The organism is Janthinobacterium sp. GW460-12-1-14-LB5 (assembly GCF_059423585.1).
In genome coordinates, this window is record NZ_JBWKYD010000006.1 from 169,001 (window position 1) to 272,137 (window position 103,137).

At 62.4% G+C, this 103,137-nt stretch carries 99 protein-coding genes (1 of these 99 running past the window's edge); 39 read left to right on the plus strand and 60 right to left on the minus strand.

What is annotated here, in order from left to right:
- Positions 1 to 626, minus strand: partial view of a hypothetical protein gene (locus AC07X6_RS08065; protein ID WP_494790611.1) — the 5' end (the start) only. 3,196 nt of this gene lie to the left of the window's left edge; only the first 626 of its 3,822 coding nucleotides appear in the window; its start codon is at positions 624 to 626; its stop codon lies off the left edge, out of view.
- A 170-nt stretch (positions 627 to 796) separates the two neighbouring features.
- On the opposite strand from AC07X6_RS08065, the gene AC07X6_RS08070 reads away from it, so the two are divergent.
- From AC07X6_RS08070 to AC07X6_RS08085, 4 genes are all read left to right on the plus strand, one after another.
- A complete protein-coding gene (locus AC07X6_RS08070; RefSeq protein WP_494790612.1) occupies positions 797 to 3,616 on the plus strand; it encodes a valine--tRNA ligase in 2,820 nt (939 codons plus the stop codon).
- Between the two features lie 113 nt (positions 3,617 to 3,729).
- Positions 3,730 to 4,197 carry a DUF2147 domain-containing protein gene (locus AC07X6_RS08075; RefSeq protein ID WP_230541570.1) on the plus strand — a complete coding sequence of 156 codons (468 nt, stop codon included), beginning with the start codon at positions 3,730 to 3,732 and terminating at the stop codon, positions 4,195 to 4,197.
- A 275-nt stretch (positions 4,198 to 4,472) separates the two neighbouring features.
- Complete coding sequence (locus AC07X6_RS08080) at positions 4,473 to 5,990, plus strand: ice-binding family protein (protein WP_494790613.1); 1,518 nt, start codon at positions 4,473 to 4,475, stop codon at positions 5,988 to 5,990.
- Between the two features lie 13 nt (positions 5,991 to 6,003).
- Complete coding sequence (locus AC07X6_RS08085; RefSeq protein WP_494790614.1) at positions 6,004 to 7,143, plus strand: OmpA family protein; 1,140 nt, start codon at positions 6,004 to 6,006, stop codon at positions 7,141 to 7,143.
- Positions 7,144 to 7,186: 43 nt separating this feature from the next.
- On the opposite strand, the gene AC07X6_RS08090 is transcribed toward AC07X6_RS08085, so the two are convergent.
- The 11 genes from AC07X6_RS08090 to tyrS form a co-directional block, all read right to left on the minus strand.
- Positions 7,187 to 7,657, minus strand: a complete 471-nt coding sequence (locus tag AC07X6_RS08090; RefSeq protein WP_077399560.1) for a YaiI/YqxD family protein — start codon at positions 7,655 to 7,657, stop codon at positions 7,187 to 7,189.
- A 32-nt stretch (positions 7,658 to 7,689) separates the two neighbouring features.
- Positions 7,690 to 8,745 (minus strand): Holliday junction branch migration DNA helicase RuvB, encoded by a 1,056-nt coding sequence (gene ruvB, locus AC07X6_RS08095; protein ID WP_034749202.1) that lies wholly within the window; start codon positions 8,743 to 8,745, stop codon positions 7,690 to 7,692.
- Between the two features lie 6 nt (positions 8,746 to 8,751).
- Positions 8,752 to 9,330, minus strand: a complete 579-nt coding sequence (gene ruvA, locus AC07X6_RS08100) for a Holliday junction branch migration protein RuvA (protein WP_070222695.1) — start codon at positions 9,328 to 9,330, stop codon at positions 8,752 to 8,754.
- A gap of 154 nt (positions 9,331 to 9,484) precedes the next feature.
- The gene (ruvC, locus tag AC07X6_RS08105; RefSeq protein WP_353658912.1) at positions 9,485 to 10,024 is read right to left on the minus strand and encodes a crossover junction endodeoxyribonuclease RuvC; all 540 of its coding nucleotides are present in this window, start codon (positions 10,022 to 10,024) and stop codon (positions 9,485 to 9,487) included.
- 136 nt (positions 10,025 to 10,160) lie between these two features.
- A complete protein-coding gene (gene purH, locus AC07X6_RS08110) occupies positions 10,161 to 11,747 on the minus strand; it encodes a bifunctional phosphoribosylaminoimidazolecarboxamide formyltransferase/IMP cyclohydrolase (protein ID WP_230541574.1) in 1,587 nt (528 codons plus the stop codon).
- Between the two features lie 107 nt (positions 11,748 to 11,854).
- Complete coding sequence (locus AC07X6_RS08115; protein ID WP_008445162.1) at positions 11,855 to 12,088, minus strand: helix-turn-helix domain-containing protein; 234 nt, start codon at positions 12,086 to 12,088, stop codon at positions 11,855 to 11,857.
- A 178-nt stretch (positions 12,089 to 12,266) separates the two neighbouring features.
- Complete coding sequence (gene dusB, locus AC07X6_RS08120; protein ID WP_494790615.1) at positions 12,267 to 13,307, minus strand: tRNA dihydrouridine synthase DusB; 1,041 nt, start codon at positions 13,305 to 13,307, stop codon at positions 12,267 to 12,269.
- A 107-nt stretch (positions 13,308 to 13,414) separates the two neighbouring features.
- Entirely contained in the window at positions 13,415 to 14,059 is a 645-nt protein-coding gene (locus tag AC07X6_RS08125; protein ID WP_494790616.1) for a histidine phosphatase family protein, read from the minus strand.
- A 3-nt stretch (positions 14,060 to 14,062) separates the two neighbouring features.
- Entirely contained in the window at positions 14,063 to 14,695 is a 633-nt protein-coding gene (locus AC07X6_RS08130; RefSeq protein WP_494790617.1) for a YbhB/YbcL family Raf kinase inhibitor-like protein, read from the minus strand.
- A gap of 26 nt (positions 14,696 to 14,721) precedes the next feature.
- Complete coding sequence (gene dtd, locus AC07X6_RS08135) at positions 14,722 to 15,171, minus strand: D-aminoacyl-tRNA deacylase (protein WP_034784767.1); 450 nt, start codon at positions 15,169 to 15,171, stop codon at positions 14,722 to 14,724.
- Positions 15,168 to 16,433, minus strand: a complete 1,266-nt coding sequence (gene tyrS, locus AC07X6_RS08140) for a tyrosine--tRNA ligase (protein WP_230541579.1) — start codon at positions 16,431 to 16,433, stop codon at positions 15,168 to 15,170. The genes dtd and tyrS overlap by 4 nt, the downstream gene beginning before the upstream one ends.
- A gap of 152 nt (positions 16,434 to 16,585) precedes the next feature.
- On the opposite strand from tyrS, the gene AC07X6_RS08145 reads away from it, so the two are divergent.
- Together AC07X6_RS08145 and AC07X6_RS08150 are read left to right on the plus strand one after the other, a co-directional pair.
- Entirely contained in the window at positions 16,586 to 17,953 is a 1,368-nt protein-coding gene (locus AC07X6_RS08145; protein ID WP_230541580.1) for a M23 family metallopeptidase, read from the plus strand.
- Positions 17,954 to 18,076: 123 nt separating this feature from the next.
- Positions 18,077 to 19,171: an anhydro-N-acetylmuramic acid kinase gene (locus tag AC07X6_RS08150; RefSeq protein WP_494790618.1), complete on the plus strand. Its 1,095-nt coding sequence runs from the start codon at positions 18,077 to 18,079 to the stop codon at positions 19,169 to 19,171.
- Between the two features lie 178 nt (positions 19,172 to 19,349).
- On the opposite strand, the gene erpA is transcribed toward AC07X6_RS08150, so the two are convergent.
- From erpA to rplM, 5 genes are all read right to left on the minus strand, one after another.
- Positions 19,350 to 19,712, minus strand: coding sequence for an iron-sulfur cluster insertion protein ErpA (gene erpA, locus AC07X6_RS08155; protein WP_029496047.1), 363 nt, complete (start codon positions 19,710 to 19,712; stop codon positions 19,350 to 19,352).
- A 96-nt stretch (positions 19,713 to 19,808) separates the two neighbouring features.
- A complete protein-coding gene (locus AC07X6_RS08160) occupies positions 19,809 to 20,198 on the minus strand; it encodes a bactofilin family protein (protein WP_230541582.1) in 390 nt (129 codons plus the stop codon).
- 89 nt (positions 20,199 to 20,287) lie between these two features.
- Positions 20,288 to 21,325: an N-acetyl-gamma-glutamyl-phosphate reductase gene (argC, locus tag AC07X6_RS08165; protein ID WP_494790619.1), complete on the minus strand. Its 1,038-nt coding sequence runs from the start codon at positions 21,323 to 21,325 to the stop codon at positions 20,288 to 20,290.
- A gap of 170 nt (positions 21,326 to 21,495) precedes the next feature.
- Positions 21,496 to 21,888, minus strand: a complete 393-nt coding sequence (rpsI, locus tag AC07X6_RS08170; RefSeq protein WP_010393285.1) for a 30S ribosomal protein S9 — start codon at positions 21,886 to 21,888, stop codon at positions 21,496 to 21,498.
- Positions 21,889 to 21,897: 9 nt separating this feature from the next.
- Positions 21,898 to 22,326, minus strand: a complete 429-nt coding sequence (gene rplM / locus AC07X6_RS08175) for a 50S ribosomal protein L13 (protein ID WP_010393282.1) — start codon at positions 22,324 to 22,326, stop codon at positions 21,898 to 21,900.
- Between the two features lie 225 nt (positions 22,327 to 22,551).
- Here rplM and AC07X6_RS08180 point away from each other — a divergent pair, with 225 nt between their 5' ends.
- Positions 22,552 to 22,974, plus strand: coding sequence for an OsmC family protein (locus AC07X6_RS08180; RefSeq protein ID WP_494790620.1), 423 nt, complete (start codon positions 22,552 to 22,554; stop codon positions 22,972 to 22,974).
- Between the two features lie 80 nt (positions 22,975 to 23,054).
- On the opposite strand, the gene coq7 is transcribed toward AC07X6_RS08180, so the two are convergent.
- Together coq7 and AC07X6_RS08190 are read right to left on the minus strand one after the other, a co-directional pair.
- The gene (gene coq7 / locus AC07X6_RS08185) at positions 23,055 to 23,699 is read right to left on the minus strand and encodes a 2-polyprenyl-3-methyl-6-methoxy-1,4-benzoquinone monooxygenase (protein ID WP_494790621.1); all 645 of its coding nucleotides are present in this window, start codon (positions 23,697 to 23,699) and stop codon (positions 23,055 to 23,057) included.
- 87 nt (positions 23,700 to 23,786) lie between these two features.
- On the minus strand, positions 23,787 to 24,218 hold the full coding sequence (locus AC07X6_RS08190) for a hypothetical protein (RefSeq protein WP_230541586.1): 432 nt from the start codon (positions 24,216 to 24,218) through the stop codon (positions 23,787 to 23,789).
- Positions 24,219 to 24,367: 149 nt separating this feature from the next.
- Between AC07X6_RS08190 and AC07X6_RS08195 the strand changes: the two genes are divergently transcribed.
- The 4 genes from AC07X6_RS08195 (at position 24,368) to AC07X6_RS08210 (ending at position 31,011) form a co-directional block, all read left to right on the plus strand.
- The gene (locus AC07X6_RS08195; protein ID WP_230541587.1) at positions 24,368 to 25,147 is read left to right on the plus strand and encodes an ABC transporter ATP-binding protein; all 780 of its coding nucleotides are present in this window, start codon (positions 24,368 to 24,370) and stop codon (positions 25,145 to 25,147) included.
- Between the two features lie 3 nt (positions 25,148 to 25,150).
- Positions 25,151 to 26,347 carry an ABC transporter permease gene (locus AC07X6_RS08200; protein ID WP_494790622.1) on the plus strand — a complete coding sequence of 399 codons (1,197 nt, stop codon included), beginning with the start codon at positions 25,151 to 25,153 and terminating at the stop codon, positions 26,345 to 26,347.
- A gap of 181 nt (positions 26,348 to 26,528) precedes the next feature.
- Positions 26,529 to 27,422, plus strand: a complete 894-nt coding sequence (locus AC07X6_RS08205) for an ABC transporter ATP-binding protein (RefSeq protein WP_035824559.1) — start codon at positions 26,529 to 26,531, stop codon at positions 27,420 to 27,422.
- A gap of 10 nt (positions 27,423 to 27,432) precedes the next feature.
- A complete protein-coding gene (locus AC07X6_RS08210; RefSeq protein ID WP_494790623.1) occupies positions 27,433 to 31,011 on the plus strand; it encodes an ABC transporter permease/M1 family aminopeptidase in 3,579 nt (1,192 codons plus the stop codon).
- A 51-nt stretch (positions 31,012 to 31,062) separates the two neighbouring features.
- Here the strand turns inward: AC07X6_RS08210 and AC07X6_RS08215 are convergent, their stop codons facing one another.
- The 4 genes from AC07X6_RS08215 to AC07X6_RS08230 all read right to left on the minus strand — a co-directional run bounded on the left by AC07X6_RS08215 (position 31,063) and on the right by AC07X6_RS08230 (position 34,725).
- Positions 31,063 to 31,449, minus strand: coding sequence for a hypothetical protein (locus AC07X6_RS08215; protein WP_494790624.1), 387 nt, complete (start codon positions 31,447 to 31,449; stop codon positions 31,063 to 31,065).
- Positions 31,450 to 31,627: 178 nt separating this feature from the next.
- Positions 31,628 to 33,091 carry a catalase gene (locus AC07X6_RS08220; protein ID WP_494790625.1) on the minus strand — a complete coding sequence of 488 codons (1,464 nt, stop codon included), beginning with the start codon at positions 33,089 to 33,091 and terminating at the stop codon, positions 31,628 to 31,630.
- A 93-nt stretch (positions 33,092 to 33,184) separates the two neighbouring features.
- Positions 33,185 to 33,841: a DsbA family protein gene (locus AC07X6_RS08225; protein WP_494790626.1), complete on the minus strand. Its 657-nt coding sequence runs from the start codon at positions 33,839 to 33,841 to the stop codon at positions 33,185 to 33,187.
- A gap of 14 nt (positions 33,842 to 33,855) precedes the next feature.
- On the minus strand, positions 33,856 to 34,725 hold the full coding sequence (locus AC07X6_RS08230; protein ID WP_494790627.1) for an MBL fold metallo-hydrolase: 870 nt from the start codon (positions 34,723 to 34,725) through the stop codon (positions 33,856 to 33,858).
- A 223-nt stretch (positions 34,726 to 34,948) separates the two neighbouring features.
- Between AC07X6_RS08230 and AC07X6_RS08235 the strand changes: the two genes are divergently transcribed.
- From AC07X6_RS08235 to pcaC, 4 genes are all read left to right on the plus strand, one after another.
- Positions 34,949 to 36,400 (plus strand): alkaline phosphatase, encoded by a 1,452-nt coding sequence (locus AC07X6_RS08235; protein ID WP_494790628.1) that lies wholly within the window; start codon positions 34,949 to 34,951, stop codon positions 36,398 to 36,400.
- Between the two features lie 28 nt (positions 36,401 to 36,428).
- Positions 36,429 to 37,838, plus strand: a complete 1,410-nt coding sequence (locus AC07X6_RS08240) for an alkaline phosphatase (protein ID WP_230541594.1) — start codon at positions 36,429 to 36,431, stop codon at positions 37,836 to 37,838.
- 76 nt (positions 37,839 to 37,914) lie between these two features.
- Positions 37,915 to 38,625, plus strand: coding sequence for a hypothetical protein (locus tag AC07X6_RS08245; protein WP_474294655.1), 711 nt, complete (start codon positions 37,915 to 37,917; stop codon positions 38,623 to 38,625).
- Between the two features lie 61 nt (positions 38,626 to 38,686).
- Complete coding sequence (gene pcaC / locus AC07X6_RS08250; RefSeq protein WP_474294653.1) at positions 38,687 to 39,085, plus strand: 4-carboxymuconolactone decarboxylase; 399 nt, start codon at positions 38,687 to 38,689, stop codon at positions 39,083 to 39,085.
- Between the two features lie 70 nt (positions 39,086 to 39,155).
- On the opposite strand, the gene AC07X6_RS08255 is transcribed toward pcaC, so the two are convergent.
- The 4 genes from AC07X6_RS08255 to AC07X6_RS08270 form a co-directional block, all read right to left on the minus strand.
- Positions 39,156 to 41,819: a DNA topoisomerase III gene (locus AC07X6_RS08255; RefSeq protein WP_494790629.1), complete on the minus strand. Its 2,664-nt coding sequence runs from the start codon at positions 41,817 to 41,819 to the stop codon at positions 39,156 to 39,158.
- A gap of 273 nt (positions 41,820 to 42,092) precedes the next feature.
- Entirely contained in the window at positions 42,093 to 42,557 is a 465-nt protein-coding gene (locus AC07X6_RS08260) for a Smg family protein (protein ID WP_494790630.1), read from the minus strand.
- A gap of 94 nt (positions 42,558 to 42,651) precedes the next feature.
- Positions 42,652 to 43,755, minus strand: a complete 1,104-nt coding sequence (gene dprA, locus AC07X6_RS08265; RefSeq protein WP_494790631.1) for a DNA-processing protein DprA — start codon at positions 43,753 to 43,755, stop codon at positions 42,652 to 42,654.
- 32 nt (positions 43,756 to 43,787) lie between these two features.
- Positions 43,788 to 44,069, minus strand: coding sequence for a hypothetical protein (locus tag AC07X6_RS08270; protein ID WP_230541598.1), 282 nt, complete (start codon positions 44,067 to 44,069; stop codon positions 43,788 to 43,790).
- Here AC07X6_RS08270 and def point away from each other — a divergent pair.
- On the plus strand, positions 44,062 to 44,604 hold the full coding sequence (gene def, locus AC07X6_RS08275; RefSeq protein ID WP_076568288.1) for a peptide deformylase: 543 nt from the start codon (positions 44,062 to 44,064) through the stop codon (positions 44,602 to 44,604). The genes AC07X6_RS08270 and def overlap by 8 nt on opposite strands.
- Before the next feature lie 96 nt (positions 44,605 to 44,700).
- Positions 44,701 to 45,657: a methionyl-tRNA formyltransferase gene (gene fmt / locus AC07X6_RS08280; RefSeq protein ID WP_494790632.1), complete on the plus strand. Its 957-nt coding sequence runs from the start codon at positions 44,701 to 44,703 to the stop codon at positions 45,655 to 45,657.
- Between the two features lie 63 nt (positions 45,658 to 45,720).
- Here fmt and AC07X6_RS08285 read toward each other — a convergent pair whose 3' ends face one another.
- The gene (locus tag AC07X6_RS08285) at positions 45,721 to 48,186 is read right to left on the minus strand and encodes an IPT/TIG domain-containing protein (protein WP_494790633.1); all 2,466 of its coding nucleotides are present in this window, start codon (positions 48,184 to 48,186) and stop codon (positions 45,721 to 45,723) included.
- Between the two features lie 653 nt (positions 48,187 to 48,839).
- Between AC07X6_RS08285 and metH the strand changes: the two genes are divergently transcribed.
- Positions 48,840 to 52,634, plus strand: coding sequence for a methionine synthase (gene metH, locus AC07X6_RS08290; protein ID WP_494790634.1), 3,795 nt, complete (start codon positions 48,840 to 48,842; stop codon positions 52,632 to 52,634).
- Between the two features lie 112 nt (positions 52,635 to 52,746).
- On the plus strand, positions 52,747 to 53,118 hold the full coding sequence (locus AC07X6_RS08295) for an SPW repeat protein (protein ID WP_494790635.1): 372 nt from the start codon (positions 52,747 to 52,749) through the stop codon (positions 53,116 to 53,118).
- A gap of 202 nt (positions 53,119 to 53,320) precedes the next feature.
- Here AC07X6_RS08295 and AC07X6_RS08300 read toward each other — a convergent pair whose 3' ends face one another.
- From AC07X6_RS08300 to rsmB, 8 genes are all read right to left on the minus strand, one after another.
- Positions 53,321 to 54,601, minus strand: coding sequence for an EAL and HDOD domain-containing protein (locus tag AC07X6_RS08300; protein ID WP_230541603.1), 1,281 nt, complete (start codon positions 54,599 to 54,601; stop codon positions 53,321 to 53,323).
- Between the two features lie 137 nt (positions 54,602 to 54,738).
- Positions 54,739 to 55,518, minus strand: a complete 780-nt coding sequence (locus AC07X6_RS08305) for a class II glutamine amidotransferase (RefSeq protein ID WP_494790636.1) — start codon at positions 55,516 to 55,518, stop codon at positions 54,739 to 54,741.
- Positions 55,519 to 55,604: 86 nt separating this feature from the next.
- On the minus strand, positions 55,605 to 55,862 hold the full coding sequence (locus tag AC07X6_RS08310) for a BTH_I0359 family protein (RefSeq protein WP_100875523.1): 258 nt from the start codon (positions 55,860 to 55,862) through the stop codon (positions 55,605 to 55,607).
- Positions 55,863 to 56,015: 153 nt separating this feature from the next.
- Positions 56,016 to 56,417, minus strand: a complete 402-nt coding sequence (locus AC07X6_RS08315) for a GTPase (RefSeq protein WP_494790637.1) — start codon at positions 56,415 to 56,417, stop codon at positions 56,016 to 56,018.
- Positions 56,414 to 57,133, minus strand: coding sequence for a response regulator (locus tag AC07X6_RS08320; protein ID WP_230541606.1), 720 nt, complete (start codon positions 57,131 to 57,133; stop codon positions 56,414 to 56,416). Before AC07X6_RS08320 ends, AC07X6_RS08315 begins: the two co-directional genes overlap by 4 nt.
- Before the next feature lie 97 nt (positions 57,134 to 57,230).
- Positions 57,231 to 59,528 (minus strand): sensor histidine kinase, encoded by a 2,298-nt coding sequence (locus tag AC07X6_RS08325; RefSeq protein ID WP_230541607.1) that lies wholly within the window; start codon positions 59,526 to 59,528, stop codon positions 57,231 to 57,233.
- The gene (locus AC07X6_RS08330; protein WP_226939765.1) at positions 59,528 to 60,034 is read right to left on the minus strand and encodes a DUF4390 domain-containing protein; all 507 of its coding nucleotides are present in this window, start codon (positions 60,032 to 60,034) and stop codon (positions 59,528 to 59,530) included. Before AC07X6_RS08330 ends, AC07X6_RS08325 begins: the two co-directional genes overlap by 1 nt.
- Before the next feature lie 97 nt (positions 60,035 to 60,131).
- Positions 60,132 to 61,559, minus strand: a complete 1,428-nt coding sequence (gene rsmB / locus AC07X6_RS08335) for a 16S rRNA (cytosine(967)-C(5))-methyltransferase RsmB (protein ID WP_230541608.1) — start codon at positions 61,557 to 61,559, stop codon at positions 60,132 to 60,134.
- Between the two features lie 376 nt (positions 61,560 to 61,935).
- Here rsmB and argS point away from each other — a divergent pair, with 376 nt between their 5' ends.
- The 7 genes from argS to AC07X6_RS08370 are packed head-to-tail and all read left to right on the plus strand — an operon-like array spanning position 61,936 to position 68,128.
- On the plus strand, positions 61,936 to 63,645 hold the full coding sequence (argS, locus tag AC07X6_RS08340) for an arginine--tRNA ligase (RefSeq protein ID WP_494790638.1): 1,710 nt from the start codon (positions 61,936 to 61,938) through the stop codon (positions 63,643 to 63,645).
- Between the two features lie 20 nt (positions 63,646 to 63,665).
- On the plus strand, positions 63,666 to 64,379 hold the full coding sequence (locus AC07X6_RS08345; protein WP_494790639.1) for an SPOR domain-containing protein: 714 nt from the start codon (positions 63,666 to 63,668) through the stop codon (positions 64,377 to 64,379).
- A gap of 9 nt (positions 64,380 to 64,388) precedes the next feature.
- Complete coding sequence (locus AC07X6_RS08350; protein WP_494790640.1) at positions 64,389 to 65,060, plus strand: thiol:disulfide interchange protein DsbA/DsbL; 672 nt, start codon at positions 64,389 to 64,391, stop codon at positions 65,058 to 65,060.
- A gap of 37 nt (positions 65,061 to 65,097) precedes the next feature.
- A complete protein-coding gene (locus AC07X6_RS08355) occupies positions 65,098 to 65,859 on the plus strand; it encodes an SDR family oxidoreductase (RefSeq protein WP_494790641.1) in 762 nt (253 codons plus the stop codon).
- Between the two features lie 10 nt (positions 65,860 to 65,869).
- Complete coding sequence (locus tag AC07X6_RS08360) at positions 65,870 to 66,673, plus strand: biotin--[acetyl-CoA-carboxylase] ligase (protein WP_494790642.1); 804 nt, start codon at positions 65,870 to 65,872, stop codon at positions 66,671 to 66,673.
- Positions 66,674 to 66,677: 4 nt separating this feature from the next.
- On the plus strand, positions 66,678 to 67,436 hold the full coding sequence (locus AC07X6_RS08365) for a type III pantothenate kinase (RefSeq protein WP_494790643.1): 759 nt from the start codon (positions 66,678 to 66,680) through the stop codon (positions 67,434 to 67,436).
- Positions 67,430 to 68,128 (plus strand): SPOR domain-containing protein, encoded by a 699-nt coding sequence (locus AC07X6_RS08370; RefSeq protein WP_494790644.1) that lies wholly within the window; start codon positions 67,430 to 67,432, stop codon positions 68,126 to 68,128. Before AC07X6_RS08365 ends, AC07X6_RS08370 begins: the two co-directional genes overlap by 7 nt.
- Here AC07X6_RS08370 and AC07X6_RS08375 read toward each other — a convergent pair whose 3' ends face one another.
- From AC07X6_RS08375 to AC07X6_RS08400, 6 genes are all read right to left on the minus strand, one after another.
- A complete protein-coding gene (locus tag AC07X6_RS08375) occupies positions 68,129 to 69,172 on the minus strand; it encodes a septal ring lytic transglycosylase RlpA family protein (RefSeq protein ID WP_494790645.1) in 1,044 nt (347 codons plus the stop codon).
- The gene (gene rodA / locus AC07X6_RS08380) at positions 69,172 to 70,287 is read right to left on the minus strand and encodes a rod shape-determining protein RodA (protein ID WP_230541617.1); all 1,116 of its coding nucleotides are present in this window, start codon (positions 70,285 to 70,287) and stop codon (positions 69,172 to 69,174) included. The genes AC07X6_RS08375 and rodA overlap by 1 nt, the downstream gene beginning before the upstream one ends.
- Before the next feature lie 8 nt (positions 70,288 to 70,295).
- Positions 70,296 to 72,266: a penicillin-binding protein 2 gene (gene mrdA, locus AC07X6_RS08385; protein WP_494790646.1), complete on the minus strand. Its 1,971-nt coding sequence runs from the start codon at positions 72,264 to 72,266 to the stop codon at positions 70,296 to 70,298.
- A 12-nt stretch (positions 72,267 to 72,278) separates the two neighbouring features.
- Positions 72,279 to 72,791 (minus strand): rod shape-determining protein MreD, encoded by a 513-nt coding sequence (gene mreD / locus AC07X6_RS08390; protein WP_035824494.1) that lies wholly within the window; start codon positions 72,789 to 72,791, stop codon positions 72,279 to 72,281.
- Complete coding sequence (mreC, locus tag AC07X6_RS08395; RefSeq protein WP_494790647.1) at positions 72,788 to 73,834, minus strand: rod shape-determining protein MreC; 1,047 nt, start codon at positions 73,832 to 73,834, stop codon at positions 72,788 to 72,790. Before mreC ends, mreD begins: the two co-directional genes overlap by 4 nt.
- A gap of 108 nt (positions 73,835 to 73,942) precedes the next feature.
- Entirely contained in the window at positions 73,943 to 74,986 is a 1,044-nt protein-coding gene (locus AC07X6_RS08400; RefSeq protein WP_010393186.1) for a rod shape-determining protein, read from the minus strand.
- A 351-nt stretch (positions 74,987 to 75,337) separates the two neighbouring features.
- On the opposite strand from AC07X6_RS08400, the gene gatC reads away from it, so the two are divergent.
- The 6 genes from gatC (at position 75,338) to AC07X6_RS08430 (ending at position 81,650) form a co-directional block, all read left to right on the plus strand.
- Positions 75,338 to 75,640 (plus strand): Asp-tRNA(Asn)/Glu-tRNA(Gln) amidotransferase subunit GatC, encoded by a 303-nt coding sequence (gene gatC, locus AC07X6_RS08405; RefSeq protein ID WP_076568266.1) that lies wholly within the window; start codon positions 75,338 to 75,340, stop codon positions 75,638 to 75,640.
- Positions 75,641 to 75,703: 63 nt separating this feature from the next.
- Entirely contained in the window at positions 75,704 to 77,200 is a 1,497-nt protein-coding gene (gene gatA, locus AC07X6_RS08410; RefSeq protein WP_494790648.1) for an Asp-tRNA(Asn)/Glu-tRNA(Gln) amidotransferase subunit GatA, read from the plus strand.
- Positions 77,169 to 78,710 (plus strand): Asp-tRNA(Asn)/Glu-tRNA(Gln) amidotransferase subunit GatB, encoded by a 1,542-nt coding sequence (gatB, locus tag AC07X6_RS08415; protein WP_494790649.1) that lies wholly within the window; start codon positions 77,169 to 77,171, stop codon positions 78,708 to 78,710. The genes gatA and gatB overlap by 32 nt, the downstream gene beginning before the upstream one ends.
- Positions 78,711 to 78,900: 190 nt before the next feature.
- Positions 78,901 to 79,284, plus strand: a complete 384-nt coding sequence (locus AC07X6_RS08420; RefSeq protein WP_230541622.1) for a BlaI/MecI/CopY family transcriptional regulator — start codon at positions 78,901 to 78,903, stop codon at positions 79,282 to 79,284.
- A complete protein-coding gene (locus AC07X6_RS08425; protein WP_494790650.1) occupies positions 79,281 to 80,528 on the plus strand; it encodes a TonB family protein in 1,248 nt (415 codons plus the stop codon). Before AC07X6_RS08420 ends, AC07X6_RS08425 begins: the two co-directional genes overlap by 4 nt.
- An 84-nt stretch (positions 80,529 to 80,612) precedes the next feature.
- Complete coding sequence (locus AC07X6_RS08430) at positions 80,613 to 81,650, plus strand: oxidoreductase (RefSeq protein ID WP_494790651.1); 1,038 nt, start codon at positions 80,613 to 80,615, stop codon at positions 81,648 to 81,650.
- Between the two features lie 19 nt (positions 81,651 to 81,669).
- Here AC07X6_RS08430 and AC07X6_RS08435 read toward each other — a convergent pair whose 3' ends face one another.
- From AC07X6_RS08435 to AC07X6_RS08450, 4 genes are all read right to left on the minus strand, one after another.
- Complete coding sequence (locus tag AC07X6_RS08435) at positions 81,670 to 82,134, minus strand: carboxypeptidase-like regulatory domain-containing protein (RefSeq protein ID WP_230541625.1); 465 nt, start codon at positions 82,132 to 82,134, stop codon at positions 81,670 to 81,672.
- A 59-nt stretch (positions 82,135 to 82,193) separates the two neighbouring features.
- Positions 82,194 to 82,385, minus strand: a complete 192-nt coding sequence (locus AC07X6_RS08440) for a YqaE/Pmp3 family membrane protein (protein ID WP_494790652.1) — start codon at positions 82,383 to 82,385, stop codon at positions 82,194 to 82,196.
- 95 nt (positions 82,386 to 82,480) lie between these two features.
- Positions 82,481 to 83,356: an alpha/beta fold hydrolase gene (locus AC07X6_RS08445; protein ID WP_494790653.1), complete on the minus strand. Its 876-nt coding sequence runs from the start codon at positions 83,354 to 83,356 to the stop codon at positions 82,481 to 82,483.
- 21 nt (positions 83,357 to 83,377) lie between these two features.
- Positions 83,378 to 84,271, minus strand: coding sequence for a LysR family transcriptional regulator (locus tag AC07X6_RS08450; RefSeq protein WP_034749390.1), 894 nt, complete (start codon positions 84,269 to 84,271; stop codon positions 83,378 to 83,380).
- Positions 84,272 to 84,397: 126 nt separating this feature from the next.
- Here AC07X6_RS08450 and AC07X6_RS08455 point away from each other — a divergent pair, with 126 nt between their 5' ends.
- Together AC07X6_RS08455 and AC07X6_RS08460 are read left to right on the plus strand one after the other, a co-directional pair.
- Positions 84,398 to 85,141 (plus strand): sulfite exporter TauE/SafE family protein, encoded by a 744-nt coding sequence (locus AC07X6_RS08455; protein WP_230541628.1) that lies wholly within the window; start codon positions 84,398 to 84,400, stop codon positions 85,139 to 85,141.
- Positions 85,129 to 85,383, plus strand: coding sequence for a GNAT family N-acetyltransferase (locus tag AC07X6_RS08460; RefSeq protein WP_230541629.1), 255 nt, complete (start codon positions 85,129 to 85,131; stop codon positions 85,381 to 85,383). Before AC07X6_RS08455 ends, AC07X6_RS08460 begins: the two co-directional genes overlap by 13 nt.
- Here the strand turns inward: AC07X6_RS08460 and pyrE are convergent.
- Positions 85,380 to 86,042 (minus strand): orotate phosphoribosyltransferase, encoded by a 663-nt coding sequence (gene pyrE, locus AC07X6_RS08465; protein ID WP_077399379.1) that lies wholly within the window; start codon positions 86,040 to 86,042, stop codon positions 85,380 to 85,382. The two genes, AC07X6_RS08460 and pyrE, sit on opposite strands and share 4 nt — an antisense overlap.
- A 120-nt stretch (positions 86,043 to 86,162) precedes the next feature.
- Here pyrE and AC07X6_RS08470 point away from each other — a divergent pair, with 120 nt between their 5' ends.
- Positions 86,163 to 86,939 carry an exodeoxyribonuclease III gene (locus AC07X6_RS08470; RefSeq protein ID WP_086144962.1) on the plus strand — a complete coding sequence of 259 codons (777 nt, stop codon included), beginning with the start codon at positions 86,163 to 86,165 and terminating at the stop codon, positions 86,937 to 86,939.
- 6 nt (positions 86,940 to 86,945) lie between these two features.
- On the opposite strand, the gene AC07X6_RS08475 is transcribed toward AC07X6_RS08470, so the two are convergent.
- From AC07X6_RS08475 to AC07X6_RS08535, 13 genes are all read right to left on the minus strand, one after another.
- Positions 86,946 to 87,845, minus strand: coding sequence for an RluA family pseudouridine synthase (locus AC07X6_RS08475; protein WP_494790654.1), 900 nt, complete (start codon positions 87,843 to 87,845; stop codon positions 86,946 to 86,948).
- 1 nt (position 87,846) lies between these two features.
- Entirely contained in the window at positions 87,847 to 88,749 is a 903-nt protein-coding gene (locus AC07X6_RS08480) for a M48 family metallopeptidase (RefSeq protein WP_494790655.1), read from the minus strand.
- On the minus strand, positions 88,730 to 89,989 hold the full coding sequence (locus tag AC07X6_RS08485; protein ID WP_230541632.1) for an AmpG family muropeptide MFS transporter: 1,260 nt from the start codon (positions 89,987 to 89,989) through the stop codon (positions 88,730 to 88,732). Before AC07X6_RS08485 ends, AC07X6_RS08480 begins: the two co-directional genes overlap by 20 nt.
- Positions 89,989 to 90,600, minus strand: a complete 612-nt coding sequence (gene metW / locus AC07X6_RS08490) for a methionine biosynthesis protein MetW (protein ID WP_219134930.1) — start codon at positions 90,598 to 90,600, stop codon at positions 89,989 to 89,991. Before metW ends, AC07X6_RS08485 begins: the two co-directional genes overlap by 1 nt.
- Positions 90,597 to 91,796 (minus strand): homoserine O-succinyltransferase MetX, encoded by a 1,200-nt coding sequence (gene metX / locus AC07X6_RS08495; protein WP_494790656.1) that lies wholly within the window; start codon positions 91,794 to 91,796, stop codon positions 90,597 to 90,599. Before metX ends, metW begins: the two co-directional genes overlap by 4 nt.
- Positions 91,797 to 91,929: 133 nt before the next feature.
- Positions 91,930 to 93,672: a phosphoenolpyruvate--protein phosphotransferase gene (gene ptsP / locus AC07X6_RS08500; RefSeq protein WP_230541635.1), complete on the minus strand. Its 1,743-nt coding sequence runs from the start codon at positions 93,670 to 93,672 to the stop codon at positions 91,930 to 91,932.
- Between the two features lie 44 nt (positions 93,673 to 93,716).
- Complete coding sequence (locus AC07X6_RS08505; protein ID WP_010393142.1) at positions 93,717 to 93,986, minus strand: HPr family phosphocarrier protein; 270 nt, start codon at positions 93,984 to 93,986, stop codon at positions 93,717 to 93,719.
- Between the two features lie 92 nt (positions 93,987 to 94,078).
- The gene (locus tag AC07X6_RS08510; RefSeq protein ID WP_029496035.1) at positions 94,079 to 94,483 is read right to left on the minus strand and encodes a PTS sugar transporter subunit IIA; all 405 of its coding nucleotides are present in this window, start codon (positions 94,481 to 94,483) and stop codon (positions 94,079 to 94,081) included.
- A 14-nt stretch (positions 94,484 to 94,497) separates the two neighbouring features.
- A complete protein-coding gene (gene gshB / locus AC07X6_RS08515) occupies positions 94,498 to 95,454 on the minus strand; it encodes a glutathione synthase (RefSeq protein ID WP_070289932.1) in 957 nt (318 codons plus the stop codon).
- A gap of 97 nt (positions 95,455 to 95,551) precedes the next feature.
- Positions 95,552 to 96,850 carry a glutamate--cysteine ligase gene (gene gshA, locus AC07X6_RS08520; RefSeq protein ID WP_230541636.1) on the minus strand — a complete coding sequence of 433 codons (1,299 nt, stop codon included), beginning with the start codon at positions 96,848 to 96,850 and terminating at the stop codon, positions 95,552 to 95,554.
- Positions 96,851 to 97,054: 204 nt separating this feature from the next.
- Positions 97,055 to 98,593: an ammonium transporter gene (locus AC07X6_RS08525; protein WP_494790657.1), complete on the minus strand. Its 1,539-nt coding sequence runs from the start codon at positions 98,591 to 98,593 to the stop codon at positions 97,055 to 97,057.
- An 11-nt stretch (positions 98,594 to 98,604) separates the two neighbouring features.
- A complete protein-coding gene (locus tag AC07X6_RS08530; protein ID WP_010393464.1) occupies positions 98,605 to 98,943 on the minus strand; it encodes a P-II family nitrogen regulator in 339 nt (112 codons plus the stop codon).
- Positions 98,944 to 98,954: 11 nt separating this feature from the next.
- Positions 98,955 to 99,722, minus strand: coding sequence for a TorF family putative porin (locus tag AC07X6_RS08535; protein ID WP_494790658.1), 768 nt, complete (start codon positions 99,720 to 99,722; stop codon positions 98,955 to 98,957).
- A 270-nt stretch (positions 99,723 to 99,992) separates the two neighbouring features.
- Between AC07X6_RS08535 and AC07X6_RS08540 the strand changes: the two genes are divergently transcribed.
- The 4 genes from AC07X6_RS08540 to AC07X6_RS08555 all read left to right on the plus strand — a co-directional run bounded on the left by AC07X6_RS08540 (position 99,993) and on the right by AC07X6_RS08555 (position 103,007).
- On the plus strand, positions 99,993 to 100,241 hold the full coding sequence (locus tag AC07X6_RS08540) for an accessory factor UbiK family protein (protein ID WP_035824443.1): 249 nt from the start codon (positions 99,993 to 99,995) through the stop codon (positions 100,239 to 100,241).
- 110 nt (positions 100,242 to 100,351) lie between these two features.
- Positions 100,352 to 101,872: a YifB family Mg chelatase-like AAA ATPase gene (locus AC07X6_RS08545; protein WP_494790659.1), complete on the plus strand. Its 1,521-nt coding sequence runs from the start codon at positions 100,352 to 100,354 to the stop codon at positions 101,870 to 101,872.
- Between the two features lie 64 nt (positions 101,873 to 101,936).
- On the plus strand, positions 101,937 to 102,482 hold the full coding sequence (locus AC07X6_RS08550; protein ID WP_474294598.1) for a hypothetical protein: 546 nt from the start codon (positions 101,937 to 101,939) through the stop codon (positions 102,480 to 102,482).
- A gap of 180 nt (positions 102,483 to 102,662) precedes the next feature.
- A complete protein-coding gene (locus tag AC07X6_RS08555) occupies positions 102,663 to 103,007 on the plus strand; it encodes a DUF1840 domain-containing protein (RefSeq protein ID WP_071325465.1) in 345 nt (114 codons plus the stop codon).
- The last annotated feature ends 130 nt before the right edge of the window (positions 103,008 to 103,137 follow it).

The window sequence follows — 103,137 nt, forward strand, 5'->3', positions numbered from 1 at the left end:
CGCCGCCCCGTCAGCGACGTCGCAGGCAGGGGCGCGCCGCGCTTCCAGCGCTTGGCCAGACGCTGCGCCTCGTCGACCTGGTCCGGCGACATCGCGCGGCGACGCGCCGGCAGATACGTCTCCAGCTCGGCCGCGCCGCGCCATTCCTTGTCTTGCAGCGCCAGCAGCCTGAGCGCATACGACACCACCCTGTCGGCCGGCACGCCTTCGCCCCGTTCATACATTTGCGCCAGTTGCGCCATCGGTTCGCCGGCGCCCTGCGACGCCAGGCGGCGCAGCCAGGGCAGCGCGCGCGCTGGATCCTTCATGCTGCCCGACCAGCTCGTATACAAGGAAACCAGTTTCTCCTGCGCAAGGCGATCGCCCCCATTGGCCGCCAGCAGATACCAGCGCCCGGCATCGGCATCGCTGCGCGCCACGTCCGAACATCGCTCCTCGCCCATGTAGATATCGCCGAGAACCTTTTGCGCCTTGATATTGCCGCCCAGTGCCGGTCCGTGCAATTGGGCCACGGCGTCAACGCAGCGCCCGCGCTGGAAAGCCGCCATCCCCTCCGGAACGCCGGCGCACGCGCCTCCGGCAGCCAATCCTGCGCCGAACACGGCCAATTGCCACAATTTTTTCATGATTGCCTGAATATTTAAATAATATTGCAAAGATGATAGCTTGAAAAAAATACAATGAGGCAATATTGCGCAATCGTGCGCGGCTTTTCGGGCCATCCAGGCCTGCTATTTGCTGCGCATGCTTTATGCACCCCTTATAATGGTTCCTTTTGCCAATCACACGCCAAATCATGGAATTAGCCAAGTCTTTCGAGCCCGCCGACATTGAACAATTCTGGCGCACCGAGTGGGAACAGCGCGGTTACTTCACCGCCACCCTCGATGCGGGAAAACCTTCCTTCAGCATCCAGTTGCCGCCGCCGAACGTCACCGGCACCCTGCACATGGGCCATGCGTTCAACCAGACCATCATGGATGGCCTGACCCGCTACCACCGCATGCTGGGCCACAACACGGCCTGGATACCGGGTACCGACCATGCGGGCATCGCCACGCAAATCGTCGTGCAGCGCCAGCTGGACGCGCAAAAGATTTCGCGCCATGACCTGGGCCGCGAGAAATTCGTGGAAAAAGTGTGGGAATGGAAAGAAAAATCCGGTTCCATCATCACCGGGCAAATGCGCCGCCTGGGCGCCTCGGCCGACTGGCAGCGCGAATACTTCACGATGGACGAGCCGCGCTCGAAAGTCGTCACCGACGTCTTCGTGCGCCTGTTCGAGCAAGGCCTGATCTACCGCGGCAAGCGCCTGGTCAACTGGGATCCCGTGCTGGGCACGGCCGTGTCCGACCTGGAAGTGGTGTCCGAGGAAGAAGACGGTTCCATGTGGTACATCAAGTACCCGCTGGCCGACGGCAGTGGTTTCCTGACGGTGGCGACGACCCGTCCTGAAACCATGCTGGGCGACGTGGCCGTGGCCGTCGATCCGACGGACGAGCGCTACACGGCGCTGGTGGGCAAGATGCTGAAATTGCCGTTGACGGACCGCGAAATCCCCATCATCGCCGACGAATACGTCGACAAGGAATTCGGCACGGGCTGCGTGAAGATCACCCCCGCGCACGACATGAACGATTACGCCGTCGGCCAGCGCCACAAACTGGCGCAGATCGTCATCCTGACCCTGGACGCGAAGATCACGGACGACGCACCCGAAGCGTATCGCGGCATGGACCGCTTTGCCGCGCGCAAGCAGATCGTCGCCGACCTCGACGCGCAAGGCTTGCTGGAACAGGTCAAGCCGCACAAGCTGATGGTGCCGCGCGGCGACCGCACGGGCGTCGTCATCGAGCCGATGCTGACGGACCAGTGGTTCGTCGCCATGAGCAAGCCGGCCCCCGAAGGCACTTTCTTCCCCGGTAAATCGATCGCGGAAACGGCACTGGACAAGGTCGCCAACGGCGAAATCAAGTTCGTGCCGGAAAACTGGAGCACCACCTACAACCAGTGGCTCAACAACATCCAGGACTGGTGCATCTCGCGCCAGCTGTGGTGGGGCCATCAAATCCCGGCGTGGTACGACGACAAGGGCAATATCTTTGTTGCGAAAACGCAAGTCGAAGCGGAAGCCAAGGCGCTGGCCGCCGGCAGCACGGGTCCCTTGAAGCGCGACGACGACGTGCTCGACACGTGGTTCTCGTCGGCCCTGGTGCCGTTCTCGACGATGGGTTGGCCTGAAGAAACGCCGGACATGAAGGCCTTCCTGCCCTCGTCCGTGCTGGTCACGGGTTTCGACATCATCTTCTTCTGGGTCGCGCGCATGGTCATGATGACGGCGCACTTCACGGGCAAGGTGCCGTTTGAAACCGTCTACGTGCACGGCCTGGTGCGCGACTCGACGGGGCAGAAGATGTCCAAGTCGAAGGGCAACACCCTGGACCCGATCGACCTGATCGACGGCATCGACCTGGAAGGCTTGATCGTCAAGCGCACCACGGGCCTGATGAATCCGCGCGACGCGGAAAAGATCACCAAGGCGACGCGCAAGGAATTCCCGGAAGGCATTTCGGCCTACGGCACGGACGCCGTGCGCTTCACCATGGCCAGCTATGCGTCCTTGGGCCGCAACATCAATTTCGACCTGGGCCGCTGCGAAGGCTACCGCAACTTCTGCAACAAGATGTGGAACGCCACCCGTTTCGTCATGATGAACACGGAAGGCAAGGATTGCACGGCCAACGATGTTGATCTGTCGCAAGCGGACAAGTGGATTATCTCGCTGCTGCAAAAGGCGGAACTGGACGTGGCCAAGGGCTTCGAGGACTTCCGTTTCGACAACATCGCCGCATCGATCTACAAATTCGTGTGGGACGAGTATTGCGACTGGTACCTGGAAGTAGCCAAGGTGCAAGTACAGCAAGGCACGGAAGGCCAGCAGCGCGCCACCCGCCACACCCTGCTGCGCGTGCTGGAAGTGGTGCTGCGCCTGGCCCATCCGATCATTCCGTTCGTCACGGAAGCCCTGTGGCAGAGCGTTGCGCCGCTGGCCGGCAAGCTGCCGACGCCAGAAGGCGAGCCCAAGGGCGTGTCGATCATGATGCAGCCGTATCCGATCGCCAACACCGACAAGATCGACGAGTCGGCCGAAGCGTGGATGCAGCAGCTGAAAGCGTTGACGGACGCGACGCGCAACCTGCGCGGCGAAATGCAGATTTCGCCATCCGTACGCGTGCCGCTGATCGTCGAAGCGGGCAATGCGGCGGAAAAGGCCGCGCTGGCCTCGTACGCACCGTACATCCAGTCGCTGGGCAAGCTGGCCGACGTGCAGATCGTCGATGCGCTGCCGGACTCGCCTGCGGCCGTCGCCATCGTCGGCACCACCAAGCTGATGCTGAAAGTGGAGATCGACGTGGCGGCCGAACGCGAGCGCCTGGGCAAGGAAATCGCCCGCATCGAAGCGGAAATTGCCAAGGTCAACAGCAAGTTGGGCAATGAAAGCTTTGTCGCGCGCGCTCCGGCTGCCATCGTTGCGCAAGAAAACGAGCGTTTGCTCAGTTTTTCGGCGACAATTGAAAAACTGCGCGAACAGTTTGCTAAACTAGCCAGCGCATAAGGCAAGTTTGGAAGGATTGCGCGGCGTCATCCGTGACGCCGCGCAGGACCGCTGGTCTTGCCTTGGTATATAACTGTTCGTGACCCGATCAAAAAAACCATTGGAGACTAGCAATGCATAAAATTTTCAAAGCAAGCGTCACAGCAAGCATCATGATGGCCGCCCTGGCCATCGCCGGCAGCGCCGCCGCGCGCGACGGCAACTACACCCCTGTCGGCACGTGGAAAACCATCGACGACGCCAGCGGCAAGCCGAAATCCCTCGTCGTCATCACGGAAAACAATGGCGTCTTGCAAGGCAAGATCGACAAGCTGTTCCGTGGCCCGAATGAAGAGCAAAATCCCAAGTGCGACAAGTGCACGGGCGCCAACAAGGACCAGCCCATCATCGGCCTGGTGATCCTGTCCGGCCTGAAATATGACGGCAAGGAATGGACGGGCGGCGAAATCACGGACCCGGCCAGCGGCAAGGTCTACAAGAGCAAGGCCGAACTGATTGAAGGCGGCACCAAGCTGCAAGTGCGCGGCTATGTCGGCGTGCCGATGTTTGGCCGCTCGCAAACGTGGGTGCGCGAAGAGTAATCAACGCACGCCCTGCCCTGATGAAGCCGGCCATGCGCCGGCTTTTTTGCGTCCGCAAGCCCGCCCTGCTGTTGTTTTTCAGGCCGAATCGCTCCCTTTTGAACCTATCTGCAAGCGCCAGCAGCCTATGCGCGCCACCGAACATACTTGAAGTTTCCTAAATGAAATAGTGCATGCCTGTGACGCCATCGCCCTGTAGCGAAGGGCGGCATGGCTCTGCCGGATGACCTCATCCGCGGATGCCCGGCAATGATTGCCATGCACAAAGGAACTATATGAATCTCTTCAAGCGATTTTTGAGCCCGCTGCTCATCCCGGCCGGTTTGCTGGCCATGGCGGCTCTTGCCGGTTGCGGCGGCGGCGACCAGGGACGCGATCCCATCCTCGGCTTGCCGGGCGCCACCTTGTCCAGCCTGGCCGTCACGCCAGCCACGGCCACGGTCGCCATCGGCGCCGGCCAGCAATTCACGGCCATCGCCACGTATAGCGATGGTTCTTCGCAAGACGTCAGCGCCAAGGCGGCCTGGACGTCGGCCACGCCGGCCAGCGCGACCGTCAATGCCTCCACGGGCTTGAGCACCGGCATCGTTGCCGGCAACAGCAACATCAGCGCCGCGTTTGGCGGCAAGAGCGCGGCGGCGCAACTGACCGTCTCGCCGGCGACCTTGCTGTCGATCGCCGTCACGCCGCAAAGCCCCGTCGTGCCAGTGGCCGCGACGCGCCAGCTGGCCGTCATTGCCACCTACTCGGACAACAGCACCGCTGACGTCACGGCCGGCAGCAGCTTCCTTGCCGCCACGCCCGCTTTCGCCACCGTCGCCAGCAATGGCCTCGTCACCGGCGTTGCCTTTGGTTCCAGCGTCATGAACGCCAGCTTCAACGGCAAGACGGCCAGCACCACCGTCACCGTGCCGGCCGCGACCATCGTCAGCATCGCCGTCACGCCGGCCACCGCCAGTGTCGCTGTCGGTGCCCAGCAGCAATTCGTTGCCACGGCAACGTATTCGGACAGCTCGAATGCCATCATCACCAACAGCGCCAGCTGGACTTCGGGCAGCGTCGCCAACGCCACGGTATTGAACACGGGCATCGCCACCGGTGTTGCCGCCGGCACCAGCAGCATCACGGCCACGGCCGGCGGCCAGTCGGGTAGCGCGCTGCTGACCGTCACGGCAGTGGCCATCCCGCCCGTCCTCAACCCGATCGTCCTGGGCCGCGCGGCGCCGTTCGGCGTGCTGGCCGGCACTTCGATCACCAACAACTCGGGCGGCACCACCTTGATCACGGGCGACGTCGGTGCGCCATCGCAAACGGTCGATCCGACCCAGGCGGCCGGTTTTACCAATTACAAGTCGGGCGCCATCCTGGCCGGCGCCATGACGGATTTGCAAGCAGCGATCACGGACGGCAATAGCCGGACTTGCGACGTCAGCTTTGCCGGCGGCATCGACCTGGGCGGCCAGACCTTCGGTCCCGGCGTGTATTGCTATGCGGGCGCCATCAGCATCACGGGTACCTTGACCCTGAACGGTCCCGGCGTGTACATCTTCCGCACGGCGTTGACGCTCGATTCGACCGTCAATTCGGTGGTGGCCCTGAACAATGGCGCCACGGCCGACAACGTCAGCTGGCTGCCCGTCGGCCCGACCACCCTGGCCGCGAACAGCGTCTTCAAGGGCAATATCCTGGGCCAGTCCGCCGCCATCACGGTGGGCGACAACACGACCCTGCTCAATGGCCGCGTGCTGACGGCTGCTGCCGTTACCCTGCGCAACAACCAGATCACCAAATAAACGGGACATGACCATGACTATCGCACACACACTGGGCGCGCTGAGCGTGATGGCCGGCGCCTTGCTGGCGGCACAATCGGCACAGGCGCAGGACAACACCTTCATCAACCCGGACTGGGCCAACAGCGCCTGGTACATCGGCGCGGGCGTGGGCCAGTCGCGCGCCACCATCGACGAGCCACGCCTGCGCGCCAGCCTGGCCGCCAACGGCGAGACGGTCACCGGTTTTACCAAGGACCAGCGCGACACCGGCTATAAATTGTTTGTTGGCCGGCAACTGAACCAGTATTTCGCTGTAGAAGCCGGTTACTTTGACCTGGGCAAGTTCGACTTCAAGTCGACCACCAGCGGCAACGGCGTACTCAACGGCGAAGCGGGCTTTCGCGGCGTGAACCTGGACTTGCTGGGCCAGCTGCCGCTGTCGCAGCGTTTGTCCCTGCTGGGCCGTGTCGGCATGCATTACACCAAGACGAACACGGAATTCAGCGGCAACCGCCTGCTGGGTTCGACGAACACGCATGCCAGCGAGCGCAAGCTCAATGCCAAGCTGGGCCTGGGCCTCGAATACAAGTTCAGCGAAGCGCTGGCCCTGCGCGGCGAAGTCGAGCGCTACCGCCTGAACGACGCCGTCGGCAACCGCGGCGATGCGGACCTGTATTCCGTCAGCCTCGTGTATAAACTGGGCCGCCCGGCCAGCGCCACGCCAGCCTACCAGCCGGTGCCGGTGGCATTGCCACCCATCAGCGAAACCATGCCGGCCCCTGCGGCCGAGGTGAAGCCGGCGCCCGTCTCGGAAAAAGTGTCGTTTGCTTCCGAAGCGCTGTTTGATTTCGATCAATCGACGCTCAAGCCGCAAGGCAAGGCGGCGCTGGACCAGTTGGTCGGCCAGCTGACCGGCATGGACCTGGAAGTCATCGTCACGGTCGGCCATACGGATGCCGTCGGCCCCGATGCCTACAACCAGAAACTGTCGCAGCGCCGCGCCGAAGCCGTCAAGGCTTACCTGGTGGCGCAAGGCGTGGAGACGAGCCGCGTCTACACGGAAGGCAAGGGAGAAACCCAGCCCGTAGCCGACAACACGAGTGCCGCCGGGCGCGCCAAGAACCGCCGCGTGACGGTGGAAGTCGTGGGGACACGCAAAGTCATGCGCTAGATCAAACTGGCGCGTAAAAAAACCGGCTTGTTAGCCGGTTTTTTTACGTCTGCGGCGCTGCCGGCTTGCGGTGATGCTTGCTCAGATGCCGGTCCAGGCTGTTGGCGAACTGTTGCCGGTCCGATTGGCTGAAGGCGGCCGGGCCGCCCGTGTCGACGCCGCCGCTGCGCAATTCTTCCATGAAGGCGCGCATCGTCAATTGCTGGGCGATATTGTCTTTCGTATAAAACTCGCCGCGCGGATTCAGCGCAAAACCGCCCTTGGTCAGCACGTCAGCGGCCAGCGGGATGTCGCCCGTGATGACGAGGTCGCCGGGATTCAACAGCCGCACGATTTCCTGGTCGGCCACGTCGGCACCCGATGGTACTTGCACGGTACGGATGAAACGCGACGGCGGCACGCGCAAGCCCTGGTTGGCGACCAGGGTAAGCGGCAATTCCAGGCGGTCGGCCACTCTGTACAAAATCTCCTTGATGACGACGGGACAGGCATCGGCGTCAATCCAGATCTGCATGCCGGGCATGGCCTGCTGGCTGCCTTCCGCCATCACAGTTCCCACGCTTCGCCGCCCGGGCCCATGCGCGGCGCGCTGACGCCGAAGTGCAGGTAGGCGGCCGGCGTGGCGACCCGGCCACGCGGCGTGCGCTGCAAGAAGCCTTGCTGGATCAGGTAAGGTTCCAGCACGTCTTCGATGGTATCGGCCGCTTCGCCGATGGCGGCGGCCAGGTTGCCGATGCCGACGGGGCCGCCGCCGAACTTGAACAGCACGGCTTCGAGCAATTTACGATCCATCACGTCGAAACCGGCGGAATCGACGTCGAGCATGGCCAGCGCGCGGTCGGCCACCACCTTGGTGATCTCGCCATTGCTTTTGACTTCCGCGAAATCGCGCACGCGGCGCAACAGGCGGTTGGCGATGCGGGGCGTGCCACGGGCGCGCTGGGCGATTTCATGCGCGCCTTCCGGGTCGATCGGTGCCTTCAGCAAGGCGGCGCTGCGCGTGACGATCTTCGTCAGTTCGCCCGTGTTGTAGAACTCCAGCCGGGCCACGATGCCGAAGCGGTCGCGCAGCGGATTGGTCAGCATGCCGGCGCGCGTGGTGGCGCCCACTAATGTAAACGGTTGCAGATCGAGTTTCACGGAACGGGCGGCCGGGCCTTCGCCGATCATGATATCGATTTGATAATCCTCAAGCGCCGGATACAGAATCTCTTCCACCACGGGCGACAGGCGGTGGATTTCATCGATGAACAGGACGTCGTTCGCTTCCAGGTTCGTCAGGATCGCCGCCAGGTCGCCCGGGCGCTCCAGCACGGGGCCGGAGGTCTGGCGCAGATTGACGCCCATTTCGCGCGCGATGATGTGCGCCAGGGTCGTCTTGCCCAGGCCCGGCGGGCCGAACAGCAAAGTATGGTCGAGCGCTTCCTTGCGCTGGCGCGCGGCCGTGATGAAGATTTCCAGCTGGTCGCGGATCTTTTCCTGCCCCACGTACTCGTCGAGCTGCTTGGGCCGCAAGGCCCGTTCGATCGCTTCTTCGTTGTGCGAGATGGGCGCCGCGTCGATGATGCGCTGTTCCGTGAAGCTGTCGGTCTGGATACTCATGCCCTATCAGCCTTTCGACAGCGCTTTCAGCGCCAGTTTGATGCCGTCCGACACGCCGCTGCCGGCCGGCACGTTTTTCACGGCGGCCAGCGCTTCCTTGTCCGAATAGCCGAGCGCGACCAGCGCGTTCAAGATGTCCGATTGCGCATCGGGCGCCGCGTGCGCGCCACCGGCGCCGATATCGGCTCCCAGCTTGCCCTTCAATTCCAGTAATAAACGTTCCGCCGTCTTCTTGCCGATGCCCGGTACTTTGACCAGACGGCCGGAATCCTGCAAGGTGATCGCCTGCGCCAGGTCGGCAATCGTCATGCCGGACAGGATCGACAAGGCCATGCGCGCGCCCACGCCCGTGATCTTGATCAACTGGCGGAACACGGCGCGCTCGGCCGCATTGCCGAAGCCAAACAGCAGATGCGCATCTTCGCGGATGGCCTGGTGCGTAAACAGCACGACTTTTTCACCCACGTGGGGCAAGTTGTAAAAGGTGCTCATCGGCACGTCGACTTCATAGCCGACGCCCTGGCAATCGACCAGCAATTGTGGCGGATTCTTTTCAAGCAAAATACCGGAGAGACGGCCTATCATCGCGTGTTCCTAATGAAATTAAATTGTAAACAAAAGCTTGCTGGAGTGTTGCGGCTGTCAGGCCACGTTCAGGGCAAGGCGTACTGCCGCAGACAGTACGAATAGTACGGCAAGGCAGTGCAACGACGCCATGGGCGTGGCATGGCAGTCGCAACTAGCCGACCAGGCGGCCGCGCTTCATACGCAAGCCCTGCAGCTGGGGCGCCAGCGCGCCGATCATGGCCAGTGCATCGATGCTGTTGGCATGGCAAATGGCCACGCCCAGGGCATCGGCCGCATCCGTGCCGGGCAAGCCGGGCAAGGACAGCAGCCGCGACACCATTTCCTGCACCTGCTCCTTGGCCGCCTTGCCGTGGCCCGTGACGGCCTGCTTTACCTGCAGCGCCGTGTATTCGGCCACCGACAGGTCGGCGTGGACGAGCGCGCAAATGGCCGCGCCGCGCGCCTGGCCCAGCAGCAAGGTCGATTGGGGATTGACGTTGACAAACACTTTTTCGATGGCCGCGCAATCGGGCTGGTAGGTGCCGACGATTTCGCTCACGCCCTGCAAGATGATCTTCAGGCGCGGCGGCAATTCCCCTTCGGAACCCGTCTTGACGGTCCCCGACGCGATATAGCGCAGCTTGTTGCCGTGTTTTTCAATGACCCCAAAGCCGGTCGTGCGCAGGCCAGGATCGATGCCAAGAATAATCATCGCCAGATTCTATAATGAATACGGCAGGCACCGGTGAATAACCGGTGCCTGCCGTATTGTGTCGCAGCAACCCAAAACAACATCTGGGGTCGGACCCTCAGGGTCCGACCCCGGTCATTGCCGTTGGGTTCAATTATCAATGACGGAAGTGACGCGTTCCGGTATACAACATGACAACACCGCGCTCGTCCGCCGCATCGATCACTTCCTGGTCGCGCATGGAGCCGCCCGGGTGGATGACGCAGGTCGCGCCCGCGTCGACGACGACGTCGAGGCCGTCGCGGAACGGGAAGAAGGCGTCCGACGCCACCACGGAGCCCGTCAGCGACAAGCCCGCGTTTTGCGCCTTGATCGAGGCGATGCGGGCCGAATCGATACGGCTCATCTGGCCTGCGCCCACGCCCAGGGTCATGTTATTGCCGCAGAAGACGATGGCGTTCGACTTGACGAATTTCGCCACTTTCCAGGCGAACATCAGGTCGGACAATTGCTGCGGCGTAGGCTGCAGCTTGCTGACCACGCGCAAGTCGCCGATACCGACGTTTTTCGCGTCCGGCGATTGCACCAGCAGACCGCCGCCGACGCGCTTGAAGTCCATGGCGTTGACGCCATTGCCCAGCGGAATTTCCAGCATGCGCACGTTTTGCTTGCTCGAGAGAATTTGTTTCGCTTCGGCGGAGAACGACGGGGCGATCAGCACTTCGACGAACAGCTTGGCGATTTCGCCGGCGGTGGCGCCGTCCAGTTCGGTATTAAACGCGATGATGCCGCCGAATGCCGAGGTCGGGTCCGTCTGCAGGGCGCGCGCGTACGCTTCGGCCGCATTCTTGCCCAGCGCGACGCCGCATGGGTTCGCGTGCTTGACGATGACGCAAGCGGCGCTCTGCTCGAAGCCGCCCAGGCTCTTCACACATTCCCAGGCCGCATCGGCATCGGCGATGTTGTTGTACGACAATTCCTTGCCTTGCAGCTGGCGGTAGTTGGCCAGCGCGCCATCGGTGGTGACGAGATCGCGGTAGAAGGCGGCGCTCTGGTGCGGGTTTTCGCCGTAACGCATGTCTTGCACTTTCTCAAATGCAACGTTCAGGATTTGCGGATAGGCGCCGCGCTCGGCGTGCACCTTCGTCGGGCCCAGGCTGGTCAGGTAGTTGGTGATGGCGCCATCGTATTGCGCCGTGTGCGCAAAGACTTTTTTCGCCAGCATGAACTTGGTGTCATAGCTGACGTCGCCGGCCTTGCCGTCGGCCGAGCGGATTTCCGCCAGCACCGCGTCGTAGTCGGTCGGGTCGCAGATGACGACCACGTCCTTGTGATTCTTGGCCGCCGAACGCAGCATGGTCGGGCCGCCGATATCGATGTTTTCGATCGCGTCTTCCAGGGTGCAATCGGCCTTGGCGACCGTGCCCTGGAACGGGTACAGGTTGACCACCACCATGTCGATGGTCGGCATGTCGTGCTCGACCAGTTTCGACATGTGCTCAGGGAAATCGCGGCGCGCCAGGATACCGCCATGCACTTTCGGGTGCAGGGTCTTCACACGGCCATCGAGCATCTCCGGGAAACCCGTGTAATCGGCAACTTCCGTGACGGGAACACCGTTGTCTGCCAGCAATTTGGCAGTGCCGCCGGTGGACAGGAGGTTGACGCCGAGGGCGGACAGGGCGCGGGCGAATTCGAGAACGCCGGTCTTGTCGGAAACGGAGAGGAGAGCTTGTTTGATCATGGCTGTGGCTAGGTGGTTAAGTGTTCTTGGCGAATGGCGCAGCGGTCAGCTATCAGGCTGGGCCCGCTGCGGCGGATTCAAATCTTGGCGTCACTTGCATGCCGGCATTACAGCAAACCGTGCTCCTGCAATTTCTTGCGCAGGGTATTGCGGTTGATGCCCAGCATCTGCGCGGCGTGCGACTGGTTGCCATCGGCGCGTGTCATCACGACTTCCAGGATGGGCTTTTCCACGGTCAGCACGACCATGTCATAGATATTCGATGCTTGCTGTTCGCCCAGGTCATTGAAGTAATCTTCTAGACTTTTCTGTACGACTTCCTGAATGCTTTCTTTGCTCATTTTTATGCTTCAACCGGCTGAACACCTGGCCATCCGGCGCCGCGCCGCTCATGCGGTCCGCGTGCTGCCCTCTTGCCTCGGTGTTGTAATTAATATTGCATGACGCTCTGTATAGGCGCTCGCCCTTGTACTTCTGATCACTATTGCTTATAACTTATACAACTGCCTTGCTATCTGTTCATGCTGCCGTGGCCGTTTCTATCAGGCCACTTTCACTGGATTCGGAGAGGCGGTATTGTAACCGCTCGCCAAATTTCCATTGCGACTCAAAAAATTGATCGACAGCCAGCAACTGCGCATCCGTCGACTCCAGCAAGTTCATTTCCTGGCGGAACGCTTCGCCGCCTTCCAGATCCTTCACATACCAGCCGATGTGCTTGCGCGCCGTGCGCACGCCGAGGAATTCCCCGTAAAACGCGTAATGGGCGCGCAAATGCTCGTCCATCAGGGTACGCACTTCATCCACATAGGGCGCCGGCAACAAGGTGCCGGTGCGCAAGAAATGGTCGATCTCACGGCAAATCCACGGCCGGCCCTGCGCCGCGCGGCCGATCATGACGGCATCGGCGCCTGTTTGATCCAGCACAAAGCGGGCCTTCTCAGGACTGGTAATGTCGCCATTGGCCACCACGGGGATGGCCACCGATGCTTTCACGGCGGCAATGGTTTCATATTCGGCATCGCCCTTGTAGCCATCGGCGCGCGTGCGGCCGTGCAAGGTCAGCATCTGGATGCCCGCTTGCTCGGCGATGCGGGCGATTTTCAGGGCATTCTTGTTGTCGCGGTTCCAGCCCGTGCGAAATTTCAGGGTGACGGGCACGTCGACGGCATTGACGACGGCGTGCAAAATCTTTTCGACCAGGCTTTCGTTTTGCAGCAGGGCCGAACCGCACCAGCTGTTGCACACCTTTTTGACGGGGCAGCCCATGTTGATGTCGATGATCTGCGCGCCCCGGTCCACGTTGAACCTGGCGCAGTCGGCCAGGTCTTGCGGATCGGCGCCGGCGATCTGCACGGCTTTGGGTTCCATTTCGCCTGCGTGGTCCGTGCGGCGCGAACTTTTTTCCGTCGCCCACAGGCGCGGATTCGACGCCGCCATCTCCGACACGGCGTAACCGGCACCCAGCTGCTTGCACAACTGGCGGAAAGGCCGATCCGTCACGCCCGCCATGGGAGCGACGAAAACGTTGTTGCGCAGAATGTGAGGGCCGATTTGCACTGAAGAACCTGGAATGGACGGAGGAACCTGCTATTTTAACCGATTCCCTGCCTAATTAATAAGCACTATTTTTTTGGATCAGTGCGTCAGAGTGACAATGGGGCCGCTTAGCCCAGCTCGTCCATCGCGGGCGCGCTCAGGTGTTCGATATTTCCCCAGTGCACTAAATGCAGTTTGCCGTCGGCGTAAGAAAAACGGTTGACGCTGGCATTTTTGACCTGGAAGTCACGCGGACTGTCGAGCGTCATGCCGACCGCCTCGCGGTAGGCGCACTCGAGCACGCCGCCGTGCGCCACGATGGCGATCGTCTGGCCATCATAGCGTTCGGCCCAGCGGGCGATGGCGCCATTCGCGCGCGCATAGAACTGGCGGAAGCTCTCGGCCTGGCGCTCGCCCGACGGCATCACGGCGTCGATCTGGCGCGATTGCCACTGCGCATATTCATGCGGATAGCGCGCGGCGATATCCGCATACAGCAAGCCTTCGAAGGCGCCATAGCAGCGCTCGCGCAGCAAGGGATCCGTTTGCACGGGCAAATCTTTCAATTGAGCAACGGCTTGCGCCGTCTGCTGCGCGCGTTGCAGATCGCTGGCGAGGATGGCGGCCAGCGGCTCGTCCGCCAGCGCCTGCCCCAGCACGGCCGCTTGCGCCAGGCCCGCCTCGTTGAGGGCGATGTCGATATGGCCCTGCAGGCGGCGGCCCGCATTCCAGGCCGTCTCGCCATGGCGTATCAGTAAAATCGTGGTGCTCATGCGTTATTTCTTCAGGGTAAGTGCCAGCTCGGGGTTGAGCGAGTAGGCGACGACGAGCTGGGCTTCGTCGAGGATGTGGCCGTAGAGCGCGGCATGCGCTTGCTGCCCCGTAAAACGCTCAGGCAGCTCCAGGCGCGGCACGTCGAGCGCATACAGGCGGAAAATGTAATGGTGGATGCGCTCGTCGTTCCACGGCGGGCATGGGCCATCATAGCCGTAATAATCGCCGGCCATGGCGGCATCGCCGGCAAACCAGCCCGTGTAGTCGTTGAGGCCCTGGCGCAGCCCAGTAGCTGCGGCCTTGCCGCGCGGCGTGATGCCGCTGGAAAATTCCCCGGCAGCAACGGAGCGCAGGGCGGGCGGCACGTCGAGCAAACTCCAGTGATAAAAGTCGCCGCGCGGCGCCGCCAGCGGCAAGACCTGGCCTTCAACATTGACCAGGCTGCCGTCCTGCGGCGCATCGGGGTCGATGCAGAACAGGGCCAGCGACTCGGTGCCGTTCGGTACCTCGTCCCAGGCCAGATGAGGATTGCGGTTGCCGGCGAGGCGCACGCGGCTGGCCGGATCGATCTCGGCAAAGGCATGGTCGGCCGGCATCAGGCCGCCATCACGAAACGTCTCGCTCCACAATTTCATCGCTTGCTCCTCTTTATATTTTTTAGTTATTGCTTTGCGTTTACTTGTAGCCAGAAGGTGACGGGCCCGTCATTCGTCAGCGACACCTGCATGTCGGCGCCGAACTGTCCCGTTTGCACGGTCGCGTGGCGGCTGCGCGCCTGATCCACGAAATGCGTGAACAGGCGCAAGCCGTCCTGCGGCGCGGCGGCCGGCGTAAACGACGGGCGCGTGCCGGACTTGGTGTCGGCCGCCAGCGTAAACTGCGGCACCAGCAGCAAGCCGCCGGCCACGTCCGTCACGCTGCGGTTCATCTTGCCTGCCTCGTCGGCAAACACGCGATAGCCAAGCAGCTTGGCCAGCAGAGCATCGGCTTCCTTCTCCGTATCGCCCCGCTCGGCGCACACGAGCACCATCAGGCCGGCGTCGATGGCGCCGATGGTGGCGCCGGCGACGTCGACTTTCGCCTGGGTAACGCGCTGCAGCAGCGCGATCATGCCGTCAAGGTGACGCGCGCAAATTTGCGCTTGCCAACTTGCAACACGAATTCGCCAGCCGCCACTTGCAGGCCCTTGTCGCTGATGACGGTGCCGTCGATGCGCACGCCGCCCTGCTCGATCATGCGCATGGCTTCCGACGTCGACGGGCACAGGCCAGCCTGTTTCAGCAATTGCGGGATGCCCAGCGGGGCGCCGGCCAGGGTCACTGCCGGGATATCGTCGGGAATGCCGCCCTTCGAGCGGTTGACGAAGTCGGCCAGCGCATCTTCGGCCGCCTGCTGCGAATGGAAGCGGGCGACGATTTCTTGCGCCAGCGCAACCTTGGCGTCGCGCGGATTGCGGCCTTCTTCGACTTCGCGCTTCAGCTGGGCCAGTTCGGCGATCGAGCGCCACGACAGCAGCTCGTAGTAGCGCCACATCATGACGTCGGAAATGCTCATCAGCTTGGCGAACATGGTGTTGCCCGGTTCCGTGATGCCGATGTAGTTATTCTTCGACTTGGACATTTTTTCCACGCCGTCCAAACCTTCCAGCAGCGGCATGGTCAAAATACACTGCTGCTCCTGTCCATACTGCTTTTGCAGTTCGCGGCCCACCAGCAGGTTGAACTTCTGGTCCGTGCCGCCCAGTTCCAGGTCCGATTTCAGGGCCACCGAGTCGTAACCCTGCATCAGCGGGTACAGGAATTCGTGGACGGAAATAGGAATGCCGCCCTGGAAGCGCTTGGTGAAGTCGTCGCGCTCGATCATGCGCGCCACCGTATAGTGGGAAGCGAGCTGGATGATGCCGCGCGCGCCCAGCGGATCGCACCATTCGGAGTTATAGCGGATTTCCGTCTTGCTGGCGTCCAGCACTAAAGATGCTTGCGCGAAATACGTCATCGCGTTAATCTCGATCTGTTCCTTCGTCAGCGGCGGACGCGTGACGTTGCGGCCCGAAGGGTCGCCGATCATGGAAGTAAAGTCGCCGATGAGGAAAATGACTTGATGGCCCAGGTTTTGCAGCTGGCGCATCTTGTTCAGCACGACAGTGTGGCCCAGATGCAAGTCGGGTGCAGTCGGGTCCAGGCCCAGTTTGATGCGCAGTGGAACACCGGTTTTCTCGGAACGCGCTAATTTTTGCGCAAATTCGCTTTCGATCAAGAGTTCGTCGACGCCACGCTTGGTAATCGCGAGGGCTTCTTGTACTCTGTCCGACAGCACAAGCGCGGTCTGAGCGGCGTTAGCCTTTGTAGGCGATGCGGTGGTGTTGATTTCCATAAAATTTGACTATAAATCTCAAAATGGTAGTAGGTTTGCGGAGTTTGTTATAATGCTTGATCCCATCAATCTTGCCGCATGAGCGAACCAAAATAACAATAACAAAGAGCACTAGTTCACGAATCGTTCAAGGGCAAATTTTAACTGATTGCATGAACCCTATACATAAAATCACAGGCTCACGCTTGTACACACAGCTGACGACGACACGCAAGGCACGCATTATCGGCGCGTCGGCAGTGCTGCTCGCCGTGGCCGCCTTCGGCGCGGTCGCTGTGTCGCCCATGGCGCCCGATGCGTCCGACCTCCCGGTCACGTCCATCGCCCAGAACCTGGAAATGCCTGATCTCGCCTCGCAAATTTCCGCGATGGAACAGGTAGACCAGAATTTCACCCACGAAGAAAAAGTCCGCGCTGGCGATACCCTCGCCACCTTGCTGACCCGTCTCGGCGTGGATGATACGGCGGCTGCCAATTTCATCAAAACCGACAAGATCGCACGCGGCGTGATGTTGCTGAAATCGGGCAAGCGCGTGCAAGCGCAAACGTCCGAAACTGGCGAACTCAACTGGATGCGCGCCACCCTCGTCGACAGCAACGACAAATCGGTCAAGAACATCCTGATCACCCGCAAGGGCGACAAGTTCGTAGCCACGGAAGTGGCAGCCCAGCTGGAACGCCGTGTTGAAATGCATGCGCGCAAGATTACTTCCACCCTGTTCGCCGCCACCGACTCCAGCCTGGACGGCACCCGCCTGCCAGACTCGATTTCCGCGCAAATCGTGGAAATGTTCTCCACCAATATCGACTTCCGTTCCGACCTGAAACGCGGCGACTCGTTTAATGTGGTCTACGAAACGTTCTGGCAAGATGGCGAATTTGTCCGAGCGGGCCGCATCCTGGCCGGTGAATTCACCAACCGCGGCACGACTTACCAGTCCGTTTGGTTCGAAGACCCAGCCAGCAAGCAAGGCGGCGGTTACTACAGTTTCGACGGCAAGTCCCTCAAAAAAGCCTTCCTGAAATCCCCCCTCGAATTCTCCCGCATCTCGTCCGGCTTCTCCATGCGCGTGCACCCGATTTCCGGCAACTGGAAAGCGCACAAGGGCATCGATTTTGCCGCGGCAACGGGCACGCCTATCCGCGCTTCCGGCGACGGCGTGGTCGATTCCGTCGGCAGCCAGAACGGCTATGGTAATGTTGTTGTTCTGAAACATTGGGCCAACTACACCACCGCCTACGCGCACATGAGCCGCTTCGCTTCGGGCCTGAAAAAAGGTCAAAAAGTAAGCCAGGGCGATGTGATCGGCTACGTCGGCACCACCGGCTGGTCCACGGGCGCCCATTTGCACTATGAATTCCGCGTCGGCGGCGTGGCGCAGGATCCAAGCAAGCTGAACGTCCAAGCCCAGGCGCCGCTGACGGCAGCCGAGCTGAGCCGCTTCCGCATGGTGTCGGCCGACATGATGCACCGCTTCACCCTGCTGCGTCCGAACGACACGGCACTGGCTTCGCGCTAAGCAACACTGCCTTCGGGCAACACATAAAGGCACCGCCCATGCAGATGGCCGGTGCCTTTGTTTTATGTGCACGAGAAAATACGGCACAATGCATCCATCACTTACGCACGCGAGGAAACACCCATGCTGTATATCGGTTTGATGTCGGGCACCAGCCTGGACGGCGTTGACGGCGCGCTGGTCGACTTTGCCGACGATGGCGGCACGCGCAGCCTGGGCGATGCCTACATTCCCTTTCCCGCCAGCCTGCGCGATGACCTGATGGCCTTGCAAAGTGCCGGCCAGAATGAAATCGAACGCGAAGCACTGGCGGCCAATCAACTCGTGCAGCATTACGCCGACTGCGTCGCCAGGCTATTGAGCGACGCGGGCATCGGCCCGGACGCCATCGCCGCCATCGGCGCGCACGGCCAGACCATCCGCCACCGCCCCGAGCTGGGCTTTACGCGCCAGTTGAACAATCCGGCCCTGCTGGCGGAACTGACGGGTATCGACGTCATCGCAGACTTGCGCAGCCGCGACGTGGCGGCCGGCGGCCAGGGCGCGCCGCTGGTGCCCGCTTTTCACCAGGCCATTTTCAATTTGCCCGGCCACACGCGCGTGCTGGCCAATATCGGCGGCATCAGCAACATCAGCGTGCTGCATGCGGACGGCGCGGTAACGGGCTACGACACGGGGCCCGGCAATGCGCTGATGGATGGCTGGGTCTTGCGGCACCTGGGCCAGCCCTACGACGCCAACGGCGCCTGGGCCGCCACGGGCCAGGTCTTGCCTGCCCTGCTGGCGGATTTGCTCATTGATCCGTATTTTGACTTGCCGGCGCCAAAAAGCACGGGGCGCGACCTGTTCCACGCCGACTGGCTGCAAGGCAAGCTGGCGCATCACCCTGGCGCCCGGCCAGCCGACGTGCAGGCGACCCTGACGCAGCTGACGGCCGCCAGCCTGGCGCACGCTATCTTGCGCGACGGGGCGCAGGCGGAAACGGTATATGTATGTGGCGGCGGCGCGCAGAACGCCACGCTGATGGCAGCCCTGGCCGCTGCATTGCCTGGCATGGCGGTGGCATCGACGGCAGCGCTGGGCGTGGCGCCCAGCCAGGTCGAAGCGCTGGCGTTTGCCTGGCTGGCATGGCGCTTTACGCAGCGCAAGCCGGGCAACTTGCCGGCCGTGACGGGAGCGCAGGGTTTACGGGTACTGGGCGCGCTGTACCCACGTTGATATGAAACAATTGCTCCAGAAACACAAATAGCGGATCGATGATCCGCTATTTTTATATTGCGCCTGTAATCCGGCGCGTCTGAAAAACGTTCAGGGCAAGGCGCATTGCCGAAGACAGTACGAATAGTACGGCGAGGCAATGCAACGCCGCCATGGACGTTTTCTCAGATGTGCCAGCTTAGACGGAGAAGGACGAACCGCAGCCGCAGGTGGAGGTTGCTGTCGGATTCTTGATCACGAACTGCGCGCCTTCCAGGTCATCCTTGTAGTCGATTTCCGCGCCGACCAGATACTGGTAGCTCATGGAATCGATCAACAGCTGGACGCCGTTCTTGACCATGGTGGTGTCATCTTCGTTGACGATTTCGTCGAACGTAAAGCCGTACTGGAAGCCGGAACAGCCGCCGCCCTGCACGAAGACGCGCAATTTCAGGTCGGGATTGCCTTCTTCTTCGATCAGCTGCGCGACTTTTTCAGCGGCGCTATCGGTAAAGATAATAGGGGAAGGGATCACATCTTGCATTTCAGCGACGGCATTCATATCAGGCACTCCTCAGAAAACATTCGGTCATTATAGACTGTTGGCGCAACTCTCGCTCTGCCAGCCCTCGCCTCCAGCCGCCACTGTTGTTCCGGATCACATTTCCGACACGGCCAGGTGCAGCACGGGGTCGGCGCTGTCGTGGCGACTGAGCTTGCCTTGCACCAAGGCGCCGCTGTGCATTTCCAGCACCTTGTAATAGACCTCTCCTACAATGCGGGCTTTTGGCTGGATTTCAAGCATTTCGGACACGTACACGGGGCCATTGATCTCGCCGCTGACGACCAGGCTGGAGCAGCGCACTTCGCCATCGATGCGCCCTGCCTCGCCCAGCACCACATAAGTGGGGTCGCCCGGCTCGCCCGTGACGTTGCCGCGCACATGGCCATCGATGCGCAAGCCGCCGCAAAACAGCAAATCGCCCTCGATCCGCGTGGAAGCGCCGATCAGGGTGTCGATGGGGTTTTTCGTGTTGCGCTCGAACATGAACGTCATCCTGTCGGTGTACGTGGCAGTCCAATTTAGCACAGGTCCGGCAAAAAGGTGCCGGACCCGCGCAAGCTTGGTGCCTATTTTTACGGCAGCAGGGCGATATGTTGCAAACCGGCCGTTTCTTTCAAGCCAAACATCAAGTTCATGCATTGCACGGCCTGGCCCGAAGCGCCCTTGACCAGGTTGTCCTGCACCACCAGCACGATGACGGTATTGCCGCCTTCGGGACGGTGCAAGGCCAGGCGCAGCATGTTCGAGCCGCGCGTGGAGCGGGTTTCCGGGTGCGAGCCGAACGGCATCACGTCGACGAAAGGCTCGTCCTTGTATTGCTCTTCGAACAAGGCTTGCAATTCTTCATTGCTGACGTCCTTGTTCAACTGCGCGTACAGGGTCGAATGCATGCCGCGAATCATCGGCACCAGGTGCGGCGTGAAGGTCAGCGCCACCTTGTCGTCCGTGAAACGCTGCAGCTGCGCCGTCGTTTCCGGCAAGTGGCGGTGACCGGCCACGCCATAGGCCTTGAAGCTGTCGCTGCTTTCCGAGAACAGGATGCCGATTTCCGCCTTGCGGCCGGCGCCGGACACGCCCGACTTGCAGTCGGCGATCAAGCCGCCCGCGTTGACCAGGCCCGCCTTCAGCAGCGGATAGAAGCCCAGCTGCATGGTGGTCGGGTAGCAGCCTGGATTGGCGATCAGCTTCGCCTGCTTGATGTCTTCACGGTTCAGTTCCGGCAAGCCGTACACGGCCTGCTCGATCAGCTCGGGTGCCGTGTGGGGAATCTTGTACCACTGCTCGAACTTGGCCTGGTCTTTCAGGCGGAAGTCGGCGGCCAGATCGATGACTTTCACGCCGGCGGCCAGCAGGGCTGGAGCTTGCGCCATCGCAACACCATGCGGGGTGGCAAAGAAGACCACATCGCATTGCGCCAGGTTCGCCTTGTCCGGCGAGGAAAACGCCAGTTTCACGTGGCCGCGCAGGGAAGGATACATGTCAGCAACGGGCAAGCCATCTTCCTTGCGCGAGGTAATCGCCGTCAACTCGACATCTGGATGGGTAGCCAGCAAGCGCAGCAACTCCACGCCCGTGTATCCAGTGCCGCCGACGATGCCAACTTTGATCATGTTCTTTCCTTGTGTATAGATTGCATAAAGATGAAGGGAAACGCTCCCCCTGCGGGTTTTCCGCGTATTTTACAGCGCAACGCAGAGTCACGCTGAAATGCAAAAAAGCCGCGGGACCGAAGTCCAGCGGCTTTTCGACCAGCACCCCGGAAGGCGCTGTAGCGTAGAAATTAACGCTTCGAGAATTGCTTTGCGCGACGTGCTTTGCGCAGACCAACTTTTTTACGCTCGACTTCACGTGCATCGCGGGTCACGAAGCCGGCTTTAGCCAGTTCCGGTTTCAGCGCTGCATCGTAGTCGATCAGAGCGCGGGTGATGCCGTGACGAACTGCACCAGCCTGGCCCGACTCACCGCCGCCATGGACGTTGACTTTGATGTCGAAACGCTCGACATTGCCGGTCAGTTCCAGAGGTTGACGGATGACCATCAGACCCGTTTCGCGCGAAAAGTATTCGTTTGCTGGTTTGCCGTTAACAACGATCAAGCCTGTGCCAACTTTGATAAAAACCCGAGCCACTGCACTTTTGCGACGGCCGGTTCCATAATTGTAATTACCGATCATGTCAGTTCCTTAGAGAACAAGTGCTTTAGGTTGCTGAGCAGCGTGCGGATGGGAACCTTCCGCGTACACTTTCAGCTTCTTGATCATTGCGTAGCCGAGTGGGCCTTTAGGCAGCATGCCCTTGACCGCTTTCTCAAGCGCGCGACCTGGAAAACGCTGTTGCATTTTCTGGAAGTTGGTTTCGTAGATGCCGCCTGGATAGCCAGAGTGACGGTAGTAAATTTTCTCAGTAGCTTTGGTACCGGTCACACGCAGTTTGCCTGCGTTGATGACGACGATGAAGTCGCCGGTATCGACGTGAGGAGTAAATTCTGGTTTGTGTTTGCCGCGCAGTCGGAGTGCCACTTCGCTGGCAACACGTCCGAGGACTTTGTCCGTCGCGTCAACCACGAACCAATCGCGCTGGACTTCATGTCCTTTAGCGGAAAATGTTTTCATGTTGACTTCCTAATAGATTACACGCTCAAATGGTGGTTCCGCCGATGTTGCTGTGCGGACTCTGCCTTATTTACTTTTCCTGAGCGAACGGAAAGCCGACAAGTATAAGCGGCTTTGCCCTGCCGCGTCAAGCCGCAATGCAGACCCGCTGCGGGCTGGCGGCCAGCACATGGACGGGCATTCCTCTATTACAATACAAAACGCTTACAATTTTCGGAGAGTACGATGGAATGCAAAGTCAGCTGGAATGGCCCGTCGGGCATGAGTTTTCGGGCAGAAACCGGTTCCGGCCACATGGTGAGCATGGATGGCGCGCCCGAAGGCGGCGGCCACAATCTGGCGCCACGCCCCATGGAAATGGTCTTGCTGGGCACGGGCGGCTGCACCGCCTATGACGTGGTGCTGATCCTGAAACGGGGCCGCGAAGCCGTCAATGGCTGCGAAGTAACCCTGAAGGCCGAACGCGCCGATACCGATCCGAAAGTGTTTACCAAGATCCACTTCCACTTCACCGTGCGGGGCAAGGCCCTGAAACCCACCGCAGTCGAACGGGCCGTGGCCTTGTCGCATGACAAATATTGCTCGGCGTCGATCATGCTGGCGAAAACTGCGGAAATTACACACTCGTTCGAGATTATTGAAGAGTAATTATTACCCCCAACAGCGAAATGCCGGGGTCGGACCCTGAGGGTCCGACCCCAGTTTTTGCGTCTGGGGTAAAGTAACGTTCACAAGTAATACGCGGTTTTCGTCATCACTTTCCCCATCAAGCCCATCAACGCCTTCACGGGCGCCGGGGTATCGATGGCGCCCAGTCGCTGGGCGGCGGCGCCGTGTTCCACCTCGTCGATGGCCATCTGCTTGACGATGGCGCGCGATTTGGCGTCCTGCGGGGGCAATTCCTGCAAATGGCTGGCCAGGTGCGCTTCCACCTGGCGTTCCGTTTCCACCACAAAACCCAGGCTGCGGCCGTCGCCCATGCGCGCGGCGATGGTGCCCAGCGCAAACGAACCCGCATACCACAGGGGATTGAGCAGGCTCAGACGCGAGCCCAGCTCCGTCAGGCGCTGCGCCGTCCAGGCCAGGTGGTCTTCTTCTTCGCGGCCCGCCTCGTCGAACTGGGCGCGGATGGCCGGGCTGTGCGCATAGCGCGCCTGCGAGTTGTACAAGGCTTGCGCGCAGACTTCGCCCACATGGTTGACGCGCATCAAGCCGGCGCTGTGGCGCTGTTCGGCCGGGCTCAGTTGCGCATCGGGCGCGTGCGCGGCCGGCGTGGGGCGCGAGGCCGAGGCCACGCCCGCGATCACGCGCAAGGCCTTGTCGGCGCCGACAATCAAACGATCCAGGGGGTCAAAATGGCGGTTCGCGGTCATCGTGGCTATGCTCATGAGTAGTAAAACATGAATTATAGGACGATCAGGGCCGGCCGTACCCACGCCGCGCGCAGGGCGAACGGGGCTTTATTGACTTGTGCGCGCTTTTTCCTGCTCGATCCAGTCCACCACGGGGCCGACGGCATCGAGGCCGGACAGGCTTTTCGCCACGCCCAGGTTCAATGAAATCAGGAAGGAAATGCTGTCGACGGGAATGTCCGGGCAGTACTCGGCAAACGCGGCGCGAAAACGCTCCGATTGCAAGACACGCAAGACTTTCTCGCCGCTCATGAATTGCAGCACGCTGGCGATGCTGTGCCCGCCGCCTATCGAGTGATAGATAAAACGGTTGTATTGCGCGTCGATCTGCTTGAAATCGAGGGTTTCTTCCGTCATCAGGCCGGCCAGGTAGTACAGGCCCAGGCTGACGCGGAAGAAACCGATGGCTTCGGCGCTGGTCATGCCGGCGCGGGCCACGGCCAATACCTTGTCCTGCATCGCCTGATCGATCGTTTGCATTGCGCTCTCCCGCGCCGTCCGCCGGCGCCCACCGGGCCAGCTTGCATGAAGATGCTGTTTTTTTCAATAGACCAAACGATATTTCCACCTTGCAAGTTACATTTTTTGCATGCTACTCTTGTTTCTTCACCGTTGAATGGATGAAGCACATGATAGAGGTCAAGCACCTGGCAAAACGTTTCCGCATGCCGCCCCACAAGGGCAAGGGCGTGCACGTCAGCGATCCGCGCGAACACGAGGGCTGGTTTCATGCCGTGCGCGACGTCAGTTTCAGCTGCGCGCCCGGCGAAGTGCTGGGTCTGCTGGGTCCGAATGGCGCCGGCAAGACGACCACCCTGCGCCTGCTGTCGACGGCTTTGCAGGCGGACGCGGGCAGCGCCCTCGTCAACGGCGTCGACGTGCTGCAGCAACCGCTGGTGGCGCGCCAAAGCATCGGTTTCCTGTCCGGCTCGACAGGCTTGTATGGCCGCCTGACGGCGCGCGAGAACGTGGAATACTTTGGCCGCCTGCACGGCATGCCGGCCGACAAGCTGAAACGCCGCTGCGACGAGCTGTTTTCCCTGCTGCAGATGGAGGAATACGGCGGCAAACGGGCCGATCAGTTGTCGACGGGCATGAAACAGAAGTGTGCGATCGCCCGCACCGTCGTGCACGAGCCGCAGGTGGTCATCCTCGACGAGCCGACGACGGGTCTGGACGTGATGTCGGCCAAGATCCTGCTCGACTTCATCGCCAGCTACAAGGCGCTGCGCGTGCCGCTGATCTTTTCCACGCACCACCTGCACGAGGTGGAAAAGCTGTGCGACCGCGTCTGCATCATCAACCGCGGCACCACCGCCTTCAACGGCACCGTCGACGAACTGCGCCACCTGGGCGGCAGCGCGGACTTGTACGACGCCTTCGTCAGCGTCATCAACCGGGGAACCTGAGCCATGTGGACCATTTATCTGAAAGAGTTGCTGGAGCTCACGCGCGACCGCAAGACGCTGATCTTCACCATTCTGATCCCCATCTTTGCCATGCCGCTGATCTTTGGCGGCTTTGCCTATGTCTCGAACAATATGTTCAAGAACGCCAAGACGGCGGAAATGCGCTACGCCCTGTTCGGCAAGGACCATTCGCCGGGCTTGAGCACGCGTTTTGCCCAGCAGCACAACCTGCGCGAAGTGCCGCTGGCCAGCGAGGGGGAGATCCGCCGCGCCATCGGCGACGACACCATCAAGTTTGCCGTCGTCATCCCGCCCCGCTTTGAAGAGGCGCTGCAGCAACGGCAACAGGCCAAGGTGGTACTGCACTACAACAGCGCCAGCACGGTCGACGTGACCCAGCAGCGGGTGCGCGACATCGTCGACACCTATAACGCCAGCCTGCGCGAAGGGGCGCTGTCGGCCCTGAACCTGAGTCCGGCCCAGCTGGCCTTTGCCCTCAATCCCATCGTGCTCGACAAGCAATCGACGGCCAACGAGCGCGAGCAGATGGGCGCCATCGTCGGCGGCATGCTGCCGTATCTGCTGCTGATGGTGTGCCTGACGGCGGCCATGTACCCGGCCATCGACCTGGGCGCCGGCGAAAAGGAACGGGGCACGCTGGAAACCCTGCTGCTGGCACCCGTGCCGCGCAGCGCCATCGTACTGGCCAAATTCCTCGTGCTGTTTACCGTCGGCATGACCTCGGCCGTGCTGATGGTGGGCAGCATGGGCGCCCTGCTGGCCATCTTCGGCAGTTCGCTGGAAGGCAACATGGCCGTCATGGTGCGCAGCATCGGCTTGCCCGACCTGGCCATGGTGACCCTGATGCTGGTGCCGACGGCCGCCATCTTCGCCTCGCTGCTGCTGTCGATCTCGATCTACGCGAAAAGCTACAAGGAAGCGGCCGGCATGATCACGCCATTGATGCTGTTCGTCATCCTGCCCACCGTGGCGGCCATGCTGCCCGGCGTCGAACTGAACTGGATGTGGGCCATGGTGCCGCTGACCAACGTGTCGCTGGCCATGAAGGAACTCGTGAAAGGCACCATGGATTACCGCATGTTCGGCGTCATCCTGGCCTCGACCACGGTCATCGCTGGCGCGCTGCTGATGCTGTGCCGCTGGTGGTTTAACCGGGAATCGGTATTGTTCCGCAACTGATACTCGCAGGACGCGCCGGAAACAGCACCTCCGGCGCGCCGTCCACTCCCGCCAATTGCACTCTGGCCACGCGAAAATGCCGTGTATCGCATGCAACTGCCCAGTACGTCTTAAATTCAATACAATGCCAGCATACAGAAGCCCTGCACCATCGGGCTGCAACGCATGAGTCAGGAGTTGTATGGAATTGCAGATTCGCAAATTGTCGAAAACCTACGCGAATGGCGTGGTAGCGCTGGATAACGTGTCGCTGACGATACCGCCCGGGATGTTCGGCTTGCTGGGCCCGAACGGCGCCGGCAAGTCGACCCTGATGCGCACCCTGGCCACCCTGCAGGAATGCGATTCCGGCTCCATCTTCTTCGGCGACTACGACGTGCTCGACGACAAAGACGAGATCCGCCGCATGCTGGGCTACCTGCCGCAAGACTTCGGCCTGTACCCGAAAGTGACGGCCTACGAGCTGCTCGACCACTTCGCCACCTTGAAAGGGCTGTCGCAGCGGGCGCGCCGGCGCGAAGTCGTCGATGGCCTGTTGCAGCAAACCAATTTGTTCGACGTGCGCCACCAGCGCCTGGGCAGCTTTTCCGGCGGCATGCGCCAGCGCTTCGGCATCGCGCAAGCCCTGCTGGGCGACCCGAAACTGATCATCGTCGACGAGCCGACGGCCGGCCTCGACCCGCAGGAGAGAGTCCGCTTCCATAATCTGCTGTCCGACATCGGCGAAGACAAGACGGTGATCCTGTCAACCCATATCGTCTCCGACGTGGCCGACCTGTGCGCCAACATGGCCATCATCAACAAGGGACATTTGCTGCTGTGTGGCAAGACCCAGGAACTGATCGACGAAGTCAGCTGCAAAATCTGGGCGCGTTTTGTCGAAAAGAAAGAACTGGCCAGCTTCCAGCAGCGCCACGCCGTCATTTCCACGCGCCTGCTGTCGGGCCGTACCCTGATCCACGTCTACAGCGACGACGACCCGGGCGACGGCTTCGAGGAAGCCATCGGCGACCTGGAAGACCTGTATTTCGCCACCATTGCCGGGCGCCACCGCGTCGCCCCGCAGTGCGACTGAGGGGGCGGCCATGTTTGCCATCGCCCGCTTTGAAGCGCGACAGCGGCTCAAACTGCTGTCCACCTGGGTGTATTTCGCCATGTTTTTGGCGCTGGCCATGCTGTGGATGGCGGCCGCCGGCGGCGTCTTCAAGGAAGCGAGCATCAGTTTCGGCGGCAAGTTCCTGATCAACGCGCCCCGCTCGCTGGCGTTCACGTGCAGCCTGCTGGGCTGCTTCGGCGCCGTGGTGGTGGCCGCCATGATGGGCCGCTCGGTGCAGCAGGATTTCGAGTACGGCATGCAGCATTTCTTCTTCAGCGCGCCGATCAAGAAATACCAGTACGTGTTCGGCCGCTTCCTCGGCGCCTGGCTGGTGCTGGCCGTGGTGTTTTCCAGCATCGTCATCGGCGCCTGGCTGGGCGCCTGGCTGCCCGGCATCGATCCCGAACGGCTGGGGCCGCAACGGGCGCTGGCCTACCTGATGCCCTACGTCTTTACCCTGCTGCCGAACCTGTTCATCTTCGGCGCCATCTTCTTCGTCATCGCGGCCCTGACGCGGCGCATGCTGCCCGTGTACATCAGCTCGGTAGTCATGCTGATCGGCTACCTGGTGGCGCCGTCGCTGGCGCGCGACCTCGACTACAAGACCCTGGCCGCCCTGATCGACCCGTTCGGCACGACGGCGCTGATACGCCTGACGGAATACTGGCCGAACGCGGAGCGCAACACGCGCCTGGTGACGCTGGAAGGCGTGTACCTGCTGAACCGCGCCATCTGGTCCGGCTTCGCCCTCGTGGCCTTGCTGCTCGGCTACTGGCGCTTCCAGTTCCATGCGACGACGGACGCGGGCGCCACCCGGCGCCGCAGCGACGGCGAGGCGCCGCAGCGCCTGTCGAACGCTTCGCTGTCCACGCAGGAAACACCGGACTTCGCGCAGCGCAACCTGGCTACCCTGCTCCTCAAGATGAGCTGGCTGAACCTGCGCGAAACCATCAAGAACATTTATTTTGTCGTCATCGTGCTGGCCGGCGTGCTGACCATGTATGCGGGCGCGCTGGACATGGGCTCCATCTACGGCACGAACACGTATCCCGTGACGGAAAAGGTGCTGGACATGGTCAGCGCCTCGTTCGCCCTGTTCATGCTGATCATTACCACCTTCTATGCGGGCGAACTGGTGTGGCGCGAACGCGAGGCGGGCACGTATCTGATGCTCGACGCCCTGCCCGTGCCGAACTGGCTGCCCCTGCTGTCGAAACTGTTCGCCCTGATCGGCCTGCAAGCCTTGCTGAGCCTGATCATCATGCTGTGCGGCATGTCGATCCAGGTCTTCAAGGGCTATTACCGCCTCGATCCGGGCCTGTACGTGGAATCGCTGTTCCTGTCGCACCTGCCCTACTATGCGCTGATCGCGGTGCTGGCCATTTTCTTGCAGGTATTGATCAATCACAAGTACCTGGCGTATTTCGCCATGATTTTGTACCACATCGCCAGCGTCAGCTTTGCCTCGCTGGGCCTGGGCGACCCGCTGCTGCTGTACGGCAGCACGCCTGACTTCGTGTATTCGGCCATGAACGGCGCCGGCCACTATGTGTTGCGCGAGCGCTGGTACTTGCTGTACTGGAGCGGCGCGGCCGTCATGCTGACGGTGCTGTCACTGCTGTTCTGGCCCCGCGGCGCGCAGGACAGCTGGCGCATCCGCCTGCGCCTGGCGCGCCACGGCCTGACGCAGGGCGTGCTGGCCAGCTTTGCCGGCGGTGCCGTGATGTTCCTCGGCGCTGGCGCCGTGCTGTTCTACGTCTTCCATGTGGCCAACGACTACAAGTCCGACTATGCGCGCGACGCGGACCGCGCCAGTATCGAGCGCCAGTACCGCAAGTTTGCCGCCACGCCGCAGCCGCGCATCACCGACGTGAAACTCGACGTGGCCATCTACCCGGCGCAGCGCACCCTGGCCGTTACGGGCCGCTACATGCTGCAAAACAAGACCAGCCTGCCGATCAGCCACATTTTTGTGCAGCAAGACCCGACGGCTACCATGCGCCTGCGTTTCGATGCGCGCGTGCATCCCGGCCTCGATGACGGCAAGCTGGGCTTCTATAGCTACCGCCTGGCCGCGCCGCTGGCGCCGGGCGCCACCCTGGGCCTCGATTTCGACATCCGCTATGCGCCGCGCGGCATCTTCGGCCTGGGCCAGGACACGCCCGTGGTGGCCAACGGCACCTTCTTCACGAATGCCGTGCTGCCGCACATCGGCTACCAGCCGCAGCTGGAGCTGACGGATCCGCGCGACCGCAAGAAACACGGCTTGCCCGCGCGCGAACGGGCCTTGCCGCGCGACGATGCGAAGGGACTGGCCGACAACTACGTCAGCAACGACGCCGACCGCATCCGTTTTGATGCCACCGTCAGCACCGTGGACGGCCAGACGGCCATCGCGCCGGGCATGCTGGACAACGACTGGATCGCCAAGGGCCGCCATTACTTCCATTACACGATGGACCAGCCGATCCTGAACTTCTACTCGTTCCAGTCGGCCCGCTACGCCGTCAGGCACGAGCGCTGGCAAGACGTGGCCATCGACGTGTATTACCACCCGGGCCATGAGTACAACCTCGATCGTTTCGTGCGCGGCAGCAAGGAAGCGCTCGAGTACTACACGAAGAACTTCGGCCCCTACCAGCACAAGGTCTTGCGCATCGTCGAGTTCCCCCGCTATGCCACGTTTGCGCAATCGTTCCCGAACACGATTCCATACTCGGAAGGCCTGGGCTTCATCGCCAGGGTGGACGACAAGAATCCGAAAGACCTCGATTATCCGTTCTACGTCACGGCGCATGAAGTGGCGCACCAGTGGTGGGCGCATCAATTGGTGGGCGGCAATACGCGGGGCGCCACCGTGCTCAGCGAAACCCTGGCCGAATACTCTGCCCTGATGGTAATGAAGAAAACCGCGGGGCCGGCCAAGATGCGCCGCTTCCTGCGCTATGACCTGAATCAATACCTGATGGGACGCAGCGAAGAGCGCAAGAAGGAACTGCCGCTGGCCGAGAATGAAAACCAGACTTACATCCATTACAACAAGGGCAGCCTGGCCATGTACTTGCTGCAGGACATGATCGGCGAAGACAAGGTCAACGGCGTGCTGCGCGAGCTGCTCAAGACCTACGGCCAGAAAGGCCCGCCGTATGCGAGCGTGACGGCGCTGATAACCGGCTTGCGCCAGGTCACGCCGCCCGAGCAGGCTTACCTGATCGACGACCTGTTCGAGAAAATCGTGCTGTTCGACAACCGCGCCCTGTCGGCCACGGCCGTCAAACGCAGCGACGGCAAGTACGCCGTCACCATCAAGGTACAGGCAAGCAAATTGACGGCCGGCGAACAGGGCGAGGAACACGATGCGCCTCTGCACGACTGGATCGAGATCGGCGTCGATGACGCGAATGGCCATCCGCTGCTGCGCGAACGCCAGCGCATGGCGGCGCGCGAAGCGAGCTACACCGTCATCGTCGGCAGCCGGCCCGGCAAGGCGGGCATCGATCCCGACAACAAGTTGATCGACCGCAAGCCGGACGACAATATGGTCAACGTCGAACTCGACGAACCATGACGAAAAATGGCCACCCTGAACAGGTGGCCATTTTTTTGTGTCACACGGGAATCAGGCTGCGGCGCAGCGCGTCACCAGGCTCAGGCTGATGCCCATTTCCGTCAGATGCTGCATGTCGGCCAGGGTGAGGTCGAGCGGCGCGTCGACCGTGTCGTCGCCGCTCAGTTCCAGTTGAAGCTCGGCAACTATGCGCGGCATGGTGAAGCTGACGCCGCGCGAGCGGCATTCAGCCAGGTAGCTGCGTATGCGCGAGGGCAACACTTGCGACTTGGGCGCTTGCGCGATCAGTACTTCGAAGCCGGAATCGAGATGCACGCGGCCCGCCGCGCCCTTCGCCTCGCCCTTGCGCCATTGCCGTTCCGGATCCGTGGGCAAGACTTCGAGAATGGATTTGAGCGTGGGGTCGTCCCCATGCACCGACAGCTTCGCCATATTCATATTGCAAGACTTTCTAGTCAGGACGCCGCCAGGAAGACGGCGCGATCATCAGACCGACAAGTCTACGCATGGAAGGCAAATATGTCCATACGGCAATATTTGGCATCCAGCTCTAATAAACGCTCATTTGTGCTGCATCAAACAGGCGGAACAAGCTTGTTCCGCCTGCCACACACCATTACAGTGCCGCGCCGCGCGCCTGCAAGGCGGCCCGCACGCCGGCGCCGTAGGCGGGGTCGGCCTGGTCGAAGTGACCGAGCTGACGCTGCAAGGTTTCCGCACGTACCTGGCTCAACGGTCCTGCCAGGTTGTCGAACAGGTTTTGCTGCGCCTGTACCGACATCAGGCGGAACAGATTGCCGGCCTGCGTGTAATCGTCTTCCACGCCGCGCCCATCGTAGCGCGCCGCGCCGCCGTCCAGCGCCAGCGCCGGCTCGCCATGGCCCAGCCCTTGCGGCGCGCTGCCTGCCGCCGCCACGTTCGCGTAGTTCTGCGCCGAACTGCCATTGTGGATGGCCATGCCGCCGTCGCGCTGCTGGTTGTGGAAGGGGCAGCGGGCCGCATTCACGGGCAGATGCTGGTGGTTCGTGCCGACGCGGTACAGCTGGGCGTCGTGGTAGGCGAACAGCCGGCCTTGCAGCATCTTGTCCGGCGAGTACCCCATGCCCGGCACGGCGTTGGCCGGCGAAAAGGCCGCTTGCTCGACTTCCGCGTGGTAATTGTCCGGGTTGCGGTTCAGCTCAAAAATACCGACCGGCAACAGCGGGAAGTCCCCATGCGGCCACACTTTCGTCAGGTCGAACGGATTCCAGCCCGTGCGCTGTTCCCATGCATCGAGTTGCTCCTGCGTCGCCACCTGCAGCTTGACTTCCCACTGGGGGAAATCGCCGCGCGCGATGGCGCCGAACAGGTCGCGCTGGGCGTAGTCGGGATCGGCCCCGGCCAGGCGGCCCGCTTCCGCCGCAGGTAAATTTTTGATGCCCTGGCGCGTCTTGAAGTGCCATTTCACGTACACGCGCTGGCCGTCGGCATTGATCAGGCTATACGTGTGGCTGCCGAAGCCATCCATGTGGCGGTAGCCGTCCGGCGTACCGCGGTCCGAGAACAGCATGGTGACCTGGTGCAAGCTTTCCGGCGCATGGCTCCAGAAGTCGAACATCATCTCGGCCGATTTCAGATTGCTTTGCGGATCGCGCTTTTGCGTATGGACAAAATCGGGGAACTTGATCGGGTCCTTGATGAAGAACATCGGCGTGTTGTTGCCGACCAGATCCCAGTTGCCCTCTTCCGTATAAAAACGCACGGCGAAGCCGCGCGGGTCGCGTTCCGTGTCGGCACTGCCGCGTTCGCCGCCGACGGTGGAGAAACGGGCGAAGGTGGCCGTCTGCTTGCCCACTTCGGCAAACAATTTGGCCTTGGTGTAGCGCGAAATGTCGTGCGTGACGGTAAAGGTGCCGTAGGCGCCCGAGCCTTTCGCGTGCACGACGCGCTCGGGGATGCGCTCGCGGTTGAAATGCTGGAGTTTTTCGATCAGGTGGAAGTCTTGCAGCAGCAGGGGGCCGCGGGGGCCGGCGCTGATGGAATTCTGGTTGTCGGCGACGGGGATGCCCGAGGCGGTACTGAATGGCGGCTGTTGACTCATGGCTGCTTTTCCTTCGTTGTTGACTAATGAAACCAGTGTAACGAGGTCAACAACAAAGGAAAAGCTAATTGATTTTATCGATCCGATAGTTATTTACAATACGCAACCGTGGGCGTCGCACACGCCACCGAGCTGTGCCTGCAACTTCGCCGGCTGGCCCAGGAAGCCGCCGATATCGATCACGGATAGCTTGCCGCTGCCATCGTCGAGCACGAACGTGGGAAAGCCCTGGCCGCCCACCTGTGCCAGCAAGGCGCGGCTGGCGTCGATGTGCCGCTGCGTGGCGGCGCCCGCCTGCCGCGCATATTCCCCCCCGAATGCGGCCCCGTCCATGCCCAGCTCTTGCGCCAAGGTCACCAGCACGGGCAGGTCGGCGATGCGCAAGCCGTCCACGTAATGGGCGCGCTGCACGCGCTGCAGCATGTCCAGGCCCTTGCCGGCCAGCGATTCAGCCGCCAGGATGGCCGTGATCGGCGGCTCGGAATCCATCATGGCCGTGGTGTCGTTCAGCAAGCCGTTGATATAGGCGTCGCCGAAGGGCTGGCCCGACAATTGCTCGATGCGCCGGTCATGCGGCAGCACATAGCCGCGCCAGGCGGGCGTGATCTGGCGGCGATTGCTGCCCGTCATCATGCCGCCGCCGTGGAAGGCCACCGCCAGGCCCGGCACGGCGCGCGCCGCCTCGACCAGCGGCGCGGCGCCGTAGCACCAGCCGCACAGGGGATCGAAAATGTAGTGCAGTGTGGGCATGCCGGCCTTGCCGCTTACCATTGCATTTCGCCTTTTGCCACTTTGGCGCTGGTCTCCAAAGCACCATCCAGGCCCAGCTGCGGATAGCGCGTTTTCATCGCTTCGATCAGGGCGGCGGAATTGGCAGCCTTGGCCGTTTCCGCTTCGAACGTCACCAGGTAGTCGCGCGTAAAGCCGATGCTGTCGGGCGTCAGGGGCGAACCCACCTTGAAGTGGCCGGGCACGACGGTGACAGGTTTCAGGGCGGCGATGCCATCGAGCGTCTTGAGCCAGTCCTGGCGCGATTGCACGCTTTGCGTATCGGCCGTCCACACGTGCAAGTTGCCAAACAGCACCACGCCGCCGACGACGGCCTTGATCGACGGAATCCACACATAGGTGCGCGCTGGCGTCGGGCCGGCGATGTCCAGCGACTGGCCTTCCAGGCTGATGCGCTTGCCCTTCAAGGCTTCGGGGATGACGATGGCGTGCGGCGCATTGTCCTTCAAAATCGGGCCCCAGTAGGCGACCTTGGCGTCAGCCTTGCGGCGGATTTCCGCGACGGTTTCCGGCGTGGCAACGATTTTCGCCTGCGGGAACGCTGCCTTGATCACGTCGAGGCCGAAGTAAAAATCGGGATCGCTGTGGCTGATATAGACCGTCGTCAGTTTCTTGCCGCTGGCGCGGATCTTTTCCACCAGTTTTTGCGCTTCGGCGCGCGAAAACTGCGCATCGATCAGCACGGCGTCATGCTTGCCCGCAACCAGCACGGAAGCGACGGGGAAGATGGCCGCTTCGCCTGGGTTGAATACTTCCAGGCTCAGGGGAGCGCTGGCGGCGGCCGAGGCGGCGCCGGCGGCAAACAGGGTGGAAACAAGAACGCTGCTGATGGATTTGGAGAACATGATCTGCCTTCACAAGATGATTGGGATGAGGGCATCTTACGTTGCTTTATTCGGTAGAAAAACCCGTTAAAACGCAATTGTTTGTTGCTTATTTCGATTTAATAAGACACTGGCAAGCACGCCGCCGTGCGCACCGGCGTGGCCAAATGTGTCACAGCGTCATGATGGTGTCACATTGCATTGTTATCTTGCCAGCTCTTTCAAACCTAGCCGGATGAACCACATGACACGCAGAAAAATTTCCGTCGCTGGCTGCAGCGTCGCCATCACCCTGATGCTGGCCGCCTGCGGCAGCGATGCCAAAAAAGAAGAGGTAGTGGCTGAAGCGCCGCCGAAAAACGTCATCTTCTTCCTCGGCGATGGCATGGGCCTGACCACCATGACGGCCGCGCGCATCTATTCGGTGGGCGAAGAAGGTGCGCTGACCATGGACACCTTGCCGGAAACGGCCTTCGTGAAAACGTTCTCGAACGACGCGCAAGTGACGGACAGCGCGCCATCGATGGCCGCCTACATGACCGGCGTCAAGATGAACAATGAAGTCATCTCGATGTCGGCCAACACGCTCGCCATCGACCCGGGCACGGATGCGAACGGCAACAAGCTGGTCAACAAATGCGGCACCGGCAACGGCACGCCCGCCACCACCCTGCTGGAACTGGCCAAGGCCAAGGGCTTTGCCGCCGGCGTCGTCAGCACGGCGCGCGTGACGCACGCCACGCCGGCCGCGACCTATTCGCACATCTGCCACCGCGACCTGGAAAATGATATCGCCGCCGCCCTGGTACCGGGCGGCACGGGCTACAACAGCGCGCTGGGCACCACCGGCCTGGAAGTGGTCCTCGGTGGCGGCGCGCAATTCTTCAAGCCGTTCAAGGATGGCGGCAAGCGTTCCGACGGCCGCGACCTGGTCGCCGAACTGAAAGCGAAGAGCTACACGGTGGCCAACACGGGCGCCGACTTCACGGCCGTCGATGCGGCCAAGACGGAGCGTTTGTTCGGCGTGTTCACGTCCAGCCACATGAGCTACGACCTGGACCGCGACGCAAGCAAGGAACCGAGCCTGGCGGAAATGACCACCAAGGCCATGGACGTGCTGGCCAAGAACAAGAAGGGTTACTTCCTGATGGTCGAAGGCGGCCGCATCGACCATGCGCTGCACGAAACGACGGCCAAGAAAGCGCTGCAAGATACGGTCGCTTTCGACAACGCCATCAAGGCCGCCATCGAGAAAGCCAAGCTGACCGACCCGACCCTGGCCAATACCCTGATCGTCGTCACGGCCGACCATGACCACACCCTGGTGCTGAACGGCTACGCCAAGCGCACGGGCAAGACGGCTGCCGGCAACCCTGGCGTGCTGGGCGTGGTGAAAAACTACGTCACCGGCGCGGTCGAGAAAGACCTCGATGGCGCACCGTACTCGATCATCGGCTTCGGCAATGGCGAAAACCGCACCCAATCGAGCCGCGCCGCCATGGCCAGCCTCGATGAAACCGTCACCAGCGCCAATATGTACCATCAGGAAGCGGTGATCCGCACTGCGATCGGCAATGAAACCCACGGCGGCACCGACGTCTTCCTGGGCGCCATCGGCAAGGGTTCGGAAACCTTCCTGGGCACCATCGACAACACCAAAGTATTCGGCCTGGTCAAGACCGCCGGCGGTCTGTAATCCCAAGAGACAAGAATTGGACAAGCACATGAAACTCGCATTGAAACCCGCCCTGAAACTCTCCCTGCTGACCACGCTCGTGGCCGCCAGCGTTGCCAGCGCCTACGCCGCCGACGCCAAGAACGTCATCTTCTTCCTCGGCGACGGCATGGGCCCGTCCGTCGTGACGGCGGCGCGCATCTACCAGTACAAGGAAGAAGGCAGCCTGACGATGGATACGCTGGAACGCACGGCGCGCATCAAGACGTACTCGCACGATGCGCAAACGACGGACAGCGCGCCATCGATGGCCGCCTACATGACCGGCGTCAAGATGAACAATGAAGTCATCTCGATGGCGCAGGACACGATCGCCAAAGAGCCCGGCCGCGACGCCAACGGCAACCTGGGCGTGGACAACTGCCCGGCCACCGACAAGAGCGTGCCGACCATCCTGGAACTGGCGAAAGCCAAGGGCAAGGCCGTGGGCGCCATCACCACCACGGAACTGACGCACGCCACGCCGGCGACGACTTTCTCGCACATCTGCAACCGCAATGCGCAATACGCGATCGCTGCACAAACGGTACCGGGCGGCACGGGCTACAACGCGGCCTTGGGCGATGGCGTCGACGTGCTGATGGGTGGCGGCCGCAACCACTTTACGCCTTGGTCGGCCAGCAACAAGTATGGCCGCGCCGATGGCCGCAACCTGTTGACGGAATTGGCCGCCAAGGGCTACACCGTGGCCGCCAACAAGGCGGAAATGGCGGCGGCGCAGAGCGGCAAGAAATTCATCGGCCTGTACAGCACCCGCAGCCACCTCGAATATGAACTGGACCGCACGGCCACGCCGCCGCTGGGCGAAGGCGCGACCCAGCCTAGCCTGTCGGAAATGACGCTGAAAGCCATCGACTTGCTGTCGAAAAACGCGAACGGCTACTTCCTGATGGTCGAAGGCGGCCGCATCGACCACGCCTTGCATGGTACCAATGCCAAGCGCGCGCTGACGGATACCATCGCCTTCGACGACGCCATCAAGGCCGCCATCGACAAGATCAAGGAAACCGATCCCAAGCTGGAAAATACCCTGATCGTCGTCACGGCCGACCATGACCACACCCTGGCGTTCAACGGCTACGGCAAGCGCGGCAACCATATCCTCGACATCAACCGCGGCTACAAGGATAACCAGCCAAGCAAGGATGCGGACGGCAATACCTACACCACCCTGGTGTTCGGCAATGGCCCGAACCGCCCTGCCCTGCGCAGCAACGTCGACAGCGCCACGGCCCTGAAAGACAATTACCTGCAAGAAACAGGCGTGCGCCTGTCCAGCGAAACCCACGGCGGCGGCGACGTCAAGCTGCTGGCCACGGGCGCCGGCGCCAAGGCTTTCAAGGGCACCCTGGACAACACCAAGGTGTTTGACTTGCTGAAGGCGGCCTTCGGCTTCTGATCCACATCAACACGGCAACCCCACCGGGGCGGATGGCAATCTTGCCTTCCGCCCCTCTGCACGTAAAGGCAACACCATGAAACCGACCCTGATCGCCATCCTCCTCGCCGCCGGCTTTGCGGGTACCGCGCAAGCGGCCGCCCCTGCCGACCTGGACCTGGGCATCACCTACTACAGCCGCGTGCTGACGCCGGAAGGCGTGACGCGCGAAAGCCGCTACGAAGAAAAGATGCTGCGCCGCCCCGGCCACGTGTGGGTCGAGCGCGTGCTGGCACCGGCGACGGACGCGCATGCCGGGCACAAGCATGGCGAAAACACCAAGGTGGCCCTGAAAGCCACGCAGCATGACCACAAGCACTTCAATCCCGTGCTGATACCGCGTCACGTGATGCTGGAAAAGAACACCGTGCGCGTGGAATACATCGATGCGCACGACAAGATCGTCGTCTCGATTCCGAAGGCCGAATACGAAAACGTCAATTTCGACGGTTCCTGGGAAAACAGTTTTTATCTGCTCGACCCGAAACTGGTGGCCGCCATGCCCCTGTCGAAGCAGGCATCGAACGTGACGGGCGCGCGCTGGCGCGAAGTGGAAAAGAATGGCGTGTTCCAGCGCATCCTGTGGGATGAGCAAAAACAGATTCCCCTGATCATCGAAAGCGGCGACCGCGCCAACACTTTTTATCGCCGGGTCGACGTCAAGCTGCAGCCGACCGTCAGCAAGGCGCAGCCGTGGGCGAATTTGCAGCATTACGCGCAGCGCGAATACTCGGACTACCTGGACTAAGCTTGACCACCCCATGCCCGCTCGCTAGTATCTGAACAGAGTATTCCACAGGGAGCGCGGCATGGATGAACAATTCGAGAATGGTTTGCGCATGCGCAAACAAGTGATGGGCGACGCCTTTGTCGAGCGCGCCTTTGCCCAGGTCGACGCCTTCACGGCGCCCTTGCAGGACTTCGTCACGCGCAACGCCTGGGGCACGACCTGGTGCCGCGATGGCCTGGATTTAAAGACGCGCAGCCTGGCGACGATCGCCATGCTGACGGCCCTGGGCCGCGCCCAGGAGCTGCGCGGCCACGTGCGCGGCGCCGTCAACAATGGCGCTTCCATGCAGGAAATCCAGGAAGTGCTGCTGCACGCGGCCGTGTATTGCGGCATGCCGCTGGCCATCGACGCCTTCCGCTCGGCGCATGACGTGCTGCGGGAAATGGGCCTGGTGGCGCCGGCCGCGCCGCCAGCCTGACCATTGCTCCATCAAATCGGGACGTAAAAAAGCCAGGGAAATCCCTGGCTTTTTTCTGGCTGGCGCCGGATTACTCGGCCGCTGCCGCCTTCTTCGCCGGCGCCTTCTTGGCGGCCGGCTTTTTCACGGCCGTGGCCTTCTTCGCCGGCGCCTTCTTCACGGCAGCCTTCTTGACGGCCGTCTTCTTCACTGGCGCCGCGCCTTCTTCGCCGTCGGCCTCGGCGGCTGCCGCCTTCGCTTTGGCGCCCGGCTTGGCCTTGCGCTCTTCAAACTCGAAGCTCACCTTGCCATCCTTGCCCCGTACGAGGAAAGCCTTGAATGGACGGCGCGTGCGCTGCGACACAAAGCCCGGCAACAAGTCCGTCTTGCCATCGTTGAGCAATTTTGCCATTTGTTCCGGCAAGATTTCCTGTTGCAAGATGATGCGGCCGCTGCGGAAATCGCACGTCTTCGGCTTGGCAACGCTGTGTTCACACACATAGGCCAGGCCCATTTCATACACGCCGGCATTGCACTTGGGGCAAGGTCCGACGGGCGTCTGGCCCGTGAAATCGACGCCTTCGCCATCTTCGCTCTCGTCGTTCTGGCCGAAATCGAATTCCAGCTTGAAATTTTTGATTTCTTCATCTCGCACGATGCGCAGGATGGCGGCGAACGGACGGCCCATCTTCGAGCGGAAGCCTTGCAGCGGGCCGATGGTACGGTCCTTCAGCAATTGCTCCACTTCGGCGATTTCGAACTGGCGCGAACCCGGTGTCTTGCTCATCGAGAATTCGCACTTGGTGCAGGCGAAACGGCGATAGTTTTCCTTCACCACGCCGCCGCAATTCGGGCATGGCGTTTCCAGGGTCGCGTAGTCGCCGGGAATCGTATCGTTATCGTATTCCTTGGCGCGCTTGACGATGATTTGCGTCATCTGCGCGATTTCACGCATGAATTCTTCGCGCGAAATCTTGCCTTTTTCCATCTGCGACAGCTTGTATTCCCACTCGCCCGTCAGCTCCGGCGCCGTCAATTCATTGACGCCCAGGCCTTTGAGCAAAGTCATCAGCTGCGACGCCTTGGCCGTCGGAATCAGTTCGCGGCCTTCGCGGATCAGGTAGCGTTCCGTCAGCAAGCCCTCGATGGTGGCCGCGCGCGTGGCCGGGGTGCCAAGACCCTTGCCGGCCATCGCATCGCGCAGCTCGTCGTCGTCGATCAGCTTGCCGGCGCCTTCCATGGCCGACAGCAAGGTCGCTTCCGTGAAGCGCGCGGGCGGTTTCGTCACCAGGCCGTTGGCGCTGACGCTTTCCGTCTGCACTTTCTCGCCCTTGGCGACGGGCACCAGGTTGCCGTTGCCATTGCTTTCCTTGTCCGCGTCCGTCGACGCTTCCTTGCCGTAGATGGCCAGCCAGCCCGGATTGGTCATGACCTTGCCTTCAGTCTTGAACTGATGGCCGGACACTTCCGTGTAGCGCGTGGTGACCTGGAATTCCGCAGGCGGGAAGAACACGGCCATGAAGCGGCGTGTGACCAGGTCGTACAGCTTCTGTTCCGGCTCGGACAGGTTTTTCGGCGCGATCGTCGTCGGGATGATGGCGAAGTGATCCGAGATCTTCGTGTTGTCGAAGATGCGCTTGTTCGGCTTGACCCAGCCCTTGTCGATGATCTGCTTGGCGAACTGGTGGTAGTTGCTGTTTTCCTTGACCGTTTCCAGCGCCTGCAGCACGGTCGGCATGTAGTCTTCCGGCAGGTGGCGCGAATCGGTACGCGGATACGTCAATACCTTGTGCTTTTCGTACAGTGCCTGGGCCAGGCCCAGCGTGTTCTTGGCCGAGAAGCCGAAACGCGAGTTCGCTTCGCGCTGCAGGCTGGTCAGGTCGAACAGGCCCGGCGCCATCGAGGTGGTCGGTTTCGATTCTTCCGTGACGATGCCTTGGCGGCCGCGGCAAGCGGTGGCGATCGAGTCGGCAGCCGTCTTGCTCCACAGGCGCTCGGCGCGCTTCTCGGGGTCGTTCTCGTCCTTCTTGAACTTCGTGTCGAGCCAGCGGCCTTCATAGATGCCGGCCGCGCAGACGAATTCGGCGCGCACTTCCCAGAAGTCGCGCGGCACGAATTTTTTAATTTTATCTTCGCGTTCGACGACGATGGACAAGGTCGGCGTCTGCACGCGGCCCACGGTGGTCAGATAGAAGCCGCCTTCTTTCGAATTAAACGCCGTCATGGCACGCGTGCCATTGATGCCGATCAACCAATCGGCTTCCGAACGGCAGCGGGCCGCGTCGGCCAGCGGCAGCATTTCTTCATCGCTGCGCAGGTGCGCGAAACCGTCGCGGATGGCGCCCGGCGTCATCGACTGCAGCCACAGGCGCTTGACCGGTTGCTTGGCCTTGGCGTTTTGCGCGATCAGGCGGAAAATCAGCTCGCCTTCTCGCCCCGCATCGCATGCGTTGATGAGGGTGGAAACGTCTTTGCGTTTGATCAGCTTGTTTAATACTTTGAGGCGCGCTTCCGTCTTCGGGATGGGATTAAGCGCGAAATACGGTGGAATCATCGGCAAGTGCGCGAAACTCCATTTGCCGCGCTTCACGTCGAATTCTTCCGGCACGGCGATCTCCAGCAAGTGGCCGACCGCCGACGACAGGACGTATTCATCCGATTCAAAGTACTCATCGTGCTTGGTAAAGCCGCCAAGCGTCTTCGCGATATCGTTCGCGACAGAAGGCTTCTCGGCGATGATGAGGGTTTTTGTCATATTTTTTAGTCTCGAAAAATGCTCTAGGATAGTTTCAGCATGCGCATCATACAGTGCATTGCCAGGCGCCGACGCTTTTGTCTGCGCAAGGCCTTGTGACTTGTGGTCTTGTCAAGCGGCCAATGATAAGCGCCTATTGAAGAATTCGGCAAGTTATCTGCAAGCAAGAATGCGCAGGCGCAAACACAATGGTCTGGCGTGCGCGGTGCCGCAGCATATAGTAAGGGAGATGGCGCGGCAGCGGCGCCAGGTGCGGCCAGGGGTGTTTGTATACTAGTGCAGCAGGCGCGGCGGGAGATCTTCGTCGTCGACAAACAAGTCGTCGAACATCAAGGCGTCCGGTTCCTTGCCCTGGCTCCACAGCAGCATCAGCACGATGACTTTCAGCTTGCCCAGGGATACGGGCGCCTCGTCGAGCGCCAGCGCCCGTTCGATGACGATTTCGCGCTGCAGCGGCGAAAGCACCTTGGCGCTTTCCAGAAACTGGATGAAGCCGATGGCGGCCGTGCCCAGCACGTCGCTTTCCTGCTGCACGTAGAAGCGCATGCCGGTGGAACTGGCCGTCAGGGTTTGCTCGGCGCCGGCCATGGCGTTCAAGTCCGTCAGCCACACGAGCGCTTCGGAAATCTCCACGTCGTCGAAACCGACGGCCGACAGTTTGCGCGCCAGGACTGCCGGCTCGGGGCAGGCATCGGGGCGATAGTAAGTCTCGTAGAGGTACACCAGGATATCGAACATGGCTCTACTCTAGCAGCTAAGTTCGCTAAGACACAAGGGCGCACACCGACAAAGCGCCACCGTGCGGCAAGGCCGCCACACAAGTGACAAGCTGTCATTTGCAGCGTTGAAACAGTCCTCCCGGCAAGCGTTCCACCAGGCCGGCCAGCTCCAGCGCCAGCAATTCGCCCATCAGCGCGCCCATGGCCAGGCCGCTGCGCGCGGCCAGGGTATCGGCGTCGAGGGGATCGTGGCCCAGCGCTGCCAAGAGCGGCGGTTCGTCTGCCACCGCTGGCCGCACTGGAGGAACGCCGCCCAGCCACTGCAGCTCTTGCAGCACGTCATCGGCCGACTCGACCAGCTTGGCGCCCTGCTTGATGAGCGCATGACAACCCTTGGCCAAAGTCGCATGGATGGAGCCGGGCAAGGCATACACGTCGCGCCCCTGCTCGCCGGCCAGGCGCGCCGTGATCAGGGAACCCGATTGCGCCGCCGCCTCGATCACCAGCACGCCGCGCGCCAGGCCGCTGATCAGCCGGTTTCGACGCGGAAAGTTCCCCGGCATGGCCGGCAAGCCCAGCGCGTACTCGCTGACGATGCAGCCTTGTTCGGCGATTCTTTGCGCCAGATCAAGGTTACGTCGCGGGTACACCAGATCGGCGCCCGTGCCGATCACGGCCACCGTGCCGCCCGCGCCGCGCAAGCCGCCCTCGTGCGCATGCGTGTCGATACCGAGCGCCAGCCCGGAAATGATGGTCAGGCCCGCGGCGCTCAGCGCTTGGGCGAACGCAGCCGCATTCTGCATGCCTTGCGCGCTGGCATTGCGGCTGCCGATGATGGCCACGCCAGGGCGCGCCAGCAGTTCCGCGCGCCCCCGTACATATAACAAGAGCGGCGGATCGGCGATTTCCAGCAGCAGGGGCGGATACGCGGCATCGGCCAGGGTCAGCACGGCATTGCCGGGCCGCTGCAGCCATTGCAGGGTGAGCGCCAGCTGGCTGTTGGCCACCGGCTTGGGCGCCTGCACGATGGCGCGCGCCACGCCGGCCGGCACCACCTCGCGCAAGGCCTCGAACGGCGCGGCAAAGATATCGGGCGGCAAGCCGAAGCGGGCCAGCAAGGCGCGTGCCGCCACCGGGCCCACGCCGGGCAGATGCTGCAGGCGCAGCCAGCCCGCCAGTTCCGTGGCCGTGTCCGCCGTCGTTGCAATTGCATGCATGACAACCTCGCTGTGTACTGTGCCATTCCATGCTAGCGCCATGGCAGGCGCGCGATGCCGACGCGCGCAAGGATGCGTGCAATGGCGGCGCAAAACGGCCCGTCATCCACAGGGCCATGGGCGTCTGTGATAAAATTTCCCTTTGCAGCAAACGAATAGCGCACTGGCAAACGCATCTGCCGCGCCGTTGCGCCATACGCGCCCGACCATAGCGTACTCAAAAATAAAATAGCCCTGCCATCGTCCGCATGGCCCAGGCATGAATAATCAGGCGCACCGGCGCCCACCTTAACCAGTCGAATCCGTATGTCCATATTAAATATCCTGCGTTACCCCGATCCTCGCCTGCACACGGTCGCCAAGCCCGTCACCGAATTTGACGCGCGCCTGCAAACCCTGATCGACGACATGGCCGAAACCATGTACGACGCCCCCGGCGTCGGCCTGGCCGCGTCGCAAGTGGACGAGCATATCCAGATGATGGTGATCGACATCACCGAAGAGAAAAACCAGCTGCAAGTGTTCATCAACCCGGAAATCACCTGGGCCAGCGAAGAAAAGCAGGTCTACGACGAAGGTTGTTTGTCCGTGCCTGGCGTCTACGATGGCGTCGAGCGCCCGGCCCGCATCAAGGTGCGCGCCCTGGACCGCCACGGCAAGCAGTTCGAGCTGGAAGCCGATGGCTTGCTGGCTGTCTGCATCCAGCATGAGATGGATCATTTGCTGGGCAAGGTATTCGTCGAATACCTGTCGCCGCTCAAGCGCAACCGCATCAAGACCAAGATGATCAAGGAAATCCGTGGTCTCGAGCGCGAAGCGAGCTTGCGTGCGCAGAACCGCCGTTTCTAAGCCGCTGCTGATAGACTAAGCAACAACAGTAGTCGTAACACCATGCCAGCCTGGCGCCTCCGGCGCGGGCCTGCGCACCTCACGTCAAGGAACCATATGAAAGTGATCTTCGCAGGCACGCCTGAATTCGCCGCCACGGCCCTGAAAGACTTGCACGAAGCGGGATTCGAGATTCCGCTGGTGCTGACCCAGCCAGACCGTCCAGCCGGACGCGGCATGCAGATGCACGCCTCGGCCGTCAAGCAATATGCATTGCAGCACGGCATCGAGGTACTGCAGCCCTTGTCGCTGCGCATGGACAGCAAGGACCCGCAGCGCGCCGCCGAGGCAAAGGCGGCCCACGAACGCCTGCTGGCCACGGATTACGACGTGATGGTGGTGGCGGCGTACGGCTTGATCTTGCCGCGCAGCACGCTCGACATCAAACCCTGCATCAATATCCACGGTTCATTGCTGCCGCGCTGGCGCGGTGCGGCACCGATTCACCGCGCCATCGAGGCGGGTGACGATGAAACGGGCGTGACCATCATGCAGATGGAAGAAGGCCTCGATACGGGCCCCATGCTGGCCATCGAACGCGTCCCCATCGAGGCGGGCGACTCCACCGCCACCCTGCACGACAAGCTGGCCAGACTGGGCGGCAAGATGATCGTCGAGACCCTGCGCAAGATGCAGCAGCAGCCGCTGGAAGCCGTGCCGCAGCCGGAAGCGGGCGTGACCTACGCGGCAAAAATCGCCAAGGACGAGGCGGCGCTCGATTTCAGCTTGCCGGCGCTGGAACTGGGCCTGAAAATCCGCGCCTTCAATCCGTTTCCCGGCGCCTGCGGCCAGGTCGATGGCGTGACCGTCAAGATCTGGGCCGCCGACGTGCTCGACGCGGACAGCAAGGAAGCGCCGGGCCAGGTGCTGGCGGCCGACGCCCAGCACGGCATCGTCGTCGCTTGCGGCAATGGCTCGCTGCGCCTGACGGAACTGCAAAAACCGGGCGGCAAGCGCCTGCCCGCAGCCGAGTTCATCAAGGGCTTCCCGCTCGAAGGCAAGCGTTTCGTTTAAGAACCTGGCGCCATAAAAAAAGGGCTTGCCGCGGCAAGCCCTTTTTACATCCAGCCCGCTGGCTTAGCGGCGCTGCACCTTCATCAGGCGTGCGCCGACGGACGACGACAGGCTGACCTCGAAACGGCCGCCGGCCGGCAAGGCGCTGACGTCGACGCTGGCTTTGCCACCCGTCAAGTCACTGGCGACCACCGTCTTGCGGCCATCGGCGGCCACGTGCAGCACGGCGGCGTATGGTTCCGCATCGGCATTCCAGGCCAGCGCCAGCTTGCCGCCGCTTTGTGTCGCATCGAACGTGGCATCGTTGGCGGCGGCCCTGCTGCGGCGCGCCGGGCGCTCCAGCTTGGCTAAAGCCTTACCTTTTGACAATACTTGCACGTCGCTGATGTCGCCCGGATTGGCAAAGCTGACGCGGAAATGGCTCATGGCGTTGCCGCCATGGTCAGCCACGGAGACGCCATCAAAAGGCAAGTCGATAGTCTGTCCCGACGCCGTCAGCACGCGCAGGGTATATGCCTGGCCGCTGCCGCTGGCCGCCGCACCGATGCGCGCGGACGAGGCAACGGCCGGGCGCAAGGCCACGCCGGCCGGCGTGATGCGGCCGGAAATGGTCAGGTAGCCATTCTCGGCCACGGACATGCTGGCGGCCAGCACATTGCTGCCCGTGATCTGCGTGCTGCGTTTGTCCAGGAATTGCTGCACCCGCGCATAGCTGTAGTCGGAGAACCAGGCGCCGCTGCAATAGCTCATCACATCCTTCATCGGCGTGCCGCCATACACTGCCTTGCTCAGCTGGCCAATGCTGCCCGCATAGTCGCTGTTATACAGAGGCTGCGGGCCCAGATTGCCATCCGCATACGGGTAGTCGACGGCGGCGCCGGCCGGGCCGCCGCAGGCAACGTGCTGCAGCGAGTGGTTGTGGCCCAGCTCATGCACGAGCGTGGTCAGCCATTCAGGCCATTGGTTACCGAAGGGATCGACCGATGCGATGCTGTTGAACCGCGCATCCAGGCCGATGGCCGACGTGAAGTCGTTGCCGCTGCTGCGCTGGTTGATATAGGCCAGGCCGGCGGCGCGGGTGGCGGACATTCTCGGCACGAAACCATAATAGTAGGCGCCGCTGTCTTCCAGCGCGCGCTTGCTTTCCAGTTTGCCCAGGGCATCGCTCCACCAGCTGTCGGCCGTGCTGCTGCCCGGCATGCTCAGAGCCGCGCGCGTCGTGATGCTGATGTTTTCCGTCGCATACGGATACACGCGCAGCAACGCAGCACGGATCACCTCGGCGTCAGGCAGTTGCGCCACGCCATCATCGGTGCTCAGGGGCACGAGTACCAAACGGATTCTGGCCAGGCTGGCCACCACGGGCGCCGCTTCCTGGCTCACTTGCACGCCGTCATTGCCGACGGCCGTCACGCGCACGCGCACGCCGGGCAAGATCCAGCCAGCAGGCAGGACGGCACTGAAATTGCCGTTGAAACTGTAATCGCTTTTCGCCGTCGGCAAGAGCGCCGGCCCCGTCATCGCGATGCTGCCCAGGTTGCTGCCATTGGCGGCGGTCGCATTCAAGGTCACTGCCGGGCTGGCCAGGCCTGCTTGCGTGGCCAGCACGGACACGCGCACGGCGGCCGGCTTGCTGCGCGTCAAGCGCAAGGCCATATTGCTGGCGTTCAGGTTCATGACCTGCGCAAATTCAATGTTGCCCAGGGTAAAGGTCGACACCGTGCCCGCATTCACGGCGATGCGCGCAGCGGCCGACAGCATCACGTTACCCGTTGCCGAGGCTGGCGCAGACAGCAGCAGCTGGCTGGCACTGGCGCTGACGATGACGGCCGGCGTATTGCCTACCGTCGCCGAGCTTACCTGGTCGAGATTGCTGCCCTGCACCGTCACCGACAAGGTCGCGCCATTGACGGCCGACGTGATCGACGTCACCGCCACGCTGGCCAGGACCGTGTACGGGTCGCTGCTGGCCACATCGTTGTACGGCCCGCGCACCGTCAGCGCGCCTGTCGCTGCGCCCGCAGGCACCACCACGGTCACGCTGCTGGCCGTCTGGCTTTGCGGCGCCGCCGCCGCGCCATTGCCGAACTGTACCGCCGTCACGGCGCCCATGCCGCCGCCCGCGATCGTCACGCTGGAACCGACGCCGCCTGTCAATGGCGCGACACTGCCCACGCTCAAAGGCAGGTACACATTGACGTTATAGCTGGTGGCCGCCGTGCCGCTGGCGCTGACCAGGCTCAAGGCGCCCGTCACGGGCGCGCCCGGCATGGCCAGGGTCACGCTGGTGTCGCTGGCGGCGCTGGTGGCAAGCGTCACGCCGCCCAGCTGGAAGGCCGTCACGCGGCTCAGATTCGTGCCCGTGACCACCAGACTGCCGCCGACGGCAACATTCGCCGCCGAAACGCTCGTCACGGCAGGAATCAGGGCGGGAGTGCCCGAGGTGGTCGCCACCACCGTGTCGCCACCACCACCGCCACCGCCGCCGCAGGCGGACAGGCCCAGCATGACAAACAATGCAACTAGCAAATGGTTTCTCATGGCTGGCAACCATGTTGGTGCAGCGCGGTGCCGGGGAGGACACGGAATAAATGTGACATATTGGTGACTTTTGGTGAGAATTTAATTTCGAAGAACCAATATTATGGGTTAATTCGATTCCTAAAGACAACTATTAATGCTTTTGATTCAATTGGTTTTGATAATAATTAAAATATCTGCTTGGCAAACTTTATTCTGGGCATTATTCCCTTCACTCTGTATTGGCTGAAATCAAAATTACTTTCCTTTGCAGCTATTGCCATTCGATTCATTAAAAAGATGCCGACATGGCGTAAATAATGTGGAAATTTTTCCACAGCCTAGACGCCATATCTTCCCGGCAACTTTGCTGGAAGAATTAACATTTTGAGTAAGATTTTCAGGAATGTCATTTTCAGAAGCAGGCGTGGCGCAAGCCGATGTGTTGCAAGAAGGCCTGCCGTGGGGCGAACGGCCGCTTTTGCTTAAAACCAAAGCAGCCTGATGCCGTATAATTTTAGACCCGGTGAAATCAGGCGATTGCCACCTTCTGCCTGCCCTACCCGGCCGGCAACTCTCCGTCAGCTGATCCTGCTGGCCCGCAACCGCCTCGTAAAGTCTTGTCGCCGCGCCGCCGCCCGTTTGCCTATTGAAAGCATGAAATGAACGATACCGTGATCCCCGCCATGTCCCCGACCGAAGCCACCTTGCGCGCCATCCTGGCGCAGCGGATCATGATCCTCGACGGCGCCATGGGCACGATCATCCAGCAATACAAGCTCGACGAAGAAGCCTACCGTGGCGGCCCCGCCGGCCGCTTCATCGATTTCGCCGCGCCGGCCGACAGCGGGGCGCGCGAACTGTTTGTCAAAGGCAACAATGAGCTGCTGACCCTGACGCAGCCGCATATCATCCAGGAAATCCACGAGCGCTACCTGGCGGCTGGCGCCGACCTGATCGAAACGAATACCTTCGGCGCCACGACGATCGCGCAAGACGATTACCACATGGCCCACCTGGCCTATGAAATGAACGTGCAAGCGGCAAAACTGGCACGCGCCGCCTGCGATAAATATTCCACCCCGGACAAGCCGCGCTTCGTCGCCGGCGCCCTGGGACCGACGCCAAAGACGGCATCGATCTCGCCCGACGTGAACGACCCGGCCGCGCGCAACGTCACCTTCGACCAGCTGGTGGCCGCCTACCTGCAGCAGACGCAGGGCCTGGTGGAAGGCGGCGCCGATGTGCTGCTGGTGGAAACCATTTTCGATACCCTCAACTGCAAGGCGGCCCTGTTCGCCATCGACCTGTACTACGAGCAAAACCCTGGCGTCGTGCGCCTGCCTTTGATGATTTCCGGCACCGTCACGGACGCCTCGGGCCGCATCTTGTCGGGCCAGACCGTGCCCGCCTTCTGGAATTCCGTGCGCCACGCGAAACCGCTGACCATCGGCCTGAACTGCGCGCTGGGCGCCGCCCTGATGCGTCCGTACGCGGAAGAGCTGGCCAAGATCGCCGACACGTTTGTTTGCATCTACCCGAACGCGGGCTTGCCCAACCCCATGAGCGACACGGGCTTCGACGAGTTGCCGGCCGACACGTCTGCCCTGCTGCGCGAATTTGCCGACGCGGGCTTCTTGAACATGGCGGGCGGCTGCTGCGGCACCACGCCCGAGCACATCGCAGCCATCGGCGAGTTGCTGTCGAAAAATACGCCACGCACCGTGCCGGCCCCGTCGCACGACTTGCGCCTGGCGGGCCTGGAACCGTTCGTCGTCAACGACGAGTCGCTGTTCGTCAACGTGGGCGAGCGCACCAACGTCACGGGCTCGAAGGCGTTCGCGCGCATGATTCTCAACGAGCAATACGACGAAGCCTTGTCCGTTGCCCGCCAGCAAGTAGAAAACGGCGCGCAAGTGATCGACATCAACATGGATGAAGCGATGCTCGACTCGCTGGCCGCCATGACGCGCTTCTTGAACCTGATCGCCTCGGAACCCGATATTTCGCGCGTGCCCATCATGGTCGACTCGTCGAAATGGTCGGTCATCGAAGCGGGCCTGAAATGCGTGCAGGGCAAGGCTATCGTCAACTCGATTTCCATGAAGGAAGGCGAGGAAGAATTCCTGCGCCAGGCGAAACTGTGCCGCCGCTATGGCGCGGCCGTGATCGTCATGGCTTTCGATGAAAAAGGGCAAGCCGACACCTTCGAGCGCAAGATCGAGATTTGCGCCCGCGCATACCATTTATTGATCGATGCCCTGGACTTCCCGCCGGAAGACATCATTTTCGATCCGAACATTTTTGCCGTAGCCACCGGCATCGAAGAGCACAACAACTACGCCGTCGACTTCATCAACGCCACGCGCTGGATCAAGGAAAACTTGCCGTACGCGAAGATCTCGGGCGGCGTGTCGAACGTGTCGTTCAGTTTCCGCGGCAACGATCCCGCCCGCGAAGCCATCCATACCGTCTTCCTGTACCACGCCATCAAGGCCGGCATGACCATGGGCATCGTCAACGCCGGCATGGTGGGCGTGTACGACAACCTGGACCCGGAACTGCGCGAGCGCGTGGAAGATGTGGTGCTGAACCGCCGCGAAGACTCGACCGAGCGCATGATCGAATTTGCCGGTACCCTGAAGGCGGGCGGCAAGGCCGAGGCGCAAACCCTGGCGTGGCGCGAAGGGACCGTACAGGAGCGCCTGTCGCACGCGCTGGTGCACGGCATCACGCAATTCATCGTGGAAGACACGGAAGAAGCACGCCAGGAACTGCTGCACAATGGCGGGCGCCCCATCCACGTGATCGAGGGCCCGCTGATGGCCGGCATGGACGTGGTCGGCGACCTGTTTGGCCAAGGCAAGATGTTCCTGCCGCAAGTGGTGAAGTCGGCGCGCGTGATGAAGCAGGCCGTGGCCCATCTGATTCCGTTCATCGAGGAAGAAAAGCTGCTGGAAGAAAAACGCACGGGCATCGTGGCCAAGCCGAAAGGCAAGATCATCATGGCGACCGTGAAAGGCGACGTGCATGACATTGGCAAGAATATCGTCACCGTCGTTCTGCAATGCAACAACTTCGAAGTGGTGAACATGGGCGTGATGGTGCCGTGCTCGGAAATCCTCGCCCGCGCCAAGGTGGAAAACGCCGACATCATCGGTCTGTCGGGCCTGATCACGCCGTCGCTGGAAGAAATGGCGTATGTCGCCAAGGAAATGCAGCGCGACGAACATTTCCGCATGCTCAAGATCCCCCTGCTGATCGGCGGCGCCACCACCAGCCGCGCCCACACGGCCGTGAAAATCGCGCACAACTATGAAGGTCCCGTCATCTACGTGCCGGACGCGTCGCGTTCCGTGTCCGTGGCGCAATCGCTGCTGACGCCGGAACAGCGCGACAAGTACGTGGAAGACATCGAACTCGACTATGCACGTATCCGCGAGCAGCACGCCAACAAGAAGGCCCTGCCCATATTGCCGCTGGCGCAGGCGCGCGCCAACAAGATGGTCGTGCCCTTCGATGGCGCCTGCAAGCCCGTGAAACCGAAGTTCATCGGCCGCCGCGTGTTTAAAAATGTCGACCTGGCCACCCTGGCCAACTATATCGACTGGGGCCCGTTCTTCCAGACCTGGGACCTGGCGGGCCCCTTCCCCGCCATCCTGACGGATGAAGTGGTGGGCGACGCGGCCACCAAGGTGTACGCGGAAGGCCAGGCCTTGCTGAAAAAACTCATCGACGGACGCTGGCTGACGGCCAATGGCGTCGTCTCCCTGCTGCCGGCGAACAGCGTCAATGACGACGATATCGAGGTGTACACGGACGATACGCGCAGTAGCGTGGCGTTCACGTATTACGGCATGCGCCAGCAGGGCGTAAAACCCGTGGTCGATGGCGTGCAGCGGCCGAACCAGTGCCTGGCCGATTTCATTGCCCCGAAGGAATCTGGCGTGAAGGATTACATCGGCATGTTTGCCGTGACGTCCGGCCTGGGCATCGAAAAGTATGAAAAGCGCTTCGAAGACGCGCACGACGATTACTCGTCCATCATGCTGAAATCGCTGGCGGACCGCCTGGCCGAGGCGTTTGCCGAATACCTGCACGAGCGCGTGCGCAAGGATTTGTGGGGCTACGTGCCCGATGAGCACTTGAGCAACGACGACATGATCGCCGAGAAATATGTCGGCATCCGTCCCGCGCCCGGCTACCCGGCCTGCCCCGAGCATACGGTCAAGAAAGAGATGTTCGAGGTCATGCAGGCCGAGGAAATCGGCATGCAGCTGACGGAATCGTATGCCATGTTCCCCGGCGCGGCCGTCTCCGGCTTCTATTTCGCCCATCCGGAGTCGAAATACTTCGTCGTCGGCAAGATCGGCATGGACCAGGTGGAAGACATGGCCAAGCGCCGCGGCGCCAAGGTCGAGGATGTGGAACGCTGGCTGGCGCCCAACCTGTCATGATAAGCACAAGGCGCGCGGAACTTATCGCGCGCCGCAGCGCACTAACGCAGTATGCCGGTCGGCATGCTGCATGCCCGCTCCGGCCCGTTCCCTAACTGGCTAAGGAGGTAATATGGCAACCAATTTCAAACTGAAACGCTGGCAAGATCAAGTGATCCTGCTGCTGGGCCTGTGGCTGGTCGTCTCGCCCTGGGCGTTTTCCTATCCCGAAGGCTCGCCGCAGATGATCAACGCCCTGGTCTCGGGCCTGGTAATCGCCGTGCTGGCTGCCTTCGACCTGTACAAGACCTATTTCTGGGCCGTCGTCGTCAACCTGCTGGTAGGTGTCTGGGTCGCCGCCTCGCCATGGGTCCTGCGGCTGGCCGATCAGCGCGTCGTCATGTGGAACGAGCTGATCGTCGGCATCGCCGTCGTCATCCTGGCCCTGTGGGAACTGCGCACCGACCCCGAGCTGCACAAGCACTGGCCCGGCGCCGCCGCGTAGCGGCGCAAAAAAGCCCTGCCACGGCTAAGCCGTGCAGGGCTTTTTAAAATACGAACAGCACCGTAGATACGCGACGTCTCAGCACCTGACAAAACCGTAGCGAGCGGAAGGAAGAGGTGGCCGAGAAGCGGAGCCGTACTCTAGTACGGTGAGCATCGCAAGCCGCCTATGCCGACGCGCAGCAGGTTTGGTCAGGTGCCAACTACAGAGCGTAGCGGACTACGTTATCGCTCCATTCGTAGGCGGCCATTTCCAGCTCCACCAGGTCGTCCGGCGACATGGCCAGGTCGCGCAGGGTCGGCACGATCTCGCCTTCCATATCTTCGATGCGCTCGATGCATTCGGCCAGGCGCAGCAGGTCGCCGTAGAAGCCCTCGCGCGACAGCAGCGCTTCGGCCACTTCGTCGATCACTTCGATCTGGCTGAGGATTTCCGACATCGGCACGCCGAACAGGGTATCCATCAGGGACATGATGCCGACCGTAAAGGCGATATCGGCCGCATGGGCGTGGTTCGGGCGCAGCTTATGCGCGAGCAATTCGAGCAAGCGGCCGCGCGTGGTGGCCAGCATCAGCAGCGGCGTCATGCTATGGCCGCGCTTGCTTGGCTCCGCGTACAGCATGATTTGCAGCCAGCGCTGTAATTGGCGGCGGCCCAGCACGGTCACGGCCTGGCTCAGCGAATCGATGCGCTGGCGCGCGCCCACGGCCGGCGTATTGACCAAACGCAAAAGGTTCAGGGCCAGCGAGACGTCGCGCTTGATGGCGCGCTCGATATCCATGTTGTCGGCGTCGGAGGTGACCAGGGTCATCAGCTCCATGACGGCCAGTTGCGATGGCGACAATTTCTTGCCCGTCATGATGGCGGGCTTGGCAAAGTAATACCCCTGGAAGTAATCGAAGCCCAGGTCCAGGCCCGACTTGAATTCTTCGCGCGTCTCGACCTTTTCCGCCACCAGTTTCTTGTTTTCCTGCTTGAAACGGGGCGCCAGCGCTGCCAGCACTTTCGGGTCGACCTTGCTCATGTCCATCTTGACATATTGCACCAACGGCAACAATTCCTGCACTTGCGCCGTATCCGACACCACGTTTTCCAGCGCGAAAGTGAAGCCGTGGCCCACCAGTTCGCTGATGCGCGCGCGCACTTCCGGCGTGACGGGCATCGATTCGACGATTTCCAGCACGACTTTTTCACGCGGCAGGAACACGAAGATGTCGCTCATGATCACGTCGGCATCGACGTTAACGAAACCGAGCGCGTCGCCGATGACCTTTTCCATGCCCAGCTGGGAAGCGTGGGCGATCACGGAAGCCGTGGCGGACAGGTCGCTGGTAATGTTGGCGGGGCCGACCGGAGCGTTGCGGAATAGCAACTCATAGCCGAACAGGGCTTGATTGCGGTCAAGGATAGGTTGTCGCCCCAGATAGAACTCGCGCACGCGCAAGGGTTTCGGGGTGATGTCGTTGCTGGAAATATCGATCATTAACTCTTCATCAATCAGGTCGAGTGACACCGGCCGCGCCGCGCCCGCATCAAGGTTCACTATTGACAATACTTTAGCTGAATTTCGCCCGCGCTGTGGGTATTTTGGCAGCAATCCAGCGTATTGTCGTCAACAAATTAGGCCACTGGCGTCTCTTGCACCATCCCGTCGACAAATAATTTCAATTCGCCGGGCGCAAACGCCGTCCATTGTTCATTCGTCGTCAGCGGCTGGGTAACGATCACGGCCACGCGGTCCTGGGGCGTCGTCACCTGGGAAAAGTCCACGCTCAGGTCTTCATCGGAGAGTTTAGCAGTTGGAAACGGATGTTGTCGCACCAGATAGTGCAAGCTGGTCGAGCAATGGGCAAACAGCGCCTCCCCGCTCGACAGCATCATGTTGAAGGTGCCGTGGGCGGCGATGCCGGGCAACAACTCCGCCAGGGCCGCATGCAACTGCGGCAAGGTCGGCGGGGCATCGCCAAAGCGCGCATGCAGCTCCTGCAGCAGATAGCAGAAAGCCAGTTCGCTGTCGGTGCAGCCGACGGGGCGGTAGCTGCCCGTCAGCACGGGGTTGAACTCCTTCAAATCGCCATTATGGGCAAAGACCCAGTAGCGGCCCCACAGTTCGCGCACGAAGGGGTGGCAGTTTTCCAGCGCCACCTGGCCCTGCGTGGCCTTGCGGATGTGCGCGATGACATTGCGCGACTTGATGGGATAACGCTTGATCAGTTCGGCCACGGGCGAGGCGATGGCCGCCTGGTGGTCGACGAAATGGCGCACGCCGGCGCCCTCGAAAAAGGCGATGCCCCAGCCGTCATGGTGGGTATCGGTATGGCCGCCGCGCATGGCGAAGCCGGTAAAACTAAAGACAATGTCCGTAGGGACATTGCAATTCATTCCGAGAAGTTGGCACATGGTCTGTTTGCAGCGAAGTAACCCGGCCACCATACCACGCCGCCATGCGGATTGGTATGGTGGCGATGGCCATCAGACAGCCAGTATCAGTGCAACAGGACTGGCTGGCTCATGAGGGAATCATAGCTGCCCAAAAATTCATCGATCTCTTCCATGCTGGGTTCGCTGGCGATCAGTTCCGTGACGTCGCGGCGGAAATGCTGGGCCAGGACTCCCGCAATGAAAGTCTCGCGTTTGCCGCCCTTGTCGACAATTTCATAGCCGCCGAAGCGCAGGGCTTCCAGGTCGCCGTCGACGCCGAATTCCACGACGCTGTATTGTTCGCTGTTATAGATCAGGTTCATTTTGCATCCTTCGCTCAAGCAGGAGAAGCTCCTGCGGTTTCAGGACAGAGGTGGGGTTCCCACACCGCCATTTCAAGCGGCCAGGCCACCCTGCGGGCTACAGAGTTGTAACGAGATGCAAACTGCGACTGCGGTAAGTCGATCGAAAAATCGTCAGGAAACGACGATGTCTGCTTGCAGCGCCAGCAAGGCATCGTAGGGGCTGGCGGTGAGCCAGGTGCGCAATTGTTCGATGTGCGAGGCGTCGGCCAGGCTGATGAACAAGCGCGCAGGTGGATGGCGCAGCAGACGGTTCAATGTTACACGCAATACGAGATTGCCGCTGCAGCACAGGCAGCCGGGCGCGATGCGCAACAGTTGCAATGGAAACGATAGAGAAGGGGAAGCTTGCTCGGCCAGGTCGGCCAGGATGGCGTTGCCGTCAGCCAATCCTTCCAGGATCACGGCGGCCGGCTCGTCCGGCGCCAAGGCGTGCGCAATGGCCGCCTCGCGCCCGGCGGCGCGTCCACCGCTGACCAGGGTCAGCGGCGTCGGACGCCGCACGGCTGCCGTCACAGGCCTTTCTTGGCCAGCTTGCCCGGTTCGACGCCCAGCTGTTTCAGCTTGCGGTACAAATGGGTGCGCTCGAGGCCCGTTTTCTCCGCCACGCGCGTCATGCTGCCGCCTTCGCGGCCCAGGTGGTGTTCGAAATACATGCGCTCGAATGCGTCGCGCGCCTCGCGCAGCGGCAAGTCGAATGACAGGTTGTAGCCATGGCCTTCGGCCGCCGCCGGCACGGCGATGCCTGGGCGCACCATCAGCTGCTGCGGCGCGCTGCCGCCAAAGCTGGGCACGGGATGACTGCTTTCCTCGGCCACCACAGGTGCCGCCGGACGCGGCGCCACGCTCGGCGCGCGCACGGTTTCCTGTGCCCGCGTCAAGCCTTGCTGGACCGCTTTCAGCAGTTTTTGCAGGGCAATCGGTTTTTCCAGGAAGTTCATGGCACCGATGCGCGTCGCCTCGACAGCCGTATCGATGGTGGCGTGGCCCGACATCATGATCACCGGCATGGTCAGCAAGCCATCGCGCTGCCACTCCTTGAGCAAGGTGACGCCGTCCGTATCGGGCATCCAGATATCGAGCAATACCAGATCCGGCGCACCGGCGGCACGCGCTTCACGCGCCTGCTGCGCATTTTCGGCCAGCTGGATAGCATGTCCTTCGTCGCCCAGAATTTCCGAGAGCAACTCACGGATACCCATTTCATCATCCACTACGAGTATGTTTGCCATTCGTGTCTTGCCTTCCTCATTTCGCCGGCCGTCGCGCACAAGATGCACGCGCGGACAACTATGATTTTATTAGTGTTTTAAATACTAAACCAGACCCTCACGCCAGGAATTCCTGGGCAGGAGCGTCGGGAGCTAACTTTAACAGCAAAATGACCACCGATGCGCCATTGCCGTCGACCCGGTTCTCGATATCGATGCGTCCGCCGTGTTCATCGATAATTTTCTTGACCATCGCCAGGCCCAATCCCGTGCCGCGCGCCTTCGAGGTCACATAGGGCTCGAAGGCCCGCGCCAGGATTTTTGGCGCGAAACCAGGGCCATTGTCGGTGATGGCCAGCCGCACGGCGATATTCACGCCGCCGTCCGCACTGCGATAATGAATTGCTTCTGTCCTTACGTCAATCCGCGGATGCGGCGAGTCCGGCGGCAAGTCGGCCATGGCGTCCTGCGCGTTCTGCAGCAGGTTATGGATCACCTGGCGCAACTGGGTCGGATCGCCCATCACCATCGGCAGGTTCGGCGCCAGCTGCGGATGGATGATGTCGCCATCGTCGCCGCGCAGGTACAGGTTCAGTATTTCCTCAATCAGTTCGTTCAGGCGCAGCGGCACGAGCACGGCCGGCGGCGTGCGCGCATAGTCGCGGAAGTCGTCGACCATGCGCTTCATCGCATCGACCTGCTTGACGATGGTGGTGGTGGCACGGCTGAGCAGATCGGCATCGGGCTGCTCCAGCTTGCCTTCGAGCTTCATCTGCAGGCGCTCGGCCGACAACTGGATGGGCGTGAGCGGATTCTTGATTTCATGCGCCAGGCGGCGCGCCACCTCGCCCCAGGCGATCGAGCGCTGCGCGGAAATCACGTCGGAAATATCATCGAACACGACGATGTAGCCGCTGCCGGACTCCAGCGGCAGACGCGAACCGCGCGCCAGCAAGGTGATGTCATGCTCGTCGGCACTACTGCCCAGGCGGCGCGGAATCTCGATCTGCCGCTGCCAGTGCAGGCGCTGCTGGTTGCGGCCCGAGGCCGATTGCGCGCTTTGCGCCGTGAAGGCGCTGATGATGGCGCCGCCAAATTCTTCCATTCCAGCAATATGCGCCAGCGGCTGGCCCACCATGCTCATGCCCGAATGCTGCAGGATGCGCTCGACCGACTCATTGCAGGTCACCAGCTTGAAGTCGCCATCGAGCACCATCACGCCGGCCGACATGTTCGCCAGCACCGATTCCAGGTGGGCCTTGGCGTTTTGCAGTGCGGCGCGGTTGCTTTCCACGGCCGTGCGCGCATCGAGCAGCTGGCGCGTCATGATGTTGAACGACTGCGTCAGGGTACCCAGTTCATCCTTGGTGGCCACGATGGGGCGCGGCGACAGGTCACCCTCGGCCACGGCGCGCGTGCCTTCGGCCAGCAGCAGCAAGGGCTGGGCCAGGTTGCCCGCGATCAGGAAAGCGCTGCCGATGGCGCCAAAGATGGCCAGCAGCAAGGTCAAGGTGAGAATTTCCATGTACATCTTGCGCAGCCCCACGCGCGCGACGAAGCGTTCCTTGTATTCGCTGTAGGCGGCGCGCAGCACTTCGCCATTCGTCGCCAGCTTCGGCGGCACCGATTGCAGCAGTTGCAAATAGCGGGGCGAGACGGAAGGCCCCGGCACGGCCACCAGCACCCGCAGGCGCAGGCTGGCCGCCGTTTCCAGCGACGCTGGCAAGCCCGAGCGGAAACCGCCACCGCCCGACTCCGTGCCATCGTCGTGCAACTCCAGGCCCCCTTCGGCGGAGGCATAGCCGGCCGGCAAGGCCGCCTGCACCAGCATGGCAGGCGTCGGCAAGTCGGCCGCGCTGTGCGGCCCGGCGCTGGCCAGCAGCACGCCGTCGCCGCTGACGAGCATGGCATTTTGCATGCCCTCTTCGCGCAGCAGGCTGGTCAGCACGGCCTGGCCGGCCACGGGATCGGCACCCAGTTCCTCGACCGCCTTGTGGCCCCGATGGTCGAGCTCGACCAGGGCCGCATCGAGGCCGGCACGCCCCAGCTCAATCCCCGATTCCAGCGCCGCTTCGATCTTGACGTTGAACCAGGACTCGATGGAGTGGGAGACGAATTGCACAGAAACAAGAAAAATCACCAGGCCCGGCAGGATGCCGACGGCGGCGAACAGCATCACCAGACGCGTCATCAGCTTGGAGCCGAACTTGCCGCTCTTGTAGCGCGCATACAGGCGCGCCAGGGAAATGCCCACCAGCGCCAGCAGGGACACGGCCACGGCCGCGTTCAGGCCCAGCAGCCAGGTGTAGTAACGGTCGAAGAAGCCGGAATTGTCGGAAGCCGACGCCAGCAGGAACAGCAGGATACTGACAATGCCGCCGCCCACCACCAGCAGATAGCGTAATGCTTGACTCACTACTCCGCCGTATACAAGAAGGTTTTTTTGTTCGAAGCCAGGCGCCAGTCGCTGTTATTGAAGGCGTTGACCTGTATCGGCTTGGGCAGGTAGTCGCGGTCCATGCCCATGCGCAAGGTGACGTTATACGTCTGCCCCACTTTCAGTTCGCCGCGCCGCGCCACCAGCCAGCGGCTGGGACGGCGGATCAGGAACAGCGCGTCGTCGAGGGTGGGGAAGCTCTGCTGCAAGCCGCCGCCCGACACATGATACTGGCGCGTCAACACGTTGTACGACAGCTTGCTGGTCTGGCGCGCCACGATGGCTTTTTCATCGAACCAATACCAGCGGGGCCGGGTCAGTTCGATTTCCGTCGTGAAATACAGCGGCACGCCATGCTGTACGGCATCATCAAGGTCGTGATTGAGCTCGAAGGAATACGTGGCGGCCAGCTTGTAGCCCTCTTCGCTAGCCTCGATGTAAGCACGCGTGATCTCGACCATATCGGCGGCATGCGCGCGTGGCATGGTACATGCCAGCATCAGCAGCAGGGCCAGGAGTCGGAAGAGTCGTGTTGTCACAAGTGTGCCGGTGTAGTCCGTAGGAAAAGGTTCGAGGAATCGCTCAAGCCGCATTTTTTTGGAATAGCGCATAGAACAAACCGTCATGGTCCTGCTCCGCGCTGCCAGTCGGCAACAGCTGGCCAGGCGCTGTCAATCGGGTCGCATTATTGCGCACCGCAAATGCCGCCGCCTGTGCCTCGGACTCTTGCGGCCACAATGAACATGTTACGAACAGCAATTTACCATCGGGGCGCAGCATCTGCCACAGGTTGTCCAGAATTTTGGAGGAAAGTGTTGCAAGTTGGAACGCATCTCCCTTGCGGCGCAACCAGCGAATATCGGGATGGCGGCGCACGATGCCCGAAGCCGTACATGGCACGTCGGCCAGGATGCGGTCGTACTGCTGGCCGTCCCACCAGGCGCTCGATTGCGCATCTTGCGCCTTCAGGGTGGCTTCCAGTCCCAGGCGCTCGAGGTTTTCCGCGATGCGCGGCAGGCGCTTGGCGTCCGCATCGATGGCCGTGACCTGCACGTCGGCCAGCTCGAGGATGTGGCACGTCTTGCCGCCCGGCGCCGCGCAGGCATCCAGCACACGCATGCCGTCCTGCAAGTCCAGCAGCGGCGCGGCCAGTTGTGCGCCCGCATCCTGCACGGAGACGACGCCCTGCTCGAAGCCGGGGATCAAGGCCACGCCGATCGGCTTGTCCAGGCGCACGGCAAACGGTCCCACCTGGCGCGCGGCAATGCCCGCCTCAGCCAGCACGGCCAGATACGCTTCGACCGTGCTCTTGCGGCGATTCACGCGCAAGGTCAAGGGCGGCACGGCGTTGCCGGCCGTCAAAATGGCTTGCCAGTCGCGTGGGTAAGCCAGGCGCAGCGAGTCGATCCACCACTGTGGATAATTCCATTGCGCCAGAGGTTGCTGCAGGGCAGCTTCCAGCAAGGACTTGCGCTCGCGCAAGAAACGGCGCAAAACGGCGTTGACCATGCCCTTGGCGTGCGCCAGGTCAGGGTGCGAGGTGGCCACTGTGACAGCCTGGTCGACAACGGTGAATTCTTCGTACGGCTGTTCGCCTGGTTCGGCCGACATCAGGGACAGCGCGCAGCACAGCAGCGCGGCCAGCATCGGCGGCTCGGGCGCCTTCGACGTCATCAGGCCGACCAGGGTTTCGCTGCGGCCCAGCTGGCGCATGGTGCGGTAGGAAATATCCTGGATGGCGCCGCGCGCCTGCGGGCTGGCGTTCGATTGCGCAAACACCTTGGCCAGCGCCTGCGGCAGGGCCGTGCCGGTGCGCACTTGCGCCACGGCGTTGGCGGCGCCCAGCAGGCAAAACGCCAGCGAGTCGGTGCGCAAATCGGGTTGGAAGCCTGGCTGCAAGACCGGTTTCAGGTCAGGATGATAGCTGGGACGCAATTTCGGTGCGGCAGGGGCAGAAGCCTGGCCTGGCGCCGGCTTGGTTCTCAATTTCAGCGTGGGGCGCTTGTTCATAGTTATCCGGTGTGGCTGCGCGCGGCGGGCTGCATGGTGGCAAAGTCGCGGCCGCGCGTCATCAATAAAGGGTCGATTGTAGCGTTTGTGGCGCCCTCTGACCCAAGCGATTGCAGCGATACCTGTAAATTGCGGCAAAAAACTGCATATATACAAGCAGAATGCGCCATGCTGATGTTTTCGTGCACAAACATGGGCATGCTGTCCTGATAATATCGTGAAATGCGCCGGCACGGGAAGCTTGGCGGCAAGCGTATTGTTCCCGGCGGCAAACCAGTATAATTAACGCAGTCTGGGCGGCTTGGGTACTTGCCGTCCGTTTTGCTTTTTGATTCATTCTATTCATTCTTAACGCGGTTCCACCGCCATCCTGCTCATGCTCGCCCAACAGAAACAAGAAATCATCGCCCTGTTCCAGGCCGCCCTCGCTCCCGTCCTGGCCGGCACTTCGCTGACGCCATCCGTGGTGCTCGAGCGACCACGCGATGCATCGCATGGCGACGTCGCCTGCAACATCGCCATGCAACTGGCCAAGCAGCTGAAACAGAATCCGCGCGAACTGGCGCAAACCATCGTCACGGCCGTGCTGGCCAACCCGGCCGGCAAGGGATTGATCGAGGCAGTGGAAATCGCCGGTCCCGGCTTCATCAACGTGCGCGTGTCAAACACCGCCAAGCAGGCCGTGGTGAAAACCATCTTGAGCGAGGCCGACAGCTACGGCCGCAGCACGGCAGGCGCCGGCAAGCAAGTCATCCTGGAATTCGTCTCGGCCAACCCGACCGGCCCGCTGCACGTGGGCCACGGCCGCCAGGCGGCCCTGGGCGACGCCCTGTCGTCGCTGTTCGACGCGCAAGGCTATCAAGTGACGCGCGAGTTTTACTATAACGACGCAGGCGTGCAGATCCAGACCCTGGCCAATTCCGTGCAGGCGCGCGCGCGCGGCTTCAAGCCGGGCGACGCCGAATGGCCGGAGTCGGCCTACAACGGCGACTACATCGCCGACATCGCCAGCGACTTCAAGGCCGGCAAGACGGTCTCGGCCAGCGATGGCTTGCCCGCCACGGCCAATGGCAACGTCGACGACATCGATTCCATCCGCCCGTTCGCCGTCACCTACCTGCGCAACGAGCAGGACATCGACTTGCAGGCCTTCGGCGTGAAGTTCGACAATTACTACCTGGAATCGTCGCTGTACGCGGACGGCAAGGTCAACAGCGCCGTCGAAACCCTGATCAAGGCGGGCCACACGTATGAGCAGGATGGCGCGCTGTGGCTGCGCACCACCGACTTCGGCGACGACAAGGACCGCGTCATGCGCAAGACGGACGGCACCTATACGTATTTCGTGCCGGACGTGGCGTATCACCTGGTGAAATGGCAGCGCGGCTTCGTGCAGGCCATCAATATCCAGGGCAGCGACCACCACGGCACCATCGCGCGCGTGCGCGCCGGCCTGCAGGCGGTCGACATGGGCATTCCGCAAGGCTACCCCGACTACGTGCTGCACAAGATGGTCACCGTCATGAAGGATGGCGAAGAAGTCAAGATTTCCAAGCGCGCCGGCTCTTACGTGACCGTGCGCGACCTGATCGAATGGTCGGGCGGCGGCGACATCGCCAAGGGCCGCGACGCCGTGCGCTTCTTCCTGATCTCGCGCAAGGCCGACACGGAATTCGTCTTCGACGTCGACGTGGCGCTGAAAACCACCGATGAAAACCCGGTCTATTACGTGCAGTACGCGCATGCGCGCATCTGCCGCATCCTGGAAAACTGGGGCGGCGATGAAAGCACGGTCGCTGGCGTGGACTTGTCCCCGCTGACGGCACCGACCGAAGCGACCCTGCTGGCGACCCTGGCCGCCTACCCGGAAATGCTGGCACGCGCGCAAGCCGAACTGGGACCGCATCAAGTCGCCTTCTACCTGCGCGACCTGGCCGCCAACCTGCACAGCTTCTACTTCGCCGAAAAAGTGCTGGTCGAGGACGAAGCCATCAAGATGGCCCGCCTGGCCCTCGTCATCGCCGCGCGCCAGGTATTGCGCAACGGCCTGGCACTGATCGGCGTGTCCGCGCCAAACAAAATGTAATCGCGAAGGTCTAATCGTCAATGAATCATGCTTCCCGCTTCTCTTCGACCCGGCGCCAGCAGGGCAATACCCTGGTCGGCATCATCATCGGCCTGGTCATCGGCCTGGGCATCGCCGTGGTGGTCGCCCTGGTGATCAGCAAGGGCGCCTCGCCCTTCACCGACAAGTCGGGCAAGGCCGGCAAGTCGGCCGAACCGACGGCCGGCCAGATCGCCGATCCGAACAAGCCAATGTACGGCAACAAGGAAGCGGCCAAGGAAGCGGCGCGCGACTTCTCCAAGGAGCCGCGCGAGATCGTCACGCCGGCGCAGCCTGCCGCGCCGGCACCCGCGCCCACCACCGCGCAGCAGCCGAAGGCGCCGCCGCCGGACGCGCTGCAGGAATTGATCGGCACATTGAAGGACAAGCCGGCGCCGAAAACACCGGCGGCAGCAACGCCAGCGCCGCAAGCCAAGGCCGATGTGAAAGCCGAAGCCAAGGCCGATGCAGCCAGCGACAAATGGATTTATTATCTGCAGGCCGGCGCCTTCCATGACATGTCGGACGCCGAAAGCACGCGCGGCAAACTGGCGCTGCTCGGTTTCGAGGCGGCCATCAGCGACCGCAGCACCGATGCCGGCGTGCTGCACCGCGTGCGCATCGGACCATTCAACCAGCTTGAAGCGATGAACCGCGCACGCACCAAACTGTCTGAAAACGGCATCGATGTCGCCGTCGTCCGCAACCAAAAATAAGGAACCAGCATGCGTTTTCTGAAGGAAATCCTGTTCGCCGCCGCCATGGGCACCGCCGCCATGGGCGCATCTGCCTCGCCGGCCGAGCCGAAAAATGGCGTCGAATACGAAACCCTGCCTACGCCGCAGGCGACGGAATCGGGCAAGAAAATCGAAGTGACGGAATTCTTCGCCTATTACTGCCCGCATTGCAACGTGCTCGAACCGCAACTGGCGGCCTGGGTCAAGAAACAGGGCGACAACATCGTCTTCAAGCGCGTGCACGTGTCGCGCGATGACAGCGTGGCGCCGCAACAGCGGCTGTTCTTCACCCTGCAAGCCATGGGCCTGGTCGACAAGCTGCACGCCAGCGTCTTCCACGCCATGCACGTGGAGCGCAACCGCCTGGCCACCGACGATGCCGTCTTCGACTTCGTCGCCAAACAGGGCGTGGACCGCCAGAAATTCATCGACACCTACCGTTCGATGGGTATCTCGGCCCGCGTGCGCCGCGCGGACGCCATGATGCAGGGCTATAACGTCACGTTCTGGCCCATGATCGCCATCGATGGCCGCTACATCACCTCGCCTTCGCAGGCCGACCAGGGCAGCAAGTCGGCCAAGAACGAAGAGCAGCTGAACGCCCAGGCGCTCAGCGTGATGGACGTGCTGGTCGCGAAAGCCAAAGCGGAAAAGAAATAAGCATGGCCACTTCCCTGGCGCGCCCGGGCATCGCCTGATGCACAGCGTTTTCATCACGGGCGCGTCGAGCGGACTGGGTGCCGCCCTGGCGCTGCAGTACGCGCGCCAGGGCGCCCAGCTGGGCTTGCTGGCCCGCCGCGGCGACACCCTGCAGCAACTGATCGCTTCCCTGCCCCACCCTGAACGCCACCGCGCCTACGCCGTCGATGTATGCGACCACGCCGCCCTGAAAAGCGCGGCAGGTGACTTCATCGCCCACGCCGGCCGCATCGACGTCGTCATCGCGAGCGCCGGCGTGTCGTACGGTACCTTGAGCGAGCACGCGGAAGACCTCGATGCCTTCGCGCGCCTGATCGCCATCAACGTCACGGCCACCGTCGCCACCTTCGCGCCTTTCATCGCCGCCATGAAAAGCCAGGGCAGCGGACGCCTGGTGGGCATCGGCAGCGTGGCCGGCATCCGCGGCCTGCCCGGCGCCGAAGCCTACAGCGCCTCGAAGGCGGCCGTCATCAGCTACTGCGAATCGCTGCGTCTGGAATTGAAACCGGCGGGCATCAAGGTCGTCACCATCACGCCCGGCTACATCGACACGCCGATGACGCGCCATAACGCCTACCGCATGCCCTTCCTGATGCCGGCCGAAAAATTCGCCCTACGCGCCGCGCGCGCCATCGCGGACGGCGACAGCTACCGCGTGATCCCGTGGCAGATGGGCGTCGTCGCCAAGCTGCTGCGCGCGCTGCCCAATGCCGTCTACGACCGGGCCTTCGCGAATGCGCCGCACAAGGCGCGCAACTGAACTGATCACCATGACGAAGCACTCAGACTTGAACAGCGCGGCCATCGCCGCCCATTGCGCCACGGGCGCTTCCCACGTTGCCATCGAAGTGGTCGACGAAACGGGATCGACCAACGCCGACCTGCTGGCGCGCTGCGCCACCCTGGCCGGCCCCACCCTGCGCATCGCCGGCCAGCAGACTGCCGGACGCGGGCGTGCCGGACGGCCGTGGGTGTCGCAGCCGGACGCCAGCCTGATGTTTTCGCTGGCCTGGCGCTTCAAGGGACCGCTGCACCGGCTGGTCGGCTTGCCGCTGGCCGTCGGCGTGGCGCTGGCCGAAAGCATGACGGCGCTGGGCGTGCCAGTGCAGCTGAAATGGCCGAACGATCTGCTCAAGGATGGCCACAAACTGGCGGGCATCCTCGTCGAGACGCAGCAGGCGCAGGGCAACGATAGTGGCGGCGTGTGGGCCGTCATCGGCTGCGGCATCAATCTCTTGATGCCCGATGCGCTGGAACGGCAGATCGGGCGCAGCGTCTCGGCCGTGCCCTGGCTGGCGCAGATGGAGCGCAATACCCTGGTGGCGACCCTGCTCAGCCGCCTGGCCGGCGTGCTGGCCGAATTCGACGACACGGGCTTTGCGCCGTTTACGGAACGCTGGAACCTGCTCCACGCTTGGCAGGGCCAGCACGTGAAAATCCTCGACAATGGCCAGCTGCTGCAGCAAGGCGTGGCGGCCGGCGTGGATCAGCTGGGCCGTTTGCTGCTGCGTACCGATGGCGGCCTGCAGGAAATCATGTCCGGCGACGTGTCCTTGCGCTTGGCCGGGGAGTAAGCGCATGCTGCTGCTGATCGACGCCGGCAATACGCGCATCAAATGGGCGCTCGTGGCCGCAGATAGTGCCGCCGGCGGCTGGCTGGCCAGCGGCGCCGTCACGCATGCGCAGATCGATACCCTGGCGGCGCAGTGGGCGCCACTTGCCATCAGAGAGGCGCTGCTGTCGAACGTGGCGGGCTCCGTCATCGGCACGCGCCTGCGCGCCATGCTGCCGGTGACCCCCGGCGATTTTGCCTCGCTGCCGCAACTGGCCGGACTGACGAACGGCTATCGCGTACCATCGCAGCTGGGCTGCGACCGCTTTGCCGCCGCCATCGGCGCGCACGCGCTGGCGCCAGGCCAGGCCGTCATCGTCGCCAATTGCGGCACCGCCACCACCATCGACGCCATCACGGCCGATGGCGTTTTCCTCGGCGGGATGATCTTGCCGGGACTGGGATTGATGGCCAGCTCGCTGGCGCGCAATACGGCGCAGCTGCCGCACATCGCCAGCGATGCCGTGCTGCCGGCCGGCTTTGCCGACAATACGGACGACGCCATCCTCTCCGGCTGCCTGGCGGCGCAGGCGGGCGCCATCGAAAGGGCCGTGCGCATGCACGGCGCCAGCGCCTGCCTGCTGTCGGGCGGCGCCGCAGCGCGCATTGCACCGGCCCTGGCGCTGGCGGTACCGCTGCACCTGGTGGACAATATCGTCATGCTCGGCCTGCAAGCGGCCGCGCGCGCCGGAGCCCCAGGAACACAAGGAAACCACGTATGCTGAAATTCGTCTTCTGGCTGCTGGCCGGCGTCAACCTGCTGGTGCTGGCCATCGGCCAGGGTTATCTGGGCAGTTTTCGCACGGAGACGCGCGAACCGGCGCGCCTGAAAAACCAGCTGCAGGCGGGCAAGCTCACCTTGCTGACGCAGGAGCAGGCCACGGCGCCCGCCGCGCCGCCGGCTGCCGAAGAGGCGGAGAAGCCGGTGGCGGCCGTGCCGGCACCGCCGACGACGTATGCCTGCACGGAAGTGGGCAATTTCCTGCTGGCCGACGGGCGCCGCTTCGAGGCGCAAGTAGCCGCGCTGGACCTGGGCGACCGCCAGTCGCGCCGCAACGTGGCCGGCCAGGACATTTCCAGCTACATGGTGTACATCCCGCCGCAGGGCAGCAAGGAAGGCGCCGACCGCAAGGCCGGCGAATTGAAGCAGCTGGGCGTGACGAATTACTTCATCATGAACGAAAGCAGTCCGCTGCGCTGGGGCATTTCATTGGGCGTCTTCAAGTCGGAAAGCGGTGCGCAAAGCCAGCTGGCATCGCTCAACAAACAGGGCGTGCACAGCGCGCGCATCGGCCCCCGCTACAGCGCCAGCAAGCAGCTGGCCTACCAGTTCCGCGACCTCGACGCCGCCACGCGCGCGCGCCTGGAGAAGATCAAGGCGCAGTTCCCGGAACAAGACCTGCGCAATTGTAAATAACTACCTTTGGATCACGATGGGCTTGATGCCCGTCGATTCCGGCAAATTCGCCGCCGCGCGTGCCGCCTCGACGCGGCTGGAGAACGGTCCGCCGTACAGGCGGAACAGGTTACCGGCCTGCACCACGCCCAGGGTACCCAAGGCCGCCGCGTACGGCGCCAGGCGCGAACGCCCCGATTCCGCATTGTCGGCCCGCGAATAGGCGCCCAGCTGCAAATAGAAGCCGCTGGCCAGCGCTGCCGGCGCTGGCATGGCCACCGTCGCATCGACGGGCAGCATCTGCGACGACACTTCCGGCTGCACCACGGCACCCGTTTCCACGGGCGTGTCGATGGAAATGGCGACGACGGAAGGCACCGGCTTTGGCGCCGCACGGGCCGCGAGAATGGCATCGATATCGGCCGGCAGCAGGCGTTCGACGACCACCTGGTGGCTGCCCTTGCCGAGGAAGCCCAGTTTCAGCGCCGCCGTGTAGGACACGTCGATGACGCGCGTGGCGTGGAACGGGCCGCGGTCGTTGATGCGCACGATCACCTGCTCGCCGCTGTCGATGCTCGTCACGCGTGCATACGACGGGATCGGCAAGGTCGGATGGGCCGCCGTCATCTTGTACATATCGTAGATTTCGCCCGACGAGGTGCGCTGGCCATGGAATTTCTTGCCATACCAGGTGCCCGTGCCCTTCTGCGTAAACGGTTCGTTGTCGGTGATCGGCGTGTACGTCTTGCCAAAGACGACATACGGACGGTTCGAGCGCGTCGAATACGGCTCGTTGCGCACTTCCGCGTCGGGTACGTCGCGCAGGTTGGCCGGCGGATTGTCTCCCGGGCCATCGTCCTTGTAGTAGCCGCCACGGCCGGAACCGGCCGCCGGCAATACCGGCAAGGTGGGATCCTGGCGCACCGGCACCTTGACCTTGCCGCCGGACGGCAGCGGCACGTTGTTCGATGCGGGCTTGTGCGGCGCGGTGCCGCAGGCGGCCAGCGTCAGCAGGACCGTCAGGCTCAGCCCGCGCATGGCGAAGGTATCGAAAGGCGCCCGCATCAGGTTTGCACCAGCTTGCGGTGGCGCTGAATGCTCATCAGGATACCGGTGGCCACGCCCAGGGTCAGCAGCGCGGTGCCGCCATAGCTGAGGAATGGCAGGGGAACGCCGACCACCGGCACGATGCCGCTGACCATGCCCATGTTTACAAACGCATACGTAAAGAAAATCATTGTTATCGCTCCTGCCAGCAGGCGAGTGAAAAAACTGGGGGCATTGGCGGCGATCATCATCCCCCGTCCCACCAGCAGCAAATACATCAGCATCAGGATCAAGTTACCCACCAGGCCGAATTCCTCGGAATATACGGCAAAAATAAAATCGGTCGTGCGCTCCGGGACGAATTCCAGGTGAGCCTGCGTGCCGTGCGTCCAGCCCTTGCCCGTCATGCCGCCGGAACCGATGGCGATGATGGACTGGATGATATGGAAGCCCTTGCCCAGCGGATCCTTGGTCGGATCGATCAGCATCATCACGCGGTCGCGCTGGTAATCATGCAGGTGCGACCAGGCGATCGGCAGGCAAGAGACAAAGGTGATCAGCAAGCCGGCCAGCACCTTCCACGACAAGCCGGCCAGAAAGATGACGGTAAAGCCGGCCGCCACCACCAGCAGCGCCGTGCCCAGGTCGGGCTGGCGCGCGATCAGGTACACGGGCACCAGCAGCAGCACGGCCGCCATCAGGAACGACTTCCAGCGCAGGGCGCCCGCATTGTGCTGGAAGAACCAGGCCAGCATCAGCGGCGTGGCGATCTTCAGGAATTCGGACGGCTGGATGTCGATCACGCCGATATGCAGCCAGCGCCGCGCACCGAGCTTGATGGTGCCGAACAGCGCCACGGCCACCAGCAAGATCACCGATACCGTATACGCGGGCACGGCGATGCGCATCATCATCTGCGGCGTGACATTGGCCGCCACCCACATGACGAAAAAGCACAGCAGGATGTTGCGCAAGTGGTCCTCGATCTTGCCGGGGATGCCGATGCTGGCCGAATACAGGGTCAGCAGGCTGGTGCACAGCAGCATCAGGATGATGATCATCAGCGGCGGATCGAACACCGCCAGGTAGGGTTTGGCGCGCCGCCACAGCGAGCGCCTCTCGTTAATGGGCATGTGCTTCCTTATTGCCTGGCAGGCGGCGCCGGGGCGGCCTGCTCGTCGGTGATTTCTTCCAGGGTGCGCACTTCGTCGACATCTTCCTTGGGCACCTTGGTGGTGTCCTTTTCCTTGTCGCTCGGGCGCTTGCCCAGCAGGTAGTAGTCGAGCGCCTTGCGCGCGATCGGCGCGGCCACGCCGGCGCCGAAGCCCGCGTTTTCCACCACGATGGCGATCGCGATGCGCGGCTTGTCGGCCGGCGCGAAGGCCGTAAACAGGGCATTGTCGCGCAGGCGTTCGGCCAGCAGCTTGGCATTGTACTTCTCGTTTTTCTTGATGCCCACCACCTGAGCCGTCCCCGTCTTGCCGCCCACCGTGTACTGCACGCCGGTGAAGATGCGCGCTGCCGTGCCGCCCTGTTCGCTGGTCACGCCCACCATGGCACGCTTGATGATGTCGATGTTTTCCTGCTTGAGCGCGATGCGGTAGCTTTCCTTGGGCACCGTCAGGGTACGCGCGCGCGTGGCCGCGTCTTCGATGATTTTCACCAGATGCGGCTTCATCACCACGCCGTTATTGGCCAGGTTGGCCGTCGCGTGGGCGATCTGCAGCGGCGTGTAGGAATTGTAGCCGGAGCCGTTACTCACCGAAATCGTGTCGCCGCCCACCCATTTTTTCTGCTGCGGCGTCTTGAAGCGGTTGCGCTTCCATTCCGTCGACGGCAGCACGCCCGTCTTTTCATTATTCAGGTCGATGCCCGTCAGCTGGCCGAAGCCGAACGGCTTCATGAAGTCGTGGATGGCGTCGATGCCCATGTCGCGGCCCAGCTGGTAATAATAGGTGTTGCACGAGACGACGATGGACTTGTGCATGTCCACCGTGCCATGGCCGCCCACCTTGTCGTCGCGGAAGGTGTGGCCGCCGAGGATGAAGAAGCCAGGATCGGAAATCGACTGGCTCGGCGTGCGCTTGCCCAGTTCCAGCGCGGCCAGCGCCATGAAGGGCTTGAAGGTCGAGCCGGGCGCGTAGGTGCCCGACAGGGGCCGGTTGACCATCGGCCGGTCCAGCGAGGTATTGAGTTCGTTCCAGCTTTGCTGGTCGATGCCGTCGACGAACAGGTTCGGGTCGTAGCCTGGCTTGGAGACGTAGGCGAGGATGTCGCCCGTGGCCGGATCTATCGCCACAGCCGCGCCGCGCCATTCGCCGAACGCTTCCTCGACCACCTTCTGCAGCTCGATGTCGATCGACAGGATCAGGTTATTGCCGGGCGTGGCCGCCGTGCGCGACAGGGTGCGCATGGCGCGCCCGCCAGCCGACACTTCCACCTCTTCATAGCCGGTGGTGCCATGCAGCTGCTTTTCGTAGCTTTTTTCCAGGCCTTCCTTGCCGATATGGTCGGTGCCGTTGTAGTTGGCCGCGTCCTCGCCCTCTTCCAACGCCTTGGCCTCATTGCGGTTGATGCGGCCGATGAAGCCCACCACGTGCGACGCCACCTCGCCCATCGGATACTGGCGGAACAGGCGCGCCTGCACCTCCACGCCGGGGAAACGGAAACGCTGCGCCGTGAAGCGCGCCACCTCCTCGTCCGTCAGGCGCGTGCGCAGCGGCACGCTGACGAAGTTCTTCGATTCTTCCAGCAGCTTCTTGAAGCGGCGGCGATCCTTGACGTCGATCTGCACCAGGGTCGACAGCTCGTCGATCACCGAATCGAGGCTGGCGCTCAATTTCGACGGCGTGATTTCCAGGGTGTAGGCCGAGTAATTGCGCGCCAGGATCACGCCGTTGCGGTCGAGGATCAGGCCGCGCGTGGGCACGATGGGCACCACGGCGATGCGGTTGTCCTCGGCCTTGGTCGCGTAGTCCTCGTGCTTGATCACCTGCAGCCAGATAAAGCGCGCCAGCAGCAGCGAAAAGCAGACGAAGACGAGCGCGCCCAGGATGGTCAGGCGCATGCGGAAAAAATGCAGTTCGCGCTCGGTATTTTTCAGTTCGGTCATGGCAGGCGCCCGTCAGATCGGCCGGTTATGGTCGCGGTCCACGGCACGGCGCTGCGGCGCCAGCAGGATCCACGTCACGAAAGGCCACAGGGCGACGGCGACGAAGCTCTCGATGAAATTGAGCCAGCCGGGGAAACGGCCCGAGACGATCAGCCGCGTCAGCAATTGCAGCGCCTGCGTCAGCAGCAGCAGCGGCAGTACGTGCAGCGCCTGCGTCAGGATGGGGAACCACAGCACGCGGCGGTGCATCATGATGGCGAAATACGACAGCAAGGTATAGGCCAGCGCATTCTCGCCCAGCAGGGTCGAGTCGTGCACGTCCATCATCAGGCCCATGAAGAACGCCACGCCGATGCCGACCTTGCGCGGCTGGTGTATGCCCCAGAAGACCAGCACCAGGGCGACGAAATCGGGCACGCCGACGAATTGCCCCCATGGCAGCAGATTCAGCAGAAAAGCGCACAGCAGGGAAAAACCGATGAACAGGGGGCTGACCGGCAGCAGGATGTAATGCGGGCGGTTCATCGTGTCGCTTCCTTCGGTGGCACGGCGGCAGGCGCTGGTGCAGGTCCTGCAGGCGCCGCGGGTTTCGGCGCGGGGGTGGCGGGCGGTTTCGCGGCCGGCGCTGTTGCGGCGGCGGCCGCAGGCTCCTTGGCCGGGTCCTTGATCGGCGCCATCTTGCCGGCGATCTTGCGGCCCGTCTTGACTTCTTCGGCCGGTGGGCGCGGCGGAATCTCGGGCGACGTCATCAGGATGAGCAGCTGAGTGTTGCGTTCGATGCCGGCCAGCGGCTGGCACACGACGCGGCCGAACGGGCCATGCGCATTGCGCTCGACCAGGGTCACGCGCGCCACGGCCAAGCCGGCCGGGTACAGGCCATCGAGGCCCGAGGTAATGACAATGTCGCCGATCTGGATGTCGGCGCTGGGGGCCGTGAAGCGCAACTCCATGGTGCCGGACTTGCCGCGGCCGATAGCCACGCTGCGCACGCCATTGCGCAGCAGTTGCACGGGGATGGCCTGCTCTTCGTCCGTCAGCAAGGTCACTTCGGAGGTGAACGGGAACACGCGCGTGACCTGCCCCACCACGCCCAGGTTGTCGATCACGGGGCGGCCCAGTTCCACGCCATGCTGGATGCCGCGATCGAGCACGATCTTGCGCGTAGCCGAATCGCGCGTGTCATACAGCACTTCGGCCATCATGGTCTTGACGGGCACGCGCTCGCGCGCTTCCATCAGCTTGCGCAAGTGGTTGTTTTCAACGATATTGAGCTGCGCCTGCTGCATGATCTGCGCCGAGGCGATCTGTTCGTGCTTCAGGTCGCGCACCTGTTTTTCCAGGGCGGACAGCGATGAAAAATAATTGCCGACGCCCAGCGCCACGTCGCGCGGCACCAGGGCCGCCATCTGCACCGGATACAGCACGGTGCCGACCGCCTGGCGCACGGCCGTCAGCGCGTGCATGCGCGAATCGACCAGCAACAGGGCGATAGAAATGCCGGCGAACACCATCATCTTGACGCGGGCGGAAGCGCCTTGTTTGAAAAGTGGCGGAGGACTGTATTCCATGACTTCCAATAATCAGGCCAGGCGCAGTGCGCCAACGTGCAGGCCCCGGTCAGACGCCGGCGCCAAAACCAAAAAAAGGCCGGAATGGTTTCCGGCCCTTCTGTCAGATTATTCGTAGGAGAAGATCGAGCCGAGCTTGTCCATACGTTCCAGGGCCATCCCGGAACCGCGCACCACGCAGGTGAGCGGGTCCTCGGCCACCAGCACCGGCAGGCCGGTTTCCTCCATCAGCAGGCGGTCCAGGTCGCGCAGCAGTGCGCCGCCGCCCGTCAGCATCATGCCTTTTTCGGCGATGTCGGCGCCCAGTTCCGGCGGCGTCTGTTCCAGCGCGTTTTTCACGGCCGAGACGATGTTGTTCAGCGGGTCGGTCAGCGCTTCGAGAATCTCGTTGCTGGAAATGGTGAACGAACGGGGGATGCCTTCGGACAGGTTGCGGCCCTTGACTTCCATTTCCTTCACTTCCGAGCCAGGGAAGGCCGAACCGATGGCCTTCTTGATGGCTTCGGCCGTCTGTTCGCCGATCAGCATGCCGTAGTTGCGGCGGATGTAGTTGACGATGGCTTCATCGAACTTGTCGCCGCCGACGCGCACGGAACCCTTGTAGACCATGCCGCCCAGCGAAATGATGCCCACTTCGGTGGTGCCGCCGCCGATGTCGACCACCATCGAGCCGGTCGCTTCCGACACGGGCAAGCCCGCGCCGATGGCCGCTGCCATCGGTTCCTCGATCAGGTACACCTGCGAGGCGCCGGCGCCCAGGGCCGATTCGCGGATCGCGCGGCGCTCGACCTGGGTCGAACCGCACGGCACGCAAATGATGATGCGCGGCGATGGACGGAAGAATTTCGAGTCGTGCACCATGCGGATGAATTGCTTGAGCATCTGCTCGGTCACGGTGAAGTCGGCGATCACGCCATCTTTCATCGGACGAATCGCTTCGATATTGCCCGGCACCTTGCCCAGCATCTGCTTGGCTTCCTTGCCGACTGCCTGAATGGTCTTCTTGCCATTCGGACCGCCTTCCTGGCGGATGGCGACGACGGATGGTTCGTCCAGGACGATACCGAGGCCGCGCACATAAATAAGGGTGTTGGCCGTGCCCAAGTCAATGGCCAGATCGGTGGAGATATACCTGCGTAAAAAACCAAACATGAGTGTCCTGTAGCGCATCGAGCTGCGCAAAAGCTGTTTATGGGGAGTTTCAAAGCGGGCGCTTTCAGGCACCCTGAAAATCCATGAAGGCGATTTTTCCGGGTTTCGCTTGGCGCTTGCGCAATCTTTTCTATGCTGCGGCAGCGGTCCATCAGCGCCGGCAACGCATTAACCCGCCATTCTACCTTATAATTTGAATGCGATTTGCTCAAAAACCATGGAAAAGTGCGACTCTTGCAGCCGCGAGTTACGCGGCATTCCTCGATTTTTGTGAGCAAAATAGCAGTAAATACCCGCGTTTTATCAAAACGCCAACTTAATACTAATGCGCGGCACTCCGCGCCATTCGCCATGTCCCTGACACTCTCCGACGTAAAACGCATCGCCCACCTGGCCCAACTTGAAATGGCCGACGACCAGGCCGTCACGTCTTTGGCCCAATTGAACAAGATTTTTGCACTGGCCGAGCAAATGCAAGCCGTCAATACCGATGGCGTGGCGCCCCTGAGCCACCCGCTGGCCGCCCACATGGACAATATCGCCCTGCGCCTGCGCGAGGACGTCGCCACGGAAACGAATCGCCGCGACGCCTACCAGGCCGTAGCGCCGAAGGTACAGGATGGACTCTACCTCGTGCCAAAAGTGATCGAATAAGCATCTTTCACACCCTCGCCGAATACGCTTGTCTTCCGCCGAATAAAATCAACTAGAAACGCCATGCATACAAAATCCATCAAACAGCTGTCCACGCTTTTGCAGAACAAGGAAATTTCCGCCGTTGCACTGGCGACGCATTTCCTCGACCGCATCGCAGCGGACGACTCGAACGCCTTCCTGCACGTCGACCGTGCGCTGACCCTGGCGCAAGCTGCCGACGCCGACGCGCGCATCGCCGCCGGCACGGCCACGCCATTGACGGGCGTGCCGATCGCGCACAAGGACTTGTTTGTCACGAAAGGCTGGCGCACGACGGCCGGCTCGAAAATGCTGGCCAATTACGCCAGCCCGTTTGACGCCACCGTGGTGGAAAAATTCCAGGCGGCCGGCATGGTCACCCTGGGCAAGGTCAACTGCGATGAATTCGCCATGGGTTCCGGCAACGAGAACTCGGCCTTCGGCGCCGTGCAGAACCCGTGGGACAAGACGGCCGTGCCGGGCGGCTCCTCGGGCGGCTCGGCCGCCGCCGTCGCGGCTGGCCTGGCGCCAGCGGCCACCGGCACCGATACGGGCGGCTCGATCCGCCAGCCTGCCGCCTTCTGCGGCATCACCGGCATCAAGCCGACGTATGGCCGCGTGTCGCGCTTCGGCATGATCGCCTTTGCCTCGTCGCTGGACCAGGGCGGCCCAATGGCCCGCTCGGCCGAAGACTGCGCCCTGCTGCTCACCGCCATGGCCGGCTTCGACGAGCGCGACTCGACCAGCCTGTCGCCAGAACAGGGCGGCGTGGCGGAAGATTTTTCGCGCGACCTGGAGCTCCCCCTGACGGGATTGCGCATCGGCGTGCCGCGCGAGTACTTCGGCGAGGGCCTGGCCAAGGACGTGGAAGCGGCCGTGCGCGGCGCGCTGGCGCAGTATGAAAAGCTGGGCGCCACCCTGGTCGACATCTCGCTGCCGAACACGGCCCTGTCGATTCCCGCCTATTACATGATTGCCCCGGCCGAAGCGTCGTCGAACCTGTCGCGCTACGACGGCGTGCGCTACGGCCACCGCGCCACCGAGTACAAGGACTTGCAGGACATGTACAAGAAGTCGCGCGCGCAGGGCTTCGGCCCGGAAGTGCAGCGCCGCATCATGGTCGGCACCTACGTGCTGTGCCACGGCTACTACGACGCCTACTACCTGAAGGCGCAAAAAATCCGCCGCCTGATCGCGCAGGATTTCGAGGCCGTGCTGAATGGCCCGAACGCCGTCTGCGACGTCATCATGGGCCCCGTCGCGCCGACCGTCGCGTGGGACCTGGGCGACAAGACGGACGACCCGGTAGCGAACTACCTGGCCGACATCTACACCCTGTCGACCAGCCTGGCCGGCCTGCCCGGCATGTCGATACCATGTGGTTTCGGCGCAGGAGAAAAGAATGGCAAGCGCCCTGTCGGCCTGCAAATCATCGGCAACTACTTTGGCGAAGCGAAGCTGCTGAACGTGGCCCACCAATTCCAGCAAGTGACGGACTGGCATACGCGTGCTCCAGGCAACGCAACGGCCGGCATCTAAGAACAAACGCGCCGCCACTGGCGGCGCCACCAAATTAAGCGAGAACACTATGCAATGGGAAGTCGTCATCGGTCTTGAGAACCACGTGCAGCTCACGACCGAATCCAAAATTTTCAGCGGTTCGCCGATCAAGTACGGCGCCGAAGCCAACACGCAGGCCAGCCCCGTCGATCTGGCGCTGCCCGGCGTGCTGCCGGTGATGAACAAGCAAGCCGTCGACCGCGCCATCCGCTTCGGCCTGGCCGTGGGCGCCACCGTGGCGCCGCACTCGGTCTTCGCGCGTAAAAACTATTTTTATCCCGATTCGCCCAAGGGCTACCAGATCAGCCAGTTCGAGGACCCCGTCGTCATCGGCGGCGCCCTGACCTTCGGCTATGAAAAGGATGGCGAATTCGTCACCAAGACGGTGAACCTGACACGCGCCCACCTGGAGGAAGACGCCGGCAAATCGCTGCACGAAGACTACGCGGGCATGAGCGGCATCGACTTGAACCGCGCCGGCACGCCGCTGCTGGAAATCGTCTCGGAGCCGGAAATCCGCAGCGCCGCCGAAGCCGTGGCCTACGCCAAGGCCCTGCACTCGCTGGTCATGTGGCTGGGCGTCTGCGACGGCAACATGCAGGAAGGCTCGTTCCGCTGCGACGTCAACGTTTCCGTGCGCCCCGTCGGCCAGAAGGAATTCGGCACGCGCTGCGAAATCAAGAACCTGAACTCCTTCCGCTTCATAGAAGAAGCCGTGCACGTCGAAGTGCGCCGCCAGATCGAGCTGATCGAAGACGGCGGCAAGGTCGTGCAGGCGACGCGTCTGTACGACCCGGACCGCAAGGAAACGCGCGAAATGCGCAGCAAGGAAGACGCACAGGATTACCGCTACTTCCCGGACCCGGACCTGCCGCCGCTGGTCATCTCGCCAGAGTGGATCGCCACGGTCAAGGCCTCGATGCCGGAACTGCCAGCCGCCATGCGCGCCCGCTTCATCAGCGAATACGCGCTGCCGGACTACGACGCGCTGGTGCTGACGCAGTCGAAGGCAATGGCCACCTATTTCGTCGCCGTGGTCGAGAAGGCCGGCAAGGAAAACGCCAAGGCCGCCGCCAACTGGCTGATGGGCGACGTATCGTCGACCCTGAACCGCGAAGGCGTGGACCTGGACGAGGCGCCTGTCTCCGCCGCGCAGCTGGCGGCCATGCTCAAGCGCATCGCCGATGGCACGATCTCGAACAAGGCGGCAAAAGAAGTCTTCGCCGGCATGTGGGAAGCGAAGTCCAGCGACGAGCACCTGGTCGACGCCATCATCGACGCCAAGGGCTTGAAGCAGATCTCGGACTCGGGCGCCCTGGAAGCCATCGTCGATGAAGTACTGGCGGCGAACGCCAAGTCGGTGGAGCAGTACCGCGCCGGCAAGGAAGCGGCGATCAACGCGCTGATCGGCCAGGCCATGAAAGCGTCCAAGGGCAAGGCCAATCCGGCCCAGCTGACGGAACTGCTGAAGGCCAAGCTGGCGGGATAATTTTCACTCGCCCCAAAAAAAGACGCTGCGGCGTCTTTTTTTTCGTCTGAACGATCCGCGCATAAACAAGTTTGTCTAGTTTCTATCCCTTGCCTGAAAGGCGTTTATGCGGCACTGAAAATTAAAGTATACATTTTTGTCTACAAGGTTTAATCTAGCCCTATTGAATTTCAGGCAAGAGGAAAACAGCATGGCCAAGACGCACGACATCCCGAAACCGACGGCAGCCGAACTCGATCTGCTGCAGGCGCTGTGGCCGCTGGGTGCGGCCACGGCCAAGCAGGTGCACGAGGCGATGGCGCTGGCCAAGCCGGCCATCACGTATGGCACGGTGCTGCGCCTGATGCAGATCATGCACGGCAAGGGCTTGCTGATCCGCGACGAAAGCCAGCGCTCGCACGTGTATGCACCGGCGCAGGCGCAGGACAGCCTGCAGACGAATTTGCTCAAGGAATTGATGCAGAAAGCCTTTGCCGGTTCGGCCAAGGCGCTGGTGCTGGCGGCGCTGCGCACGGGCGTGTCGCGCGCCGAACGCGAGGAAATCGAAAAAATGCTCAAGGACGATCTGTCATGAGCGGCTTCGTGCCGGCGCTGGGCTGGACCCTGCTGCACTTCCTGTGGCAAGGGCTGCTGATCGGCTGCGCCACGGCGCTGGCGTGGGGGGCCTTGCGCAATGCGCGTCCGGAGGCGCGCTACGCCGTCGGTTGCGGCGCCCTGCTGGCCTGCCTGGCATGGCCGGCGGCGGGCTTGTATCTGCGCCTGGCCGGGGCCGATGCCACGGGCGCCCTGTTCTCCAGCGCCTTGCTGCCCGCCGCCCTGCTGGCGCCCGACAGCCTGCCCGACCTGGACCTGCTGCTGCGCGCCGTCGTCGGTGCATGGGCCTTGTGCGCCGCCGTGCTGGCCGTGCGCATGGCACTGGGCATGCTGTGGATAGCGCGCAGCGTCAGGAACACGGGCACCGCGCATGGACAACTGCAGACAAGGCTGTCGCGCATGGCGCACGATGCCGGCGTGGCGCGGCCCGTGCGGCTGCGCGTGCTCGACAACATCGCCAGTCCGCTCACGGCCGGCATCTGGCGCCCCATGGTGCTGGTGCCCGCGGCGCTGCTCACCGGCATGCCGCCGCACCTGCTCGATGCGCTGCTGGCGCATGAACTGGCGCACATCCGGCGCCACGATTATCTGCTCAACCTGCTGCAAAACGCCATCGAGGCGCTGCTGTTCTTCCACCCGGCCGTCTGGTGGATTTCACGCGGCGTGCGCCTCGAACGCGAACACATTGCAGACGATTTCGCAGCAAGACAACTGGGCGAACCGCGGCGTCTGGCTCTTGCACTCTCGGAACTGGAACGTCTCCAGTTCTCAACCCACCACCTGGCCCAGGCGGCCAACGGAGGAGATCTCATGTCACGTATCAAACGATTGCTGCGCCCCGCACCACAAGCCCTGAACTGGAAGGCGGCGGTGCCGCTGCTGGCACTGGCCGGCGCCTGCCTCGGCATCTACGGCCAGGCCGTCGCCGCCGACAGCGCACCCGTGCTGGAGCGCCGCCCCGTCATCGACTTTGGCGTGTGCGGCAAACCGGTCTACCCGGCCGCATCGCTGCAGGCGAAGGAAACGGGCACGGTCGACATGTCCTTTGATGTCGACGCCACCGGCAAGGTCCAAGGGTCGAGCGTGGTCAAGAGCAGCGGCCATCCGGCCCTCGACGAAGCGGCGCGCACTGGCATCGCCAAGTGCACGTTCAAGCCGGCCCTCGCTGGCGGCAAGCCTGTCAGCGCCAGCGTCAAGGTGCAATACGTCTGGCGCCTGAACTAATGTCTGCGCGGCGGCAGGCAGCAGCGCTGCCGCCGCCGCTTGCGGGTATGATCATGGATTCTTCCACGCACCTGTGAACCCGCCATGAACAAGATCAAAACCGGCCTCGTCGGCTACGGCTTTGCCGGCTCCACCTTCCACGCTCCCGTCCTGTCCGCCATCGATGCCCTGGAACTGGCGGCCGTCGCCTCCAGCAAGCCGGAGCTCGTGCACAAGGATTGGCCGCACGCCACCGTGTATGCGGATGCGGCGCAGCTGTTTGCCGACCCGTCCATCGAACTGGTCGTCATCGCCGCCCCCAACGAGGCGCACTTCAGCCTGGCACAAGCGGCCCTGCAGGCGGGCAAACACGTGGTGGTTGACAAGCCCTTCACCATTTCCAGCGTTGAAGCACAGAGCCTGATCGCGCTGGCGAAAGAGCGCCAGCTGGTGCTCAGCGTGTATCACAACCGGCGCTGGGATGGCGACTTCCTGACACTGAAAGCGCTGCTGGCGCAAGGCACCCTGGGGCGCATCGCCAGCGTCGAATCGCACTTCGACCGTTTCCGCCCCGAGATCCGCCAGCGCTGGCGCGAATCCGGCGCGCCGGGCGGCGGCTTGCTGTACGACCTGGGTCCACACATGCTGGACCAGGCCATGCAGCTGTTCGGCCAGCCGGAAAAACTGTCCGCCGATATCGCCCTGCAGCGCGATGGCGCGCAAGCCGTCGACTACATGCACATCGTTTTGTACTACGACCGGCTGCGCGTGGTGCTGCAAGCCGGCTGCCTGGTGAAGGCGCCGACGGCGCGCTTCGCCGTGCATGGAGACCGGGGCAGCTTCGTGAAATTCGGCCTCGATCCGCAGGAAGATGCCCTGAAGGCGGGCGGCAGACCGGGCCAGCCCGGCTGGGGCGTGGACCCCGTGCGCGGCGCGCTGCACCTGGGCACGCAGCCGGACGGCCATTGCGAACACCTCGAAATGCAGGCGGGCCGCTATCAGGACTTTTACCAGGGCATGGCCGACGCCATCCGCCATGGCGCAGCGGCGCCCGTGGCGGCCGAGGATGCGGCAGCGACGATACGCCTGATCGAACTGGCGCTGCAAAGCGCTGCCGAAGGGCGCGTGCTCGCGGTCAGCTGATCGGGCTGCCGTCGCCGCATCAAGGCCGGCCCTGGTTCGTTCCCGCCGGCCAGACCAGTTCCACGCGTGCGGAACTGCCCGCCTTGACCTGCACCTTGCGTTCCAGCGTCTTGCCGGCCAGGGTGGCGCGCAGGCTGTAGCTTCCCGGCGGCAGTTTCGCCAGCAGGAACGGGCCGCTGGCCGTCGTGTCCAGCACCGGAGCGCCCTTGGCGTCGCGTATGTCCAGCTTCACGTCGGAGGCAAATTCCGCCTTGCCCGCCGCTTGCACGGAAAACACCAGGCTCAAGGGCCAATGCCGGCTGGCACTCTTGATGGCCGTCGACTCCTCGAGACCGATGCCGCCGCTCAGGTACTCTACCGCCCCGCTCTTCTGCACGGGCGGCAGTGCGCCGTCGGTTTGCGCCTGCGCCGCACTTCCCAGCAACAACCCGGCGGCCAGCATTGCCGCCGCCAGGGTCAAGGTACCGCGTCTGTCTGGTGCCATCTCACTCTCCTCGTGTTGGTTGAATCAAGATAGGAAGCGCAGCTTAGGCCAGCCTTAGCTTAGCGCTGGCGCATGGCCTCGGCGATCTTCTGATCCGTCTTGAACTGGCTCAGCGAATACACGGCCCAGATCGTCGCTGGCAGCCAGCCGATCAAGGTAATCTGCAGTATCAGGCAAATGATGCCGGCAATGGGGCGGCCGATGGTAAAAAAGGTCAGCCACGGCAGTAACAGGGCAATCAGCAAGCGCATCGTTCGTTCCTTGAGTAAACCCCTGTGCCGCGGGGACCGGGCCGGCATGCGCCGACGGTAAATTCAGTGAATCCGATTATAGCGATACCTGGCCCTCAAGCCTGCACGGGTGCCAGCAGTTTCTCCATCCAGGCCAGGATGGCGGCAAAGATCGCCTCGCGGTTCACTTCATTGAAGTTCTCGTGATAGTTGGCCGGGTAAAAATGGTAGTCGAGCAAGCCATCGGGCACGCTGCGCAGCAGGCTTTCCGTGGCGCGGCTATCGGCCAGCTTGTCGTCGCCCGCCACCACGGCGAACAAGGGGAAACGCCAGTCCGACAAGCCGCCCGCCAGCGCCTTTTGCGCCGACGTCAGCGCATGGGCGAAGCGCACCGATGCGGCACTGGCGCGTATGCCGTCGCGCTCGTCCTGGAAGTGGCGCGCGGTGATGGTTTGATCGTGCGTGAGCAGCATGGTCAAGTTGCCCAATGGCACTTTCATGGTGGGGAAGCGCTGCGCCAGCCAGCCGGACAACATCTGCAGCACCTTCGGCACGGGTATCGCATTCACATAGTACGGCGACGAAATGATGAAGCCCTTGATGGCCGCATCGCCCGCAAAGCGCCGCAGGCCCAGATGCGTGGCGATCAGGCCGCCCATGGAATGGCCCATGACGAACACGGGCACGCCCGGATAGGTCTGCTTGACCCAGGCGAGGAACAGCTCTTCGTCGTCGAGGAAAGCCTCGAACGCGGGGATATCGACCTTGCGCTGGCCATCGTGGCCCACCATGTCGAAGCTGACGGTGGCGATGCCGTGCTGGCGGAAGTACAGCGCCGGTGTGACGTAATCGCCCGCATGCGCCATGCCGCCGTGGATGGCCAGGATCACGGCACGTGGCTGTCGCGGCTGCTCCGGCTGCCAGATGTGGATGGGCCGCTCGACCTGGTCGCTGCACCGCAGGCTGGCCATCTTGTCTTCTGAAAAACGCATCGCTGCTCCTGTCATGCCCTGTCACGCCTTCAGGTGATCGATCAACTGGCGCGCATACAGGGGTAATTCACTGAACTGGCGCACGCAAATCGTCAGATTGCGTACCGACCAGGGATCGGATAATTCCAGGCAGCGCAGCGCCATCGTCTGCTGGCAGCGGCTGGCAGCTGCCAACGGCACCACGCTGATGCCCACGCCGCTGGCCACCATGCGGCACACGGCATCGAAGCTGCGCAGGCGCACGCGCACCTTCAACGGGCGGCCCAGGCGCGCGGCATGCATGCCCAGGTACTGCTGCATCGCGCTGTCGTCGGCCAGGCCGATGAAATCGTGATCCAGTACGCTGGCAAAGTCGACGACGCCATCCTGGCCCAGCGCGCGGTGATGCACGCCGTCTGCCGCGGCGATAACCACCAGGCGGTCGGGACGGAACAAGAACGTCTGCAAGCCGCGCATATCGACCGAGTCGGACACGATGCCCATGTCGGCCAGCCCTTCCGAGACAGCCTTGACGATATCGTAACTGAGGCGCTCTTCCAGGTCGATGGTCAGGTTCGGATGGCGGTCGAGAAAAGCGCCGAGCGCCTCGGGCAGGAATTCGCTGAGCGCTGCCGTATTGCACAGCAGCCGCAACTGCCCTTTCAAGCCGCGCGCAAATTCACCGAGCTCGCCGCGCATTTTCTCCATTTGCAGCAATACCAGGCGCGCGTGATGCAGCAAGGTCTGGCCCACGGGCGTCGGCTCCACGCCGCGCCGCCCGCGCAGCAGCAGGGGCATGCCCAGCATCTCTTCCATGCCGCGCACGCGCGCGCTGCTCGACGCCAAGGCGAGATGGCTGCGCGCGGCGCCCGCCGTCAGGCTGCCCGCTTCCACCACGTTGACGAACAGCTGCAAGTCGACCAGATCAAAACGCATGACAGCCCTCCTTTTTCGCCATCTTACCAGCCTTCGTATTTTACTGAGGCTGACTCAAAATAATCCACCTTGGCGAAACCGCCCAGCGCGCGCAGAATTCACGCAAAATCACTGTGGAATAGAAAAATGGAGACGTCATACCTGCTGGCCGTCGGCGCCAGCTTCCTCGTCGCTGGCTTCGTCAAAGGCGTAGTCGGATTGGGCTTGCCGACGGTGGCCATGGGCACGCTCAGCCTCGTCATGCCGCCCGTGCAGGCGGCAGCCCTGCTGATCGTGCCGTCGATGGTGACGAATATCTGGCAACTGGCGGCCGGCCCCGGCCTGCGCGCGCTGCTGCGCCGTTTGTGGCCCATGCTGACCGCCGTCATGGCCGGCACCGTGGCGGGCGGCGCCCTGCTGCCGGCCGACAGCGGGACCTTGGCCGTCGTCGCGCTGGGCGTGGCGCTGATGCTGTATGCGCTGGCGGGCCTGTTCTCGCTGCAGTTGCGCGTGCCGGCGCGGCATGAAGCGTGGCTGGGGCTCATGGCGGGCGCGGTGACGGGCCTGGTGACGGCCGCCACGGGCGTGTTCGTGATCCCCGCCGTGCCGTATCTGCAGGGACTGGGGCTGGCGCGCGATGCGCTGGTGCAGGCCCTGGGCCTGGCGTTTACGGCATCGACCGTGGCGCTGGCGGCCAGCCTGGCCCTGCACGGCGACTTCAGCCTCGGTGCGGCCGGCGCATCCGCGTATGCGCTGCTGCCGGCGCTGGCCGGCATGCTGGCCGGTCAATGGCTGCGCGGGCGCATCGCGCAGCACGTGTTCAGGCGATGCTTTTTTGTCGGCCTGTTCGCCCTGGGCCTGCATGCGGCGCTCAAACCATGGCTGGCGTGATGCGGATAGACTGGCAAGGGGACGGCGCGCTGTGCGCGTGGATCGACGGCCAGCAGGTGGCCATGCTCGATATCAGCAGACATGCGGATGAAGTGACGGTGAACATGCTGTTCGTGAAACCGCCGTTCCGGCGGCGCGGCATCGGCGGCGCGCTGCTGCGCCAGCTGCTGCAATGCCACCCGCAAGCCGGCGCCGCCTGCAGCGACCCGCGGTTGCGGGCGCTGCTGGAAAAGACGACTTAAATACCGTAGCGCGTGCGGTACGCGGAAACGGCATCCTTATATTGGAGCAGTTCCGGATCGGCGCCAGCGCCGTTCAGATAGCCGAACAAGTCGTCCAGGTTGCCGATCGAGATGACGGGAATGCCGTACTGTTTCGACACTTCCTGCACGGCCGAACTTGGCGACAGCTGGCCGTCCGGGCCCGAACGCTCCATGCGGTCCAGGGCGATCAGCACGGCGCATGGCTCGGCGCCAGCGGCGCGGATCATGTCCACCGATTCGCGTACCGAGGTGCCGGCCGAGATCACATCGTCAATAATGACAACTTTGCCATGCAGCTTGGCGCCGACGATGGTGCCGCCTTCGCCATGGTCCTTGGCTTCCTTGCGGTTGAAGGCGAACGAGGTGTTGCGGCCCTTGCCGGCCAGCGCCACGGCGGTGGCCGACGCCAGGGTGATGCCCTTGTAGGCGGGCCCGAACAGCATGTCGAATTCGACGCCCGAGTCGAGCAGGGTCTGCGCGTAGAACTGCGCCAGCTCGGCCAGAGTGGCGCCGTCATGGAACAGGCCCGCATTGAAGAAGTACGGCGACTGGCGTCCGGCCTTGGTGGTGAACTCGCCAAACCGCAAGACTCCCTTGGATACTGAAAACGCGATAAACTGCTGGCGTAAATTATTCACATTAGCCTCATTTTTTAAAAGTGCCTGTATTTTAATCCGCGCGCAGCGGCGAGACAATCGCCATGCCGCGCCCGCCGGCCCCGTCCAGCGCCGCTGGCGCTCACCATTGACTCTCGACCTATGCCAAAAATTATCTCCGCCAACCTGAACGGCATCCGCTCCGCCGCCAAAAAAGGCTTTTTCAACTGGATGGGCACGCAAACGGCCGATTTCATCTGCGTGCAGGAATTGAAGGCGCAACTGCCCGACATGACGCCGGAATTCCTCAACCCGCACGGCTATCATGGCCATTTCCACTATGCCGAGAAAAAAGGCTATTCCGGCACGGGCGTGTACAGCAAGGTCGAGCCGGACGCCGTGCATATCGGCTTCGGCAGCCCTGAATTCGATGCCGAAGGACGCTATGTACGGTGTGATTTTGGCAACCTGTCCGTCATTTCCGTGTACTGCCCCTCCGGTTCGTCCGGCCCGGAGCGCCAGGAAGCCAAGTTCCGCTTCATGGAGCTGTTCCTGCCGCACTTGCTGGAATTGAAGGCGCTGGGCCGCGAAGTGGTCATCTGCGGCGACTGGAACATCGCCCACCACGAAATCGACCTGAAAAACTGGAAGGGCAACAAGAAGAATTCCGGCTTCCTGCCAGAGGAACGCGCATGGCTGACGCGCGTCTTCGATGAAGTGGGCTTCGTCGACGTGCACCGCGGCCTGGACAAGCGCGAAGACCAGTACACCTGGTGGAGCAACCGCGGACAAGCCTACGCGAAGAACGTGGGCTGGCGCATCGATTACCACGTCGCCACGCCAGGCATTGCGGCACAGGCGCATACGGTCAGCGTCTACAAGGACGAGCGTTTTTCCGATCACGCGCCTTTGATCATCGATTACACGATCAAGGCATAAGCACCGCTACAGGCTGCGCCGGCTTTCAAAGTGGCGCGGCTCGCCCGTCAATGGATCCGTGAAATCGATGGCGCGCGCCAGCAGCTGCAAGGGCTGCGACATGTCGTCTTCCTTGCACGGCAGCGCCACCGGGTAAAACGCATCGTTGACGATGGGGATGCCCAGCGAGGCCAGGTGCACGCGCAGCTGGTGCTTGCGGCCCGTGTGCGGCTGCAGCCGGTACAAGACCACATCACCGCGCTCTTCGATCACGCCGATGACGGTTTCCGAATTCGGCTCGCCCTCCTCCTCGCGCATGAGGAAAAACTGCTCGCCTTCAACCATGCGGCTGCGGTAGGTAAACGGGAAATCGCGGCCCGCCAGCACGGGCGCCAGCGCCTCGTACGTCTTGCGCACTTCGCGGCGCTGGAACAGCGTTTGATACGCGCCCCGGCTGGCTATCTGGCGCGAAAAAATCACCACGCCGGCCGTCTCGCGGTCAAGGCGGTGGATCGGCGTGAGGTCGGCGTTATCGAGCCGTTTCTTCAGACGCGTCAGCAAGGTCTCCTGCACGAAGCGCCCGCCCGGCGTCATGGGCAGGAAATGCGGCTTGTCGACCACGACCAGATGCTCATCCTGGAACAGGATCTCTTCCTGGAAGGGGATCGGCGTCTCGCGCTCCAGCTCGCGGTAGTAAAAAATGCGCATGCCGCGCCGGTATGCGCTGTCGGGCCCCAGCGCGGCGCCGTCGCCATCGACCACTTCGCCGCGCGCCATGCGGTCCCGCCATTGCGCGGCACTGATCTGCGGATAGCGTTCGATCAGGAAGGTGAGCATGTCCGGCCACTGCCCCTCCGGCAGCCACAGATAGCTGGGCGCCACGCCGTCGCGCATGGGCAAGGGAGCGGCGGCGTGACGGGACGACATCCTAGCGCTGCGCGATGGCGTTGCTGCGGTACGGCGGCAAGGCATCCACGCTGACGCCCTTGCTGCGCGCGTACAAGGGCAGCACTTGCGCCATGTGGCTGTTCATCTGCGAGATGCGGTCCTTGCCCGATGGGTGCGTCGAGAGGAATTCGGGCGGCGCGCCCGCGCTTACTGCCGCCATTTTCTGCCACAGCACCACGCCGGCGCGCGGGTCGAAACCGGCGCGCGCGGCCAGGTCCATGCCGATCAGGTCCGCCTCGCGTTCATCATCGCGCGAAAACTTCAGCATCACGCCCTTGGCCGCCATATTCGTGGCGGTGCTGGTCAGATTCGGATCGACGCCGAGCCAGGCCGACAGGCCCGCGCCGGCCAGCTTGGCGCCGACGGCGGCCAGGTTGCCCTTGCCGGCCTGCGCCTGCGAGTGTTCGCGCAAGGCGTGCGAAATTTCATGGCCCATGACGATGGCGACTTCGTCGTCCGTCAGATTCAGCTTGGTGATGATGCCGCTGTAAAAAGCGATCTGCCCGCCCGGCATGCAAAAGGCGTTGACCTCGTCCGAGTTGAGCAGGTTGACCTGCCAGTTCCAGCTGGCCGCCGCCTCGTTCCAGCGCGTCGCAAACGGGATGATGCGCTGGGCGATGGCGCGCAGGCGTTTGACCTGCGGATCTCTGTCGGGCACCAGCGCATTTTTTTCCTTCGCCTCGTTGACCAGCTGCGTATATTGCTGCTTCGACTGTGCATTGAAATCGGCGCCGCCGGCAAAGATGCGCGAAGTCGACAAGGGACGCACCTCGATGCCATCCTGTACCGTCGCCTGCTGGGCGTGGACGGACAGGGGCGCCAGCGCGGTGGCCGTGCACAGGCTGGCCAGGATGGTGTAACGTTTAAGGGATATTGGTGCCATTGGCAGACCTCCATGGAGCGATTTTAGGCAGCATCATCATGGCCGGGAAGGCCAGGAAGAAGCACACGATGAAAAACGAGAACCAGCCCAATTCCGCGACCAGAAAGCCCACCGAGGCATTGATCAGGGTGCGCGGCACGGCGCTCAGGCTGGAAAACAGGGCATATTGCGTGGCCGTGTAGCGTGGGTCCGTGCTGCGCGACAGAAACGCGACAAAGGCGGCCGCGCCCAGACCCAGGCTGGCGAACGCTTCAAAACCGATCACGGCGCTGAGCAGCATGGTGTTCGGCCCCACCTGCGCCAGCCAGGCGAAACCGAGAATGGCGATCGCCTGCAGCGCGCCGAATACCCACAGGCCCCGGTTGATGCCCAGCTTGAGCATCCACACGCCGCCCACCACACCGCCGGCCAGGCTGGCCCAGAAACCCGTGGTATTGGCGGCCAGGCCGATCTGCGTCATGGAAAAACCCAGGTCCAGATAAAACTTCGTCGCCAGCGCCGTCGCCATGCTGTCGCCTATCTTGTAGAGTAATACGAAAGCGAGTATCCACATTGCGTTACGCCAACCATCGCGCGCGATGAATTCCTGGAACGGCAAAATAATCGCTTCGCGCATGGTCTTCGGCGGCGAGCCGTACACGGTGGGTTCCTTGATCAGCAAAGTGCACACGAGGCCCGGCAGCATGAAGGCGGCCGTGATCCAGAAGACGGGCTGCCACGGCATGCGGTCGGCCAGGATCAGCGACAGCGCGCCCGGCACCATGCCCGCCACTTTATACGCGTTGACGATGACGGCGGCGCCCAGGCCCTGCTCGTTATCGCTGAGGATTTCGCGCCGGTAGGCGTCGATGACGATGTCCTGGCTGGCCGACAGAAAGGCGACCCCGCCGGCAGCGGCCGCGATCAGGCCGATCTGCGTGAGCGGGTCCAGCATGCCCATGCCGCCGATGGAAAAGAACAGCGCCACTTGCGTGGCCGCCATCCAGCCGCGCCGGCGCCCCAGTCCCAGGATGCGGTAGCGGTCCATCAGGGGCGCCCACAGGAATTTCCAGATGTAGGGGAACTGCACCAGGGCGAACAGCCCCAGCGCCTTGACGTTCAAGCCCGACTTGGCCAGCCATGCCTGCAGCAGGTACAGCAGAATGAACAGGGGCAGGCCGGAACTGAAGCCCAGCACCAGCACGGCCAGCATGCGGCCATTGGCATAGGAACGCCAGCCAGGCGCCGGGCTTGTGGTCATCAATGCACCGCTTTTTTACGCAGGCGGAAGACGGCCAGGTCGCCGCGCAGGTTCGGCAGCACGGAGACCATCTTGCCTTCGGCCAGGGCCACGCAGTCGATCACTTCCAGGCCGCATTCTTCGGCCAGTTCGCGGAAGTCGTTGATGGTGGCGCAGCGCACGTTGGGCGTGTCGTACCACTGGTAAGGCAGCGACTTCGACACGGGCATGCGGCCTTTCAGCAATGCCACGCGGTGCGGCCAGTAGGCGAAGTTGGGGAACGAGACGATGGCCTCGGCGCCCACGCGCACGATGTCGCGCAGCAGCGGCTCGACCTGCTTCATCATCTGCAGCGACGACAGGCACAACACCGTATCGAAACTGTTGTCGCCAAAGATGGCCAGGCCCTTTTCCATGTCCTGCTGGATCACATTGACGCCGCGCAAAGTACTGGCCAATACCTTGTCGTCGGCGATCTCGATGCCATAGCCGCTGCATTCCTTGTCGCTTTGCAGGTACTGCAGCATCACGCCTTCGCCGCAGCCCACGTCCAGCACATGCGCGTTGTTCGGCACCCAGTGGGCGATGAAGGCCAGGTCGGGGCGCAGCGCGCTCAATTCGTCAAAAGTCATGCTGTCTCCTTCGCGCCCTGGCGGACGGCGGTGTTCTTTACTGCGGCGGGCGCGCCCACGTTGATGTCATTCCATACCTGGCCATAATAAGCACGCACCATGTTCATATAGCGCGCATCTTCCAGCAGGAAGGCGTCGTGGCCGTGCGGCGCGTCGATTTCGGCATAGGTCACCTGGCGGCGGTTGCACACCAGCGCTTCGACGATTTCGCGGCTGCGCTCGGGCGAGAAGCGCCAGTCGGTGGAAAACGAGGCGAGGAAGAATTTGGCCTTGGTGCCCGACAGGGCCTTGGCCAGGTCGCCGCCATGCGCGCGCGCCGGGTCGAAGTAGTCGAGCGCCTTGGTAATCAGCAGATAGGTGTTCGCGTCGAAGTACTCGGAGAACTTGTCGCCCTGGTAGCGCAGATACGATTCGATCTCGAAATCGATGCCGAAGCCGAATTTGTAGTCGCCCGTCTGCGCCGCATCGCGCAGCTTGCGGCCGAATTTCTCGGCCATGTCATCGTTCGACAGATACGTGATGTGGCCCACCATGCGCGCCACGCGCAAACCGTTCTTCGGCACCACGCCGTGCGCATAAAAGTCGCCGCCACGATAATCGGGGTCGGACAAAATGGCCTGGCGCGCCACGTCGTTGAAGGCGATGTTTTGCGCCGACAGCTTGGCCGTCGAGGCGATCACCACGCAGTGGCGCAGCCGTTCTGGGAACATGATGCTCCACGCCAGCGCCTGCATGCCGCCCAAAGACCCCCCCATCACGGCGGCGAACTGGGCGATGCCCAGTTCATCGGCCAGGCGCGCCTGCGCGCTGACCCAGTCTTCCACCGTCACGACAGGAAAGCTGGCGCCATACGGCTTGCCGGTAGCGGGATTGGTGTGCATGGGGCCCGTCGAGCCGAAGCAGGAGCCAAGGTTGTTGACGCCGATGACGAAGAATTTGTCCGTGTCGAGCGGCTTGCCGGGACCGACCATATTGTCCCACCAGCCCGTGCTTTTCGGCTCGTCCGCGTAGACGCCGGCCACGTGGTGCGAGGCGTTCAGGGCGTGGCAGACCAGCACCGCGTTCGATTTGTCGGCGTTCAGGGTGCCGTAGGTTTCATACATCAACATATAGTCCCGCAGCGATGCGCCGCTTTGCAGCTGCAGGGGTTGCGCAAAATACATAGTTTGCGGCGAAACGATTCCAATGGATGACATGTGTGTCGGTTTATAAAAGGGAGGCGGCCCCACGGGCCATGGTCGATGCAGCACCGCGATGATAGGTGCTGCAACTTTAACATCAGGACACCTCTTGCCGCGCGCGAGGTGTCCTAATGCTTAAGGTGACAGTTTACATGAGCTGCAACTGTTGTACGGCTTCCGCGATCACATTTGGTTCCATCGAACGCATAATTTTGCGCATTTGTGGTGCGATCAGGCCCAGGTCGCTGTTGAGGATCTCTTGCTTGACCGCCAACAGTTGTGCCGGATGCATGGAAAACTCGCGCAAACCCATGCCCAGCAGCAAGCGCGTGAGCTTCACGTCGCCCGCCATCTCGCCGCAGACGGCCACGTCGATGCCCGCCTTGTGGCCGGCCGCGATCGTCATGGAGATCAGTTGCAGCACGGCCGGATGCAGCGGATTGTACAAATGCGCCACTTCATAGTCGACCCGGTCGATGGCCAGGGTGTACTGGATCAGGTCATTCGTGCCGATCGACAGGAAATCCATGCGCTTGACGAACATCGGCAGCGCCAGCGCGGCGGCCGGAATCTCGATCATGGCGCCCACTTCCACGGCATCGTCGAACTTGACGCCCTCCTCGCGCAGGCTGGCCTTCGCTTGCGCGATCATGGCCAGCGACTGGTCGATCTCGAAGGCATGTGCCAGCATCGGGATCAGGATGCGCACCTTGCCAAAGGCGGAAGCGCGCAAAATCGCGCGCAGCTGCGTCAGGAACAATTGCGGCTCGGCCAGGCAGTAACGGATCGCGCGCAAGCCCAGGGCGGGATTCAAGGCCGTATGGTCGGACTGGTCGAGCGGCTTGTCGGCGCCGATGTCGAGCGTGCGGATGGTCACCACGCGCCCTTTCATCGACTGCACCGTGTTGCGGTAAGCCTCGAACTGCTCGTCCTCGGTGGGAATCTTGTGGGCGCGGCCCATGAACAGGAATTCGGAGCGGAACAGGCCCACGCCGCTGGCGCCCGACTCCAGCGCAAACGCGCAATCCTCGGGCAATTCGATATTCGCCAGCAGGGTGACGGGCGTGCCGCATTTGGTCACGGCCGGCGTCTTTTTCAGCTTGCCCAGCTTCTTGCGCGCGCGCTGCATGGCCACCTGGCGCTCGCGGTACTGCTCCAGCACCAGCGCGCTGGGGTTGGCGATGACCACGCCGGCGTCGCCATCGATGATCAGCCAGTCGTCCTGCTCGATCAGCATCGACGCCTGCGACATGCCGACGGCGGCGGGTATATCGAGGCTGCGCGCGACGATGGCCGTGTGCGAGTTCTGCCCGCCCACGTCGGTGATGAAGCCGATGAAGGAGCGGTCGCGAAATTGCAGCATGTCGGCTGGAGAGATGTCGTGCGCGACGACGATCATCTGCGCCACCAATTCATCCGCCGTGGCCGCCTTCGGCAGCAGCTGTTCCGTGCCCAGCAAGACCTTCAGCACGCGCTCCGCCACTTGCTGGATGTCGGCCTTGCGTTCGCGCAAATACGGGTCTTCGATTTCGTCGAACTGCGCCGATAATTCATCAATTTGCGTCAACAGCGCCCATTCGGCGTTGTAGTGGCGCGAACGAATGATGTCGAGCGGCGCTTCGGCGATCATCGGGTCGGACAGGATCAGCGCATGCACGTCGATGAACGCGCCCAGTTCCGTGGGGGCATCCTTGGGCAGCTCGTTCCACAGGGTTTGCAGCTCCTTGTGGACGGTGGCGATGGCGTTTTGCAAACGCTGGACTTCGGCTTCGATCTGTTCCTGGGCGACCAGGTAGTGTTTGACGTCAAGGGCGGCCGGCGCCAGCAGATGCGCGCGGCCAATGGCGATGCCGCGGGAAACCGGGATGCCGTGGAGCGTGAAAGATGCCATGGGGTGACCTGTCGGAATGCGGCTGCGGCTGCGTTCGGCGGGCATTACTCGCCTTCGCCAAACCTGTCATTAATCAGGGCGGTGAGCGCATCGACACATGCCTGCTCATCATCGCCCTCGGCTTCCAGGGTCACTTTCGCGCCCTTGCCGGCGGCCAGCATCATCACGCCCATGATGGACTTGGCGTTGATGCGGCGCGCGTTGCGGGTCAGCCAGACGTCGCTCTTGAACTTGGCGGCGAGCTGGGTAAATTTGGCGGAGGCGCGTGCGTGCAGTCCCAGCTTGTTGATGATTTCGAGTTCTTTTTGAATCATTTTTGTATGGTCTCTATCCCTGAATGCGCTACGCTGATGACAATCTTGGCCTATAAAACCCGCCGCCTTCAGGGCGGCGGCCATGCATTTCCTTATTCGCCCACGCGGATGCGGTTATCGACGCGCACGGCGCCGCTTTGCGCACCGGCCAGCGCCATCTCCACCACCACGTCGAGCGTGTCGCGGCGATACGTGATGGCGCGCAGCAACATCGGCAGACTGATGCCGGCGATGACTTCCACGCGGCCCGCATCGGCCAGCTTGTTGCAGCAGTTCGACGGCGTGCCGCCCTTCACGTCGGTAATCACCAGCACGCCGGAGCCGTCATCGAGGCGGCAGATGGCTTCGGAGGCCAGCTTTTGCACTTCCGCCAAGTCCTGGTCGGCGACGACGTCGATGGCTTCAAAACGTTCTGTTGGCCCGCGAAACACATGCGCGCAGGCGGCGATGAAGGCCTGTCCCAGCGGTGCATGTGTCATGAGCAAAATCCCTACCATAGTCATTTCACCTTCTAGCGCTGCTGCGCTTGCGCAACGCCATGCTCGACGGCATCGACAAACATGGCAGCCACGTCAAAACCTGTCTGCTGCATGATTTCCTGGAAGCAAGTCGGGCTGGTGACATTGACTTCCGTCAGATAGTCGCCGATCACGTCCAATCCTACCAGCATCAGGCCCCGCGCGGCCAGGATCGGGCCCAGCTTTTCTGCGATTTCCAGATCGCGCGCCGTCAATGGCTGCGCCACGCCCGTGCCGCCAGCCGCCAGGTTGCCCCGCACTTCGCCCGCCTGCGGGATGCGCGCCAGCGAAAACGGCACCGGCTTGCCGCCGATGACGAGGATGCGCTTGTCGCCCTTGACGATGTCGGCGATGAAACGCTGCGCCATGATGGTCTGCGCGCCGTTCTCGCTCAAGGTCTCGATGATGGCGCCCAGGTTCAGGCCATCGGCCTTGACGCGGAAGATGCCCGTGCCGCCCATGCCGTCGAGCGGTTTGAAGATGACGTCCTGGTGTTTGGCGTGGAAGGCGCGCAGGCGCGCTTCATCCGACGTCACCAGGGTCGGCGAGGTGAATTCGGAAAACTGGGCAATGGCCAGCTTTTCATTGTTGTCGCGGATGGCGGACGGCTTGTTGAAGACGTGCGCGCCCTGCTTTTCCGCCAGTTCCAGCAAATACGTGCCGTACACATATTCCATGTCAAACGGCGGATCCTTGCGCTCGATGATGGCGTCCAGGGCCGACAGGCGCACTTCCTCGGTGGAAACGACCTTGTACCAGTCGTGTTCGTCGCCAGTCAGCGCGATGTGTTTGACCCGTGCCGTGACGATGCCTTCTTCCAGCGCCATGTCCTTCTGCTCGAAGGCGTACACGGCGTGGCCGCGTTTGGCCGCCTCGCGCATCATGGCGAAGGTGGAATCTTTGTAAGTCTTGAAGCCTGCCAGCGGGTCGGCAAGGAATGCAATTTTCATGGTGCGTCCAATCGGGGAGCCTGGATAAGGAATGCTTGATTCTAGCCGAGATCGCCAGGCGCAGTGGTCACTGCGCCCGGCGAGCCGCAGGGCGGGATCAATACACCTCGGGATTCGGGTCCGTGCGCTCCATTTCCAGCGACGCGGCCAGCAAGGCCAGGCGCGCCACCACGCCATACACATAGAAGCGGTTCGGCGCGGCCGTGCCCGGCTTGGCCTTCAAGTCCGGCACGGCATGCTGCTGGGCAAACGCCAGCGGCACGTACTGCGAGCCGGGCGCATTCAGGTTCTGGTCCACGCCCTTCTCCGCGTGCACGCGGTAGAAACCGCCCACCACATAGCGGTCGATCATGTAGACGACCGGCTCGGCCACGGCATCCTTGATGCTTTCAAACGTGGGCACGCCTTCCTGGATGATCACGTCCGTGACGACCTTGCCGTCCTTGACGATGGACATCCTGTCGCGCTGCTTGCGCGACAGGTCGCGCACTTCGCTCGCGTCGCGCACCGTCATGATGCCCGTGCCATACGTGCCCGCATCGGGCTTGACGATGACGAAGGGCTTTTCCTTGATGCCATATTCCTTGTATTTCTTGCGGATCTTGGCCAGCAGCACGTCCACGCTGGCAGCCAGCGCGTCTTCGCCCTCGCCTTCCTGGAAGTTGACGTCGCTGCACTTGGCGTGGAAGGGATTGAGCATCCACGGGTCGACATCGATCATCTTGCCGAATTTTTTCACCACTTCATCGTAAGCCGTGTAGTGGTTGCTCTTGCGGCGCAAGGCCCAGCCCGCGTGCAAGGGCGGCAACAGGCTTTGTTCATGGATGTTTTGCAAGATATCGGGGATGCCGTCCGACAAGTCATTATTCAGCAAGATCGTGCACGGGTCGAAATCCTTCAAGCCCAGGCGGCGGCCATTGTTCAGGCGCACGAGCGGCTCGATGACGAGCATGTTTCCATCTGGCAACGCCAAGGGTGTCGGCTGAGTAATCTCGGGCGACCACGAACCGAAGCGCACGTGCAGCCCCGTCTGGCGGAAGATCTGCATCAGGCGCGCCACGTTCTGCAGGTATTGCGGCGTGGTGTTGTGCAATTCCGGCACGATCAGCAGGTTGCGGGCATCCGGGCAATACTTGTCGATGGCGGCCATGGCCGCCTGCACGGACAGGGGCAGCATTTCCGTGGCCAGGTTATGAAAGCCGCCAGGGAACAGATTGGTATCGACGGGCGCCAGTTTGTAGCCGGCATTGCGCAAGTCTACCGAGCAATAGAAGGGCGGCGTGTGCTCTTGCCACTCCATGCGGAACCAGCGCTCAATGGCCGGCGTCGCGGCCAGAATCTTTTTTTCGAGGTCGAGCAGCGGTCCGGTCAGGGCCGTGACGAGATGGGGAACCATAGTTACATCCTTAAATTATGTGCAGTATTCAAAAAAGCACACAGAACTGCCGACTATATTACCGTGTAAGTACCCCAAATCGGGGCAAAAGCCTTGTTTTAAAGACCTTTTCCATTCCCACAACGAAAAAAAGGCACCTCAATGAGGCGCCTTTTCCAGCCGGACATGCCGCGCCGGGGCGCGGGCATGCCAGAACATTGCTATTTAGCCATGATATGCTTGCTCGCCATGGCTGGTGATGTCGAGGCCTTCGCGCTCTTCTTCTTCCGGTACGCGCAAGCCGATGACGATGTCGACCAGCTTATAGGCGACGATGGAGACCAGCGCCGACCACAGGATGGTGGTACCGACCGCTTGCGCCTGCACCCACACCTGATGAGCGATCGAATACGGGTCGGCCGACATCTTGTTGGTGACGTAGTCGAAGATGCCCTGGCCGCCCAGTTGCGGTGCCGCAAACACGCCCGTCAGCAAGGCGCCGAGGATACCGCCCACGCCATGCACGCCGAACACGTCGAGCGAATCGTCGGCGCCGATCAGGCGTTTCAGGCCATTCACGCCCCACAAGCAGACGATACCGGCCAGCAAGCCGATGACCAGGCCGCCCATCGGGCCGACAAAGCCGGCCGCCGGGGTGATCGCCACCAGGCCGGCCACGGCGCCCGATGCGCCACCGAGCATGGAAGGCTTGCCTTTGCTGATCCATTCGCCAAATACCCACGACAGGGTGGCGGCAGCAGTGGCCAGCAAGGTATTGACGAAAGCCAATGCCGCCACGTCGCCCGCTTCCAGCGAGGAACCCGCATTGAAGCCGAACCAGCCCACCCACAGCAGCGACGCACCGATCATGGTCATCGTCAGCGAGTGCGGCGCCATCGATTCGCGGCCGTAGCCGACGCGCTTGCCGATCATGATGGCGCCCACCAGGCCGGCGACGGCGGCATTGATGTGCACCACGGTGCCGCCGGCGAAGTCCAGCGCGCCTTTTTGCCAGATCCAGCCCGCTTTCAGGGCTTCGCTGGCCGAGGTGGCGGCGTTGGTGATCAGGTCAGGACCGGTCCAGAACCAGACCATGTGGGCGGCCGGCAGGTAGGCAAACGTGAACCACAGCACGACGAAGGCCAGCACGGCGGCAAACTTGGCGCGCTCGGCAAAGGCGCCGACGATCAGTGCGCAAGTGATGGCGGCAAACGTGCCCTGGAAGGCCACGAAGACGAACTCGGGAATGACGACGCCCTTGCTGAAGGTGGCGGCGGCGGCAAACGTGCCCTTGGCCGGGTCCCAGATACCGTTCAGGAACAGGCGGTCGAAGCCACCGAAGAAGGCGGTTTTTTCCGTGAAAGCGATCGAGTAGCCATAAATGCACCACAGCACGATCACCAGCGCGAACACCATGAACACTTGCATCAGCACCGACAGCATGTTCTTCGAGCGCACCAGGCCGCCATAGAACAGGGCCAGGCCGGGGATGGTCATCAAAATCACCAGCAAGGTGGAAATCATCATGAAACTGGTATCGCCCTTGTTGGCGACGGGCGCGGCGGCTGGCGCGGCAGCGGCCGGGGCCGGAGCGGCGGCAGCCGCCGCTGTTGCGTCAGCCGCGGGCGTGACGGCGGGGGCGGCGACGGCCGACGTCGTGGCCGCCTCCGTCTTGGCGGGAGCATCGGCAAAGCTCGGCGTGGCGACGCCAAACGCACACAGACAGGCAAACCCAGCTAGCAATTTTGTTATATTTTTACGCATCGATATTCCCCTTAGAGCGCTTCGTTGCCGGTTTCACCGGTACGGATGCGGATGACCTGTTCCAGGTTGTAGACGAAAATCTTGCCATCGCCGATCTTACCGGTACGCGCGGCACCTTCGATCGCCTCGATGGCCTGGTCGACAATGGCGTCATCGACGGCCGCTTCAATCTTGGTTTTTGGCAAGAAATCGACGACATACTCGGCACCACGGTAGAGTTCCGTGTGGCCTTTCTGGCGGCCGAAGCCTTTGACTTCGGTGACGGTAATGCCTTGCACATTGATAGCCGACAAAGCTTCGCGTACTTCGTCCAGTTTGAACGGTTTAATGATTGCGGTAATCATTTTCATGGCAGTCTCGCTTAAAAGGTTTTGGACACGGTCAGCACGAGACCGGATTTCGCCAGATTCTTGCCATTCGGTGCCAGCGACGTGATGTTGGCTTTGACGGCCGCCAGGGAAACGGTCGCCATGCCGAAGTCCTTGGTCACGCCGATCTTGTAATCGTTATAGCTGAGGGCATCGTTGTGCTCGACTTTCTGGCGCCCCACATGCAGGTTCAGCATGTAGCCATCATGCACCTCGACGTTGGCGCCCACGTCGAGGTAGCCGCTGTTCTTGCTGTCGGCGACACCGAACAGATTCGTGGTCGAATGCGAGTATTTGATATACATCGGGCCGTAGCCCAGTTGGCCGTACAGCTCGAAGGTGTTCGCATTCGTGCTCAAGCCATTCGATGGATAGAAGTAATACAGGCCGCCCACGTCATAGGTGAAATCCTTGCTGATCTCGCCCCGCTTGCCGGCATAGATATCCCATTCCAGGTTCGTATCGCCGCCGCCGTCCTTGATCCATTTGATGCTCGACAGCCAGGTGCCCACGTACAGGCCCGTCGGGTTATGGGTATAGTCGGCACCGCCGCTGATGGCCGGGTTCAGGCGGCTTTGCGAGATGCCGCGGTAACGGTAGTCGCTCGTCAGCGCCACGTTGTAGCTCACCACGTTATCAGGAACGGCTTCGGCCGCAGCAGGCGCCGCCACTGCATCCTGGGCCATGGCGCTACCGCTCAGGGCGGTCATGGCCAACATCAATGCGGCTGCTAAAGTCATGTTCTTGGACAGATTCTTCATGGCGATTCCCTTTTATTGAACTTTTAAAGCGGTTGAGGTTTAAAATCTTGGCTGGAGATCACAAAGCGTTCATACCTTCTTTAGCAGAATACGTGCCAGCTATATTGCCACCTTGATAGGTGCATTTCCGTCCATACATACCCTGCAAGCCGCTGGGCATGCGGGAATACGCTGCTGGAGCGTTGTGGATTTGCCTATTTTCGCACCAGATTAACACTGCTGTGCACCGCAATGGTGCGATGCACATGCCGCACCATAAAAGGACTGACCATGGACATGAATACCTTCTTTAACGACTTGCAAGGCAAGATCCACCAAGCCATCGAGAACTCGCCGGCCAAGGATATCGAGAAAAACGTGAAATCGATGATGACCCAGGGTTTCGCCCGCCTGGACCTCGTCACGCGCGAAGAATTCGATATCCAGGCACAAGTGCTGGCCAAGACCCGCGCCAAGCTCGATGCACTGGAATTGCGCCTGATCGAACTGGAAACACGCCTGAACGACCCGAAGGCTTAATGCAGGGCAGGCAAGGCACCGCAATCGGCAGCCTTGCTGGCACACATCAAGCTTCAGACTGTTGCAAGGGCTAGACTGATACTGCCCGCGTTCGCGGTGCAGGGGGTCTGATGAGTCTGGCAGTCCTGAAAAGCCGCGCCCTGGCCGGCATGGAGGCGCCCGAGGTGAATGTCGAAGTCCACCTCGCCAATGGCTTGCCTTCTTTTACCATCGTCGGCCTGCCCGATACGGAAGTGAAAGAATCGCGCGACCGCGTGCGGGCCGCGCTGCAAAACTGCGGCTTCGAGATGCCGGCGCGGCGCATTACGGCCAATCTGGCGCCGGCAGACTTGCCCAAGGAATCGGGCCGCTTCGACCTGCCCATCGCGCTGGGCATCCTGGCCGCCTCCGGCCAGTTGCCGGGCGACCAATTACACCACTACGAATTTGCCGGCGAATTGTCGTTGTCGGGCCAGTTGCGCCCGATTCGGGGCGCCCTGGCCATGACCTTTGCCATGCAACGCGGCAAGAGCGGCGTACCGCGCGCCTTCATCCTGCCGCAGGCGAACGCGGACGAGGCGGCGCTGGTCAGCGATGCCTGCATCTATCCCGCCCACAGCCTGCTCGAGGTCTGCGCGCACTTTGCCGCGCATGCCAGCCAGACAGCCCTGCAGCGCCACCAGCCCATGCTGACTGTCCCCGCTTTCCCGTATCCCGACTTTGCCGACGTACAAGGGCAGCAACAGGCGCGGCGGGCGCTGGAGGTGGCGGCAGCGGGCGGCCACAACGTCCTGATGGTGGGGCCGCCGGGCGCAGGCAAAACCATGCTGGCCAGCCGTTTTCCTGGCGTATTGCCACCCATGAGCGACGAAGAGGCGCTGGAATCGGCTGCCGTGCATTCCCTGGGCGGCCACTTCAAGGTGGAACAGTGGAAGCGGCGGCCCTACCGCGCCCCGCACCAGACGGCATCGGGCGTGGCACTGGTGGGTGGAGGCAACGTGCCGCGGCCTGGCGAAATCTCGCTGGCCCACTGTGGCGTGCTGTTTCTCGACGAAATCGCCGAATTCCAGCGCCGGGTGCTCGATGTGCTGCGCCAGCCCATGGAATCGGGCGTCATCAGCATTTCGCGCGCGGCCCGCCAGGCCGAGTTTCCTGCCCGCTTTCAGTTGATCGCTGCCATGAATCCCTGCCCGTGCGGCTATCTGGGCCACGCGTCCGGCCGTTGCCGCTGCACGCCGGACGCCGTGCTCCGTTATCACAATCGCCTGTCCGGCCCGCTACTCGACCGTATCGACCTGCAGATTGAAGTGGCCGCCATGCCGCCGGCGGCGCTGGGCCGCCATGCCGGTGCCGGAGAATCCACGCAGCGGATCGCCACACGGGTGGCGGCAGCCTATGCCTTGCAACTGGCACGTCAGGGTAAATCGAACCAGAGGCTGAGCAACACGGAAATCGAACAGCATTGTCGCCTGGAGCCACATGGCGAACAGTTGCTGCATGGCGCCATGACGCGCCTGCACTGGTCGGCGCGCACCTATCACCGGGTACTGCGCGTGGCGCGCAGCATCGCGGACCTGGCGGGCAGCCCTGCCATCACACAGCCGCATATTGCCGAAGCGATCCAGTACCGCCGCGTGCTGCGTGAAATATAAGGCTGCCAGTGAACGCCACACGTGCGCGATTGCGCGCGATTGGCGGCGCTGCTACCATCTGCTGATGAAAAAAACATCACTTGCCCTCTTGCTGACGACGCTCGCGGCCGCCAGCATCCTGTCCGCCTGCAGTCCGAAATTCGACTGGCGCGACTATCGCAGCCCTGACGCCCAGTTCACGGCCCTGTTTCCAGGCAAGCCGGCCGTGCTGACGCGCGAAATCGATCTCGATGGCAAGAAAGTCAGCCTGACCATGACGGCCAGCGAGGTCGATGGCGCTACCTTCGCCATCGGCAGTGCCATACTCGACAGCACGGAGCAGGCGCAAGCGGCCCTGCCCGCCATGAAGACGGCGCTGCTGAAAAATATCAATGGCGTCGTGCGCAGCGAAAAGCTGGCCTCGGCTGCCACCAGCACGGCAGCCGGCAGCCATCAACGCAGCTCGCTGAGCGTCGAGGCGACGGGGACGCAGCAAGGCAAGCCTGTCCTGCTGGTCGGCCGTTTTGTGGCGCAGGACAAACGCATCTTCCAGATCATCATTCTCGGTGAAGAAAACAAACTGTCGCGTGAAACCATCGACACCTTCATGGACTCGGTGAAACTGGATTGAGACTTAACGATCGCTTAAATAGCTGTTTTCACGGTGAGCCAGCCCTTGTAAATACGTGCGTTGTCCAACAGATGACTCTATCCGGCTTGCAATTGTGCAATCCGGGCAATCGGACGGCCTGTGCGACATTTCAAGTCGTGATATTGTTTCGACACTAACAACAAGTTTCAGAAAGCGCTTATGTTGATCTCATTCAAATCCAAATCCTCCCCAGAAGTGCTGATGTACCAGGAACATGCCCAGCGTATTCTCGACATCCTGCACAAGAACCCCACGCGCGGCGTCATCACGCCAGCGGAAGCGGGCGATGCCCTGGCCCTGCTGGAAAAAGAAGTCGCGGAAAGCAAGTTACATCCGGAAAATGACATTGAACACGATGCGCATACGCCGGAAACCCTGGAAGATGGTGAAACGGGTGCCCATGCGCGCGCGCAAAAAGTGCATTTTTCGCAGCGCGCCTATCCTCTGATGGAGATGCTGCGCTCGGCCAAGGCGGAAGGCGAAAGCATCACCTGGGGCATCTAGTCCGATGAATGCCACAGACGAAAAAAAACCCCGCTGATGCGGGGTTTTTTTATATAACAAGCCTGACGATAACCTACTTTCACACTGGTTGCAGCACTATCATCGGCGCAAAGTTGTTTCACGGTCCTGT

Coding starts and splice junctions, on each gene's coding strand:
- AC07X6_RS08070 (WP_494790612.1), top strand. CDS start 797: ATGGAATTAGCCAAGTCTTTCGAGCCCGCCGACATTGAACAATTCTGG.
- AC07X6_RS08075 (WP_230541570.1), top strand. CDS start 3,730: ATGCATAAAATTTTCAAAGCAAGCGTCACAGCAAGCATCATGATGGCC.
- AC07X6_RS08080 (WP_494790613.1), top strand. CDS start 4,473: ATGAATCTCTTCAAGCGATTTTTGAGCCCGCTGCTCATCCCGGCCGGT.
- AC07X6_RS08085 (WP_494790614.1), top strand. CDS start 6,004: ATGACTATCGCACACACACTGGGCGCGCTGAGCGTGATGGCCGGCGCC.
- AC07X6_RS08090 (WP_077399560.1), bottom strand. CDS start 7,657: ATGCAGATCTGGATTGACGCCGATGCCTGTCCCGTCGTCATCAAGGAG.
- ruvB (WP_034749202.1), bottom strand. CDS start 8,745: ATGAGTATCCAGACCGACAGCTTCACGGAACAGCGCATCATCGACGCG.
- ruvA (WP_070222695.1), bottom strand. CDS start 9,330: ATGATAGGCCGTCTCTCCGGTATTTTGCTTGAAAAGAATCCGCCACAA.
- ruvC (WP_353658912.1), bottom strand. CDS start 10,024: ATGATTATTCTTGGCATCGATCCTGGCCTGCGCACGACCGGCTTTGGG.
- purH (WP_230541574.1), bottom strand. CDS start 11,747: ATGATCAAACAAGCTCTCCTCTCCGTTTCCGACAAGACCGGCGTTCTC.
- AC07X6_RS08115 (WP_008445162.1), bottom strand. CDS start 12,088: ATGAGCAAAGAAAGCATTCAGGAAGTCGTACAGAAAAGTCTAGAAGAT.
- AC07X6_RS08125 (WP_494790616.1), bottom strand. CDS start 14,059: ATGAGCACCACGATTTTACTGATACGCCATGGCGAGACGGCCTGGAAT.
- AC07X6_RS08130 (WP_494790617.1), bottom strand. CDS start 14,695: ATGAAATTGTGGAGCGAGACGTTTCGTGATGGCGGCCTGATGCCGGCC.
- dtd (WP_034784767.1), bottom strand. CDS start 15,171: ATGATCGCGCTGCTGCAGCGCGTTACCCAGGCGAAAGTCGACGTCGCC.
- tyrS (WP_230541579.1), bottom strand. CDS start 16,433: ATGGAAATCAACACCACCGCATCGCCTACAAAGGCTAACGCCGCTCAG.
- AC07X6_RS08145 (WP_230541580.1), top strand. CDS start 16,586: ATGAACCCTATACATAAAATCACAGGCTCACGCTTGTACACACAGCTG.
- AC07X6_RS08150 (WP_494790618.1), top strand. CDS start 18,077: ATGCTGTATATCGGTTTGATGTCGGGCACCAGCCTGGACGGCGTTGAC.
- erpA (WP_029496047.1), bottom strand. CDS start 19,712: ATGAATGCCGTCGCTGAAATGCAAGATGTGATCCCTTCCCCTATTATC.
- AC07X6_RS08160 (WP_230541582.1), bottom strand. CDS start 20,198: ATGTTCGAGCGCAACACGAAAAACCCCATCGACACCCTGATCGGCGCT.
- argC (WP_494790619.1), bottom strand. CDS start 21,325: ATGATCAAAGTTGGCATCGTCGGCGGCACTGGATACACGGGCGTGGAG.
- rpsI (WP_010393285.1), bottom strand. CDS start 21,888: ATGATCGGTAATTACAATTATGGAACCGGCCGTCGCAAAAGTGCAGTG.
- rplM (WP_010393282.1), bottom strand. CDS start 22,326: ATGAAAACATTTTCCGCTAAAGGACATGAAGTCCAGCGCGATTGGTTC.
- AC07X6_RS08180 (WP_494790620.1), top strand. CDS start 22,552: ATGGAATGCAAAGTCAGCTGGAATGGCCCGTCGGGCATGAGTTTTCGG.
- coq7 (WP_494790621.1), bottom strand. CDS start 23,699: ATGACCGCGAACCGCCATTTTGACCCCCTGGATCGTTTGATTGTCGGC.
- AC07X6_RS08190 (WP_230541586.1), bottom strand. CDS start 24,218: ATGCAAACGATCGATCAGGCGATGCAGGACAAGGTATTGGCCGTGGCC.
- AC07X6_RS08195 (WP_230541587.1), top strand. CDS start 24,368: ATGATAGAGGTCAAGCACCTGGCAAAACGTTTCCGCATGCCGCCCCAC.
- AC07X6_RS08200 (WP_494790622.1), top strand. CDS start 25,151: ATGTGGACCATTTATCTGAAAGAGTTGCTGGAGCTCACGCGCGACCGC.
- AC07X6_RS08205 (WP_035824559.1), top strand. CDS start 26,529: ATGGAATTGCAGATTCGCAAATTGTCGAAAACCTACGCGAATGGCGTG.
- AC07X6_RS08210 (WP_494790623.1), top strand. CDS start 27,433: ATGTTTGCCATCGCCCGCTTTGAAGCGCGACAGCGGCTCAAACTGCTG.
- AC07X6_RS08215 (WP_494790624.1), bottom strand. CDS start 31,449: ATGAATATGGCGAAGCTGTCGGTGCATGGGGACGACCCCACGCTCAAA.
- AC07X6_RS08220 (WP_494790625.1), bottom strand. CDS start 33,091: ATGAGTCAACAGCCGCCATTCAGTACCGCCTCGGGCATCCCCGTCGCC.
- AC07X6_RS08225 (WP_494790626.1), bottom strand. CDS start 33,841: ATGCCCACACTGCACTACATTTTCGATCCCCTGTGCGGCTGGTGCTAC.
- AC07X6_RS08230 (WP_494790627.1), bottom strand. CDS start 34,725: ATGTTCTCCAAATCCATCAGCAGCGTTCTTGTTTCCACCCTGTTTGCC.
- AC07X6_RS08235 (WP_494790628.1), top strand. CDS start 34,949: ATGACACGCAGAAAAATTTCCGTCGCTGGCTGCAGCGTCGCCATCACC.
- AC07X6_RS08240 (WP_230541594.1), top strand. CDS start 36,429: ATGAAACTCGCATTGAAACCCGCCCTGAAACTCTCCCTGCTGACCACG.
- AC07X6_RS08245 (WP_474294655.1), top strand. CDS start 37,915: ATGAAACCGACCCTGATCGCCATCCTCCTCGCCGCCGGCTTTGCGGGT.
- pcaC (WP_474294653.1), top strand. CDS start 38,687: ATGGATGAACAATTCGAGAATGGTTTGCGCATGCGCAAACAAGTGATG.
- AC07X6_RS08255 (WP_494790629.1), bottom strand. CDS start 41,819: ATGACAAAAACCCTCATCATCGCCGAGAAGCCTTCTGTCGCGAACGAT.
- AC07X6_RS08260 (WP_494790630.1), bottom strand. CDS start 42,557: ATGTTCGATATCCTGGTGTACCTCTACGAGACTTACTATCGCCCCGAT.
- dprA (WP_494790631.1), bottom strand. CDS start 43,755: ATGCATGCAATTGCAACGACGGCGGACACGGCCACGGAACTGGCGGGC.
- def (WP_076568288.1), top strand. CDS start 44,062: ATGTCCATATTAAATATCCTGCGTTACCCCGATCCTCGCCTGCACACG.
- AC07X6_RS08270 (WP_230541598.1), bottom strand. CDS start 44,069: ATGGACATACGGATTCGACTGGTTAAGGTGGGCGCCGGTGCGCCTGAT.
- fmt (WP_494790632.1), top strand. CDS start 44,701: ATGAAAGTGATCTTCGCAGGCACGCCTGAATTCGCCGCCACGGCCCTG.
- metH (WP_494790634.1), top strand. CDS start 48,840: ATGAACGATACCGTGATCCCCGCCATGTCCCCGACCGAAGCCACCTTG.
- AC07X6_RS08295 (WP_494790635.1), top strand. CDS start 52,747: ATGGCAACCAATTTCAAACTGAAACGCTGGCAAGATCAAGTGATCCTG.
- AC07X6_RS08300 (WP_230541603.1), bottom strand. CDS start 54,601: ATGATCGATATTTCCAGCAACGACATCACCCCGAAACCCTTGCGCGTG.
- AC07X6_RS08305 (WP_494790636.1), bottom strand. CDS start 55,518: ATGTGCCAACTTCTCGGAATGAATTGCAATGTCCCTACGGACATTGTC.
- AC07X6_RS08310 (WP_100875523.1), bottom strand. CDS start 55,862: ATGAACCTGATCTATAACAGCGAACAATACAGCGTCGTGGAATTCGGC.
- AC07X6_RS08320 (WP_230541606.1), bottom strand. CDS start 57,133: ATGGCAAACATACTCGTAGTGGATGATGAAATGGGTATCCGTGAGTTG.
- AC07X6_RS08330 (WP_226939765.1), bottom strand. CDS start 60,034: ATGCCACGCGCGCATGCCGCCGATATGGTCGAGATCACGCGTGCTTAC.
- rsmB (WP_230541608.1), bottom strand. CDS start 61,559: ATGAACAAGCGCCCCACGCTGAAATTGAGAACCAAGCCGGCGCCAGGC.
- argS (WP_494790638.1), top strand. CDS start 61,936: ATGCTCGCCCAACAGAAACAAGAAATCATCGCCCTGTTCCAGGCCGCC.
- AC07X6_RS08345 (WP_494790639.1), top strand. CDS start 63,666: ATGAATCATGCTTCCCGCTTCTCTTCGACCCGGCGCCAGCAGGGCAAT.
- AC07X6_RS08350 (WP_494790640.1), top strand. CDS start 64,389: ATGCGTTTTCTGAAGGAAATCCTGTTCGCCGCCGCCATGGGCACCGCC.
- AC07X6_RS08355 (WP_494790641.1), top strand. CDS start 65,098: ATGCACAGCGTTTTCATCACGGGCGCGTCGAGCGGACTGGGTGCCGCC.
- AC07X6_RS08360 (WP_494790642.1), top strand. CDS start 65,870: ATGACGAAGCACTCAGACTTGAACAGCGCGGCCATCGCCGCCCATTGC.
- AC07X6_RS08365 (WP_494790643.1), top strand. CDS start 66,678: ATGCTGCTGCTGATCGACGCCGGCAATACGCGCATCAAATGGGCGCTC.
- AC07X6_RS08370 (WP_494790644.1), top strand. CDS start 67,430: ATGCTGAAATTCGTCTTCTGGCTGCTGGCCGGCGTCAACCTGCTGGTG.
- AC07X6_RS08375 (WP_494790645.1), bottom strand. CDS start 69,172: ATGCGGGCGCCTTTCGATACCTTCGCCATGCGCGGGCTGAGCCTGACG.
- rodA (WP_230541617.1), bottom strand. CDS start 70,287: ATGCCCATTAACGAGAGGCGCTCGCTGTGGCGGCGCGCCAAACCCTAC.
- mrdA (WP_494790646.1), bottom strand. CDS start 72,266: ATGACCGAACTGAAAAATACCGAGCGCGAACTGCATTTTTTCCGCATG.
- mreD (WP_035824494.1), bottom strand. CDS start 72,791: ATGAACCGCCCGCATTACATCCTGCTGCCGGTCAGCCCCCTGTTCATC.
- mreC (WP_494790647.1), bottom strand. CDS start 73,834: ATGGAATACAGTCCTCCGCCACTTTTCAAACAAGGCGCTTCCGCCCGC.
- AC07X6_RS08400 (WP_010393186.1), bottom strand. CDS start 74,986: ATGTTTGGTTTTTTACGCAGGTATATCTCCACCGATCTGGCCATTGAC.
- gatC (WP_076568266.1), top strand. CDS start 75,338: ATGTCCCTGACACTCTCCGACGTAAAACGCATCGCCCACCTGGCCCAA.
- gatA (WP_494790648.1), top strand. CDS start 75,704: ATGCATACAAAATCCATCAAACAGCTGTCCACGCTTTTGCAGAACAAG.
- AC07X6_RS08420 (WP_230541622.1), top strand. CDS start 78,901: ATGGCCAAGACGCACGACATCCCGAAACCGACGGCAGCCGAACTCGAT.
- AC07X6_RS08425 (WP_494790650.1), top strand. CDS start 79,281: ATGAGCGGCTTCGTGCCGGCGCTGGGCTGGACCCTGCTGCACTTCCTG.
- AC07X6_RS08430 (WP_494790651.1), top strand. CDS start 80,613: ATGAACAAGATCAAAACCGGCCTCGTCGGCTACGGCTTTGCCGGCTCC.
- AC07X6_RS08435 (WP_230541625.1), bottom strand. CDS start 82,134: ATGGCACCAGACAGACGCGGTACCTTGACCCTGGCGGCGGCAATGCTG.
- AC07X6_RS08440 (WP_494790652.1), bottom strand. CDS start 82,385: ATGCGCTTGCTGATTGCCCTGTTACTGCCGTGGCTGACCTTTTTTACC.
- AC07X6_RS08445 (WP_494790653.1), bottom strand. CDS start 83,356: ATGCGTTTTTCAGAAGACAAGATGGCCAGCCTGCGGTGCAGCGACCAG.
- AC07X6_RS08450 (WP_034749390.1), bottom strand. CDS start 84,271: ATGCGTTTTGATCTGGTCGACTTGCAGCTGTTCGTCAACGTGGTGGAA.
- AC07X6_RS08455 (WP_230541628.1), top strand. CDS start 84,398: ATGGAGACGTCATACCTGCTGGCCGTCGGCGCCAGCTTCCTCGTCGCT.
- AC07X6_RS08460 (WP_230541629.1), top strand. CDS start 85,129: ATGGCTGGCGTGATGCGGATAGACTGGCAAGGGGACGGCGCGCTGTGC.
- AC07X6_RS08470 (WP_086144962.1), top strand. CDS start 86,163: ATGCCAAAAATTATCTCCGCCAACCTGAACGGCATCCGCTCCGCCGCC.
- AC07X6_RS08475 (WP_494790654.1), bottom strand. CDS start 87,845: ATGTCGTCCCGTCACGCCGCCGCTCCCTTGCCCATGCGCGACGGCGTG.
- AC07X6_RS08480 (WP_494790655.1), bottom strand. CDS start 88,749: ATGGCACCAATATCCCTTAAACGTTACACCATCCTGGCCAGCCTGTGC.
- AC07X6_RS08485 (WP_230541632.1), bottom strand. CDS start 89,989: ATGACCACAAGCCCGGCGCCTGGCTGGCGTTCCTATGCCAATGGCCGC.
- metW (WP_219134930.1), bottom strand. CDS start 90,600: ATGACTTTTGACGAATTGAGCGCGCTGCGCCCCGACCTGGCCTTCATC.
- metX (WP_494790656.1), bottom strand. CDS start 91,796: ATGTCATCCATTGGAATCGTTTCGCCGCAAACTATGTATTTTGCGCAA.
- ptsP (WP_230541635.1), bottom strand. CDS start 93,672: ATGGCATCTTTCACGCTCCACGGCATCCCGGTTTCCCGCGGCATCGCC.
- AC07X6_RS08505 (WP_010393142.1), bottom strand. CDS start 93,986: ATGATTCAAAAAGAACTCGAAATCATCAACAAGCTGGGACTGCACGCA.
- AC07X6_RS08510 (WP_029496035.1), bottom strand. CDS start 94,483: ATGGTAGGGATTTTGCTCATGACACATGCACCGCTGGGACAGGCCTTC.
- gshB (WP_070289932.1), bottom strand. CDS start 95,454: ATGAAAATTGCATTCCTTGCCGACCCGCTGGCAGGCTTCAAGACTTAC.
- gshA (WP_230541636.1), bottom strand. CDS start 96,850: ATGGTTCCCCATCTCGTCACGGCCCTGACCGGACCGCTGCTCGACCTC.
- AC07X6_RS08525 (WP_494790657.1), bottom strand. CDS start 98,593: ATGCGTAAAAATATAACAAAATTGCTAGCTGGGTTTGCCTGTCTGTGT.
- AC07X6_RS08530 (WP_010393464.1), bottom strand. CDS start 98,943: ATGAAAATGATTACCGCAATCATTAAACCGTTCAAACTGGACGAAGTA.
- AC07X6_RS08535 (WP_494790658.1), bottom strand. CDS start 99,722: ATGAAGAATCTGTCCAAGAACATGACTTTAGCAGCCGCATTGATGTTG.
- AC07X6_RS08540 (WP_035824443.1), top strand. CDS start 99,993: ATGGACATGAATACCTTCTTTAACGACTTGCAAGGCAAGATCCACCAA.
- AC07X6_RS08545 (WP_494790659.1), top strand. CDS start 100,352: ATGAGTCTGGCAGTCCTGAAAAGCCGCGCCCTGGCCGGCATGGAGGCG.
- AC07X6_RS08550 (WP_474294598.1), top strand. CDS start 101,937: ATGAAAAAAACATCACTTGCCCTCTTGCTGACGACGCTCGCGGCCGCC.
- AC07X6_RS08555 (WP_071325465.1), top strand. CDS start 102,663: ATGTTGATCTCATTCAAATCCAAATCCTCCCCAGAAGTGCTGATGTAC.